Annotated in this window: 99 protein-coding genes and 2 pseudogenes (2 of these 101 cut by a window edge); 45 read left to right on the top strand and 56 right to left on the bottom strand. The window is 41.6% G+C overall.

What is annotated here, in order from left to right:
* Positions 1-1,515 carry the 5' portion of a marine proteobacterial sortase target protein gene (locus MTF68_RS09465; protein WP_248462312.1) on the bottom strand. 468 nt of this gene lie to the left of the window's left edge, so 1,515 of the gene's 1,983 nt are visible here — the first part of the coding sequence; it begins with the start codon at positions 1,513-1,515; the stop codon falls past the left edge of the window.
* Positions 1,516-1,561: 46 nt separating this feature from the next.
* Positions 1,562-2,293 carry a sortase-associated OmpA-like protein PdsO gene (gene pdsO, locus MTF68_RS09460; RefSeq protein ID WP_248462311.1) on the bottom strand — a complete coding sequence of 244 codons (732 nt, stop codon included), beginning with the start codon at positions 2,291-2,293 and terminating at the stop codon, positions 1,562-1,564.
* Positions 2,294-2,493: 200 nt separating this feature from the next.
* On the opposite strand from pdsO, the gene pdsR reads away from it, so the two are divergent.
* The 3 genes from pdsR to MTF68_RS09445 all read left to right on the top strand — a co-directional run bounded on the left by pdsR (position 2,494) and on the right by MTF68_RS09445 (position 5,624).
* A complete protein-coding gene (pdsR, locus tag MTF68_RS09455; protein ID WP_004586111.1) occupies positions 2,494-3,183 on the top strand; it encodes a proteobacterial dedicated sortase system response regulator in 690 nt (229 codons plus the stop codon).
* Positions 3,183-5,318 carry a proteobacterial dedicated sortase system histidine kinase gene (pdsS, locus tag MTF68_RS09450; protein WP_248462310.1) on the top strand — a complete coding sequence of 712 codons (2,136 nt, stop codon included), beginning with the start codon at positions 3,183-3,185 and terminating at the stop codon, positions 5,316-5,318. Before pdsR ends, pdsS begins: the two co-directional genes overlap by 1 nt.
* 141 nt (positions 5,319-5,459) lie before the next feature.
* Complete coding sequence (locus MTF68_RS09445) at positions 5,460-5,624, top strand: hypothetical protein (protein WP_024033174.1); 165 nt, start codon at positions 5,460-5,462, stop codon at positions 5,622-5,624.
* Between the two features lie 8 nt (positions 5,625-5,632).
* On the opposite strand, the gene MTF68_RS09440 is transcribed toward MTF68_RS09445, so the two are convergent.
* Complete coding sequence (locus MTF68_RS09440; protein ID WP_248462309.1) at positions 5,633-6,883, bottom strand: multifunctional CCA addition/repair protein; 1,251 nt, start codon at positions 6,881-6,883, stop codon at positions 5,633-5,635.
* Between the two features lie 125 nt (positions 6,884-7,008).
* Here MTF68_RS09440 and MTF68_RS09435 point away from each other — a divergent pair, with 125 nt between their 5' ends.
* Entirely contained in the window at positions 7,009-7,236 is a 228-nt protein-coding gene (locus MTF68_RS09435; RefSeq protein ID WP_004586108.1) for a hypothetical protein, read from the top strand.
* 8 nt (positions 7,237-7,244) lie between these two features.
* Here MTF68_RS09435 and MTF68_RS09430 read toward each other — a convergent pair whose 3' ends face one another.
* The 4 genes from MTF68_RS09430 to MTF68_RS09415 are packed head-to-tail and all read right to left on the bottom strand — an operon-like array spanning position 7,245 to position 11,095.
* Complete coding sequence (locus MTF68_RS09430; RefSeq protein ID WP_064385316.1) at positions 7,245-7,745, bottom strand: DUF1543 domain-containing protein; 501 nt, start codon at positions 7,743-7,745, stop codon at positions 7,245-7,247.
* Between the two features lie 20 nt (positions 7,746-7,765).
* Positions 7,766-9,115: a sigma 54-interacting transcriptional regulator gene (locus MTF68_RS09425; protein ID WP_004586106.1), complete on the bottom strand. Its 1,350-nt coding sequence runs from the start codon at positions 9,113-9,115 to the stop codon at positions 7,766-7,768.
* Positions 9,116-9,117: 2 nt separating this feature from the next.
* Entirely contained in the window at positions 9,118-9,639 is a 522-nt protein-coding gene (locus tag MTF68_RS09420) for a hypothetical protein (RefSeq protein ID WP_248462308.1), read from the bottom strand.
* 4 nt (positions 9,640-9,643) lie between these two features.
* Positions 9,644-11,095 (bottom strand): HAMP domain-containing sensor histidine kinase, encoded by a 1,452-nt coding sequence (locus MTF68_RS09415; RefSeq protein WP_248462307.1) that lies wholly within the window; start codon positions 11,093-11,095, stop codon positions 9,644-9,646.
* A 301-nt stretch (positions 11,096-11,396) separates the two neighbouring features.
* On the opposite strand from MTF68_RS09415, the gene MTF68_RS09410 reads away from it, so the two are divergent.
* The 6 genes from MTF68_RS09410 to MTF68_RS09385 all read left to right on the top strand — a co-directional run bounded on the left by MTF68_RS09410 (position 11,397) and on the right by MTF68_RS09385 (position 15,239).
* The gene (locus MTF68_RS09410; protein WP_004586103.1) at positions 11,397-11,630 is read left to right on the top strand and encodes a calcium dependent protein; all 234 of its coding nucleotides are present in this window, start codon (positions 11,397-11,399) and stop codon (positions 11,628-11,630) included.
* A 25-nt stretch (positions 11,631-11,655) separates the two neighbouring features.
* A complete protein-coding gene (locus MTF68_RS09405) occupies positions 11,656-11,883 on the top strand; it encodes a hypothetical protein (protein WP_004586102.1) in 228 nt (75 codons plus the stop codon).
* Between the two features lie 289 nt (positions 11,884-12,172).
* The gene (locus tag MTF68_RS09400) at positions 12,173-12,409 is read left to right on the top strand and encodes a calcium dependent protein (RefSeq protein ID WP_024033183.1); all 237 of its coding nucleotides are present in this window, start codon (positions 12,173-12,175) and stop codon (positions 12,407-12,409) included.
* Between the two features lie 8 nt (positions 12,410-12,417).
* On the top strand, positions 12,418-12,654 hold the full coding sequence (locus tag MTF68_RS09395; RefSeq protein ID WP_004586100.1) for a calcium-binding protein: 237 nt from the start codon (positions 12,418-12,420) through the stop codon (positions 12,652-12,654).
* A 131-nt stretch (positions 12,655-12,785) separates the two neighbouring features.
* Complete coding sequence (locus MTF68_RS09390; protein WP_248462306.1) at positions 12,786-14,441, top strand: amidohydrolase; 1,656 nt, start codon at positions 12,786-12,788, stop codon at positions 14,439-14,441.
* 120 nt (positions 14,442-14,561) lie between these two features.
* Positions 14,562-15,239 (top strand): FlgO family outer membrane protein, encoded by a 678-nt coding sequence (locus tag MTF68_RS09385; protein WP_004586098.1) that lies wholly within the window; start codon positions 14,562-14,564, stop codon positions 15,237-15,239.
* A gap of 50 nt (positions 15,240-15,289) precedes the next feature.
* Here the strand turns inward: MTF68_RS09385 and MTF68_RS09380 are convergent, their stop codons facing one another.
* Positions 15,290-15,520 carry a YgjV family protein gene (locus MTF68_RS09380; RefSeq protein ID WP_004586097.1) on the bottom strand — a complete coding sequence of 77 codons (231 nt, stop codon included), beginning with the start codon at positions 15,518-15,520 and terminating at the stop codon, positions 15,290-15,292.
* Between the two features lie 486 nt (positions 15,521-16,006).
* On the opposite strand from MTF68_RS09380, the gene MTF68_RS09375 reads away from it, so the two are divergent.
* Entirely contained in the window at positions 16,007-16,663 is a 657-nt protein-coding gene (locus MTF68_RS09375) for a Crp/Fnr family transcriptional regulator (protein ID WP_004586096.1), read from the top strand.
* A 142-nt stretch (positions 16,664-16,805) separates the two neighbouring features.
* On the opposite strand, the gene MTF68_RS09370 is transcribed toward MTF68_RS09375, so the two are convergent.
* A complete protein-coding gene (locus MTF68_RS09370) occupies positions 16,806-17,372 on the bottom strand; it encodes a phosphoribosyltransferase family protein (RefSeq protein WP_004586095.1) in 567 nt (188 codons plus the stop codon).
* Between the two features lie 182 nt (positions 17,373-17,554).
* Positions 17,555-18,850 (bottom strand): aminopeptidase PepB, encoded by a 1,296-nt coding sequence (gene pepB / locus MTF68_RS09365; RefSeq protein ID WP_054982768.1) that lies wholly within the window; start codon positions 18,848-18,850, stop codon positions 17,555-17,557.
* Positions 18,851-18,970: 120 nt separating this feature from the next.
* Between pepB and sfsA the strand changes: the two genes are divergently transcribed.
* The 8 genes from sfsA (at position 18,971) to MTF68_RS09325 (ending at position 25,314) form a co-directional block, all read left to right on the top strand.
* Entirely contained in the window at positions 18,971-19,687 is a 717-nt protein-coding gene (sfsA, locus tag MTF68_RS09360) for a DNA/RNA nuclease SfsA (RefSeq protein WP_096739155.1), read from the top strand.
* 226 nt (positions 19,688-19,913) lie between these two features.
* On the top strand, positions 19,914-20,357 hold the full coding sequence (gene dksA / locus MTF68_RS09355; protein WP_004586092.1) for an RNA polymerase-binding protein DksA: 444 nt from the start codon (positions 19,914-19,916) through the stop codon (positions 20,355-20,357).
* A 16-nt stretch (positions 20,358-20,373) separates the two neighbouring features.
* A complete protein-coding gene (gene gluQRS / locus MTF68_RS09350; protein ID WP_024033189.1) occupies positions 20,374-21,318 on the top strand; it encodes a tRNA glutamyl-Q(34) synthetase GluQRS in 945 nt (314 codons plus the stop codon).
* A gap of 234 nt (positions 21,319-21,552) precedes the next feature.
* Entirely contained in the window at positions 21,553-22,884 is a 1,332-nt protein-coding gene (gene pcnB, locus MTF68_RS09345; RefSeq protein ID WP_248462305.1) for a polynucleotide adenylyltransferase PcnB, read from the top strand.
* A gap of 4 nt (positions 22,885-22,888) precedes the next feature.
* The gene (gene folK, locus MTF68_RS09340) at positions 22,889-23,374 is read left to right on the top strand and encodes a 2-amino-4-hydroxy-6-hydroxymethyldihydropteridine diphosphokinase (protein ID WP_029773910.1); all 486 of its coding nucleotides are present in this window, start codon (positions 22,889-22,891) and stop codon (positions 23,372-23,374) included.
* Between the two features lie 30 nt (positions 23,375-23,404).
* Positions 23,405-24,199, top strand: a complete 795-nt coding sequence (gene panB / locus MTF68_RS09335; RefSeq protein ID WP_004586088.1) for a 3-methyl-2-oxobutanoate hydroxymethyltransferase — start codon at positions 23,405-23,407, stop codon at positions 24,197-24,199.
* Positions 24,199-25,047: a pantoate--beta-alanine ligase gene (panC, locus tag MTF68_RS09330; protein ID WP_004586087.1), complete on the top strand. Its 849-nt coding sequence runs from the start codon at positions 24,199-24,201 to the stop codon at positions 25,045-25,047. Before panB ends, panC begins: the two co-directional genes overlap by 1 nt.
* A 30-nt stretch (positions 25,048-25,077) precedes the next feature.
* Positions 25,078-25,314 carry a hypothetical protein gene (locus MTF68_RS09325; protein WP_248462304.1) on the top strand — a complete coding sequence of 79 codons (237 nt, stop codon included), beginning with the start codon at positions 25,078-25,080 and terminating at the stop codon, positions 25,312-25,314.
* A gap of 91 nt (positions 25,315-25,405) precedes the next feature.
* On the opposite strand, the gene MTF68_RS09320 is transcribed toward MTF68_RS09325, so the two are convergent.
* From MTF68_RS09320 to MTF68_RS09260, 13 genes and pseudogenes are all read right to left on the bottom strand, one after another.
* Positions 25,406-26,371, bottom strand: a complete 966-nt coding sequence (locus tag MTF68_RS09320) for a phosphate ABC transporter substrate-binding protein PstS family protein (protein WP_004586085.1) — start codon at positions 26,369-26,371, stop codon at positions 25,406-25,408.
* 115 nt (positions 26,372-26,486) lie between these two features.
* A complete protein-coding gene (gene phoR / locus MTF68_RS09315; RefSeq protein ID WP_004586084.1) occupies positions 26,487-27,794 on the bottom strand; it encodes a phosphate regulon sensor histidine kinase PhoR in 1,308 nt (435 codons plus the stop codon).
* 58 nt (positions 27,795-27,852) lie between these two features.
* Positions 27,853-28,542 carry a phosphate regulon transcriptional regulator PhoB gene (gene phoB / locus MTF68_RS09310; protein WP_004586083.1) on the bottom strand — a complete coding sequence of 230 codons (690 nt, stop codon included), beginning with the start codon at positions 28,540-28,542 and terminating at the stop codon, positions 27,853-27,855.
* A 634-nt stretch (positions 28,543-29,176) separates the two neighbouring features.
* Complete coding sequence (gene fba / locus MTF68_RS09305; RefSeq protein WP_004586082.1) at positions 29,177-30,241, bottom strand: class II fructose-bisphosphate aldolase; 1,065 nt, start codon at positions 30,239-30,241, stop codon at positions 29,177-29,179.
* A gap of 203 nt (positions 30,242-30,444) precedes the next feature.
* On the bottom strand, positions 30,445-31,620 hold the full coding sequence (locus MTF68_RS09300; protein ID WP_004586081.1) for a phosphoglycerate kinase: 1,176 nt from the start codon (positions 31,618-31,620) through the stop codon (positions 30,445-30,447).
* A gap of 63 nt (positions 31,621-31,683) precedes the next feature.
* Positions 31,684-32,694: an erythrose-4-phosphate dehydrogenase gene (gene epd / locus MTF68_RS09295; protein ID WP_248462303.1), complete on the bottom strand. Its 1,011-nt coding sequence runs from the start codon at positions 32,692-32,694 to the stop codon at positions 31,684-31,686.
* Positions 32,695-32,872: 178 nt separating this feature from the next.
* Positions 32,873-33,534, bottom strand: a pseudogene (locus tag MTF68_RS09290) (peroxiredoxin-like family protein).
* A gap of 79 nt (positions 33,535-33,613) precedes the next feature.
* Positions 33,614-34,342: an SIMPL domain-containing protein gene (locus MTF68_RS09285; RefSeq protein ID WP_055252796.1), complete on the bottom strand. Its 729-nt coding sequence runs from the start codon at positions 34,340-34,342 to the stop codon at positions 33,614-33,616.
* An 82-nt stretch (positions 34,343-34,424) separates the two neighbouring features.
* Positions 34,425-35,117, bottom strand: coding sequence for a hypothetical protein (locus MTF68_RS09280; protein ID WP_029773917.1), 693 nt, complete (start codon positions 35,115-35,117; stop codon positions 34,425-34,427).
* A gap of 58 nt (positions 35,118-35,175) precedes the next feature.
* Positions 35,176-35,799 (bottom strand): 3'-5' exonuclease, encoded by a 624-nt coding sequence (locus MTF68_RS09275; RefSeq protein WP_248462302.1) that lies wholly within the window; start codon positions 35,797-35,799, stop codon positions 35,176-35,178.
* Positions 35,800-35,814: 15 nt separating this feature from the next.
* The gene (locus tag MTF68_RS09270; protein WP_248462301.1) at positions 35,815-37,653 is read right to left on the bottom strand and encodes a DUF294 nucleotidyltransferase-like domain-containing protein; all 1,839 of its coding nucleotides are present in this window, start codon (positions 37,651-37,653) and stop codon (positions 35,815-35,817) included.
* Between the two features lie 113 nt (positions 37,654-37,766).
* Entirely contained in the window at positions 37,767-39,491 is a 1,725-nt protein-coding gene (locus MTF68_RS09265; protein ID WP_004586075.1) for a sodium:solute symporter family protein, read from the bottom strand.
* Positions 39,492-39,501: 10 nt separating this feature from the next.
* Positions 39,502-39,765 (bottom strand): DUF4212 domain-containing protein, encoded by a 264-nt coding sequence (locus tag MTF68_RS09260; RefSeq protein ID WP_004586074.1) that lies wholly within the window; start codon positions 39,763-39,765, stop codon positions 39,502-39,504.
* A gap of 392 nt (positions 39,766-40,157) precedes the next feature.
* Between MTF68_RS09260 and MTF68_RS09255 the strand changes: the two genes are divergently transcribed.
* Positions 40,158-43,598: a PAS-domain containing protein gene (locus MTF68_RS09255; RefSeq protein WP_055252793.1), complete on the top strand. Its 3,441-nt coding sequence runs from the start codon at positions 40,158-40,160 to the stop codon at positions 43,596-43,598.
* 82 nt (positions 43,599-43,680) lie between these two features.
* Here the strand turns inward: MTF68_RS09255 and MTF68_RS09250 are convergent, their stop codons facing one another.
* From MTF68_RS09250 to MTF68_RS09235, 4 genes are all read right to left on the bottom strand, one after another.
* Positions 43,681-46,386: a DUF2339 domain-containing protein gene (locus MTF68_RS09250; RefSeq protein ID WP_248462300.1), complete on the bottom strand. Its 2,706-nt coding sequence runs from the start codon at positions 46,384-46,386 to the stop codon at positions 43,681-43,683.
* Between the two features lie 176 nt (positions 46,387-46,562).
* Positions 46,563-47,924: a DUF4397 domain-containing protein gene (locus tag MTF68_RS09245; RefSeq protein WP_024033201.1), complete on the bottom strand. Its 1,362-nt coding sequence runs from the start codon at positions 47,922-47,924 to the stop codon at positions 46,563-46,565.
* A gap of 153 nt (positions 47,925-48,077) precedes the next feature.
* The gene (locus tag MTF68_RS09240) at positions 48,078-48,935 is read right to left on the bottom strand and encodes a GGDEF domain-containing protein (RefSeq protein WP_248462299.1); all 858 of its coding nucleotides are present in this window, start codon (positions 48,933-48,935) and stop codon (positions 48,078-48,080) included.
* A gap of 270 nt (positions 48,936-49,205) precedes the next feature.
* Complete coding sequence (locus tag MTF68_RS09235; RefSeq protein ID WP_248462298.1) at positions 49,206-49,790, bottom strand: VTT domain-containing protein; 585 nt, start codon at positions 49,788-49,790, stop codon at positions 49,206-49,208.
* Positions 49,791-49,980: 190 nt separating this feature from the next.
* On the opposite strand from MTF68_RS09235, the gene MTF68_RS09230 reads away from it, so the two are divergent.
* Positions 49,981-51,216: a TMEM143 family protein gene (locus tag MTF68_RS09230; RefSeq protein WP_248462297.1), complete on the top strand. Its 1,236-nt coding sequence runs from the start codon at positions 49,981-49,983 to the stop codon at positions 51,214-51,216.
* 78 nt (positions 51,217-51,294) lie between these two features.
* Here MTF68_RS09230 and MTF68_RS09225 read toward each other — a convergent pair whose 3' ends face one another.
* The 5 genes from MTF68_RS09225 to MTF68_RS09205 all read right to left on the bottom strand — a co-directional run bounded on the left by MTF68_RS09225 (position 51,295) and on the right by MTF68_RS09205 (position 57,826).
* Positions 51,295-54,432: a CusA/CzcA family heavy metal efflux RND transporter gene (locus MTF68_RS09225; RefSeq protein ID WP_248462296.1), complete on the bottom strand. Its 3,138-nt coding sequence runs from the start codon at positions 54,430-54,432 to the stop codon at positions 51,295-51,297.
* An 8-nt stretch (positions 54,433-54,440) separates the two neighbouring features.
* Positions 54,441-55,700: an efflux RND transporter periplasmic adaptor subunit gene (locus MTF68_RS09220; protein WP_248462295.1), complete on the bottom strand. Its 1,260-nt coding sequence runs from the start codon at positions 55,698-55,700 to the stop codon at positions 54,441-54,443.
* On the bottom strand, positions 55,697-56,959 hold the full coding sequence (locus MTF68_RS09215; RefSeq protein ID WP_248462294.1) for a TolC family protein: 1,263 nt from the start codon (positions 56,957-56,959) through the stop codon (positions 55,697-55,699). The genes MTF68_RS09220 and MTF68_RS09215 overlap by 4 nt, the downstream gene beginning before the upstream one ends.
* A gap of 148 nt (positions 56,960-57,107) precedes the next feature.
* Positions 57,108-57,416: a hypothetical protein gene (locus MTF68_RS09210; RefSeq protein ID WP_248462293.1), complete on the bottom strand. Its 309-nt coding sequence runs from the start codon at positions 57,414-57,416 to the stop codon at positions 57,108-57,110.
* Between the two features lie 116 nt (positions 57,417-57,532).
* Positions 57,533-57,826: a metalloregulator ArsR/SmtB family transcription factor gene (locus MTF68_RS09205; protein WP_024033207.1), complete on the bottom strand. Its 294-nt coding sequence runs from the start codon at positions 57,824-57,826 to the stop codon at positions 57,533-57,535.
* 242 nt (positions 57,827-58,068) lie between these two features.
* Between MTF68_RS09205 and MTF68_RS09200 the strand changes: the two are divergent.
* Positions 58,069-59,055 (top strand): annotated as a pseudogene (locus MTF68_RS09200) (permease).
* Here the strand turns inward: MTF68_RS09200 and MTF68_RS09195 are convergent.
* Positions 59,052-59,879, bottom strand: coding sequence for an AraC family transcriptional regulator (locus MTF68_RS09195; RefSeq protein ID WP_248462292.1), 828 nt, complete (start codon positions 59,877-59,879; stop codon positions 59,052-59,054). The pseudogene MTF68_RS09200 and the gene MTF68_RS09195 overlap by 4 nt on opposite strands.
* Positions 59,880-59,991: 112 nt before the next feature.
* On the opposite strand from MTF68_RS09195, the gene MTF68_RS09190 reads away from it, so the two are divergent.
* Positions 59,992-63,090, top strand: a complete 3,099-nt coding sequence (locus tag MTF68_RS09190) for a beta-galactosidase (RefSeq protein ID WP_248462291.1) — start codon at positions 59,992-59,994, stop codon at positions 63,088-63,090.
* A gap of 73 nt (positions 63,091-63,163) precedes the next feature.
* On the opposite strand, the gene MTF68_RS09185 is transcribed toward MTF68_RS09190, so the two are convergent.
* The gene (locus tag MTF68_RS09185; protein WP_248462290.1) at positions 63,164-63,622 is read right to left on the bottom strand and encodes a DoxX family protein; all 459 of its coding nucleotides are present in this window, start codon (positions 63,620-63,622) and stop codon (positions 63,164-63,166) included.
* A 294-nt stretch (positions 63,623-63,916) separates the two neighbouring features.
* On the opposite strand from MTF68_RS09185, the gene MTF68_RS09180 reads away from it, so the two are divergent.
* Positions 63,917-65,503 (top strand): diguanylate cyclase, encoded by a 1,587-nt coding sequence (locus MTF68_RS09180; RefSeq protein WP_248462289.1) that lies wholly within the window; start codon positions 63,917-63,919, stop codon positions 65,501-65,503.
* Positions 65,504-65,528: 25 nt separating this feature from the next.
* Here the strand turns inward: MTF68_RS09180 and MTF68_RS09175 are convergent, their stop codons facing one another.
* Together MTF68_RS09175 and MTF68_RS09170 are read right to left on the bottom strand one after the other, a co-directional pair.
* Complete coding sequence (locus MTF68_RS09175; protein ID WP_235576562.1) at positions 65,529-66,314, bottom strand: hypothetical protein; 786 nt, start codon at positions 66,312-66,314, stop codon at positions 65,529-65,531.
* A 153-nt stretch (positions 66,315-66,467) separates the two neighbouring features.
* Positions 66,468-66,887 (bottom strand): VOC family protein, encoded by a 420-nt coding sequence (locus MTF68_RS09170; protein ID WP_248462288.1) that lies wholly within the window; start codon positions 66,885-66,887, stop codon positions 66,468-66,470.
* A 271-nt stretch (positions 66,888-67,158) separates the two neighbouring features.
* Between MTF68_RS09170 and MTF68_RS09165 the strand changes: the two genes are divergently transcribed.
* Together MTF68_RS09165 and MTF68_RS09160 are read left to right on the top strand one after the other, a co-directional pair.
* Positions 67,159-67,464: a hypothetical protein gene (locus MTF68_RS09165; protein WP_054982840.1), complete on the top strand. Its 306-nt coding sequence runs from the start codon at positions 67,159-67,161 to the stop codon at positions 67,462-67,464.
* Positions 67,461-67,844, top strand: a complete 384-nt coding sequence (locus MTF68_RS09160) for a hypothetical protein (protein ID WP_248462287.1) — start codon at positions 67,461-67,463, stop codon at positions 67,842-67,844. The genes MTF68_RS09165 and MTF68_RS09160 overlap by 4 nt, the downstream gene beginning before the upstream one ends.
* Before the next feature lies 1 nt (position 67,845).
* On the opposite strand, the gene MTF68_RS09155 is transcribed toward MTF68_RS09160, so the two are convergent.
* Both MTF68_RS09155 and MTF68_RS09150 read right to left on the bottom strand, forming a co-directional pair.
* Positions 67,846-68,673: a sterol desaturase family protein gene (locus tag MTF68_RS09155; protein WP_248462286.1), complete on the bottom strand. Its 828-nt coding sequence runs from the start codon at positions 68,671-68,673 to the stop codon at positions 67,846-67,848.
* A complete protein-coding gene (locus MTF68_RS09150) occupies positions 68,670-69,116 on the bottom strand; it encodes an SRPBCC family protein (protein ID WP_248462285.1) in 447 nt (148 codons plus the stop codon). The genes MTF68_RS09155 and MTF68_RS09150 overlap by 4 nt, the downstream gene beginning before the upstream one ends.
* Before the next feature lie 97 nt (positions 69,117-69,213).
* On the opposite strand from MTF68_RS09150, the gene MTF68_RS09145 reads away from it, so the two are divergent.
* The 4 genes from MTF68_RS09145 (at position 69,214) to MTF68_RS09130 (ending at position 73,288) form a co-directional block, all read left to right on the top strand.
* Complete coding sequence (locus MTF68_RS09145; protein ID WP_096042253.1) at positions 69,214-70,209, top strand: AraC family transcriptional regulator; 996 nt, start codon at positions 69,214-69,216, stop codon at positions 70,207-70,209.
* 85 nt (positions 70,210-70,294) lie between these two features.
* Positions 70,295-71,074: a transporter substrate-binding domain-containing protein gene (locus MTF68_RS09140; protein WP_248462284.1), complete on the top strand. Its 780-nt coding sequence runs from the start codon at positions 70,295-70,297 to the stop codon at positions 71,072-71,074.
* Positions 71,075-71,120: 46 nt separating this feature from the next.
* Positions 71,121-72,071 carry an alpha/beta hydrolase gene (locus tag MTF68_RS09135; RefSeq protein ID WP_248462283.1) on the top strand — a complete coding sequence of 317 codons (951 nt, stop codon included), beginning with the start codon at positions 71,121-71,123 and terminating at the stop codon, positions 72,069-72,071.
* 128 nt (positions 72,072-72,199) lie between these two features.
* Positions 72,200-73,288 carry a polysaccharide lyase family 7 protein gene (locus MTF68_RS09130; protein WP_055252782.1) on the top strand — a complete coding sequence of 363 codons (1,089 nt, stop codon included), beginning with the start codon at positions 72,200-72,202 and terminating at the stop codon, positions 73,286-73,288.
* Here MTF68_RS09130 and MTF68_RS09125 read toward each other — a convergent pair.
* Positions 73,278-73,682, bottom strand: coding sequence for an NUDIX hydrolase (locus tag MTF68_RS09125; RefSeq protein WP_248462282.1), 405 nt, complete (start codon positions 73,680-73,682; stop codon positions 73,278-73,280). The two genes, MTF68_RS09130 and MTF68_RS09125, sit on opposite strands and share 11 nt — an antisense overlap.
* Positions 73,683-73,866: 184 nt before the next feature.
* Between MTF68_RS09125 and MTF68_RS09120 the strand changes: the two genes are divergently transcribed.
* From MTF68_RS09120 to MTF68_RS09110, 3 genes are all read left to right on the top strand, one after another.
* Positions 73,867-75,750: an AMP-binding protein gene (locus MTF68_RS09120; protein WP_248462281.1), complete on the top strand. Its 1,884-nt coding sequence runs from the start codon at positions 73,867-73,869 to the stop codon at positions 75,748-75,750.
* 429 nt (positions 75,751-76,179) lie between these two features.
* Positions 76,180-77,037: an MBL fold metallo-hydrolase gene (locus MTF68_RS09115; RefSeq protein ID WP_248462280.1), complete on the top strand. Its 858-nt coding sequence runs from the start codon at positions 76,180-76,182 to the stop codon at positions 77,035-77,037.
* Positions 77,038-77,144: 107 nt separating this feature from the next.
* On the top strand, positions 77,145-78,092 hold the full coding sequence (locus MTF68_RS09110; RefSeq protein WP_248462279.1) for an alpha/beta fold hydrolase: 948 nt from the start codon (positions 77,145-77,147) through the stop codon (positions 78,090-78,092).
* Positions 78,093-78,243: 151 nt separating this feature from the next.
* Here the strand turns inward: MTF68_RS09110 and MTF68_RS09105 are convergent, their stop codons facing one another.
* Genes MTF68_RS09105 through MTF68_RS09085 form a run of 5 tightly spaced genes read right to left on the bottom strand, consistent with a single transcriptional unit; the run spans position 78,244 to position 85,898 of the window.
* On the bottom strand, positions 78,244-79,530 hold the full coding sequence (locus MTF68_RS09105) for a HAMP domain-containing sensor histidine kinase (protein WP_248462278.1): 1,287 nt from the start codon (positions 79,528-79,530) through the stop codon (positions 78,244-78,246).
* Entirely contained in the window at positions 79,527-80,210 is a 684-nt protein-coding gene (locus tag MTF68_RS09100; RefSeq protein WP_029772931.1) for a response regulator transcription factor, read from the bottom strand. The genes MTF68_RS09105 and MTF68_RS09100 overlap by 4 nt, the downstream gene beginning before the upstream one ends.
* Complete coding sequence (locus MTF68_RS09095; RefSeq protein WP_248462277.1) at positions 80,210-83,395, bottom strand: efflux RND transporter permease subunit; 3,186 nt, start codon at positions 83,393-83,395, stop codon at positions 80,210-80,212. The genes MTF68_RS09100 and MTF68_RS09095 overlap by 1 nt, the downstream gene beginning before the upstream one ends.
* Positions 83,395-84,540, bottom strand: a complete 1,146-nt coding sequence (locus MTF68_RS09090) for an efflux RND transporter periplasmic adaptor subunit (RefSeq protein ID WP_248462276.1) — start codon at positions 84,538-84,540, stop codon at positions 83,395-83,397. Before MTF68_RS09090 ends, MTF68_RS09095 begins: the two co-directional genes overlap by 1 nt.
* Complete coding sequence (locus tag MTF68_RS09085; RefSeq protein ID WP_248462275.1) at positions 84,537-85,898, bottom strand: TolC family protein; 1,362 nt, start codon at positions 85,896-85,898, stop codon at positions 84,537-84,539. The genes MTF68_RS09090 and MTF68_RS09085 overlap by 4 nt, the downstream gene beginning before the upstream one ends.
* 153 nt (positions 85,899-86,051) lie before the next feature.
* Between MTF68_RS09085 and MTF68_RS09080 the strand changes: the two genes are divergently transcribed.
* The 4 genes from MTF68_RS09080 (at position 86,052) to MTF68_RS09065 (ending at position 93,439) form a co-directional block, all read left to right on the top strand.
* A complete protein-coding gene (locus MTF68_RS09080; protein WP_248462274.1) occupies positions 86,052-86,744 on the top strand; it encodes a hypothetical protein in 693 nt (230 codons plus the stop codon).
* A 195-nt stretch (positions 86,745-86,939) separates the two neighbouring features.
* A complete protein-coding gene (locus tag MTF68_RS09075; protein WP_248462273.1) occupies positions 86,940-89,684 on the top strand; it encodes an Ig-like domain-containing protein in 2,745 nt (914 codons plus the stop codon).
* A gap of 16 nt (positions 89,685-89,700) precedes the next feature.
* Positions 89,701-92,379, top strand: coding sequence for a porin (locus MTF68_RS09070; protein ID WP_248462272.1), 2,679 nt, complete (start codon positions 89,701-89,703; stop codon positions 92,377-92,379).
* The gene (locus MTF68_RS09065; RefSeq protein WP_248462271.1) at positions 92,372-93,439 is read left to right on the top strand and encodes a cytochrome c peroxidase; all 1,068 of its coding nucleotides are present in this window, start codon (positions 92,372-92,374) and stop codon (positions 93,437-93,439) included. The genes MTF68_RS09070 and MTF68_RS09065 overlap by 8 nt, the downstream gene beginning before the upstream one ends.
* A gap of 16 nt (positions 93,440-93,455) precedes the next feature.
* Here MTF68_RS09065 and MTF68_RS09060 read toward each other — a convergent pair whose 3' ends face one another.
* Entirely contained in the window at positions 93,456-93,983 is a 528-nt protein-coding gene (locus MTF68_RS09060) for an acyloxyacyl hydrolase (RefSeq protein WP_024033246.1), read from the bottom strand.
* Between the two features lie 167 nt (positions 93,984-94,150).
* Positions 94,151-95,488, bottom strand: coding sequence for an MATE family efflux transporter (locus MTF68_RS09055; RefSeq protein ID WP_248462270.1), 1,338 nt, complete (start codon positions 95,486-95,488; stop codon positions 94,151-94,153).
* A 172-nt stretch (positions 95,489-95,660) separates the two neighbouring features.
* Here MTF68_RS09055 and MTF68_RS09050 point away from each other — a divergent pair, with 172 nt between their 5' ends.
* The 3 genes from MTF68_RS09050 (at position 95,661) to MTF68_RS09040 (ending at position 99,357) form a co-directional block, all read left to right on the top strand.
* Entirely contained in the window at positions 95,661-96,557 is an 897-nt protein-coding gene (locus tag MTF68_RS09050; RefSeq protein WP_039972407.1) for a LysR family transcriptional regulator, read from the top strand.
* Between the two features lie 299 nt (positions 96,558-96,856).
* The gene (locus MTF68_RS09045; RefSeq protein ID WP_248462269.1) at positions 96,857-98,152 is read left to right on the top strand and encodes a YHYH protein; all 1,296 of its coding nucleotides are present in this window, start codon (positions 96,857-96,859) and stop codon (positions 98,150-98,152) included.
* A gap of 437 nt (positions 98,153-98,589) precedes the next feature.
* Positions 98,590-99,357 carry a DUF6515 family protein gene (locus tag MTF68_RS09040; protein WP_121637922.1) on the top strand — a complete coding sequence of 256 codons (768 nt, stop codon included), beginning with the start codon at positions 98,590-98,592 and terminating at the stop codon, positions 99,355-99,357.
* A gap of 31 nt (positions 99,358-99,388) precedes the next feature.
* Here MTF68_RS09040 and MTF68_RS09035 read toward each other — a convergent pair whose 3' ends face one another.
* Entirely contained in the window at positions 99,389-99,862 is a 474-nt protein-coding gene (locus tag MTF68_RS09035; RefSeq protein WP_004588872.1) for a VOC family protein, read from the bottom strand.
* 170 nt (positions 99,863-100,032) lie between these two features.
* Between MTF68_RS09035 and MTF68_RS09030 the strand changes: the two genes are divergently transcribed.
* Positions 100,033-101,049 (top strand): substrate-binding domain-containing protein, encoded by a 1,017-nt coding sequence (locus MTF68_RS09030; protein WP_248462268.1) that lies wholly within the window; start codon positions 100,033-100,035, stop codon positions 101,047-101,049.
* 65 nt (positions 101,050-101,114) lie between these two features.
* On the opposite strand, the gene MTF68_RS09025 is transcribed toward MTF68_RS09030, so the two are convergent.
* From MTF68_RS09025 to MTF68_RS09015, 3 genes are all read right to left on the bottom strand, one after another.
* A complete protein-coding gene (locus tag MTF68_RS09025; RefSeq protein WP_024033251.1) occupies positions 101,115-101,585 on the bottom strand; it encodes a GFA family protein in 471 nt (156 codons plus the stop codon).
* A 106-nt stretch (positions 101,586-101,691) separates the two neighbouring features.
* Positions 101,692-103,764, bottom strand: coding sequence for a catalase (locus tag MTF68_RS09020; protein WP_248462267.1), 2,073 nt, complete (start codon positions 103,762-103,764; stop codon positions 101,692-101,694).
* A gap of 230 nt (positions 103,765-103,994) precedes the next feature.
* Positions 103,995-104,828: a mechanosensitive ion channel domain-containing protein gene (locus tag MTF68_RS09015; protein WP_248462266.1), complete on the bottom strand. Its 834-nt coding sequence runs from the start codon at positions 104,826-104,828 to the stop codon at positions 103,995-103,997.
* 256 nt (positions 104,829-105,084) lie between these two features.
* Here MTF68_RS09015 and MTF68_RS09010 point away from each other — a divergent pair, with 256 nt between their 5' ends.
* A complete protein-coding gene (locus MTF68_RS09010; RefSeq protein WP_126008131.1) occupies positions 105,085-105,864 on the top strand; it encodes a DUF2189 domain-containing protein in 780 nt (259 codons plus the stop codon).
* An 89-nt stretch (positions 105,865-105,953) separates the two neighbouring features.
* On the opposite strand, the gene MTF68_RS09005 is transcribed toward MTF68_RS09010, so the two are convergent.
* Positions 105,954-106,733, bottom strand: a complete 780-nt coding sequence (locus tag MTF68_RS09005) for a nucleoside-binding protein (protein ID WP_248462265.1) — start codon at positions 106,731-106,733, stop codon at positions 105,954-105,956.
* A 611-nt stretch (positions 106,734-107,344) separates the two neighbouring features.
* Between MTF68_RS09005 and dps the strand changes: the two genes are divergently transcribed.
* Positions 107,345-107,860, top strand: coding sequence for a DNA starvation/stationary phase protection protein Dps (gene dps, locus MTF68_RS09000; RefSeq protein WP_004587573.1), 516 nt, complete (start codon positions 107,345-107,347; stop codon positions 107,858-107,860).
* A gap of 245 nt (positions 107,861-108,105) precedes the next feature.
* Here the strand turns inward: dps and MTF68_RS08995 are convergent, their stop codons facing one another.
* Positions 108,106-109,473, bottom strand: coding sequence for an alkaline phosphatase PhoX (locus tag MTF68_RS08995; protein ID WP_248462264.1), 1,368 nt, complete (start codon positions 109,471-109,473; stop codon positions 108,106-108,108).
* 206 nt (positions 109,474-109,679) lie between these two features.
* Here MTF68_RS08995 and MTF68_RS08990 point away from each other — a divergent pair, with 206 nt between their 5' ends.
* Positions 109,680-110,828, top strand: coding sequence for a hypothetical protein (locus MTF68_RS08990; RefSeq protein ID WP_248462263.1), 1,149 nt, complete (start codon positions 109,680-109,682; stop codon positions 110,826-110,828).
* A gap of 67 nt (positions 110,829-110,895) precedes the next feature.
* Here MTF68_RS08990 and MTF68_RS08985 read toward each other — a convergent pair whose 3' ends face one another.
* The 4 genes from MTF68_RS08985 to MTF68_RS08970 form a co-directional block, all read right to left on the bottom strand.
* Positions 110,896-111,573, bottom strand: a complete 678-nt coding sequence (locus MTF68_RS08985; protein WP_029773027.1) for a glutathione S-transferase family protein — start codon at positions 111,571-111,573, stop codon at positions 110,896-110,898.
* A 70-nt stretch (positions 111,574-111,643) separates the two neighbouring features.
* Positions 111,644-112,285, bottom strand: coding sequence for a hypothetical protein (locus MTF68_RS08980; RefSeq protein WP_248462262.1), 642 nt, complete (start codon positions 112,283-112,285; stop codon positions 111,644-111,646).
* A 15-nt stretch (positions 112,286-112,300) separates the two neighbouring features.
* Positions 112,301-113,110: an NERD domain-containing protein gene (locus MTF68_RS08975; RefSeq protein ID WP_248462261.1), complete on the bottom strand. Its 810-nt coding sequence runs from the start codon at positions 113,108-113,110 to the stop codon at positions 112,301-112,303.
* A 120-nt stretch (positions 113,111-113,230) separates the two neighbouring features.
* Positions 113,231-113,821, bottom strand: a complete 591-nt coding sequence (locus MTF68_RS08970) for an ACP phosphodiesterase (RefSeq protein ID WP_248462260.1) — start codon at positions 113,819-113,821, stop codon at positions 113,231-113,233.
* Between the two features lie 311 nt (positions 113,822-114,132).
* On the opposite strand from MTF68_RS08970, the gene MTF68_RS08965 reads away from it, so the two are divergent.
* Positions 114,133-115,343, top strand: partial view of a sodium:glutamate symporter gene (locus MTF68_RS08965; RefSeq protein WP_248462259.1) — the 5' portion only. Its footprint extends 118 nt past the window's final position; only the first 1,211 of its 1,329 coding nucleotides appear in the window; it begins with the start codon at positions 114,133-114,135; the stop codon falls past the right edge of the window.

The following is a 115,343-nucleotide window of genomic DNA, read 5'->3' as shown; positions in this document are numbered from 1 at the left end:
ATCTAAACTGTGAGTGCTTTCATCGCGAAGTGCTAAATTAGTGATAGCGGGATGAGCAAGCTTATCAAATAATTGCTTCATTTTAGGCTGCACCTCATTTGTGCTGCCAATAAACGTAAATGACCCTTTACCTATATCAGCTGCGCGGCGCATAAAAAAGCTATTGGGTGCACTGCCAATGCCTACAGTAAATAAGCGGCTATCCCCCAATTTACGCTGAATATTTTTAAATAAGGCATCTTCGTTACTTACACTGCCATCCGTTAAAAACACCACTTGGCGTACAAAGCCTTCAAAGCTGCTGCCATCAAGTACCGCATCAAGCGCACCTTGTATTTCGGTACCACCGTCGGCCTCTAGGCTATAAATAAAGCGCTCAGCGCGGCGTAAGTTAAAGTCACTAGCAATAAGGGGTTTATCGCTCATGGGGGTAACCACGTTATCAAAGCCAATAATGTTAAAACTGTCGTCGCTATCAAGCAAAGACAGCGCATAAAACAGGGCCTTTTTAGCTTGCTCCATAGATTGCCCGTGCATAGAGCCTGAGGTATCTACAACAAACACCATTTCGCGAGGTAGGCGCTGCGTTTGTGTAAAGTGATCTGCTGGCGGCATTAGCATAGCAAGCCCGTACCGGTCGCCGTTTTCAAACTGCTGGGTAAAAAATGCTGCTTGTGCGCTTTCTTTTTGCAGCGGTTTAAACTCAAGTACAAAGTCGCGATTAGCCCCCGTTTGCTCATTTAAAGCAACCGTATATTGCCCAAAGGCCGGGTTTTGTACTTCAACATGATGAAATTTAGACGTTATATCTACAAGCTCTAAGCCTACATCTATATCAATATTTAAACTAAATTGGCTGCTTGGCGCTTCGCTGTGCTGCGTTTTGCTATACACAGGGCTTAACCACCCCTGAGGAGCATGGGTTAGGCTAGTTTGCTCAGCTTCAATATTTGCGCTTATTGTGTGATAGCGCGGCGTAATAGTACTTGGGAAGCGAATAGCAAATGTGCCATTGCTGTAATCAATGATCTCTTGGTATTCAAGCTCTATCACGATTTGCTCGCCAGGGCCTATATTTGCCACGTTAGTAATAAACATATTAGCGCGCTGCTGGCGTACAAGTGCGGCTTGCTTGCCAGCATTTTTAGCTGCCTGATACTTTTTTTCGGCCTCTACTTTTTTATCTATTTGGCCTTTTATGACTCGCTCACCTATGCGCATCGTCATCGCATGTACGGCGCTTTCATCAGGTAACGGAAACACATAACGCGCATTTACCGCAAACGGATTATCGTTTTGATAAGTTTGCTTAACAACCACGTGATTTATCAGCCCGGTTAGGGTCATGTTAGCATCGCTTTTTAATATAATTGCCGGCGCGACAGATGCGCCGCTGCTGTCAAAAAGTTCAAGCTTGGGCGATTGTGCACGGCTATTAAAACTAACCAGAAGCACAGCCACTAAGAAAATAAAAATGCTTACTTTAGTAAGCATTTTGGTTGGGTTACTCAACATAAAATCACTCCATCGAACGCTTAACTTTACTCAAATAAAAGTGGCTTTAGTTACTTGCCGTTTGGCCATTTGCTGGATTTATTGGGCGAGTGGTAAGCGTTACGCGTCGATCAAAAAAGTTATCTTCTACGGTATTGCTGCGCGCTAATGTTTGTTGCTCGCCAAAAGCGTGCGCACTTAAACGTGTATGGCTAATGCCGTGCTTTATAAGGTAACTTTGCACTGCGTTTACACGTTTTTTAGACAATAAAAGATTCGCTTGCTCATCACCGCGCTGATCGGCAAAGCCACTTAAATCTAATGCTAGTTGCGGCTGATTTTTTAACAGCACCACAAGCTGGTCTAACTGCGTAGCAAAGTGCGGGGCAATAGCACTTGAGCCGGTTTTAAATTGTACTGTCATTGCAAGTAAGTTATTTATTTGCGATTGTGTTAACTGCTCATTTTGGTTAGTCAGTACATCTAACTGCTGCTCTAGTCTATTGTTTTGACTAAGCACCTGTTGGTAGTCGCTGGTTTTTTGCTGCATCACTGTTATTGCCCTCTGCTGCTGGGCAATTTTGTCATCCGCTACTTTTGAATCACCAATTAACCCCCCGGCAAATGCGCCAATAAAAGCACCAATTGGCCCACCAACGACACCACCAATAATGGCGCCAGTACCTAAGCCGATGGCGGTTTCTTTATGTGCTTCTTTAGAAGGGGTGTTAGCGGCTGCTGCAAATGCAGGTGTACACACTGTGGCTACTAGCGTTAATGCGATTAATGTCTTCTTCATAATGTAATCCTTAAACTTGTTTTAATTTGTGATGTTTTGTTTTGATGGTTGTATTAAAACAGCTGCAAGTGGCAACAAAGGGGGGCAAAAATGGCAAACCGCTGAGCAATTGTGGCAAAAAAATGGCAATTGCCTTTTTAAGCGTACATAACTGAAAAACTTCGATATAGTGCGTTTTAAAATAAATAAGGGTGAGTAGAATGAAAAAAATAGCCATCATTGAAGATGAAACCGCCATCCGCGAAAACTATATTGAAATGCTTAGCGCCCAAGGTTACCAGGTAAGTGGTTTTGCTAACCGCGTCAGCGCAGAGATTGCATTTAAAGACGCCCTACCCGATTTAGCCATTGTTGATATTGGTTTAGGCCACGAAATAGACGGCGGTTTTTTACTTTGCCAAACCTTGCGTACGCTTTCTAAAACACTGCCTATTATTTTTTTAACCGCCCGCGATAGTGAAATAGATACCGTGTGTGGCCTGCGTATGGGCGCCGATGACTACCTAACAAAAGATATTAGCTTAGCCCACTTGGCTGCCAGAATAGGCGCGCTATTTAGACGCATGGAAGCGCTTGAGCAACCCGCCGATGCCAATGCATTAATTACACGCGGCCAGTTAACGCTCGACACCCAGCGTATGCAAGTATTTTGGCAGCAGCAACTGGTTGATTTAACCGTGACCGAATTTTGGATGTTGCACTCACTTGCGCAGCGCCCAGGCCATGTAAAAAGCCGTAACGATTTAATGAGCGATGCAAAAATTTACGTAGACGACAGCACTATCACCTCGCATGTAAAACGCATTCGTAAAAAGTTTATCGCCCTTGATAACAACTTTGACTGCATAGATACGGTGTACGGCATGGGCTACAGGTGGGAACAACGCTAATGTTACGATTTGGCCTGCGCAGTAAATTTATATTACTGTCGTGTTTTTTGTTTTTACTGCCTTGGCTTGGCTACGAGTACGTGTGGGAAATGGAAAAGTTTTTACGCCAAGGCCAAGAAAAAACCCTCGTAGGCACCACACGGGCGCTCGCCACCGCCCTGCATGAACGCCCAGCACTTTTTGATGAGCAAACCAACTTTTTAGACCAGGTAGTAAAAGGGCGCGACTTATATGCGTACAATCTTAAAAACGCCATTCAACTCGATGGCAAACTGAGCGACTGGCAAAGCTATCAACCACTCCTTTGGCATTACGATAAACGCTATTTACAAAAAGCAGACAAGGAACATAAAGCTGAGGATTTATCGTTTGATCATATGGTTGGCAAGTTTGATAACTATTTATATGCCGTGTTTAAAGTAACTGACGATCACCTTGTATATCGTGCTAAAAATAGTTTAAGCATTACTAATAACGACCATTTAATAATTGGCCTAAAAAGCCCAGACGGAGATTTTAATACGTACATTATTGCCCCACGCCAAGATGGCTGGGTAAATGCGTTTGATGCTAATACCAAAACTCCGTTTACAAAAATTCAGGGCTATTTTATACGCACTGAATCGGGATATAACGTAGAGCTGCGCTTTCCTATAAATATGCTTGGTAACAAGCTAGGCTTTGCCGTGGTCGATATTGACACAAAAAAAGCGCCGCTCGATTTTAAAACAATGTCGACCTCTAATTTAAATAACCCAAGCGATTTAGGCTCGGTATTGGTGCCCTCACCAGAAATTAACCGAATTTTAAAAGGTATGGGTCACAGTGGTAGCCGTATTTGGGTGGTTGATAATCATCATCGCGTATTAGCGCAGTCGGGCACAATTCAAAATGCCGATGGCGTATGGGCCGACGGCCTTAAAAACCAGCCGCCTAAAAATGCCTGGCAACGCTTTGAGCAAACGTATTTGCACCCACTTTATTATAAAATTTTAACTCGCCCAGAAAACGAATTTTTAGATACCCTGCACGATGTTGCCTCAATGCAGGGCACACATTTAGCTAAGGCACTGAAGGGGCAACCAGCGTCGTCTTGGCGATTAACGCCCGACAGTAAAGCCGTTATTTTATCGGCGGCTTACCCTATTTGGATAGAAGATAAAGTGATTGGCGCAGTAATCGCCGAGGAAACCACTAACGGTGTACGCACCCTGCGTAATAAATCGCTGGAAAAGCTTTTTAACGTTATTTTAGCGGTGATGCTAATTGGTACCGTTACGTTGTTCTTTTTTGCCTCGCGTATTTCGAGCCGCATTAGGCGACTGCGCGACACCGCAGAGCAAGCTATTGATGCCCAGGGGCGCATTACCGGCAGTATTAATTACAGCGACTCAAACGATGAAATAGGCGACCTTTCGCGAAGTTTTGCCAATATTGTTGGCCGCTTAGGCGGGTACACTAATTATTTAGAAAATATGTCATCGCGGTTATCTCATGAACTACGTACACCGGTGGCTGTGGTTCGCTCTTCTTTAGAAAACCTACAAAGCTTGGAGCAAAATGAGCTTAGCCAAAAATACCTAGAGCGAGCGTGTGAAGGGGTTGAGCGCTTAGGTAAAATAATAACCACCATGAGCGAAGCCACGCGCCTTGAACAAAGCATTCAAAGCAACGAGAGCGAGCCGTTTGATTTACAAAAAGTAATTAATGGCTGTATGCAAGGCTACCAGCTTACTTACCCTGAGCAGTTATTTGAGCTTGATGTATGCCAAAGCCCTTTACCTATGCAAGGTGCTCCCGAATTTATAGCTCAGCTACTTGATAAGCTTATTAATAATGCGCTGGAATTTAGTGAAGCAAATACAGCTATTAATGTAGGTCTTAAGCAGAGCGAAAATAAAGCAATATTAACAGTGAGTAATACAGGCCCCGCCCTGCCTGAAGGGCTAACTGAGCATATTTTTGATTCTATGGTGTCGGTACGCAGCCAGCAAATGCAGCAACAACCGCACTTAGGCTTGGGGCTTTATATTGTAAGGCTGGTGTGTGATTACCATAAAGGCAGTGTCACTGCGCAAAACAACGAGTGCGGTAATGGCGTGGTGTTTAAAGTAACCCTGCCTTTACAAAGCTAGGCTGTGCATAAAGTGGCGCCCTACTGAGTCGCCCTTATTTTTTGCACATCGATTACAATTTACTACAACTTAAAATGTAACTATTCACTTTTAATTCAGTCAGAAGGCCATACCCTGAACGCTAATTAAGGAGAATAGATCATGAACAACCCACTTGAGCGTGAAGAGATCGAATTTATTTTTGATCTATACAGGCCCCAAGAGCAAGCACCTAGCTTGCCTTCAGAGCCTGCCACCTCTACATATAAAAACTTACGACAGCCAGAACAAGTTAAAAACGAAGGCGTGTCTGAATACCTCAGCTAGGGTATTGCCTATTGCGTTGCTTGCTCGTTTTGTAAAAATGCTTTGATGCAGTTTATTTCTGCCAGTTTTACCTCTTCGCCTATTTCTGGGCCTTTTTTGCCATTTTTAAGTGCAGTTTGCACTACCTGTTTTTTATCCATTTTTTGTAATTCATTAAAAATTGCACGCAGCTTAGCCCCTTGAGGATAAGGCTTATTTACGAGCGTTTCTCCGCGCCCTTGCGCATCACATTGGCATGCTTGGGTAAACGCAATAAATCGCTCTGGGTGCACTAAAGCATTTAAATTAGTAACAATTAATTTATGAATCGTTTGTGGCCTTAATTGCTCAAGCGTATGGCATAAGGTGTGATTATCGCTGGTGAGTACGCCAATAGCGCGAAAACGATTAGGCACTTTTAAACGCTCACAAAACTTTTCTACGACGGCTACCCCTTCGCGTTCATGGCCGCGTAAATTACCGCGTTTTTTAAAGCTCAGGGCCTTACCAAAATCATGAGTGAGTGCCGCAAACCGTGTTTCTAAATTAAAGTTTAAATCGGCAGCGCGCCTAAGTACCAACATAGTATGAACAAACACATCGCCTTCAGGGTGGTGGTTTGCAGGTTGCGGCACCCCTTGCATACTCTCTATTTCTGGGAAAACACCTAAGCCATGTAGTGCTTGAAAATACAGTTCAGGGTGTTTTTCACCCAGCGCTTTTTCGGTTTCAAGCCATACACGTTCGGGCACTAAATGATTAAGCTCACCTTTGTTTTTAAGCTCACGCATTAATGCATAAGTACTTGGGTGAATACGCCATTCACTTCCATAGCGTGCTAAAAAACGGGCTATGCGTAATACCCTTACCGGGTCTTCTACAAAGGCTTCTGTGGTGTGGCGCAGTATTTTATTGTGTAAATCGCTTTGGCCATTAAAAGGGTCAATAACGGTGCCGTTTTCATCAAGTGCCATTGAGTTTATGGTTAAATCGCGCCGTGCTAAATCTTCTTCAAGGGTGACATTAGGGCTGGCATCTACCACAAAGCCGGTATAGCCTTTACCGCTTTTTCGCTCGGTGCGACCCAAGGCGTATTCTTCTTTTGTTTTTGGGTGTAAATAAACCGGAAAATCACTTCCTATAGGCACAAAACCAAGCGACTCCATAGTTTGGGGTGTTTCGCCTATAACAACATAGTCGTTATCTTTTGATGCTATATTAAGTAGCTGGTCGCGTACCGCGCCACCAACAAGGTAAACTTGCTTAAGGTTGTGTTTCACTGTTTATCCTAATCACACTGGGTGGTTATTTGTTGTCGATCATACCATTAAAATCACCATAGTTTGCCAAGCTTAAGTAAGCTCATTACAATAGCGCTTTATTTTAAGCCATAGCCTTATACTCAATGAAAAATCATTCATCAAAAAAAGAACTTATGCTACTGCCTATATTACTTGTGGTTATTGTAATGTGCGTGGCGGGTCACTTTTTACTACAGGCTAACTTTCAAGATAGCAACATGGTTGAATACATGTTGGCAGCGCTGCCCTTTGCGATGTTTGGCCTAGTTATTGTGGCATTTAAAATGGCAGCTAAAAGCGAAGCCAATGAGCAAAGCGAGCAAGACTCTTAATTTTACTGTTAAAGAATATAATACCCAAACCAATCTGGTTTTATTGGTTGAGCATGCCCACTTGGCGTAAGCTTAATATTTAGTTGGCTGTCGAGCAGGTCTATAGCAAAGCAGTCATCTACATCATGTAAATCATCTTTATGAATATGGCTAAGGCCTGCAAGCAAATCGCTTTTAGCGCGCTCCTTGGCCTCTGCAGCACTACTGGCAACATACAATGCAAAGTCATGTTGCTCAGCCATAGAGTCGCTTCTGTAAGCGCCTAAATTAACAAAATACAGCTGCTTATTTTGCTCAACGTAGGTATCAACGACTTCTACTTTATAACCGTCGATATGGTTAATTGCCATGTAGCTGTCCATATGCACATTGTTTTTATCGCCCACCCATTGGCTTTTTAGCTTTGAGTAGGTTTGCTCAATGCTTTGCCCTACGACAAAGCGAATATCGTGCATTTCTATGTGGCAGCCTTGAATTCGCCCGCCTAGATACACCATAAATAACTGCATTTAATAACCTTACTCTTAAATTACACTAAATTATCGACATCAATATTGTGTTTTTTTATTAACTTATAAAAATCCGAACGATTACGTTTGGCAAGCTTTGCGCCTTCGGCTACGTTACCACCAGCCATTTTGAGGGTATTTATTACATAATCGCGCTCAAACTCTTTTTTGGCATCATTTAGAGAAAGCGGCTCTGCACTGGCTTGGTTTGAGTTAAGTGCGTTTAACACTAAGTGCGCAGAAATTACCTCGCTGGCGCTCAATGCGACCACTTGCTCTACAACATTTTGTAGCTGGCGAATATTCCCAGGCCAGTCGTAACGTACTAGTGCATGCATGGCATCGTTTGCAAAGCGCTTTTCTTTTTGGTTCATACGTTTAGCAATACTTGCGCTAAAGTGCTGGGCAAGCAGGCTTATGTCTTCTCGGCGCTCACACAGCGGCGGTAATTTTAAATTAACAACATTTAGGCGGTAGTATAAATCTTCCCTAAATTGTTGGTTGCTAATCGCATCGGGTAAATTTTTGTGAGTGGCCGATACAATGCGCACATCAATAGGAATTTCTTCCTGAAAGCCCACCGGGCGTATGGTTTTTTCTTGTAGTACACGCAGTAACTTAACTTGTAAATTAAGCGGCATATCGCCAATTTCATCTAAAAATAAGGTGCCGCCTTGAGCTTGCTGAAATAAACCTTGGTGATCTTTCACCGCCCCTGTAAATGCGCCTTTTTTATGGCCAAATAATTCTGACTCTAAAAGCTCCCCAGGCACTGCGCCACAGTTAATAGCCACAAAAGGCCCTTCACTTACATGGCTGTGTTGATGAATCGCCTGAGCCAGCAGCTCCTTACCTGTGCCGCTGGCGCCTGAAATAAGTACATTTACTTGGGTTGGCCCCAGTAACTTTACTTGCTCAAGGAGGTGCAACATAGCGCCACTACGCGTTACTATATTGCTTTTTTGGGGCGATTCTTCTGCGTTTACGCCATGTATTTCAATGGCTTTGGCTAGGCTGTCAAACAGCTCGTCTTTATCTACCGGTTTTGTAATAAACGCAAAAATGCCTTGTTTTGTCGCCTCCACCGCATCGGGTATAGAGCCATGCGCTGTCATCATTATAACCGGCAGTGCTGGGTAGCGGCTTTGTAATTGGCGATGTAAGGCCATGCCGTCCATTTCGTCCATACGCAGGTCTGTTATAACTGCATCAAACACTTGGTTTTTAAGAATTTGTAATGCAAGTATGCCGCTTTCGCAGGTTGTTACTTCATACCCTTTAGACTCGATTCTTAGTGCGAGTAATTTAAGTAAACTTGCATCGTCATCAACGAGTAATACTTTTGCACCTTGTGGTGTGTGTGTTGCCATAATTACTGCTCCTTAGTGTCTTCGCGTAGTAACAGCTGCTGCTCTATGGTGGCTAAAGACGATAACGTTTGCTGCATTTTGTCATTTAACGCCTGCTGCTCTTTTAGAGCATTTATTTGCCGAGTAACATGCTGCTTTTGAAGCCATAAATATTGTTTTATTGGCTCAGGCCAAAAGTAGGCTAAATCGAGTTTTTGTAATCGTGTCATTACCTCCTCTGGTGCACTTGAGGTGTTAACACACATGAATTTAAAAAAACGTTTTAGCTCTTTTTCACCTAAATAAGTATGTAGGCTTGGCTTTACTTTAAAACCGCCACATTGATTAGCATGCCATGCAACAACACGTTCTGCGCTGGGGTAAACGGGGTCACTTTTAGGGCGCTTTTTAGGATTTGGCACCGCATTTTTTGCAGGCTCAACCTCCTGCGACACTGCTGCTGTTTGTGTGTTATTTGTTTCACACCCAGCTAAAATAACCGTACTACTGAGCACACATAAAATAGCTATTAAACGCGTACGCATGCTATTAAACTCCTTGATTAATTAAAGGTATTTTTATTGTAAATAAGCAGCCTTGGGGCTGGTTATGCTCAACACTAAGCTGGCCTTGTAACTGCTCAACCGACTCTTTTACTATGGTTAAACCTAAGCCACTGCCTTGCAGCGTAACATCTTTATTATGCTTGCCTTGGTAAAATGCGCTGAATATCTGGGTTTTTTCTTGCTCTTTAATACCACAGCCTTCATCGCGCACTTGTATTGTTAGTAGCTTTTGCTCAAGTGCTAAGGTTACATCAACACTTTGCCCTGTATTTGAAAATTTTAACGCATTAGAAATGAGCTGAATGAGGGTCATTTCTATCAGCTCTGCGGGTAATGCAAGTGGCTGTTTTGTTATGCTGTTGTGCCAGTTTAAGCGTTGCTGCTTAGCCGTTAAGCGGAGCTCAAAATGGCTGTTTATTTTATTTATTAAATTGCCAAATTCGACTTCGCTAACGCTGTCTTTACTGGTTCTGATAGCGTTATAACTAAGTAGGCTGTCAATCATAGTGCGCAAACGCACCATAGATTGGCTAATAAGTTCAAGCACAGCTTGCTGCTCTTTTGTAATGGGGCCGACTATTTCATCGCTAAGTAAATCGGTGCCCTCGACCATTGAAGCCAACGGCGTTTTAAGCTCGTGGGTTACATGGCGTAAAAAGGTATCTTTTTGTTGCTCAAGCATATGTAGCTGCTCTTGCACCCATTGTAGTTTTTCGCCTAATTCCACCAGCTCACTTGAGCCTTGCACTGCAATTTTTTGCTGCCAGTGGCCTTGTCCTAATTTATCTATTACCGACGTAAGCCCTTTTAAGCGTTTACTTATGCGCCATAAAAAGCCCCCGCCCACTAGTAAAGTAAGCGGAATAAGCGCTACTAACCAGTTAATAAACGAGCTTTGTAAAGTACTTAATTCGCTTTGGTTATTTTGAATTTGCGCTGCATTCGTATCGCGCAACCACACCGTAAGCTCAGCCACTAAATCGCTAATAGGCACAAACAATGCAGCATCTTGTTGGTTATTTTCAATTAAAGCTTGATGAGTACTACGCAATGTTGTTGCTAAGCGACGCCACTGCATAGTGTATTGCTGTGTGGCACTGGCTTGACTGAGCGTGTCGATTGTTTGTAAGGAGGATTGCCACTTTTCGTTTATTAACGTGTCGAGCGACTCGCTTTTTAACACCCAGTTTTGTCGCGTTGCCCGCTCTAGACTATTAAGCTCTTGCTTTAAAAAATTAAACGACTTAGTAACTTGGTAATTATTACTGACGATAAGCTGGGTAACAGCAAGCTGTTTGTTTAACGCATTTAAAAAAACAATAACCACCAAACTAAGCGGCAGTAACGACAGCAGCATACTAATTATAAACTGACCTATTAAGTTAGGCCGCCAATTAAGCATTGCACGATACTTTTTAGCCAACGTTACAGGCATTATCATTTCCTTTTATTATTTTAAGCGCCCTATTTTAGTTACTTACCTTATACTCTCGCTGAATCAACTTCTATATTTAACCCAATATATCCACTTGTTGCTATTTAGCAACACGCTAAGCTATTGATAACTATATTAACGACTAATAGCACGTACCGCCTGTTGCAAAAATAACACACATTTAAGTAAAAAATTCCGACCAGCGCCCCATAAAAAATATAAGCCATTGATTTTAAATATTTATTTAAAATGGCATCATTTTTGTAATAGTGAGTGCAACTTTAATCAATAAGGAAATTAAATGAACAACCGCTTTTTAGTAATTTTACCCATGCTGGCTTTTGGGTTTATGGGCACAGATGCAATAGCTATGGACGTTCAAGCTACATTTAATGAGCTAGATAAAGACAGTAACGGCACACTTAGCGAATCAGAAGCGGGTGAAGATGCCGTACTACACGAAAACTTTTCACAAATAGACACTAACCAAGATGGCCAGTTGTCGCTAAGTGAATTCAAAAAGTTTATTCAGTAAATTCATTTAATTAGGGAACATGATTATGAAACAACTTATCGCAGCATTTGCATTAATGTTTTTAGCCATTAGCGCCACGGCTTTAGCCTCTTCTGTCAACATTCGCTTTGCTCATTTAGACAAAGATATGGATGGGGCAGTATCGCTTGCAGAAGCCAAACAAGATAAAGAAGTAATGAGGCAATTTGCCGATTTAGACGAAAACCAAGACAAGAAAATTTCTAAAGAAGAGTTTCAAAATTTTAAACCTTAATTGTGATTAAGCGCTTTAATAACAAACTCAATAGTAACGATGTTTAAATCTTTTTCTCTGGCTAGAAATTTTAAGCCGTTAGCGCTAAAACGAGCTGCTTAAAATAGATTTATTATCCACAGCTGAAGTTAATTAAGTTTTACTTAAGCTTTTACCTAGTAAGGTAGGTTTCAAAAGCATTTGCCATAATCCCTGAGGGAATGTGTAAACGGATTTAATGTTGGGAAGTTAAATTATGGCAAGTGCTTTTTTTATTAATCTACAAACACTGTATGTTGGAAGGAAAACCATGAAGTGTGTTTTTTTTAGTGTTATCGCTATTACTATGATCAGCTTTAATGCTGTTGCGTTAGATGTTAAACAACGTTTTGATCACCTTGATGCCAATAAAAGCGGCTTCTTAACAGAAGACGAATTAGAGCCACAGCCTCAGCTACTCAGCACCTTTACTCGCTGGGATAAAAACCAAGACAAACAAATCTCGCTTCTTGAGTTTAAAGACTATTTAACCAATAACCTTTACTGAGTATAAGTATGAAGACCGTAAGCTATTTAGCGCTTGTTGCGCTGGGCCTTTTTAGCGATGTAAGCCTTGGCCAAAGTACAGAAGTTGCCGATAAATTTGAAAAGTTTGACCGTAATCACGATGGCTTTTTAACCCGTTCAGAAACCGCCATTGACCCCGCCCTTTGGTCGCGTTTTTCAAGCTATGATAAAGATAAAGACGGCAGACTTACCCTTTCGGAATATGGCATATACGCCAGTAAGTAACTCTTTTTTATAAGCGTAAGCGCTAAATTTTTAACAGCCCTTACGCTTTTAAGCTATCTACCTCAACATATTGGTATTCTAAAAGTGAGTTTGCTAGTGTTATTTTACTAACAATAAAAAATAACCAACTTATGCAACTCAAAAAACTATTTAACCCACTACTGCTTGCCGGCTTATTTGTAAGCAGCACTGCGATTGCGCAAACGCAGGTCATTTACAACGCTAATGGTTACACTCCCTTATACCAAGGCGGTATACAAACGTTTTCTACTTTAGTGATTAAAAACGGTAAAGTTGTTAAAACTGGAGATGATACGCTTAAAAGCACTTTTCCTGATGCCACACTTATTGATGCCAAAGGTAATACGTTACTGCCAGGGTTAATTGACGCTCACGGGCATGTAATTGGCCTTGGCGATAACTTATCGCAACTTGATGTACGCGGCGCTAAATCGGTCGCTGAAATAACCACAAAGTTAGAGCAATTTGCGAAAAATAAACAAGGCTGGATACTAGGGCGAGGCTGGAACCAAGAGCTGTGGAGCGACACGCGCTTTCCTACCGCCAAAGACTTAGACAAAGTAGTCAATGACCGTCCAGTGGTACTTTCGCGCGTTGACAGCCATGCAATTTGGGTTAACAGCAAAGCCTTAGAGCTGGCCGGTATTACCGCAGCCACTCAAGCCCCTGAAGGCGGCGAAATTATTAAAGATGAATTTGGGAATCCAACCGGTATTTTTGTTGATAAGGCTGAGTCGTTAATTACCCAGCATATGAGCACTCCTTCAAAACAAGCTATAAGCGACTCGTTAGATGCCGCAGGCGCGCACTTATTAAGCTTAGGCATTACCTCTACTCACGATGCCGGTATTGATAAAACCACCTGGGAAGTTTACAAAGAGCGCAGCGAGCAAGGTAATTTGCCACTAAGAATAGTCGCCATGCTAAGTGCTGCTAGCCCCGATTTAAAGCACATGCTTAAGGCAGGGCGCTATCAAGATGCAGCATCGTTTATGTCTATCCGCAGTGTAAAAGTATATGCCGATGGCGCATTAGGCTCGCGCGGGGCTGCGCTAATTGATGACTACGCAGATAGAAAAAACCACCACGGCCTAATGCTAGAAACCCAAGCCAAGCTTGAAGAATTATTTACTTTAAGCTTTAAAAATGGCTTTAGCGCCAACACCCATGCAATTGGTGATAAGGCAAATAAAGTGGTACTTGATGCGTATCAAAACGTGTTTAAGCAAACGGGCGGTATGTTACTGCGTAACCGTATTGAACACGCGCAAATAGTCACCCCTGATGACATTCCACGTTTTAAAGCTCTTAAAATCATTCCATCTATGCAGCCTGTGCATGCCACTTCAGATATGCATATGGCTCAGCAGCGCTTAACCGATAGCCAATTACAAGGCGCATATGCATGGCAAACATTTTTAAAGCAAGGCTCTGTGATTGCAGCAGGCTCTGACTACCCAGTAGAGCTGGCAAACCCTTTTGATGGCTTGTATTCAGCCATTACCCGTATGGATCATAATATGCTGCCTGAGAACGGCTGGCGCACAAGCGAAGTGCTAAGCCGCGAACAAGCCCTAAGAGCGTTTACACTCGGCGGCGCGTATGCAGCGCACCAAGAGTTTAAAATAGGCAGCTTAGAAAACGGAAAATGGGCAGATTTTATTTTAATAGACAAAGACTACTTTAAAGCCCCTGTCGATGAGATTTATAAAACACAGGTTTTACAGACTTGGGTAGCTGGAGAATTACGCTTTAAAAAAGAATAGCTTATAAAACATACAAACTTAAAAATAAACAAAGTAATTATGGATATTTACTAAAGTAATTAAAAAGTGTGTCGATAAGTGAGGGAATTTAAAAAATCTCTTATGTTTCAGGAAGAAAACATGTTTTCAAAAAAACTATCGCTTACTTTATCGGCTCTTTTTACTTTATCACTTAGTGCATGCTCTACTCACCCAGTTTATAATGGCCACGCTTCGCATAATAATATTGGCCATCACAATAGCCATAATCGTTACACAGACGTTCATCAGCCACGCGTAAATAACTGGCAGTTCCCAGAAAATAACTACCGCCCTATTAACAGCAGTAAATTATTAAGTAACTATACAGAACAATTAGCAATGAAGCTGATTGAAAATATGAACTACATCAACAGTGGAACGCCTGTTGCAATTACTTCGTTTGTGAATTTAGATGACAATTTACAAACCACAAATATATTTGGTAATCACTTGGCTGAAAGCTTTATTACTGAAATGCAGGAGTTTGGCTTATCGGTAGTTGATTACAAACACACGGGCGCTGTGCATGTAACCCCGTTAGGTGATTTCTCGTTTAGTCGTAATGGTAAAGAAATTAAAGGTTACCCACATATTGAATACACTTTATCAGGCACTCTAACTTACACGAATCGTGGTGTAATAGTTAACGCTCGTATTATTGGGGCAAAGTCTAAAGTAGTGGTCTCATCGGCTAAAGGATTTATCCCAAGCTTTGTTGTTGAGTCACTTTATCCAACTCGTAGAACTGATGGCATTGTTTTAGACGCGGTGCTTTAAAACAAAAAAGGGTTAACTTAAATGTTAACCCTTTTTTTGAATTTTTAGCTTCACGCTTCTTTGACTTTAGGCTGTCGGTAGAGCTTTATAATATGGTACATATTTACCAGCGCTAATAAGCCATTAGTAAACGCAACAGGCACTGCACCAATAGCCACACCGTAAATAGTAAATACAATACAACCAAACATATTATACCAACGCAGTTTTACTACATCGGTCATTGTTAACGATGCAACCAAGAAAGCTGATGCAATATAACCTAAATATTCCCAACTCAATTGTTCTCTCCTACCCTTTAGGTTAGCATTACGCCAATGCTAACGTGTGGCACTTGTCAGTGTTACAACGTTTAATACCAATTCGCAATAATACTCAATCATTTTGCGGGGCTAAATGTGTCGCTACCTGCGTTAAAAAATGCTCATTTACGACTGCATGGATGCAGAAGGTAGAGCAATACAGGAGCAATTGCCGAGAACGACTAAATAGCGATTTTTTGCCTAGCTATCAACACGTTTTCCTAGCCTTAAAATTGATCACTTAATTAGGCTGATTGGTATAAAATAAAAAAACTAACTTGCTTAAAAAACCTTAAAAAGTATATTGGTTGTAGCCAATAGCTTCCTAAATCATTACACGGGAAATGAAGGTATTACGTACTTAGCAAGGCTAAATACAGTAGCAAGTTAGCGTAAATTCTTAGAGCCTTAATAATATCGTCATTAAGGTGTAATAAATAGGACAATTGTCCGAAGAGCATATTGATGTTTCAATACCATTTTTCTAGTTACCTTGTTGAACAATTACTCACTTTTGCAGGGAGTAGCTATCAACAATCAAAAAAAGAAGTGCTGATCCACCAAGATCAACCACTTAGTAAACTTGTGCTGGTGCGCAGCGGTACTATTTCATTTAGTTATGACGTAGGTAACGGACGCCGCCTATTATTAGGCCAATTAGATTGCAACAACACCCTAATTGGTGAAATAGAAGCACTAAACAATAACCCATGTATTTATACGGTCACCTGTTTTAGCGATGTAACCTATAATTTAATAGAGCTTCGCCACTGGCGAGCATTACTACTCGAAAAGCCAGAGCTGAGCTTATACACCGCGCAAACCATTGCGGCTAAGTTTCAAGAAAACCAAAAAATTAATTTAGATAAGTTACTGCTGCCTTTAAGCTACAACATAGCTAAAGACTGCTTACTACGCGCCGAGAACAATAACCCAACGCTACTGCGCGCATACCCAACCGTTAACGCCGAAGCAGAGCGCTTTGCAACCACTGAGCGAGCTTATCGCCGCGTAGTTACCGAGCTTGTTGAAAAAGGCTTAGTGCAGCGCAGCTCCCATGGGCTAAAAGCGGTCGATACACAAAGTTTAAGTGACTATGTAGACAGTTTTGCGCAGCTGTAAAAAACAGACACAAAAAAAGGCCGTAATGGCCTTTTTTAGTTTTTATGGTATTTATTAGCACTGCGCTATAGCAATCATTTATTTAAAACGAGTACACAAACACGCCCCCGCGCAAATAAACTCCTACTTAACGCTTTGGCAATTACTTATCTAATAAAATATCTTGGATATTTACTAAATCAGATTTACCTTCAATTATTTCATCTGGCGTTAAACCCGATAACTCATGCGGGAACACTAACCACTCTTCTGACTCATGAATAAAGTAATCTGGCACCATCTCTACTTTTGAGTTTTTAGGCTTATAGTACGGACATGCCACACGAATATCGCGTGGTAAATTTAAGCGCATAAGCTCAGAAAGCTTTTCTTTTAGTGCAAATATACTGCGGCCAGAATCAAACACATCATCAACAATAAGCAGTGAGTCACCAGCATTAGCGTTTTCTACAATGTAGTGTAGGCCGTGTACTTTTATTTCTTTAGATTGCTTGCCAATACCGTAATAAGACGACGTACGCACCGCAATGTGATCAGTCTCAATGCCTTTGTAATCGTAGTATTCTTGCACAGCAATACCAATAGGTGCACCACCTCGCCAAATACCAATTATAAAGTCTGGACGAAAGCCATCTTTATAAACTTGTGCCGCTACGCGGAATGAATCTTCAAGTAGCTGTTGAGCTGTGATGTAGCACTTATCTGACATAGTTTAGAACCCCAGTGGTGAGTATAACATTTGAGTGAAGGCACTTTAGCCAATAATTAAACACCCAAACAGGTATTGGCGAAGGATTTTACCGTAAATAAAAATAAATTGCTTGCCTGCAAATAGCAAAATAGGCACCATTTGGTGCCTATTTTATGTATTAAACGCCTAGTTACGTACTATTAAGCTTTTTCTAACAATGTACGTGCCACTGTGCGCATACCTTGCGTAGTTGCACCTGCAGCCCATTGGCTAGTGCTACCCATATTAAATGCTGCAGCTAAATCAATGTGTACCCAACCTTTACCATCGTTTGGTACAAAGCGAGATAAAAAGCCTGCTGCATTTGATGCGCCGCCGTAACCGCCACCTTTTTGAGCGCGGCTATTTGCCGTATCAGCATATGGAGATGGGCAGTTTTGCTGGTGCCATTTTTCAAGCGGAAGAGGCCATGCAGCTTCCATTTCTTGCGATGCAAAGTCTTCTACTTCGCGTACCAGCTCTTTATCAAGGGCAAATAATGCGTTGTACTCTTGACCTACAGCAACGAGTGCAGCACCGGTTAGTGTTGCCGCATCTATAATTAGCTCTGCGCCAGTTTCGCCTGCAGCCATTAGACCATCAGCAAGCACTAAACGCCCTTCAGCATCGGTGTTTACAATTTCAACGGTTGTGCCATTTTTGTAGGTTAAAATATCACCTAGTTTGTAAGCGTGGCCCGAAATTAAGTTCTCTGCACAGCATAAAAATAGCTTAATGCGTTTTTCTATACCGCGGTTAATAGCCAGTGCTAAACCCGCTGTTACCGTTGCCGCGCCACCCATGTCGCACTTCATTCCTAGCATACCTTCGCTAGATTTAATTGAGTAACCACCAGAGTCAAACGTAATACCTTTACCTACAAGCGCAGCGCTTACCGGTGCGTTTTCATCGCCTGTAGGGTTGTAATCAAGCTCAAGTAAAACAGGTGGACGCTCAGAGCCACGGCCCACAGCATGAATACCAATCCACTGTTGCTCTAATAACGCATCGCCTTTAATAATTTGATAGCTTACGTGTTCAGGCGCTAACGATTGAATAAATTCGGCGGCTTTTTCAGCAAGGCTTTCAGGGTAAATGTCATCGGCTGTACCGTTTACCATTTCTCGTGCCCACGTAGCTGAGGCTTTTAAATGCGCAAGCTCGTTTAGATCTGATTGTGCGTTATCAACAAATTCAACACCATGTAATGATTTAGGTGTTACAAAACCTTGGTAAAAAGCCCATTGGCTTTCTGTGCACCATGTATCGCCCGCAAGCTCAACCTGTTTAACACCTTGGCTTGCAATTGTTCGCGCCGCTTTTTGAACATTTTTTAATGTTTCTTGCTCAGATAAATGAACCGTTGCGCCTTGCTCGTTAAAAGACAACGCCGCGTTTTCGCCCCAATGGCTTGGTGCTGCTTGCTCGCTTAGTTGAACAACAAATTTTTCACTCATGTTAGAATACCCTTACACTTAAATGTGCCACCGAGTTTACTATAGTGAGTACAAGTTCCCAACAGCTTGAGATAAATAACATAAACCAACGCATCTGCAGCGTTTAGCATTGGAATTTAAATGAAATACACCCCAGCTTTACAGCCCGCCACGTTATTAAAACGCTATAAACGCTTTTTAGCCGATCTCCAACTTAACGATGGAACTGAATTTACCGCCCACTGCGCCAACACCGGTAAAATGACAGGTTGCGCAGAGCCTGGCTTTAGCGCTTTTTATTCAACCAGCGATAACAGTAAACGAAAATACCCTCAGTCGTTAGAGCTCACTCAAAACTCCCTCTCGCAGTTAATATGTGTTAATACCGCCGTGGCAAATAAAGTGGTCGAAGAGGCTATCAACAACCAGGTTATTACAGAGCTTAACGGCTATGAGCAGCTTCAAAGTGAAGTAAAATACGGCAGCGAAAACAGCCGTATCGACTTTTTACTCACCAGTGACAATAAACCCGCTTGCTATGTAGAGGTAAAGTCAGTCACCTTGTTAAGCGAAACCGCACCACAAAGTGGGCAAGGCTACTTTCCGGATGCGCAAACCGTGCGTGGGCAAAAACACATTCGCGAATTAATAGAAATGATCGAACAAGGCCACCGCGCAGTATTACTGTTCGCTGTTTTACACCAAGGTATTAATACGGTGAGTGCAGCAAGCCACATAGATAAAAAATACAGCGACTTATTAAACCACGCGATTAAAAAAGGCGTGGAGGTATACGCTTATAAGGCATCTATTTCGCCAAGTGAAGTAACGCTTAGTGAGAAAGTGGCCTTTAAATAAAAAATTTAACTTGCTTTTAAACTTTATGCCCATATAACTAGGCAAGTTTAAATACCGAAATAACGATTAATAAAGCATCAAAATCAAAATATGAGCCTTTTTAGTCAACACACTGGTTGAAGCTAATTCGATTAATTAAAAAATAAATTTGCCTAGGGTATAAGATTCTGCTATTTATACCGCCGGCTAATGCTGAGGCATTAAATTAAGGATTTAGGAGAGAGTTATGCCAGACCAACAAAGACATGGTTTATTGGCTCAAGCCGGTTTAGAACCATACCAAGAAAAGCCGGGCGAAGAGTATATGAATGAAGCACAACGTGCTCATTTTAAAGCGATTTTAGAAGCGTGGCGTAACGACTTACGTAATGAAGTTGACCGCACGAAATCGCATATGCAAGACGAAGCTGCCAACTTTCCTGATCCAGTTGACCGCGCTGCGCAAGAAGAAGAGTTCTCTTTAGAACTTCGTACTCGCGACCGCGAACGTAAACTGATCAAAAAAATTGAAAAAACAATTATCTTAATTAAAGAAGATGATTTTGGCTTTTGTGAGTCATGCGGAATCGAAATTGGTATTCGTCGTTTAGAGGCGCGTCCAACTGCAGATTTATGCGTAGACTGTAAAACCCTTGCAGAAATTAAAGAAAAACAAGCTGGGCGCGGTTAATTAAAATTAGTTAACTATGTCTCCTACAGCCGTTACCACGCCAAAGCGTGACTATCGCGGTCGATTTGCACCGTCTCCTTCTGGGCCACTTCATTTTGGCTCACTTGTGGCGGCTGTGGGCAGCTACCTTGATGCTAAAGTAAATCAGGGTAAATGGTTAGTGCGCATAGAAGATATAGACACCACCCGCGTGGTTAAAAATGCCGACACCCATATTCTAAATACCTTACAAGCCTACGGCCTTTACTGGGACGAATCCGTTGTTTATCAAACTCAGCGCCTACCTCTTTATCAAGAGGTAACAAATAAGCTGATCCACCAACAATGTGTATATGGTTGTCGCTGTTCTCGCAAACAAATAAAAGCCATGGGTGGCATTTACCAAGGTCACTGCAAAACGCTTAACTTATCAACAGAGCAAGGCGCACTTCGTCTTAGCCAACAGCACCCAACATGCCATTTTAACGATTTGATTCAAGGCGATATTACTGTAAATAGTGCATTAGCCCATGAAGATTACATAATAAAGCGCAGTGACGGATTATTTGCCTACCAGCTAGTGGTGGTTATTGATGACATTGAGCAAGGTATTAATCGTGTGGTACGTGGCGCCGATTTAATCGAGCCTACAGCACGGCAAATCAGTTTATTTAAACAGCTTAATGCGCCCATTCCCCAATACGCACATTTACCCCTTGCGGTGGCCGAGCCTGGTTTTAAACTCTCTAAACAAAATTATGCGCCCGCTATTAGCACAGACAATCCAAAACCTGCGCTTATTGATGCGTTTGAATTTTTAAACTTACCTGTGCATAGCCAATTGAATGATTTATCTGTAGAGCAATTAATGGCGTGGGCTATTAACGAATTTAGCTTAACAGCGGTGCCAAACATACCCGAAATTCAAATTTCGCAAGGTCAGCATCCAAACAGCACTAAATTTACACATTTAAGCAAATAAAAAACTTAAAAACGGCTTAATTTCAGTCCATCAACTTAATTTTTATACCGCGCTGGTATATGATAGCCGCCTAAATAGAGGCTATTTACAATAAATACAAAGCACCGCACTATAATACCTAATTTATGTGCTTTTTGATTGCGATGACCAGCCAATCATCATTTCTGTAGGAGACAGATTATTATTTCCAAGCTTTTTCAATTTTGCAGGCAAATAATCGGCCCAAATGCCGATGTGCAAAGCACTCAAACAAGTGATGAACCGGTTGTTGTAACACGCGGCGAACATGGTATTTCACGTAAACAATTTAGCCCAAATGCAATCAAAGTACTTTACCGTTTAAAAGACGGTGGTTACGACGCTTACCTTGTAGGTGGTTGTATTCGCGATATATTGTTAGGTCAACAACCAAAAGACTTTGACGTTGTTACCAATGCCACCCCAGAGCAAGTAAAAAAACTATTTAGAAATTGCCGCCTAATTGGCCGTCGTTTTCGCTTAGCACATATTGTTTTTGGTCGCGAAATTATAGAAGTAGCCACCATGCGCGGGCACCACGAAGCGCAAGAAGATAAAAACCAAATTAGCCAATCAAGCGAGCACGGGCAGTTACTGCGCGATAACGTGTTTGGTAGCATTGAAGAAGACGCCGAGCGCCGTGATTTTTCTATCAACGCGCTGTATTACTCTATTAACGATTTTTGTATATACGATTACGCCAATGGCTTAGCGGCGATACAAGCAAAACAAATTGAGTTAATTGGCGACCCAGAAACACGCTACCGCGAAGACCCTGTACGTATGCTACGTGCGGTACGCTTTGCAACTAAGCTTGATATGAGCATAGCGCCAAAAAGCGAAAAGCCAATTACTGCGCTTGCCAGCCTACTTGATAACATACCGCCAGCGCGTTTATTTGAAGAGGTTCTAAAGCTGTTTTTAAACGGTAAAGCCGAAGCTAACTATTTAATGCTACGCCAATACGGCTTGTTTAAGTCGTTATTTCCGGAGCTTGATAAAATTTTAGATAAAAACCCTGACGGCTTAGAAGCGGCGTTTATTCAGCAAATGTTTCAAAACACCGATAAACGCATTAATGCAGATAAAAAAGTAACGCCTGCGTTTATATTTGCTGCTTTAATGTGGTTTCCGCTGCTTGAGCGCACAACTAAAATTAAACAACAAGAACAGCTGTCTTACTTTGATGCCTTTGCTCAAGCCATGAATAAAGTACTGAGCGAAAATGCCCAGCATATAGCAGTACCTAAACGCTTTACCTTAGGCGCACGCGACATTTGGCATATACAGCAACGTTTAGATAAACGTGCCGGCCAACGCGCTTACAGACTTACCCAGCAGCCACGATTTAAAGCCGCTTATGACTTTTTATTATTACGTGTGGATGCCGGTGAGCACCAACATAGTGAGCTTGCCCAGTGGTGGACACAATACTTGAGCCTAGATATTAATGGCCAAAAAGAAATGGTAAAAAACCTAGGGCACCAAGGTGGACCAAAACCACGTAAACGTCCGCGCCGCCGCACCACTAAAAAGCCAGCCGAGTAATTGCATGCAGTGTGTATATTTGGGTTTAGGTGCCAACCTAAACTCACCCAAAGAGCAGCTTGATAACGCCGTTTGTGCGCTTAAAAAGCTGCCTCATTGTGAATTTATAAGTGTATCGCATTACTATGCAAGCAAACCAATGGGCCCACAAGATCAACCCGACTATGTAAATGCCGTAGCGTGTATTAAAACCGCGCTTGAACCTGAGCAATTACTTGATTTAACTCAAGCCATAGAGCTTGAACATGGACGGGTAAGAAAAGCCGAACGTTGGGGGCCGCGTACGCTCGATATAGATACCTTACTGTTTGGTCAGCAAGTGATTAATACCCAGCGCTTAACTGTGCCACATTATGGCCTGTGCGAACGTGAGTTTGTAGTTTACCCTTTACTTGAGCTTGCCCCAGAACTGATTTTACCAAGCGGCATTGCATTAAAAACCATTGCGCAAGACTTACCGCTCAACGACTTACAACAATTACCTCTGTAATTAACCAAGGCTTATGCCTGCGAGGATATTATGTCTAAAATAACCGTTTCTACTTTAAATAAAATGAAAGCAGAAAATAACAAAATCACCGCATTAACCGCTTACGATGCCAGTTTTGCTAAGTTATTTCATGATAACGGTGTGGACGTTATTTTAGTTGGCGACTCTTTGGGCATGGTGCTGCAAGGTGGCGACGATACCCTAGGCGTAACCAATCAAGATATAGCCTATCATACCCGCTGTGTACGCGGTGGCAGCCGTGAGCTTTTTGTAATAGCCGATATGCCCTTTATGAGCTATTCAAACGTTAGCGACACCTGTAAAAATGCAGCAGAGTTAATGCGTGCAGGCGCTAATATGGTAAAACTTGAAGGCGGTGAATGGCTTTACGACAGCATTAAAAGTTTAACGCAGCAAGGTATTCCTGTTTGTGGCCATTTAGGATTAACGCCGCAATCAGTACACGTATTTGGTGGCTTTAAAATTCAAGGCCGCGAAGACGACAAAGCGCAAAAAATGATTGATGATGCAAAAGCCCTAGAAGCCGCAGGTGCCCAATTATTAGTGCTTGAGTGTATCCCAAGTGTTCTCGCTAAACGCATTACCGATGCCGTCACCATTCCTACCATAGGTATTGGCGCAGGTAATGTAACGGATGGCCAAATACTGGTAATGCACGACTTAGTCGGTATTTCGGCAGGATACATTCCTAAATTTTCTAAAAACTTTTTACTGGAAACTGGCAACATGCCAGATGCAGTTAAAAAATATTGTACAGACGTTAAAAGTGGCGCATTTCCAAGCGCCGAACATGAGTTTAAATAATGCAGTCAATTACTGAAATTAAATCATTACGTAGTCAAATTAAAGCTTGGCGCCAAGCAGGTTTAAGCGTGGCTTTAGTGCCAACCATGGGCAACTTGCACCGCGGCCACTTTTCATTGGTTGAAAAGGCAAAAACAATGGCCGATAAGGTGGTTGTGAGTATTTTTGTCAACCCAATGCAGTTTGGTGCCAACGAAGATTTAGATAGCTACCCACGTACATTAAACGAAGACAAACAAGGCTTAGCCGACTTAAATACCGATATTGTGTTTACCCCAAGCGTAGACACCATTTACCCAAATGGGCTTGGTGAGCAAAGCTTTGTAGATGTACCAGGCGTATCTATGGGGTATTGTGGCGGCACGCGCCCAGGACACTTTAGAGGCGTAGCCACGGTAGTGACTAAGTTATTTAATTTAGTACAACCAGATTATGCATGCTTTGGCGAAAAAGACTTTCAGCAGCTGCAAGTGATTAAAACCATGGTACGCGATTTATCAATTCCGGTTGAAATTGTTGGTGTACCGACCATGCGTGAAGTTTCAGGCCTAGCTATGAGCTCGCGAAATGGCTATTTATCTGCAGAGCAAAAAGCCACGGCTACCGCATTATTTAAAACACTAAACAGTTGCGCTGAGCAGCTCAAAGCAGGCAATACCGATTACAAAGCACTTGAGCAAAGCGCACAGCTTAGTTTAGAGCAAGCCGGCTTAAAGCCTGATTATTTTGAGATAGCTCAACGAGATACACTAAAAGCTGCTACACTTGATGATACACAACTTGTTATTTTAGCTGCCGCCTTTTTAGGCAATGTTAGATTAATCGACAACTTACAAGTTGAGATTTAACAAAAGCGCAGTTCAACGTTAAGGATAAGCATGCAAACATTTATTAATACGAGTGCCCTCGCCCTTTCATTTTCATTGTTAGCAGCTTGCCAAAATCAAGTGAAAAACCCTGAGTTAAACCAATGCGCACAACAAAACTATCAGTGCGAAAATAGTTGCGATCAGCAATCGATTGACAAAGGTTTAAAACAGCAAGTGTGCTCTGCCAAATGTGTAGAGAGCTATAATCAGTGTAAAGCACAAGCGCAAAAGCTGACTGATCTGTAATCGCTTTTAGTAAGTTAATCTGTTTTACGCTTTAAAGTTTTACACACAAAAAAACCGCTCATTGAGCGGTTTTTTATTGGTTGGGTTTAAATTATAAACCTAACTTTTTAAGCTCTGCTTCTACTAACTTAGCAGATAGTGGTACGTAACCATCTTTTTCAACGATTTTTTGACCGTCTTTAGAAAGTACCATTTTTAAGAACTCAGCTTCAATTGGTGAAAGCGGCTTATTAGGGTGCTTGTTCACGTAAACGTATAAGAAACGAGAAAGTGGGTATTTACCTTTAGCAACATTATCAAGCGTTGCATCTACGTAGTTAGTGCCTTTTTTAGATAAAGGAACCGTACGTACACCCGACGTTTTGTAACCAATGCCTGAGTAACCAATCGCGTTTAATGAAGATGAGATTGACTGTACAACAGAGGCTGAACCTGGTTGCTCATTTACGTTGTTACGGAAGTCACCTTTACACAGTGCTTTCTTTTTAAAGTAACCGTAAGTACCTGATACAGAGTTACGTCCGTATAATTGAATGTCTTTTGCAGCCCAGTCGCCTGTTAGGCCAACATCGCTCCAGCGGTTAACTTGCTCAGACGCACCACATTTACGAGTAGATGAAAAAATAGCATCTACTTGGTCAATACGTAAGCCTTCAATTGGGTTATCTTTGTGTACAAATACCGCTAATGCATCAATCGCTACACGCACTTCTGTAGGCTTGTAACCGTAGCGTTTTTCGAACGCTTCGATTTCTTTTGATTTCATTTTACGGCTCATAGGACCCATGTTAGAGGTGCCTTCGGTAAGCGCTGGTGGAGCAGTAGACGAACCTGCCGCTTGAATTTGAATATTTACATTTGGGTAAATACGTTTGTACTCTTCAGCCCAAAAAGTCATCATGTTAGCTAAAGTATCAGAGCCTACAGATGAAAAGTTACCTGAAACGCCGTTAATTTTTTGATATTCAGGAATTGCGTCGTCAAGAGCAACAGCCTGTGCAGATACTAATGTTGTAACAGCCACACCCATTGCGGCAACTAAGTTTTTAAATTTCATGCGGGGTTCTCCGATTTGTTCGTCCCATTTCCTAACTGCCGTCTACTGTAAAGTGAGTAGATGACAGTTACATTACTCTTAAATGACACTTTTATGACTTTGTTTTTTATTGCCTTTAACTTGCTAAGTTAACAAGCTTATCCTTTGAAAAGTCGAAAGAAAAACACGAGCCTTTACCAAGCTCACTGCTTATATTTAATTTACTATCGTGGCGTGTAAGCACATGTTTAGTAATTGCTAAGCCTAAACCTGAGCCACCGGTTGTGCGACTCCTTGCTTTATCTACGCGGTAAAAGCGCTCAGTTAAACGATTTATATGCTCTGGTGCAATACCATCGCCATTATCATTTACGCTAAAGTGCGCAAGCCCCTCTTTACGCTGCCAGGTAACAACAATTTTTCCGCCCGCTTTAGTGTAATGTATAGCGTTAAACACTAAATTAGAAAATGCACTGCGTAGCTCATCTTCAGAGCCTTTAATATCAAGCTCATTATCTATATCAAAAATAAGCTCATGGCCTTTGTCTTGGTTTATAGACTGCGCTTCGGTTTTAATGTAGTTGAGCATTTGCGGCACATTTATGGCTTTGTCGTTGTCTTGCCTGCGCGCCCCTTCAATACGCGAAAGAGATAAAAGCTGATTAACTAAGCTGTCCATACGCTTACATTGCTCAAGCATGGTATTTTGCGCTTTATTCCACATTGCAGGCGGTGGCATCATATCGCCATCCATCATTTCAAGGTAGCCAGTAACAACCGTAAGCGGCGTACGCAGCTCATGCGATACATTGGCAACAAAGTCTTTGCGCATTTGCTCTAGCTGCTTTAAGCGTGTTACATCACGTACTACCACCATAAGCTGCGTGTTGGCATACGGCATTACCCTAAATTCAAGCACTTGGTCAACAATATGCCCGTTATCAAGCTCTAATGGCTCTTCAAATTCACCGCGCAGCATGTACTTGGCAAATTTAGGCTCGCGTATTAGGTTATCTAGGCGCTGGCCATGATCGGTCGGCCATTGTAGCCCCAATACTTTAAGTGCAAGTTGGTTACACCAAACAATGCTTAAATCACTTTGCAACACCACTACAGCATCGGGTACGGCTTCAGCTCCATCGCGAAAGCGACGAATTAAATCGGCCAGTTCATTGCGTTTTTTACGATTACGATGCTGTAAATGATAAATGCCTTCAAATACTTGTTCCCACGCCCCCTCGCCCTCTGGTGGGTTAAAGCTACGTTGATTTAAAAGCCAATCGCTTAAGCGATAAAGTTGATGATAATGCCAAACTAAAAGAGAAGAAGTGCCTAAAAATAAAAGCAAAAAAGGTGCACCAATAAGCACACCAACTAATAACAGGGGTAAAAAATAGATAAACAGACGTTTTACTAACGCCTGTTTATTAATAACTCGATACATACACTCACTTTACCTTTGAGTAGTAATTTATGCGTACTCACACCCTAGCTGCGGTACCTTATAATTTACTAGAAAAACGATAACCTGCACCACGTACTGTTTGTACTAAGCGATCATGCCCCAGTGGTGCAATCGCTTTGCGTAAACGACGTATGTGCACATCAACTGTACGGTCTTCTACGTACACATTAGTTCCCCAAACATGGTCAAGCAGTTGCTCACGGCTATAAACACGCTCTGGGTGAGTCATAAAAAAATGTAATAATCTAAATTCGGTTGGGCCCATATCAAGCTCGCTTCCCTCAGAGGTAACGCGGTGCGATATTGGGTCTAAACGCAAGCCATGTACTTCTATGGCTTCTTCTAATGAGGTAGGCGATACACGGCGAATAACCGCTTTAATACGAGCCATTAACTCTTTAGGAGAAAAAGGTTTAGTGACGTAGTCATCTGCCCCCACTTCTAGGCCGCGTACTTTGTCTTCTTCTTCGCCGCGGGCTGTAAGCATAATGATTGGAATTTGGCGTGTGTATTCACTTTGCTTAAATTGCTTAGCAATTTGAATACCGCTACCGCCTGGTAACATCCAATCGAGTAAAACCATATCTGGGTATGGTTCAACCATAGCTGCAATTGCAGAATCGTAATCTTCTGCTTCAATTGCTTGAAATCCATTTTGCTCTAAAACAAAAACTAACATCTCTCTGATAGGAGCTTCATCATCTACGACTAGTACTTTACGTGACATTCCAAATTATCTCTTACGCTATCGAATTAGTTTTCATTATTATGACTAAGTATGACATTTTTATGAAAGTGTAACGTGTAAATTAAAATCCTGGTAAAAAAAACACAAAATAGTGACAAAAAACCTCATTAACGTCATATTTTTAAAACTATTTTGCAAATTACGGTTAATCAAAACATATTTACAAAAAGATGACAGTTTTATTTCTGAGTAGATATTCATGGCGGGATCATTACTTTACTAACACAGTAAAAAAACCAGATACGAAACTGAGTTTGCACTGGAAGATGTGATTACGTGGTTAAAAATAGATCTGTTTTTTACTAAGCAGCCTATAAAAAGATCAGATTTTTACTAAGCCGATCGGGTTTGGGATCACGGTTATACTTAGTCAAACAACTAAGCATCTGATCTATTGTACAAATAAAAAACGATCTGATTGATTGAGCGCCTAACGTGGCGTAAATTTATGCGCTAGTTGGTAAATAAATGATCCGAATGCGGGGCGGTTAGTAAATCAGTGATCCCATTTTATTAAGTTGGTACAACAGTGATCCCAGTGCTTTGCGGTATAAAAAAACCAGCTGGATTACGCCAGCTGGTTTTTATAACGCTATTTATTAATCAAAGATCATTATTTAATTTGTGGGTCTAACTCACCACTTAAATATTTAAGGTGCATGTCATCAAGTGAAATTGGCTTAATTTTACCTGCTTGACCAGCTGTACCAAACGCGTTGTAACGCGCAACACAAATCTCTGTCATTGCTTTAGTTGCTTCTGCTAGGTATTTACGCGGATCGAAGTTAGATGGGTTAAGCGCCATATGACGGCGAATAGCACCGGTAGAAGCCAGGCGTAAATCGGTATCAATATTTACTTTACGTACACCGTATTTGATCCCTTCTACAATTTGCTCAACAGGTACGCCGTACGTTTCAGGAATTTCGCCACCGTATTGATTTATGATCTCTAACCACTCTTGTGGTACAGACGACGATCCGTGCATTACTAAGTGCGTGTTTGGGATACGTGCGTGAATTTCTTTAATACGATCAATTGCTAAAATGTCATCTGTGGGTGGGCGCGTAAATTTGTACGCACCGTGCGATGTTCCACAAGCAATTGCCAAGGCATCAACATGGGTTTTATTTACAAAATCAGCGGCTTCTTCTGGGTCGGTAAGCATTTGATCGGTAGTTAGTTTACCTTCTGCGCCTACACCATCTTCTTCGCCCGCTTCACCGGTTTCAAGTGAGCCAAGTACACCTAGCTCGCCCTCTACCGATACGCCACAAGCATGTGCCATAGCCACGGTTTCGCGTGTTACTTCTACATTATATTCGTAGCTTGATGGGGTTTTTCCGTCAGTCATTAATGAGCCATCCATCATAACTGATGAAAAGCCAAGTTGAATTGAGCGTTGGCAAACACCGGGTGAGGTACCGTGATCTTGGTGCATTACTACTGGAATGTGCGGCCATTCTTCAACGGCTGCTAAAATCATGTGGCGGATAAATGGAGCACCAGCATAAGCACGTGCGCCTGCTGATCCTTGAACAATTACTGGGCTGTTTGTTTTATCAGCCGCTTCCATTATTGCGCGCATTTGCTCTTGGTTATTCACGTTAAAGGCCGGAACGCCGTAACCGTGTTCAGCTGCATGATCTAAAAGTTGTCGCATACTGATTAAAGCCATTGGGTATTCTCCAATTTATCGACAGCAGTCTCCTGCCATCTAGTTTGAACGGATATGTTAGTTTGACGCAATCACTGCGCCACAAAATAAAGCAATTTACACTGCTTAGTTTTGTCTTAATTAACTATTAAATAAGGGTGAGAGGTATTTAATAATTAATCGTTGGTGAGGGTTTCCCCTCACCTAATGCGGCTAAAAATTTATTATTTAGCGCGCGACTCTAGCATTTCTACTGCTGGAAGTTTTTTGCCTTCTAAAAACTCTAAGAACGCACCACCACCGGTAGAAATGTAAGATACTTTATCGGCAATGCCGTATTTATCAATTGCCGCTAAAGTGTCACCACCGCCTGCAATCGAAAACGCATTAGAGTTAGCAATTGCCTGGGCAATAGCACGTGTACCATTACCAAACTGATCAAACTCAAATACGCCAACTGGGCCATTCCATACAACAGTACCGGCGTTTGCAATAATTTTTGCAAGCTGGCTGGCTGTATCAGGGCCAATATCAAAAATCATGTCATCGCTTGTTACTTCGCTTACATCTTTAAGCGTAGCGACTGCAGAGTCTGAAAATTCATTACCTACCACAACATCAGTCGGTACCGGAATTTCACCATCGTTTGCTTTAGCTGCTGCACATAAACGATTTGCTTCATCCATTAAATCAGCTTCATAAAGTGATTTACCAACCGGATGACCCGCAGCTGCAATAAAGGTATTAGCAATACCGCCACCTGTTACAAGCTGATCTACAATCGTTGAAAGCGAGTCTAAAACAGTTAATTTAGTTGATACTTTAGAACCACCTACAATTGCCACTAATGGGCGTGCTGGGTTATCTAGTGCTTTACCTAGTGCTTCAAGTTCTGCTGATAATAACGGGCCAGCACAGGCAACATCTGCAAATAAGCCAACGCCATGAGTAGACGCTTGTGCGCGGTGAGCGGTGCCAAATGCATCCATTACATACACATCACACAGGGCAGCAAGTTGTTTTGATAAGGCTTCGTCGTTTTTCTTCTCGCCTTTATTAAATCGTACGTTTTCAAATACAACTACTTCGTTATCGGCAACTTCAACGCCGTTTAAGTAATCTTTTTCAAGGCGGACATTTTGCTCAAGTGCGTCGTTTAGGTAATCGGCTACAGGGGCAAGTGAAAATTCGTCATCGTACTCGCCTTCCGTAGGGCGGCCAAGGTGCGACATAACCATTACTTTAGCGCCTTTTTCAAGAGCTAGCTTAATAGTAGGTAGTGCAGCACGAATACGTGCATCTGAGGTCACTTTACCTGCTTTAACTGGTACATTTAAATCTTCACGAATTAATACGCGCTTGCCGTTTAAATCTAAATCTGCCATTTTTATGACCGACATAACATCTCCTTAGTTAACGATACTTGAACCTGAAAAATAAATTTTAAAATTATTATAAAATGCTTACTTAGCCATCATCGCACGTGCTGTATCTAGCATGCGATTGGCAAAACCCCATTCGTTATCACACCAAACAAGTAACTTTATCAGGCGTTTGTGACTAACACGTGTCTGCGTGCCATCAATAATACAAGAATGTGGGTCGTGATTAAAATCAACCGATACCAATGGCTCTTCGGTGTAACTTAATATACCTTCTAAGCGGTCTTTTGCTTGGGCTTTAAGTGCCGTATTTACCGCCTTTAAATCTACATCGGCATTTACTGTAACACTTAAATCCATTGCCGTTACGTTAATTGTCGGCACGCGAACCGCAATGGCTTCAAAGCGCCCTTCAAATTTGGGTAAAATGCGGTCTATTCCTCGTGCTAATTTTGTATCAACCGGAATAATAGACTGACTCGCAGCGCGGGTACGACGTAAATCATGATGGTACGCATCAATCACTTGTTGATCGTTCATCGACGCGTGAATAGTGGTAATAGCACCCGATTCAATGCCAAACGCATCATCTAGCACTTTAATAACAGGCACCACACAATTTGTAGTACACGAGCCGTTAGATACAATAGTGTGCTCGCGTTTGAGCTCATCATCGTTAATGCCATACACAATGGTGGCATCTACATCGTTATCAGCTGGGTGCGAAAACAACACCTTTTTAGCACCCGCAGTAATGTGTAATTGTGCATGCTCGCGCGAGTGATAAACACCGGTACATTCAAGTACTACATCTACATCAAGGGTTTGCCAAGGTAATTCTACTGGGTTTTCTTCACAAAATAGTGCAATGGTATCGCCTGCAACGCTAATGGTGTCTTCACCAAGTTTTACAGGAAAAGAAAAACGACCGTGGGACGTGTCGTATTTTAATAAATGAGCAATAGCTTCAGGGTCAGCAAGTTCGTTAATCGCAACAATTTTTATCTCGTTGCTCAAACCTGACTCGTACAACGCGCGGACAATATTTCGACCAATACGACCAAAACCATTAATTGCAAGTTTGATTGCCATGAAATATAAAATCCACTCTCTTTACGTGCAGACAAAGGCATCGATGCCTTTTAGATGGCTGTATTGTAATCGACCTTGAACATTATTATAAGAGGGAGCGATTAGAAACTTTAAATTAACCCAAAAGTAGCTAATTTACTTGGCTAATTTTGGGCATAAAGCGAGCTTGCGTTATTGCTTACTGTAGTGCTTTTAAAGCATTAATTATATCTTGAGGCTCTGAGCGGGTGCGGTAATCAACATCGACATAGCGCCACATCACTTTACCTTCGCTATCTAAAACAAACGTGGCAGGGATAGGTAAAATACTGCCATTGCCGTTATTAAGCGACTCTAAATCAAGGCCGCGGTCTTCACGCATATGCTCTAATAAAAATGCAGGTACTTGCCACGCTACGCCATAGCTTGCTGCTACATCTGCATTTTGGTCACTCAGCACAACAAAATCCATATTACGTATGTCGTTTTCGCTCATTGAGCCATCGGGCGCTTGCGGGCTAATAGCCACCAGCTGTGCGCCTAATGCGTGAATTTCAGCTAGGCGTGACTGCAACGCTTTTAGCTGTAAATTACAATAAGGGCACCAACTACCACGATAAAAAGCTATAACCACAGGCCCTTTGCAAGTAGCTCATCTAATAAAACTTGCTCACCGTGCTGGTTCGGCAGTTCAAAGCGTGGGGCATTTTGATCTAAATTAAGTGCATTTGCCCCTTCTTGAAACGCTTTTGCCTGAGCAATGGTTTCATCAACGCCTTTCATAAAATCAGGATTACCTTTTCGCCCTGCTGCTATTTTTGCTTCGGTTTGTGCTTTTAATGTGTTGCTTTCATCGCTCATAGTATTGCTACCTTCAAATTAATCAAAAACATAAAACTAGCTTACAGTACGAACATGTATTTGAAATGAAATTATTAATTTAATCAGTTATCTCTAAATCAAACACCACGTTTATGGATGATTTAAAGCTTATTGTTGCCTGTAAATCGTTACTAAGTATTTGAGGAAAAGAGTTATTATCATACTGCGCCCTGTGCATCTTGGTTATAGCTGTACTAAAACCACTGTCATAGTTGTTTTTAGTTGAGCGAATAGTGCGTACTTCACCTACTTTTGCATTGAATGAATCAGCAAGTAAATCCGCTTTTATTTTTGCATCTTCAATTGCTAACTGTGTGGCTTGCGCTTGTAATTGCTCAAATTTTGAAGATAAAAACGCAATATTTTGAATCGCATTTACTTCTTGGTTCAATAAAAAATCGGTTAAATCGCTCACACGCTCAATACTGTTTAGCGTTACTTCAAACGTTCTTATCGCTGCGTATTCGCTAAGTGCCTGATGCCCTGTTTCAATATAATCCATTCCTGTTTTTTCAATTTTAACGTTTGAGGCAACTACGTCATCGGCGCTTATTTCAAATTGATTGAGCCCATCTATTAATAACTTCACTTTATTCTCAAGCGCGTTATTGGCGGCATTCGGCTCATTTTTAACACTATTCACCTTAAATAGTATTTTAGCCATGTCTGGCTCAACTAATACCTCAGCAGTGCCTTGCACTGAGATATGACGATTGGCAGGTAAGCTCGAATTAGCACAAGCGATCACAGGGAATAAGGTTAGAAGAATAGTGGTAATGAGTCTCATAATTTGTCCTGAATAAGTGCCATGCTTGGTTATGCGTCCATACTAATAAATAGCAGCCAATCGTGTTTCAGCGAATGTTTAATTACTGTGTGCTTGATGCAGCTTTTGACTTTGGCTTAATCGTTTTTTCTTGGTGTAGATTAGGTATCAAAGCTGAAATATTTTCTTGTGAAATAATAAGTAACTCATCTTGTTTATTATCATAAACAAATAAATTCCGCATTGTTGAGGCTACTATTTGAACATTTTGAAGTTGAGTTACTTTACTCTGAGCAATTGGATAATTTAATGACAAGTGATAATTCATTGTTCTTTCATTTATTATATCTTTACTGTGTGAATGCGCCAACATAGTAGGGTATGTAGATATTATAAGTGCTAAAAATAACATTAATGAGTAACTAGGTTTTAATAAATAGAACGGGTAACCAAAGCCATAATAAAGTTTTTTTAACACGGTTGTTTTACTAGGATCTGGCATGTGTCCTGAGCGCCAATTTAAATAAATAGCTGTTAAAACGATGATCGTAGTATAAAGAGTAATAAGTAAAAAATTTGAAATCAGTGCCAGTAAAAAGTCACTTATTTCAATGAAATTGAATATATCAACCGAGAAGTTATTAAGTAAAACGTAAAGATACACAACGCCTGATAAACTACCCAGTAAGTAAAGAATAGTAAGAAACACACCAAAATTATTGTGAATGTACTTTTTAACTGCTTTAAGGTCATTGTTTAACTGGTTGTAATACTTACTGGCGGCTTCAATTACCATAATAAATCCTTTTAAAATTCTTATCTTAACAAAATAATTAGTAAATGCTGTAGCTTTGTTAAATTATTGACCTCAACTGCAACTCCTTCCCACGGTTTATTTGGTAGCACTGGGCTAGTAATAATTCGGCGGTGGCCTGTGCGTCTGTAAGTGCGTTATGGCTATGATAGCTTGGTAACTCATAACGTTTGCGACACGCACTTAGGGTTAAATCGTCTTGTTTTATTTCTGCACCTTGGCAAATAAGGCGCTTTTTTTCTATGTGGAGGGTGTCGAGTATTAACTTAGGTTGCGCACTTATATTAGCGTTTTTAAGGGCTGCTTTTAAAAACCCCCAATCCAGTATGGCGTTATGAAAAACCAAAATATGGTCACTAAAATCACGGCTTAGCTGCGTTAATATAGTGTGCAGGCTTTGTCCTTTAGCAACGGTGTCTTCCACAATGCCGTGAAAAACAGGACTTTGGTCTAAGCGTTTAACGTTTTTATTAATTAAATGCTGAGACTCACTCATTTTTATACATTGGTTATCTATTTTTACCCAGGCTACCGAGACAATTTCATGCTGGTTTACATCAAGCCCAGTAAGCTCTAAATCAATCACTAAATAGCGTTGCGTTAACGCATTTTGACTTAAAAGATTACGCCTTTTTATATACTTACTGAGCCATTTTTTTACCACAGCGCTTACCTCTTATTACAAACTGCCACGGGCAAATTTAAACGCCGCGGCTTGCTGCGCTTGTTTTACTAAATAAAAAGCCTCTTTAAGCTGATGGCGCTCTAATGAACTTAATTTATCGGGGTTTATACAGTTACTTGGCAAACCTTCTTCGTTTATTTGCGTACTAAAACGTAACTGAGTTAAAAATCGCCAGCAATCTTTTAAGTTATATATGTCGTCTTTATTTAATAGTTTATGTTTAAGTAGGGCATCTAAACGCTCTTGGGTATTGGCGCGTTTTATGCCTGCTTTTAACGCATATAAACGCACTATGTCGTTAATAATAACCACACCGCGTTTTTTTAAATCTATGTACTTATGGTTGTTGTCGCTTTTTTGCGTTTTAAGCTTATTAAATAAACCTATAGGCACTGAGCTGGCTCTTATATCGGTTGCCATAGCAGCATAAAATAACTCATCGCGCGATATCCTGTTTAACTGCTCGCAAAAGCCGCTGTATAGAGCATTGGAGCCTTCTATAAAGCGCAAGTCAAAAAATATTTTGCAGTTAAGCATGGCGTTAGGCGTTGGGCTTTTTATCCATTTAAAAAAACGCTCGCACCACTGGCTTACACTCATTCTGCATTCATCGCTGCTGGCCATAATATTACCCGGGCAACGCCTAATGCCGCACTCTACTAACTGCTCACATACAAACTCCCCCATGTGTTTAAAGTAAGCTTGGTGTTGCTCGCTTAAATCATCTGGGAGTAATAAGCCATTGTCTTGATCTGAATGCAGGGTTTGCTCTTCGCGTGCTTGCGAGCCAAAACATATAAAGCAAAAACTGGTGGGGGCTGCGCCATTTTCTTCTTGAAATAAATGAATAAGACGCGAGGTGAGTGCATCGGTTAAGCCGCTGAGCAGTTTACCAATTAGCGATATGTCTTCTATGTTGTACGAAAAACTTCGCAGTAACTCAGGGATTTCTCCCGCATAACGTTTTAAATCGGCAATGCTATGGGCTTTATAAATGCGGCCAATAAGCTGCACAGGGTCACTTTTTTGCTGGCGCAGTAAATCGGTACTAGTAAGCATACCCAAAGGCTTATGGTTTTCATCAAGTACAGGTAAATGATGAATATTGTATTTAAGCATTAAATGCAAAGCAGAAAACACCCGATTGTTTTCAAATATAAATTTAGGCTTTGCACTCATTATGCTGCTAACCGCATCTTGCGGGTCTACCTCGTCGGCCAGTACACGGTTACGTAAGTCGCGGTCGGTCACTACGCCCACTAAAATGGCGTGTTCGGTGATCATAATTGACGATACACCGTGTTTTTTCATTTTTTTAGCGGTTTGCCTAATACTGGCATCGGGGGCTAAGGTTATGGCAGTGCGGGTCATCAGCTCAGATATTCTGCGCTCAGACCAGCTATCGTTTTTACTTTTATAATGTGATGAAAGTAAGCGATTGGCGTGCGCGCGTACAAAATACTGCTCAAACGGTTTGTATTGATGACGTAAAAAGTCAAAATGCGTTTGTGCAAGCAAATACACTATGCCCTCTTTTTGTACCTGTAACCTATTTTGAATCTCTTCTCCTGTTAACAAAGAAGGATAGCCAAAGTAATCCCCCTGCGCTAAACGCTTTACTACATCACCTTTTGCATCCACTAGGTCGTATAAGCCAGAGCGAATTAAAAAAAGCTTTGGGGTTTGCGTTTGCAGCCACTGCGCTTGGTTTTCTCGGGTTAAATAAACACTATCAATATGGCTTACAAAATACTCACACGCACTGTCGTGTAGCATGCTAAATGGCGCCTGCATACACACAAACTGGGCAACTTCCTGCTGCTCTACACTCATTGCTGTACTCTTAAAAAGTATACACAAAACCTAATGTACTCATTATTTGAACAAATAAAAAGCCCGACTAAAGTCGGGCTTTTGGTGCTTTATTTTTAAGTAGGCTTAGCGCATTAATGTGCGTGTGCTTCACCTGACCCTTTAGGATTACGAATACCTTCCACCATTTGTTGTATTTCAAGCGGTGTCGATTTTGTTAATTTAAGTACGGTTGCAGCAACAACAAAGTTTATTATCATCCCCACTAAGCCAATGCCTTCGGGTGAAATACCTAAGAACCAATTTTCTGGGCTATTAAGCTCAGGGCTTACAAATTTAAAGAAGATAATATACGCAGCGGTAAAGCCTATACCGGTCACCATGCCAGCAATTGCGCCTTCTTTATTCATTGTTTTAGAGAATATCCCCATAATAATTGCCGGGAAGAAACTCGCCGCCGCTAAACCAAAGGCAAAGGCGACCACCGATGCAACAAACCCAGGCGGGTTAATCCCAAAGTAAGCCGATATAACAATGGCAATCATCGCGGCTAACCGAGCAGCTAGTAGCTCTTGTTTATCGCTTATGTCGGGTTTAAGGGTGCGTTTAAGTAAATCGTGCGACACTGAGGTCGAAATAACCAGCAATAACCCTGCTGTGGTTGAAAGCGCAGCAGCAATACCACCGGCCGCTACTAATGCGATTACCCATGCTGGTAAATCAGCAATTTCAGGGTTAGCCAGTACCATAATATCGCGGTCTACTTTTACTTCGTTTGCGCTTGTTGGGTCTTCTACCTTGCCGGCGGTGTAAAACATTTTGCCGTCGCCGTTTTTATCATTAAAGGTAATTAAACCCGTGCGTTCCCAGTTTTTGATCCACGCTGGTGCTTGAGCGTACTCTGTACCGCTACCATCTTTACCGTTAATGGTGTCAATCATGTTTACGCGTGCAAACGAGGCAACCGCCGGTGCAGTAGTGTAAACAATAGCAATAAATACCAGTGTCCACGCTGCTGAAATACGGGTATCTTTAACGCGTGGTACAGTGAAAAAGCGAACAATTACATGCGGTAAACCTGCAGTACCCACCATTAAAGCGCCGGTAATAGCAAATACGTCAATCATGCTTTTAGAGCCTTCGGTGTATTGTGCAAAGCCCAGCTCTGCGCTTAACCCGTCTAGCTTATCAAGTACATACATGCCTGAGCCATCACTCAATGTGGCACCAAAGCCGGTTTGCGGGAAGAAGTGGCCTGTCATCATCATTGAAATAAAGATAGCGGGCACAAGGTAGGCAAACACAAGCACACAGTACTGCGCTACTTGCGTGTAGGTAATGCCTTTCATGCCGCCAAGTACCGCATAAAAGAATACAATCACCATTCCAATGTAAACACCGGTTTCAATTTCTACTTCTAAAAAGCGCGAAAATACCACGCCTACGCCACGCATTTGTCCAGCAATATAAGTAAAACAAATAAAGATGGCACACAAAATAGCAACAACACGTGCTGTTTGTGAGTAGTAACGGTCGCCTATAAAGTCAGGTACAGTGAATTTGCCAAATTTACGTAAGTAAGGCGCTAAACACATAGCGAGTAATACATAGCCGCCAGTCCACCCCATTAAGTAAACACCGCCATCGTAACCTGCAAACGAAATAATACCCGCCATTGAAATAAACGACGCTGCGCTCATCCAATCGGCTGCGGTTGCCATACCATTGGCAAGCGGAGGTACGCCGCCCCCTGCCACGTAAAACTCATTTGTAGAGCCTGCACGCGCCCAAATTGCAATGCCGATATAAAGCGCAAAACTTAAACCAACAATTATAAATGTGAGTGTTTGAACATCCATTACCTAGCTCCTATTCGTCTACGCCGTATTTTTTATCTAACGTGTTCATTTTGAAAACGTAAACAAAAATCAAAGCTACAAAGGTGTAAATAGCGCCCTGTTGTGAAAACCAGAAGCCAAGTTTAAACCCAAAAAAACGTACTTCATTCAGTACATCTACCAGTAATATGCCAAAGCCAAATGAGACCACAAACCACACTGCTAGTAACTTAAACAGTAGTGAAATGTTTTCTGCCCAATAAGCTTTTGCTTGTTCTTCATCTTTAAAAGCCATTTTTATTTTCCCCTTTAAGCATTGCATAATTGCAATGAGTGGTTTTTTTATAGTCGGTTATTAATTTAGCAACGCGGCGTGAAGAGTGAAGTGAGACCATAGTCGTAACAGCCTGTTAACGTTTACGTAAACTGCAAATGCAATTGTATTTAAAAATACAATTACACATAATTTTCAGTAGGTTAGCTTTTACCAAAGGGCGTTAACGGCAAAATTTAAGTGGCTTTGTGTAAAAATGCGACATTAGTCTAATAAATCATCAACAATATAAATAATCATTTAAAATCAATACAATAAAAACAACGTTAATATTTTGCATAAAATTGTGCACGCACACTTAAAGTTATCTCTGGTATTGTGTGTGGGTATAAATAATAAGGTTTAATAACAACATGACTGCTGTACTGATTTTTGTAGCATTAGGCTACATTGGGGTGCTGTTTTGGCTTGCTAATTGGGGCGATAAAACAACACCACTTGCTAAACGGATTAGCCATCATCCTTTTGTGTATTCGTTATCGTTAGGGATTTATTGTACCTCGTGGACGTACTATGGTTCGGTTGGTACCGCCGCCACCAGTAGTTGGAGCTATTTACCCATTTTATTGGGGCCTTCATTGTTGTTCTTTTTTGGCCAAGGCTTTTTACGCAAACTGGTATTAGTAAGTAAAAAACAAAACATTACCACCATTGCCGATTTTATTTCTGCCCGCTACGGTAAACGTCAAACTAGTGCAATACTGGTCACTGTTATTGCCCTACTTGCTACCATTCCCTATATTGCGCTGCAGTTAAAAGCACTCAGTACCAGCTTTTTGCTTTTGCAAAACAGCAATCAAATATCTGGCGAAATGCTTACCCTCACCGCCACGTTAATTATGGCGCTGTTTGCAATATTTTTTGGTACCCGTAAGGTAGATGTTACCGAATACCGCTCTGGGCTTATGCTAGCAGTCGCCTTTGAGTCTATGATAAAGCTCATTGCGCTTATTGCCGTCGCTGGCTTAGCCTTGTACACCTTATTTAATTTACCCACCCTTAGCGGCGACAAAGTCACAGAGTCGATTTGGCAACACTGGGGCAACTTTAACTTTTTTAGTTTTAACTTTATTGGCCAGTCACTTATGGCTGCCGCGGCCATAATTTGTTTACCACGACAATTTCATGTCACCGTGGTAGATAACCAAGACAAACGCCATTTATTTACTGCTCGCTGGGCTTTTCCACTGTATTTATTACTCACCGCCGCGATGATAATTCCTATTGCTACTGCCGCAATTCACCCAAGTATTGGTAGCAGTTTTTCACCCGACAGCTTTGTATTAGCGTTACCGCTTATTCACGACCAAGCTTTTTTAAGTACCTTTGTATTTATTGGCGGGCTTTCTGCAGCCACCGCCATGATAGTGGTGGCCACACTTACGCTTAGCACCATGATCTCTAACGATGTAGTGCTGCCGCTTATGCTACGCCGTAAATTTAAGCGCAACTTAATTACCAGCAGTTATAAATCGCAAATTTTATTAGTCAGGCGCTTTACCATAGCCGGCATACTTATATTGGCTTATTTTTATCAGCAATGGTTTGGCCATGGTAGTGCGCTGGCCAGTATGGGGCTGGTGGCATTTTCGTTAGTAACGCAGCTGCTCCCGGCTATTGTGGGCGGACTTTACTGGCGAAAAGGCCATGCTTATGGTGTATATGCGGGGCTATTAGCGGGCTTTATTTGTTGGGTATTATTTTTAATGATGCCAATTTTAGATGCCGGCAGTGCCCTTGATAGCGAGCTTCAGCAAACCCTTATTACACGCGGCACTCTGATTGCCTTATTTGCTAACATTGGTTGTTATATTAGCTTTTCGTTAGGGGCAGAAGAGCGCTTGATAGATAAAATTCAGGCCGCCGCATTTGTTAACCCTAAAGATCAGGCTATTTTATCGCGCCGCTTAAACAAAAATGTTAAAGCCACGGTTTACGACTTTAAAATACTACTGCAAACCTTTTTAGGTATTCAGCGTAGCCAACAAGTACTGGCGCACTTTTCACTTTCGCACCAGCTAAGTGACAATAATGCCCACCCCGAGCCCGAATTTATAGCCTACTGCGAACGTGCGTTAACTGGGGTGTTAGGGGCGTCTTCGGCGCAGGCGCTAATCCGTACGGTTTCATCGGGTAAACGTATGGCCTTTGAAGAGGTGGTTAACTTTTTTGACGAAACCACACAAGCATTGCAGTTTAACCAAAACCTTTTGTATACCTCGCTCGAAAACTTAAGCCATGGTATTTCGGTGGTCGATAAAGATTTAAAACTGGTAGCATGGAATAAGCGCTACAGCCAAATGTTTGGCTACCCCGACGGCTTTTTAGAAGTGGGGCAACCCATTGAAGATATAATAAGGTACAACGCAGTACGCGGTGAATGTGGCCCAGGCGAAATAGAGCGCCAAGTAGAAAAACGCGTTCAGCATTTAAAAAATGGTAGCTCGCATCACTTTATTCGTCACCGCCGTAATGGCCAAGTGTACGAAATGATAGGTAACCCCCTACCCGATGGCGGCTTTGTAACGAGTTTTTCAGACATTACAAACCATATAAGTACGCAAAATGCGCTTGAAGAAATTAACATGGATCTTGAAAACCGCATTGAGGCGCGAACCCAAGAAGTGCAAACCATTAATAAAGACTTACAAGCACAAATAGATAGCCGAGTAAAAACAGAGCAAGCACTTACTTTAGCCAAACGCGAAGCAGAGCAAGCCAACGACAGTAAAACGCGATTTTTAGCACTGGCAAGCCACGATATTTTACAGCCCCTTAACGCGGCGCGTTTATACCTTGCAGCCATTGATGAAAAGCAGCTTGATACAACTAACCAAAATAGCTTTAATAAGCTTGGCCACAGTTTAGACTCAACCGTGCATTTAATGTCGGCCTTACTAGAAATTGCCAAGTTAGAGCAAGGCGCAATGACCCCAACCCCTCGGCACTTTTGTATAAACGATATACTTATGCCACTGCAAAGCGAGTACGCTATTTTATCAAGCGATAAAGGCTTAAAACTAACCGTGCGTTCAAACGCACAAATTGTGCATAGCGACATTACCTACTTGCGCCGAATTATACAAAACTTAGTGTCTAATGCGGTTAAATACACTGAAACAGGGCGAGTATTAATAGCGTGCAGAAACCGTAAACATAATTTACGTATAGAAGTATGGGACACCGGCCCAGGTATTAGCCAAATAGAACAAGCTAAAATATTTAACGACTTTTACCGTATAGAAGCCGGTGATAACAAAGGCGTTGGTTTAGGGCTTGGCGTTGTAAAACGTATGGCCGATTTACTTAGCTTAGAGCTTGATGTGCACTCAGAGCCCGGTAAAGGAAGCCGCTTTAGTATTGAAGTACCCTATGGAGATGCGCAGTTTGTACAACAAAAAGCAACGGCCAGCAGCTTAGTAGAAAACCGCGCCGCGATTAACATAGTCGCGGTAGACGATGACCCCGAAAACCTAGCAGCAATGGCCAGCTTACTTAAAAAGTGGCAAGCCAATTACACCTTGTTTGACGATGTAAATAAAGTACTCGCGCACGCTAAACAGCACGCAGCGCCCGATGTAATTTTAATGGATTACCAATTAGGTAATGATTGCGATGGTATTTCGCTTATAAAAACACTGCGTGATACATGGCAAAGCGAAGTGCCCGCCATACTTATAACCGCCGTACGCGACACCGAGCTTAAACAAGAAACCAAAGCGGCTAATATACATTATTTAAGTAAGCCGATTAAGCCGGGTAAGCTTAAAGCTTTACTTAATCACAGCACGTAATAGCCAATTAGCAGCAAAAAATAAGCCCAGCATTAGCTGGGCTTATTTATGTGCTTAACCAAGGCGTTGGAACCCTTAATTATTAGGCTGGTTTGGCTTGGCTTCGCAGTTTTTGAAATAACCAACTAAGCCCCACTAACGACAAGCCTAAGCCAATAAACGACAGCGCTTTTAAAAGCCCCGTTAAATTAGCCATGTCCACTAAGAATACTTTTAAAATAACGGCTGCCAATAATCCTAAGCCTATTTTTTGGATTAATAGCTGATTTTTTAAATGCCCTAGCACCACAGTAATAGCCCCTAACACAAGCCAAATAACCGAGTAGCTATAAAGCTCTGCGTTGCTTGCACCTGTTGATAAGTAAATATAAGGGCCTTGCCAGTATTGGCGTATAAAGCCATTAATTGCCAATACACTCAATACACCCGCTACTGTGAGTATAGATGGCGCAGCTTTTGTATACAGCGGCTTAATTAACGTATAAAGCCAAAGCACGAGACCCGCAGGCACTAACCAAAGCAAAAATAGCCAATTAAATACAAAATATTCGCCAATATAAATAGAGCTTAAAAATGGGTTGGCGTTTAGTAAGATGCTCAGTGCAGTAACACCCGCAGCACCTGCTAATGCCATGCCTGCCACTTGGTATAATTTAGCTAAGCTACCGGCAATACGAGCACGGTGTAAATATACACAACCCAGCGCAAGCCAATTACAGGTGAGTAAAGCTTGTTCGTAAAAGCTCAAAGAATCAAACTGCGGATAGTGCCCTACCAGTTGATAGCTGGTTTCGGTGGTAATAAATAACGCCAAGCAATGCAGCGCTGCGCCTTCAAGCCAAACTTTTAAATGCGATGCGTTAAAGCATTTGGCTGCAGTATAAAATAACACCACACACAAAGGATAAACTACTAAGCTCCAGTGTACACCCAATACACTAAGCGCCTCGTAACTTGGGGTCCACGGTGACAGTGTAAGGCGAAGTAGTAATGCAGCCACCAGCGCTTTAATTGGCCAATGTGGCATAGGCACCCGATAGCGGTTTATTAACACGCTAATAAGTAAAACTTGAATAGCCAGTGCAATGGTTAGCCCGCTGTCATTTAATAACATAGTAATAGCAAGCGTGATGTTGGCATTTGCCCCCACCCAATATGTAAAGCGCTGAAAAAGCGTTGCGCCACCTATTGCACACTTAATTAAAATGGCGCTACTTGTAAATAGTATCACTGCCCACAATGGATAGGCTGTGGCCAACGCATGGTTTGGGATTATAGCGTATAAGGTGGCAATCATTATAAATACGCTAAACGAGGCAGTAATATGAAAAGTCAATCGTTTAGGTTGCCACTTTATACCAAAATAAAGCCCATATACGCTTAGCGCTAACCCTAAAAATATAGCGCCACCATATTGGTGCCTAAATATAAATAGCGAGTCAGAATAGTCAACATAATAGGAAGGCGTGCTTAATAGCCAGAGTATAGCTATTAGCATCGCCACCCCTTGCCATAAATCCCAGCGGCTATTTTTAAGCACTAAAAACAGCAATGTTAATATGCTTAACGCATTTATTATTTGCCACTGTAAGTAGTTAGTACTATCAAAAAGCATAGCCAGTAACAAAGGGACAATACAGGCAAGCATTAAAGGGTTACTAGGGAGTGCGTTTATTAGGCGTTTTAAACTATGTGGGCGAGTTTCAACAACCGCAAGTTTTAACCCCAAGCGTGGCACGGCAATTAAACCAATAACACTTAATAGCCCATACGTGCCCATAAGCCAAATGGTGCTGCTGTTAGCTAAAGTAAAGCCAACAACATACCAGCTTAAATGCCCCGCCCAAAGTAAATACCACAGCCATGCACGCTGTACTTTATGGGCGACTAGCGCAGCAGATAAGCTCACAAACCCAATGTACATATAAAGCGCAAATAAATTATTGCTGCCGGTATTAATCAGCACGGGGACACAATAAGCACCAATAATACCTAGTACGGCTAATACTGGGCCAAGCATTATTGCCATAGCGCTCGCACTTATGGCAATAACCCCAAGGACAACAAATGCTGTTAAAGGGCTGATCATGTTATAGCTGCTATACGCTAATAAGGTCAGTGCAAAGCACGTAATAAAACCCCCACTGGCAAGCGCTGCAGGTATATAGTTATTAAACCCTTCAAATACACTATTTTTGTAATGCATATAAGCTGCGGCTGCAATTAAGCCACCACCAAATAAACCACCTAGAGTTAATCGCATTGCAGGAGAGAGCAACCCGGCTTCTAAACTGTACTTTGCTAAAAATATACCGCCTAGTGCCAATGCGATTGCGCCTATCCAGGTCATCCAGTTTTGTTCAAAGTCGCTACGCAGTTTTTCAAAAAAAGAAGTAACAAGTGTGGGTTTGAGATTTTTACTGCTTTGCTTATGTTTACTGGCAGAAGCATTAGCGGGAGGCTTTATTGCTGAAGCTGGCGTTTTTACCTGCCCACGATGCTGACTTGGCTGATTGGGTTGATTAGGACTAACTTGATTAAAAGTCGCCTCATTGCTATTTGCTTGAGCCGTGTCCGCATGTTCAGCTGTGGAGCAATCGGTGCTTTTATCGGCGTATTCAGCGTGGCTTTGTGCGTTGTTAGCTAATTCTAAACTAAGTACTTTTGCTTTTAATTGGGCAATTTCTTGCTTTAAATTACTAAGTTGTGCAATTGCGACAATACCGCAAATAGCACCGGCCATTATTGCAAATGCAAATAAACCCACTATTCCTAAAAACTCATCCATGGCACGCTCTTTTTATTTATTATGTTATGAGTGTACCTAAAATTTTTAAAAGTTATAGCAATCTGCTTATAAATGGGTTTATTTAATGTAAACAAAATCACGCTACAGCTAGGCAAAAAAAAGCCCCAAACAATAATGCTTAGGGCTTTTACTTTCTAGAACGTGTTACATGTTACTTATTCTACGCTGTCTGTAATTGTCCGCGTTACACTCATTTTAAAGCCTGAACTGGTTGTCTCATCGTGCTCTAAAATTAAGATATAGTTACCTTCTTCGGTAAAATCTATATCGCTTTGTTGAATTAACACTATTTGTTGGCCGTTATCTTCGTATACGGCATACACAGTGTAAGCTTCATCATCTACATCAATTTCTTCTTGATCGTATCTATCTAAGCCATCAATTACATTGGTGGCGTCATCAACAGTTTCACCATTTAAGGTAAAGTACACGTCAACTTCGCTTACTGTTTGCCCTGCGTAGCTTTCAATTAGGTTAACAACCGAAATAGTATGGCTGTAGCTGCTAGGTGTTAGGTTTTCCTCAACGCTCATCATGCGTAAACCATTATCGACATCGTTGTAAAAAACGCCTACCGCACTTTGCTCGCGCTCTAGGGTCATTAAAAAGTTATCGGCAAGCTTAGTGCCCTCTTCGTCGTACATTGCAACGCTGTAACTATTTGGCGAAAGCTCAACGTAATCGGTGTAGGTATCGCTTGCGACCGTATTGGTATCGTTAACTGTGGTGCCACGGGTCGTGCTAAAGCTAACTGGCGAGTAATCGTCAACGGTATTTATAAAGCGCAATTGGCCTAACGCTGATTGGTGCTTTAGTGCTGTAACATAGTTATTGTCAGTCACAATATCGAGCGTGATACCGTTTTCTTCTGTTGCATAGCTTGGGCGGATCATGGCTACGTAGCTTTCTTCATCGTAAAAATAAACCGACTCCGACTCATACACTACATCAGTGCTACCTGCCTCAGTGATATAAATTGTGTAGTAACCCTCATCAAGGGTTTGTAAATCTAGCTCACTTAAATACTGTGTTGATGTAAATAGTTCAGCACTTTCAAATACGCCATCATCGGTTGCTAGGTAAATATCGTAGCTAGTGTCTTCACTGGTGATATTGTAAAAACCTAAGTTAAACTCATCTGTATCACTTGAAATGGGCACACTTAGCTCTGTGAACGTAGGTTCGTCAAAGTTACCGCTCATTACAATTAGTTCGGTTTTGTCACCTTTGATTGATACTTCTTGTTCGCTAATTGTAATGTAGCTGTCGTTTGCATCTAAGTATTCAAAGCTTAAATCGTAAGTGCCGGTGCTGTAATTATGACGCGTGGTTACATCAGCAAAATCAGTGCCTGAGCGCTCAGTTTCGTCTACAAATAAACGCGTATATGGGCTGTTATATGAGCCGTTATATAATTGTACGTAGCCTGTATCACTTGAGCCGTCGCTGCCGCCACAACCAACTAAAATAGACATTAAACTTAGAGGTAAAGCAGCTTTCAACAGAGAGTTGGTCATTAAAGTTTCCTTATTATTAAAATCACTATTATGACTTCTTTGCTGCATTTTAATTTCATAGTTTACAAAGTATTACCCTCGCTGACAGTTCTTTACGAAAACGTTTAAAAGTGTAATAAATGTGCAAATAATAAGGATATTTGCGTAGAAAGCTTAAGGGGCTATTTTATATTGATCTCGGCCATTATTTTTAGCAACGTATAAAGCCATGTCTGCCCGCTTCATTACCTTGTCGAGGGGCTCGTTAGCGCTTTGCAGCGCCATACCAATACTTACGGTAAACTGTTTGACCTGTTTAACTTTAATATTGTGTGCAATGTCTATTAGTTGCCCACAAAATTCAGCCGCTTGGCTTATATTACCGGTAGGCAAATAGCCGCCAAACTCCTCACCGCCTAAACGAGCAAATACTGCATTATTAACAAATGCACTATTATACTTAGTAGCTAACTGCTGGAGCACTAAGTCACCTTCATCGTGTCCAAACTCATCATTAATAGCCTTAAAATGATCAATATCTATAATTAAAATAACGTAAGGCGTACTAGGGGCAGTTTTAACATGCCGATAAAAATAGCGTCTATTATGTACTTGTGTAAGATCGTCCGTTATCAACTCGTGCGCTAAACGGTTATGTATACTTTGTACAAAACGCATGGTCTTAAATAAGCCATAGGCGGTAAAAAGCATTCCCATGGTTCTGCATAAGTCTTCAAAATAAACACTCATCCAATAAGGCTGCACAACTAATTCATCTATTACATCAGCTGTTGTACCCATACTCCATAGCAATAAACCTAAAGTAGAAAACACGTACGCTTGTTTTGAAAGCTCAGAGCATTGCACTATCCAAAATAAAAATACGAGCACGATGAGATTGCAAAAATCGGTAGTAAAACCGTACACGTTATTTTGCACATCTAAAGGGGGGAAAGTATTTAAAGCATAAAGCGAGAAGGTAATGATATAAAGCAATAATGCTATACTTACCGCTTTATTTACCCAACTCATTTTATAAAAGTTTGACAATCTAACAGTAAGTTTTACAGTTTCAATCATATGCTGTAGTTATTTGGTGCGTTATTAACAAACTATAGCATATAAGAAAAAACCGTTATGAAAGTGTACCTTAAAGTATTTGTTGCTTTGGTCCTTTAGCATAAAAATGACCTGAGACTAAAGCCAAGTAATGCAAAAAAATACACAGCTCAACTATAGAACTGCAGCTTTGGTATCAAGCTGCAGTTATGGCGTAGTGTAGTTAACTTTAGAGTTTAAAAGCTATATTAGGGTGCTTATACCCCACAATGCCAATACTAAAATAGTAATAGCAATCATCGCTTTAGTTTTATGTTTACTGATTATTTGTTCAGCTTTATTACCTGCGTAATACACCACTATTGCTAATCCAAAATAGCGAATTGAACGAGCAATACCAGAAGCTAATAAAAACAAAGCTATAGAGTACTTTGTAGCGCCTGCAGCGAGCATCGCAATCTGAAACGGAATAGGCACAATTCCCAGCGTCATTACAAACCAAAACCCTTGATTTTGCATTTGCTGCTTTACATTTTCAAACTGCTCTTGGCTCGAAAACATTTCAATAACCCAGTCACCTATCGCGTCAAATAAATAATAACCCAGTGCATAACCAAATAAAGCACCAATCACGCACCCAACTGTAGCCATAAGCGCTATTAACCAAAGCTTTTCACGACGTGCTTGCATAAGAGGCACAAGCACTGCTTCAAGCGGAATAGGGACTATCGTAGATTCTAAAAACGACGCTACGGTAATGCCTGTTAGCATATGTTTAGAATCTATAAAGTGCCGTGTTTTTTCTTTTAGTTTTTTTTGAATAGCCATGTAAATCCTTTTTTGCTTGTGATGATAAGCCGTTGCTCAATGGGTCAATTCTTACATATTTACGTTAATACACGCTGAAAACAGTTAAAGATTTAACAGCCATATAACTGTTAACAAATTAGTAATATTCATAAGAATATTTTATTATGTGCCAATGCAGTTAAATACCTACCAAAGCAGTTAAAAATTTATGCAAAGTGCGCGTTTTATTCCCTTTAGAAAACAAGATATTGTTGATATGTGTAGTGATGAGTTAAATAACAGCTCTGAGCAAACATCGTTTAAACAATTTTGCGATTTATTAGCAAGCCTTATCCATTACGATTACCATTCAACACTTGAGTCGCTCAAAAATAATTACGCGCCCTTTGATCCCAATAGCGATACGCGATCTTTAGCGCTAGTATCAGCTGATCAAAAAGCGCAGTGCCAACGCGAATTTGCTAAAGATTTTGCTAAGGTACTTAATGCAGCTAACTTTGAAGTGATCACCCATCAAGACCTACAAGATGCACTCAACGAAGAATCCCTTTTTAAAGTACGCCTTGAGGTAGAGTTTGACGACTTTGAAGAAGTGGTTTTTTATCGCCGTGGCGAGTCGCAACTCACTGAAACCATAACCAGCTTTTGGGGCTTGCGTAAAAAGCCCCTGCACTTTACCAATTACAACCGCGTTGCGGTGTTTATTCGCTTTAAAGATAAAGCCTACTTTGAGGCTAAAAATAAAACGCCTTTAGGGTTTGAGCCAAGCTCTACCATAGTTAAGCTGTTTCAAAATGTACCTAAAGCTGACCTTGAAATGCTATTTCCAAATAGCGAAGTACGCATGCGCCCTATTGATAAAGTGATTATTGGCTCATCAGCTTTAGTAGGCGGTGCAGTGGTTTTAATTACAAAGCTTGGCGCATCTATTTTATTGTTATTTGCTTTGTTTGCTTTTTGGGGTGGCTTTAGAAGTGAGGCCGTAGAAATGACCCAACAACACTTTATTACCTTTGCTATTGGGATGGGGGTTTTTGGCAGCTTTATTTTTAAAGAGTGGAGTAAATTTAAAAACCGTAAAATTAAATTTATGAAAGCGCTAAGCGATAACCTCTACTTTAAAAATCTAGATAACAACGCCGGTGTTTTTCATACGCTTATTGACGCCGCCGAAGAAGAAGACATAAAAGAAGCCCTGCTGGCCTACACGTTTTTACTAAAATCAGAAAGTGGCCTAAGCGCACAAATGCTGGATGAGCAAATAGAGGCGTGGTTTAAAACAAAGTATAAATGCGAACTCGACTTTGAAATTAGCGATGCGCTTGAAAAGCTCACCCGGATGCGTTTAGTAACCTGCACTAACGATGTGTATAGCGCAATAAATTTAGATCATGCCAAAACTATTTTGGATGAGCGCTGGGATAACCTGTTTCAATATAATTAATCTGCAATGTTTACCTAACAACAAAAAAGCAGCTGTAATTACAGCTGCTTTTTACATTACTTAACAAGATGCAATTAGCTAAGCAGCTTGATGCCTAGTAAACTTTGCATGCACTAATTTATAAAGCGCAGGCAATATTAATAGCGTTAGTAGAGTTGATGAAATAATTCCACCAACCACAACCGTTGCCAGCGGCCTTTGTAGCTCAGCGCCGGTGCCTGTATTTAGCGCCATAGGAATAAACCCTAAACTCGCCACTAAAGCCGTCATAAGTACTGGTCGCACGCGCGAGAGCGCACCGGTTTGTATTGCATCTATCAAACTAAGCCCATCGGCTCTTAACTGTTTAATAAACGACAGCATAACCACACCATTTAATACCGCTACACCACTTAGCGCGATAAACCCCACACCTGCCGATATTGATAACGGCATATCACGTAAAAGCAACGCAAGCACGCCCCCACTAAGTGCAAGTGGTACGCCACTAAATATAATTAACGAATCACGCAGTGAATTAAACGCGCTATAAAGCAGGCCAAATATAAGTAATAAAGTAACCGGTACCACCAGCGATAGCCGCTTACTTGCCGATTCTAGTTGTTCAAACGTGCCGCCGTATTCAATCCAATAACCACTAGGTAAATTAAGCTGCGAATTTAAAGCGGCTTGCGCGTCGCTTACAAAGCTTGCTAAATCGCGCCCTTCTACATTTGCAGTTACGACAACATTACGCTTACCGCTTTCACGGTTTATTTGATTAGGCCCTTTATCAATACTAATTGTCGCTATTTCGCCAAGCGGTACAAACGCAAGGTCGGGATTAGCACTTTTTGGCACAGCCACAGGCAAACGCGCAAGCTGTGTTACATCGCTAGACCAACGCTCATCTAACCGCACTAATAACGAAAAACGTTTGTCGCCTTCATAAATTAGCCCAGTTTGCACACCACCTATAGCAGCACTTACACTTTGCTGTATATCGGTTACGGTTAAGCCTAGCAGCGCCATGTGGTCGCGAAGCGGCGTAACCGAAAGCGTTGGCAGGCCTTCCATTTGCTCAAGGCGTACATCGGTTGCACCAGTAATATTTTGTACCAAGGCTGTGGCTTTTTCACCGAACTGTTTTAATGTTGATAAATCATCGCCATAAATACGCACAGCCACATCGGCGCGCACGCCAGCAATTAGCTCGTTAAAGCGCATTTCTATTGGTTGGGTAAACTCATAGTTATTACCGGGTACTTCATTAACTAAATGACGAATTTGCTTAACCAGTTCTTCTTTAGGTAAAGCAGGATTTGGCCATTGATCGCGAGGTTTTAACATTAAAAAGGTGTCGGCAACGTTAGGCGGCATAGGATCGTTTGCTACATCGGGCGTACCAATTTTTGAAAATACTTTTGCCACCTCCGGCTTAGCTAAAATGGCTTGCTCTAGCTCTTTTTGCATTTTTACCGATTGCTCAATACCGGTGCCGGTAATGCGCAGCGCATGCATAGCGATATCGCCCTCATCAAGCTGCGGTAAAAATTCAGCCCCCATTTTTTTAACTTTAAAGCCTAGCGCAATTACAAGTACAGCCGCAATACTAACCATAACCCACGGTAGTTTTAGCGATAAACCAAGTAGCGGTTTATAACCTTTTTTAATACCGCGCATCACGGCATTTTCGCTCTCGCTTACTTTTCCTCGCACACATACTGCAATAGCAGCAGGTACAAAAGTTACTGCAAAAATAAGTGCGCCAACTAATGCAGCAACCACTGTAAACGCCATTGGCTGAAACATTTTGCCCTCAACACTACTTAATGCAAACAGCGGTAAATACACCAGCATAATAATTAAAATACCAAATACTGCTGGGCTGAACACTTCTTTAGTGGCGGCGGTTACCACATTTAAACGCTCGTTTAGTGTAAGTAGCCTGCCATGTTTATGCTGCGCAAGGCCAAGCTGCCTTAAACAGTTTTCAACCACAATTACTGCGCCATCAACAATTAAACCAAAATCGATTGCGCCTAAGCTCATTAAGTTACCCGACACTCTATTACCTACCATACCGGTAATGGCAAATAACATACTAAGCGGAATAACCATGGCCGTAATCAATGCGCCAGTTACGTTACCCAGTAGTAGCAGTAAAATAACAACCACCAACACCGCACCTTCAAACAGGTTCGTTTTTACAGTGTCTATGGTTTTATCAACAAGGGTTGTTCTGTCGTACACGGGCTCAACCACTACACCAGCTGGTAAGCTTAGCTGTACATCTTTGAGTTTATCTGCCATGGCTTTTGCCACTACGCGGCTGTTTTCACCAATGAGCATCATGGCGGTGCCAAGCACGGTTTCTTTACCATTATAAGTAGCGGCGCCGGTTCTGAGCTCTTTGCCTAAACGCACGTTCGCCACATCTTTTATGCGAACGGGTGCATCATCGCGCTTAGCAACCACGGTATTGGCTATATCATCAATGGTTTTTAATTGCCCTGGTGAGCGCACTAAATATTGCCCGTCAAAACGCTCTATAAACCCTGCACCTTGGTTACTATTATTTAATTTAAGTGCTGTAATAACATCACTTAGCGTGAGCTTATAAGCGAGTAGTTTTTCAGGCATGGGCGCTACTTGATACTGGCGCTCAAAACCTCCTTGGCTGTTTATTTCGGTAACGCCTTTTACTTTTAATAACTGCGGACGAATAACCCAATCTTGCAGGGTGCGTAAATCTTCTGCGTTAAATGGCGTACCATCGTCTTTTAATGCACCGTTATTTGCATGCACAGAGTAAGTAAAAATCTCCCCTAGCCCGCTGGCAATTGGCCCTAAGTTTGGTTCAATATTGGCTGGTAAATCTGATCTAATACTTTGAATGCGCTCTGATATTTGCTGGCGCGCCCAGTAAATATCGGTGCCTTCATTAAAAATAACGGTAACTTGCGAAAGCCCATAACGCGAAATTGAGCGGGTATAATCAAGCTTAGGAATACCCGCCATTGCAGTTTCAATTAAATACGTAATACGCTGCTCGGCTTCAAGCGGGGTAAAACCCGGCGCTTTGGTATTTATTTGCACTTGCACATTAGTTATATCGGGTACGGCATCAACGGCTAAATTTTGTGTGTTGTATACGCCAAACCCAGCAAATAAAAGTGTGAGTGCAAGCACCATCATTCGGCGCTTAACCGCAAACGAAACTATCCAGTTAATCATGTTGCCTCCTAGTGAGAGTGACTTGCGCCGCTTTTTAAAATATCGGCTTTAATTACGTAACTGTTCTCAGTTACGTACTCACTGGTTGGCGAAAGCCCTTCGAGCACTTCTACCCATTCGCTGTTTTTAGCACCGAGTTTTACTGGGCGTACTTCAAACACATTGCCACTTTTTATAAACACGCTAGGTTTGCCGTTAAATTCTTGAATAGCATTCGCTTTGACGCGTACAGCCGCATCTACTTTTGCAGTACTAATGTCGCTATTAACATGCATACCTGGTCGCCAATGGCCATCAGGGTTTTTAAGCTCGATTCGCGCACGTGCAATGTGCCCACCACTCATCATTGGGGCTATGTAAAACACCTCACCTTGGGCATTTAAATGATGATGTAAGTCATACACTGTAGCGCTTTGCCCTATGGCGAGCTTTTCGATGTTATCGGGAAAGGCCGACAGCTCAACCCATACGGTTTCAAGGTTTACTATTTGCATTAAAGCGCTACTGGCAAGCTCGCCGCGCTTTAAATATTGCTCGGTAATAACACCTGTAATTGGGCTTTTTATGGTGTAATTTTGTAGGGTTTCGCGGTTGGTTATGCTGGCAAGCTTCTCGCCTTTTTTAACGTTTTGACCAATGCTTACAAAAATATCGTTAACTAAGCCGATATAAGGCGCCATTACTTCAACGGTGCTCTGCGCAGTGGGTGCTATAAGACCAAATAGAGTATCGGTTAGCTCAACACTACCTGCTTTTGCAATGTCAGTTTTAATACCAGCGCGTTCAATTGCTTTCTCGCTTAGCGTTGTGCGCCCTTCTTCTTGCTCATAATGATAATTTATTTCAGCGCCTTTATAGCGAGCCATTACATCAAGCTTAAAAGAATGCGGCTCGTTTACGCTCACGGTACTTACTAAATAGTCATCTTCAGCTTTAAAGCGAATAAGCTTTGGCGCTTCACTTAAACGCTGCACGTTTATGGTTACCTCTAACTGGTTTATATCAACGGCTTTACCGTTCTTAAACCCATATATTCGCAGCTCGGTATTACCGGCAAACTGGGTTAATTTAAGCTCTAAATTAAGTGTGTTATTGGTTAGTAAAAAGCCGCCATGCGGGCCTTTTTGTGTGTGTTCGCCTTTATGGCCTTGTTCGTGACTATCATCATGACTTTCTTCGTGATTGTCATCAGATGCCATAGCCGTGCTACTTAAAAATGGGAGTGTAAGTAATTGCGTAATTAATAATGCGATAAGAGTTTTATTCATGATTGATGAGTCTCAATTAAAGGTTGGCCAGTTAAACGCTCAAGGGTAAGGAGCACTTGGTATAGCTCGCTATGCGTTATGATAAGTGCGCGTTTAGAATCAAATAAAGCTTGCTGTGCGTCGAGTAATTGCAATACCGATATTTGCCCTTGTTGATAGCTTTTTAAACTTTGCTTTATAAGCGTTTGCGCTTGTGGAATAACGCGCTGTGTTAAAAGCTGTGCTTGCGCCGCTTTACCTTGGTAATACGCATAGAGCGTGCGTATTTGCTTACGTAACTGTATACGTAATTGCCCTTGTTGTTCATTAAGTAGCGTAAGCTGATGCTGCGCAGCCTCAATATTACCGCCATTAGCGTTACTTAATTGCAGCGGCATTGAAAACGAAAACACTAACGAGCTGGCATCAGTTTGCTGGTTATATCGCACACCACCACCCAAGGTTAAATCACTTTGACCCGTTGATTTTTGCAGTGCTAAGTTGGCAGTTTGTTGCATGTATTGCTGCTGTAGTAGTGCAAATTCTGGTGCTGTATTTACCATATCAAGTAACGCTGCCTCACTTTTAATAGCAGCTATTTGTGATAAATCGCCCGCATAGTAATCACTCACTTGCTCCTCTTGCCAAAGCTCATTGAGTGCTAAGCGAGAGCGCTTAAATTCACTTTGTAGCATGGCCGTATTTAAATCTACTTGGCTTAATGCATAGCGCATGCGGGTTACATCAGCACTTGAGACCGCACCGGCTTTAGCGCGTTTTTCAATTGCGTTGAGTGCCTGCTTAACAGTGTTTTTACGCTCACTGTTTAGTGCAATTAACGCCTGAAATTTTAGTACTTGGTAATAACGCTCAGCGGTGGTTGCTAAAAGTGCTAACCGAGTATTTTTATACTCAATTGTTTGCGCTTTTATATTTGCAGTAGCGTAATTAATACGATTTTGGCGTTTATCGCCAAGCTCAATTAACTGGCTTAAAGCCAGCGTGTACTGCGCCCCCGAAAACGCATGAGAGCCATGAGTTCCTAAAAAGTTTTCAGCTTCAAAGCTCAGCTCAGGGTTAGGTGAAAGCGCGGCTTGGCTTTTAAGCGCGGTTAATATTTTTTGATGGTACGGGTAGCGTTTAAGCTGTAAGTTTTGCTGCTCAGTATTTTTAAGCGCTTGCTTTAGCGTTAATACGTTTTGAGGCTCGCTTTTTGCCAAAGCGCTCAGTGTTGGTAGTGCACACAGTAGCGCCACCAGCATAAGTAGTTTTTTGTTCATATAGCATATCCGTTTTAACAAACAGAGTTGGCTTAATCACTATGCCTATTTTAAAAACAAGCGCGATTAAGCAACCTAAATATGTACATAATTAGCCTTGTAGCGCACAGGCGCAGGCAGTTATATACAAAGTGTTTAAAATTAAAAGCTAGCTATAAAAATTGGGTGGCGGAACATCTGGTGGGTAATTTAAACCATTGTAACAAGCATTGTTTGTGGCTTGGCTTTGTTCAGGGCTTATTGAATGATTTATCGTACTGTAGTAACCACAGTGGCAATGCTGATGGGCATGAATTTCGGTAGGTGGTTGCGCGTCTTCATCGTCTGTACCGGCCACAGACTGAATGTGCGAAGCATGATCGACTTCTTCTTGTAAATGATACGCGGCAGCATCACAGCTAATAAAGCTGTGTACAAGCACAAGAAGTATCACGACTAAAAAGTAGTTTGAGCGCATCCATTACCTAATTAAATTTAAAGTAGGTTCCTATTTTACAAACTAGGAACAGCGGCATATTAAACCCGCGCGCGTCTTGAGGTCAATAAACAACGCGCAAAACCGTTGATAAAAGTTTACTGCCCTTCGTCTACACAACATTCGTTTTGTAAAAAACCAATTACATCGTCTAAGCGCTGGTACATAGCCACGCAATAAAGCGTGCGCCCTTCGCGCCTTTGGCTAATTAGCCCAGCGTTAACTAAGCCCGATATATGGTGCGAAAGTGTAGAGCCCGCCATGCTTAGCTCTTCTTGTATATTACCAACACTAATTCCAGTGTGCCCTGCTTTAACTACACGCTTATATATAGTTAAACGCGTAGGATGGCCTAATTCTTTTAATGCTTTTGCAACGTCGATAATTTCCATTACAACCTCGTAATTTCTAAATTATTAGAAATAATAACAATTTGAATCTTTAAATACAGCTTTATTAGCAAGTTACCTTAAAAGTTAAAAAATAAAACATTTAAAAACAAGGGTATAAAAATTACTTCTATACATCTAGAAATAAAGTATTGACGATATTGTTGCCCATCAATATACTTCCATAAAATTCGAAATATAACTTACTTAACGTAAGTTATACCTTGTGTACTTTGGAGTGCGTTATGAGTAATGAAATGCTAGCAATGGCAAAAGAGGCGTTAGGCATTTTTGCCTTTTTAGCTACAGAGTTAACTATTTTATTTATTGTTATTAGTTATTTAGTGGGTGTTTTACAGCTATTTATAACACCCGAAAAAATTCAATCTATTTTAAGTTCAAAAAACGGTAAGGGCTACGTTGTTGCTGCTTTATTGGGGGCTATTACACCATTTTGTTCGTGCTCAACCATTCCGTTTTTAAAAGGATTATTAAGAGCGAGAGCGGGCTTTGGCCCTATGATGGTATTTTTATTTGGCAGCCCGCTACTTAACCCGGTGATCATTGGGTTATTTGTAATGACCTTTGGCTGGCAGGTCGCTTTATTTTACTTTTTAGTGGCTATGGTGGTGTCGGTTGTAGCAGGCTATACCCTTGAAAAGCTAGGCTTTGAAAGGTATGTAAAACCAGATGCTTACAGCACAGAATCTACTAGTAGCTGCGCAAAACCAAGCTGTAGTGAGCCTAAAGAAGTTGAGCCAAGCTGTGCAACCACAAGCTGAGGCGAACCTAAAGCAATAGAGCCTACTAAAAAAGCGCAGCCTAATCGCTGGGTAAAAGTGTGGCATGCAACCTTTAAAGACTTTAAACAGGTGTTTCCGTACTTAATGCTAGGGGTAGCAATAGGCTCGTTTATTTATGGCTTTATTCCTACCGAGCTAATTGCTAAATATGCGGGCGATGGTATGTGGTATGCCATTCCTATTGCAGCCATTATTGGTATTCCACTTTATATTAGAGCCGAAGCCGTTATTCCGCTAAGTGCCGCATTGGTCAAAAAAGGCATGGCGCTTGGCTCGGTAATGGCATTAATAATTGGCAGCGCGGGCGCAAGCTTAACAGAAGTTATTTTGCTTAAATCAATTTTTAAAAACCAAATGATAGCCGCCTTTTTGTTTGTCATTATTACTATGGCTATTGGTGCAGGCTTTTTATACCAAGCTATTTTTTAAATGCTCATTTTTCTAAACTCAGTGGGTGACACGCCCACTGATTTTTTAAACCGTTTAGAAAAATTAAATATATTAGGATACCCCACATAAGCAGCAATATGGGCAACCGGCCAGCGGGTATTTAGTAGCAAGTTTTTAGCCCGTTTAATACGTAAGTAAATAAGCTGCTGCATTGGGCTTTTACCAAATTGCGCTTGGCATAACCTGTGTAAATGCGGTGCTGAGTAATGTACTTGTTCGCACATAGCCTCTATTGTCCAATCAAACTGCAGGCGTTCTTCTACCTCTAAAAACAAGCTGGTTAATCTGTTTTGCCCGCCTATTTGCGGCTCGCTTTGAAGCGTAGTATTTAAGTAGTGGCTTAAAATAGGCATTACGCCTTCGCGCAAAGTAGCGTTTGTCTCGCTGTATAAAAGCTCCATCGCTAAATGTAATGGCGCTAACTGCTGATTCGTTAATACTTTAGCCTGCGCTAAATTTAAATGTTGCCAACGCTTGGTGTTTGCAAGGTTTAGCCAAATCACATCCCATTTTTCGCTCGCTATTTTAACCTCAAAACTTTGCCTTGCAGGCAATATAGCTAAGCTATTTTCGGCAAGTGCATATTGGTTATTAATGGTTTTTAGCGTGCCCTGGCCAGCCAAGGTATAAAAAAGAGTGTGTTCAAGCGGGTTAGTACGCGCAACACAATAATCACCCAATAAATTTGAGCAACCTGCCAGCTCTATTTCAAGGCTTGGAATTTGCGAAAGCGTGTTTAAATCAATAAACCGCTCTGTACACTCTGGGCCAATATTGAGTACATCTACAATGGTGTTGCGCATAATTTAAAATAATAGTTTTGGATAAATAAAAGAGAGCTTTAAGCATAACCGCAACGCATTATTTTAGCTATATTTAAGCCACTATAATTGCCACACATGCAATAGGACACGAATGAACTCACTACAGCACATAATTAACCGCCGCGATTGGGAAAACCCTATTTCGGTGCAAGTTAATCAAGTAAAAGCGCACAGCCCACTTAATGGTTTTAAAAGCGTTGACCATGCCCGTACAAACACACAATCACAAAAACAAAGTTTAAACGGCCAGTGGGATTTTAAATTATTTGATAAGCCCGAAGCGGTTGATGAGTCATTGCTAAGTGAGGCACTCGCCAGCGACTGGCAAAGTATCCCAGTGCCTTCTAACTGGCAACTACACGGCTTTGATAAACCTATTTATTGTAATGTTAAATACCCCTTTGCAGTTAATCCGCCTTTTGTACCAAGCGATAACCCTACAGGCTGTTACCGCACTGAGTTTACTATTACGGCGGAGCAATTAGCTCAGCGTAATCATATTATTTTTGAAGGCGTTAACTCGGCGTTTCACCTTTGGTGTAACGGTCAATGGGTGGGCTACTCGCAAGATAGCCGCTTACCCAGCGAATTTGATTTAAGCGAGCTGTTAATTGCAGGTACTAATCGCATTGCGGTTATGGTTATTCGCTGGAGCGATGGCAGTTACTTAGAAGATCAAGACATGTGGTGGCTAAGTGGCATATTTCGCGATGTTAATTTACTTACTAAACCGCAACACCAAATACGCGATGTATTTATAACCCCCGATTTAGACGCCTGCTACCGCGATGCAGCGCTACATATAAAAACCGCAATAGATGCGCCAAATAACTACCAAGTAGCAGTACAGGTTTTTGATGGCGAACAAGCACTGTGTGAGCCACACATACAAAGAACTAACAATAAACGCGTTGATGAAAAAGGCGGTTGGAGTGATGTCGTATTTCAAACAATTGATATACAAAACCCTAAAAAATGGACCGCTGAAACCCCGACCTTATACCGCTGTGTTGTAAGCCTGTTAGATGAGCAAGGCAATACAGTAGACGCAGAAGCCTACAACATTGGCTTTAGAAAAGTAGAAATGCTTAAAGGGCAGCTTTGCTTAAACGGCAAGCCTCTGCTTATTCGCGGTGTTAACCGCCACGAACACCACCCCGAAAACGGCCACACGGTGAGTACCACCGACATGATTGAAGATATTAAGCTGATGAAGCAAAATAACTTTAATGCTGTACGTACCGCTCACTACCCTAACCACCCTCGTTTTTACGAGCTGTGTGACGAGCTAGGTTTATACGTAGTAGACGAAGCCAATATAGAAACTCACGGTATGTTTCCTATGGGTAGGCTTGCAAGCGATCCGCAGTGGGCTGGCGCATTTATGTCGCGCTATACGCAAATGGTTGAGCGCGATAAAAACCACGCCTCTATTATTATTTGGTCACTGGGTAACGAATGCGGGCACGGTGCCAACCACGATGCGATGTACGGCTGGTCTAAAAGCTTTGACCCATCGCGCCCAGTGCAATACGAAGGTGGCGGCGCAAATACCACAGCAACCGATATTATTTGCCCTATGTATGCCCGTGTAGATACCCATATTGCCGACGACGCCGTACCTAAATACTCTATAAAAAAATGGTTAAGCCTACCGGGTGAAACGCGTCCACTTATTTTATGCGAGTACGCCCATGCAATGGGTAACAGCCTAGGTAGCTTTGACGATTACTGGCAAGCATTTAGAGAATACCCGCGTTTGCAAGGCGGCTTTATTTGGGATTGGGTAGACCAAGGTTTATCTAAAACAGATAAAAACGGTAAGCATTACTGGGCTTACGGTGGCGACTTTGGTGATGAGCTAAACGACCGCCAATTTTGTATAAACGGCTTATTATTTCCAGACCGAACACCGCACCCAAGCTTGTTTGAAGCTAAATACAGCCAGCAGCATTTACAATTTACACTGCGAGAGCAAACTCAAAACCAATACACCGTTGATGTATTTAGTGATTATGTATTTAGAGCAACCGATAACGAAAAACTGGTTTGGCAGTTAATAGAAAATGGCCAATGTGTAGAGCAAGGCGAGCAAGTTATTAATATTGCTCCGCAAAGCACGCAAACGCTAACGATTAATACAAAATTGGTGTTTAAAGCAGGTGCGCAATATCACCTTAATTTAGATGTTGCATTGATTAACGACTCAAGCTTTGCAAATGCCGAGCATGTATTAAACACCGAGCAATTTAAGCTTATAAATAGCCAAAGTTTAAGCGCTGATGCATTTTCGTCTGCTTTAGCAAACGCCTCAACGCACGGCGCACTAAATATAAGCGAAACCAATACACAGCTAAGTATTGAAGGCGATACCTTTAAACTTGTGTTTAATAGCCAATCAGGCCTTATTGAGCAATGGCTGCACAATCAAACCCAAGTTATTAAAAGCCCATTGGTTGATAATTTTTACCGCGCCCCGCTTGATAACGACATAGGCGTTAGCGAAGTAGACAACCTAGACCCTAACGCATGGGAAGCACGCTGGTTAAGAGCAGGTATTGGGCAGTGGCAGCGTACATGCCGCTCGTTTGAAGTAGTGCAATCAACCTTAGATATACGTATTACCTGTGTATTTAGTTATGAATTTAATGGCGCAGTACAAGCAAAAACAACTTGGCTTTATACACTTAATAATACCGGTGAAATTAACTTAAATGTTGATGTACAACTAAACGATACTCTCCCACCCATGCCACGCATAGGGTTAAGCACAACGCTTAATAAACCAAGCGATACACAAGTAAATTGGCTTGGTTTAGGCCCATTTGAAAACTACCCAGATCGTAAAGCGGCTGCGCGCTTAGGGTATTACAGCGCACAATATAATGAGCTATATACTCCGTATATATTCCCAACCGATAATGGCGTACGTAGTGATTGCCAATTACTAAGCATTAGTAATTTAACCGTAACTGGTGCGTTTTTGTTTGCCGCCAGTGAGTACTCACAAAGCATGTTAACGCAAGCAAAGCACACCAATGAGCTAGTAGCTGATGATTGCTTACATGTACATATTGACCATCAACATATGGGGGTTGGCGGCGATGACTCGTGGAGCCCAAGTACCCATAAAGAGTATTTACTAGAGCAAAAGCAATATAACTACTCTTTAAAATTTAGTGCTAAATAAAACAGCGCTTAACCCATACAAAAATAGCGGCTAATTTAGCCGCTATTTTTTAATACCGAATTGTTATTTACTACTACTGAGGCAGCGATTTATTCGCTAACTTTTTAGCAATTACGTTATCAACCGATAAGCTACCTGCACCTTGTATAGCCAGTGCAGCCGTGGCAACTAACAAAGTAAGTGCGAACTCATAGCCGTTGTTTGCTATAAATAAACCATGACTAATGTGCACGCTAAATATCGCAATCAGCATAGTAAACGCCGTAACTACAGCTGCTGGGCGCGTTAATAAACCAATAGCTAAGGCAATACCGCCAAAAAATTCAGCGCTGCCTGCCATCATTGCAAGCCAGTAGCCAGGCTCAAGGCCAATGCTTGCCATCCACTGTCCTGTGCCTTCAAGGCCGTAGCCGCCAAACCAAGCAAATAATTTTTGTGCACCGTGCGCTGCTAAAATTAAACCAACGGGTACACGTAAAATAAGTGCTGCCATGCCTGCGTTAGAGCTTAATAATGAGTGTAAGTATTTCATAGTGTGATCCTGTTTTATTGTTAATAAGGCTAGTAACCAATGAGTACAGTTTACTATCATCATTTAAAACAATTAATACGAATATTATTGCCAAATTATCAACATGGTGTTTTTAATTACTTAACTAAGTTGCGCCTATTTTGTACTTAGCGGGCATAAACACCTCAGGAGCTAATTTAATAGCGCACTTTTAAGCGTTATTAAACAGTAAACTAATAGCTAAATAGTCCGGCTCTGCTAGTATAAAAAAAGTAGTAAAAATTGGATCCGCTTATGAGCTATAAAGGTAATAGATTGACGTTTTTCCCACCTAAAAATAAGGGGGCGTTCTTTTTTGTTTTCATTACTTTGCTCGCGTTATTTATTACTTTTGATTCTCATGCTGCCGATACATGTAAAATAAAGCACTTAAACTCACCCACACCTGCCTCTGTGCTAAAGGTAAATACTCCTTCTGAACTCACTGCTCAACGCGGTGTTAATCAATACCAAATAAGTTGCTCTGTTAAAAACGGTGGCGTACTAAGCTTTTTACGCCCGGGGTTAGATAGCTTTACTTGGCAGCAAAACAACACTGTAAAAGCGCCCTTAAAAGCAGGGCAAGTAGCCTACTTAATGGACTCGGGGGCTTTTACAGCCACAATAACATTAGAATCAAAGCTTAATTACACACCGCGGTTTAAATGGCAGCCAACTCACATTTATTTTAAAAAAGCGCAGCAACATTCGCTGATTATGGGCTCATTTTATGGGTTGTGCATTACGCTTATTTTTTATGTATTAATAATGGGGCATAGACTTAACGAAAGTGTATTTAAGCTCTACAGCATTTACATTTTTTGTATTGGCAGCTTTATTTTACTCCAAGAAGGGCAACTGTATTTATTTGTAACGCAGCATGTCTCTGGCGTTATTTTTAACTTATACCTACTTAGCATTGGCTTAACCGTACTAAGTGCCACGTGGTTTATGCTTGCGTTGCTCGAGACTAATAAACGCTGGCCTAAATTAACTAAGCTGCTCAAAACATTGGCCTGTACTGTAATGCTATGCGCGGTACTTAAAATGCTCGTTACCGACCTGTTATTTTGGACAATAGCAGGGCATATAATGGCTTATTCTTCGCTGTTTATTGTGGCTGTTATTTTTACTTTAGCAGCCATGCAAGCCCTCAAAGGTGTACGCGAGGCAACACTCGTATTTGTAGCGCTTAGCTTTGTATTAGTAAGTATGATTTTTAGGGTGCTGCTTATTAACCAAAGCCCGTTTATGCAGCGTTATGGGTTTGTGTTAGCGTTTGCGGTTGAATCATTTTTATTAGCTGTTGCGGTTTCAAGGCGCATAAGCCGAATGCGAATTGCACAAAAGCGCGCCGAAACCGAAGCAGACTACGACCCCCTTTGTGGTATTTTAAACCGCAGGGGCTGGGCTAAAAAATCATCCGCGCTTATCAATATGCACGCCAAAAAAGGCGGCGTATTATGTTTGATGTATATAGATTTAGACGACTTTAAACAAATAAACGACAGCTACGGCCATGCTGTAGGCGATGACGCTTTATGCAACGTTGCCCGTTGCTTAAAAAGCAGTGTTCGCAGCAGCGATGCTGTAGGGCGCTTAGGCGGTGATGAATTTGTCGTACTTGCACATTTTTATACTAATGCGCAGGTAAATCCTAAAACTCATCATTTAAAAACCGCCTTAAATAGGCTCACAATAAATCACAACAACGACCCTATAGCCATTAAAGCAAGTATGGGTACTACCGTATTTAGTGAACCGCCCCACTCTATTGATGAAATTTTAAAAGCGGGCGACACCGCCATGTACCACGAAAAAATACAACGAAAGGTTAAACCGCTCACGTTAGTAGATGGCTAAATTTAAGCAATACTGCTTATTGCTATTAAACCGTAGCCGGCTTGGCAAATTGTTTACGGTTTACATAGTGGCTCATAATAATGGTAAATAAAGTTGAGCACACTGCAGCCGCTGCATATACCTGCCAAATCACAAATTCAAACTTAAGCGCGAGTGCAATCACAGCAAAAAACACACAGCCCCCTAACGAGCCAATAATGCCGCCGTTAAGCACCTTATACGCCGAGTATTTTTTATCACTTGCATGCGCAATACTGCCCATAACCGCCAAAATTACCGGAAAAGTAGAAAGTAACCCGCTCCACATTGACCCTATTTTTGCCGATATAAACGTAACTAACATAATAAAGCAGCTGACCAATAACATTTTTAGCGGCAGCTCCCACGCAGCGGTAAAAGGTTTGGCATCGGGCGCAAATTTTAACTTACTCGATGCCAGCGCAAGCACCAATAAAGTACTAAGCGAAAGCACCGATGCAAAGGCAATATTAACCGGCAATAACAAGGTAAATGCACTAAAAGCGCACCATAGTGTTAATGCCGCAAACAGCGCTTTAACCACCCCATATTTTGCAAGCATGGCAGCATAACAAAAACAAAATAAGCCTATACCGCTCATGCCATATAGCGACGCCACAGCCGAGTTACTCGCAAATAACTTACCTTGCTCAAGCGCAATAAAATACGAAATAGGGCCCGATGTAATAGGTAAGCCCGGAATAATACCGCTCACAAAGCTGCCAAAGCGTTTTTGAGCAAAGTGAATAAATAATAAAAGTAATGGCGCAATGGTGAGTTTTAACAGCAACATAAATAACTATAAAGTATGAGAGTTGCGCGTTAGTCTACGTTTAAAATTCCGTACTGTAGAGTGAATAAATATCACTCATACGGTGTAATTATTTTCATCTATAGGTACAAAAAAGGCCACTACAAAAGTGGCCTATTCTTTAATAAATATTGCTTACGTTTTTTTAAATAAAACCTCAGGGTTTACCATGGTTTTCATTTCAAGCACGTTGCCGTTTGGATCTTCAATAAAAAAGGTTTCTTGTTCAAACTCATCACCAACAAAACGACGATACGGTTTATCTAGGTATTCAAGCCCCGCATCTTCTATACGTTTTTTTAAACCGTTAAATTCATCTTCTGATAAATGAATACCAAAATGCGGTACCGCCACTGCGCCCATATCTACATCGTGGCGAACAGTGGGTAAGCGCTCTTCGCTTTGGTGTAAGGTGAGCTCATTACCCCAAAAGTCTATGTCTACCCAGCGCCCTTCTTCGCTGTTCCCTGTTTTACAGCCAAGCACATCACAGTAAAACGTTTTCGCTACTTTTAAATCGCCAGCGGGTATAGCCAAGTGCAAACAGTTAGACATAAATTACCTTTAATCTTTTAAATTTGTATATTAATAACCTCTATTATACATAAAATATAATTTATGAAACATTAACAGCCACAAATAAGCATAGTTAATACCAACCCAGCTTAAAAAGTAGCCTTAATAACATTTAACGCTAACACCCACATTTTATTTATTAGAGATAGTTAGAAAGCGTAAAAGGATTAGTTTAAAATGCGCTGCTATGATTAAATTCTTATTTTTAAAGTTTATAACCTTCTTTTTAGGCTTTGTAGCCTGCTTTGCCATGCACACAACTTTTGCATTGCCTTTAGTTATTTCGGCGGCGCTTACAGGGCTAATTGGCTCGTTTATTCCTTTTCCTACTCGGTTTAAAAATCATCCCTATGCGGCTATTTACGCAGGTAGTTTTGCCGGTATGTGCTCTACACACTTAATTACAAGTTATTGGGAAATAGCCATAATTTCTGTTATTGGCGCCAGTTTATATGTGCTTACCATAAATATGTTTACCGGATTTGGCGGTAAGCTAGGTAGTGTTGCCTTTGCAAGCGTGGCTTTATTTATGTTGGCCAAAGGAATGGTTTTATGAATTTAGAATACCCATTTATAGCCTTACTAGGTGCGTTTTTAACGTTTTACTTAGCCAAACATAATCGTTTTGACGGCATACGTGCATCGGCCTCACTTTCTATCATTGCTTTTTTACTATTAAGTGCTTTAAACCTAAACCCCGACTTATACTCAGTCGTGTTTTTTGGCGGCACATTTATAGGCATGAGCGCCCCACACCGATTTGGTATTTATACCGTGGCCAGCTCATCTATTTTATTTTCGTTTTTATTTGAATACCTGGTACCAAAGCTTGATGGTTATGGCGGTGCGTTAGGTGTGAGTGCGTTTTTATCTATTTGTATTTGCCACATGTTTATTTTACTCGGAGCGCCAAGAAGTAAAAAGCCACTTGGCTAAATCACTCGTTTTTAACCTTAACGCTACTGGTTGGGTAGCCAAATAGCACTTTGCATTTAGCTTTTAATCCTTTCGCCGTATAGGTACTTTTTAATAAATGAGCCCACTGATGAAACGTTATTATTAGTGGGTTATTACTATTTAGCTGCCCTACTATGCCGTATTTACAGGGCTGGTTTTTGTCTTCTTCTACAAAGGTGCCAAACAACTTATCCCAAATAATAAGTACACCGGCAAAGTTTTTATCAAGGTAGCGTTTATTAATTGCATGATGAACCCTGTGGTGCGATGGCGTATTAAATACGCTTTCAAACCAGCCTAACTTAGCCACTATTTGCGTGTGCACAAAAAATTGATACGCCAAATTAAGTGCCACTACGCTAAATACGGTTAAAGGGTCAAAGCCTAGTAGTATCATAGGTAGCCAAAATACCCACATGCCGGCTACTGGGTACATTATGCTTTGCCTAAACGCAGTGGTAAAATTCATTTTAGTGGAGCTGTGGTGAACCACATGCGCAGCCCACAACCAATGAATATGATGCGACGCACGATGAAACCAATAGTACAAAAAATCTTGCAGTAAAAATGCAAAAGCAACGCTTAATACACTTAGCTTTATATCAAATAAGCGGTACTCGTAAAGCATGTAAAAAAATGGCATAAGTAGCAGCAGTGCCATTGCATCTGCGCCTTGGTGCAACAAGGCTAAAACGGTGTTTGCTAGGCTGTCTTTTATATTGTAATAGCGCTTAAATTTTACAAATTCAAAGCATACAAACACTAAAAACACAGGGCTTAGGACAAGTAAAATAATTTCTGAGTTCATACTTTGCCCACCATAAAGTAATGCTGCAGTTTATTTAATGCCTGGGTTATATCTTTACTAATTAAGTGTTTTAGCAAAGCATTTGGCAGCCACCACGGCGCTTTGCAGCGTATACAATAATTAAGCTCGGTAGTGTTACTTTTAGCGCCTGTATTAGCAACTAAATAAATATCACCTTGATGGTTTGCCACAGGCTTATTACCTACTATTTGGTAGCAAATGTGGCTGGGGTTAGCCATTATTATACGCTCATTAAACGTGGCATTTGCCATTTTTACTTGCCTAATGGCGCCTTTACCGCCTTTTAGCTCACCGCTATTTGCTGTTTTTATTAGCTCAAACTTGGCATTAAAAAAGCGATCTAACTGCTGATGATCCAGCAAGGTGGTTATTATTTGCAAAGGATCTGCATTAAGCGTTTGTTTTATTGATATAAAGATCATTGTTTACAGCGAAGATAATTACTCATGTAACTAGCATATAAAAATTGAACATGGCAAGCTTGCTCATACACGACCATTTTTTAGCTTTAGACGACAAATGCATACACTGGCTGATCATTACTTTTCGAGCATTTTAGATTACTTGCAAACCCAAGGGATTGATTCTAATACGGCTCTTAAGGTAATCGGGTTTACTGAATTTAGTCGCCAGCATAGTCAGCAATTAGCACCCCGTATTAGTTTACAAAGTTACAATGCGCTGCTTGTGTATGGCCAAAAAGCGCTAAACGATGCGCTGTTTGGTTTTACTTTAGGTATGCACATTCGTCCCGCAGATTACGGTATATTGGGCTATTTAATAGAATCGAGCGATACCCTAAGTAGCGCTATAAAGGCACTGTTAAATTACGACAGCTTAGTGGCAGATATTGGTAAAGCGCAGTTTTTGCAAACTGCAGACACCGCTACAGTGCGCTGGCATGCTCATCCTCATTGTAATGAACAAGTAGTATTACGAAACATGACTGCGTGGGTAAGCGTTATTCGCCAATTAATAAACGCATCGCTTTGCCCAAGCAGTATCAGCTTTATACATAATTGGCCTAAAAGGCACACACAACTGTTAGAAGCGTGGTTTAAATGCCCCGTTATAAGCGGCGCAGCGCATAACCAAATAAACTTTCCGAGCAGTTATTTAAACCTTGCCTTTAAAACCGACAACGCCATTGTAAATGCTACATTTAAGCAGCTTTCACAACAGCAGCTATCGCATTTTAAAAGCCAGCAGTGCCTAACAGAAAAAGTTAAACAGCTACTTATTGCAAAAACAACATTACAAAAGTGCCAGCTTATTGCAGTTGCAAGCGCATTAAACGTAACACCGCGCACACTACAGCGACATTTAAAAAAACAACATGTAACCTTTGCGCAATTGCTCGAACAAGAAAGAAAAAGCCGCTCCCACACGTTAATTGGCACGCTCCCACTTTGCGAACTAGCTAACCTGTTAGGCTTTAAAGATCAGAGCTCGTTTAATCGTGCTTTTTTACGATGGCACCATTGCACACCCACACAATTTTTAAAACGTAAATGAACCACAGTGTTATTCACATTAAATAAACATTTATGGTATACCTTTTAATCAACACTCTTTAAACTAGAGCGCATAATAATTAAAAATGTGGGTTAAATTTGTGCGTGTAGTATTAAGTATTTGTGTGTTTATGCTTTATAGCGCCATGTGCAACGCACAGACCATTACCTTTGTAGCAGAAGATCTCCCGCCTTATCATTTTATAAATGAAAATAACGAACCCGACGGCGCATTAGTCGATTTAGCCAAAGCCACCATTAAACATACAAAGCTATCCGCCAAGTTTGAAATAATTCCTATGGCGCGTATTTTTACAATGCTTAAAAACAACCCAAATGCAATTGCGTTGTCTCTTTTAAAAACCCCTATTAGAGCAAGGCAATACACCTGGCTAGGTGAGTCATACTTTGCCGATGCTTATTTAGTTAGCTTAAAAAACCGTACTGATGAAGTTACCCACCTTAATCACGCAAAATTTTACCAAGTGGCCACAATACGTGGCTATTCAAGTGCCACCTATTTAAAAAACGCCGGTTTTACCGAAGACAAAAACCTAGTTCTTGTAAGCTACTATCAGCAACTGTGGCAAATGCTTTATAAAAAACGCATCGACTTTGTACTAACCAACACACTTACGTTAAATAACGAGCTAAAGCACTCAGGCCTAAATCCCAATTTAATAACTAAGCGAATTCATTTAACCGACTACCCTTCAAAATTATATTTTAGTGCCAACAAAACCCTAGATAAACACACCGCAAGCGCTATTAGCCATGCACTTAACACGCTAAAAGAAAACGGCGAATATCAGGCTATTTTAACCAAGTGGCAGCTACCGCTTCCGGCTACTGCCAACAAGTTGTAATAAACAGGGTCTATAATTTTAGCAACGCAAACACTGCTAGTTGGCTATGCGAACAATTAAAACACCTCAGGGTATAAAACTCAGTTACCAAGACGAAGGCGATAAAAAAGCCCCTGTAATCATACTTATTATGGGTTTAGGCGCACAAATGACCGTGTGGCCGGACTCGCTTTACTACACCTTAGTAAAAAAAGGCTTTAGGGTTATACGCTTTGATAACCGCGACACTGGCCTTTCTACTCATTTAGAGCATCACCCTAGCCCGAGTTTATTTAAATCGTGGTTAAGTAAACGCCTGCCCATACGCACGCAAACCCCCTATTTACTTGATGATATGGCAAACGATGTATTGGCGCTTATGGCGGCGCTTAAAATAAAAAAAGCGCATTTTGTAGGTGCTTCTATGGGCGGTATGATTGCTCAGCTAATTGCAGCTCAACATAAAAAAAAGGTGCTAAGTTTAACCACTATTATGTCAAGCTCTAGCCTGCCAAGGCTGAATGCCAAAAGCATTGGCGTATTTATAAAGCTTGCCAAATTAAAGCCCAAAACATCCAGCCGTGATGAGGCGATAAACTACAACATTAAACTTAACCAACTTATTGGCAGCCCCGCTTACCCTCAATCAGAAGACGCACTTCGCCATCATGCAACGCAAATTGTAGAGCGCTCGCATAATCCAAGTGGCTACAAACGCCAGCTTATTGCTATGGCCGCGAGTAAAGACAGGCAACATTTAATTCGTAAAATTAAAACGCCTACTTTAGTAATTCACGGCAGCGACGATGTGGTAATACCCGTAAGTGCAGGCAAAAAAACGGCAAGCCTTATAAAAAAAGCCAAGCTAAGAGTAGTCCCTGGGATGGGCCATAATTTTGCGCCAGAACTTATGCCTCTTATGACAAAGTGGATAGTTAAGCATGTAAAAAAAGCGCAGCGCAAACACCTAAATAAAAAACGTAAAAAACAACAGCAACAAAAAACCACTTTGGTATAACCAAAAAGGCACTATAAAAACTACGAAAACAAAAAATTGGTAATGTTGATATTTTAAATTGGTATGTTAGATTAAAGTTAAGCGAAGTTAATATCGCTCATTTTTAATATCATCACACAGAGACAACAATGAAAAATCTAACATCTACTTTTAAACTCACAGCACTGGCTGCTGTTACCCCTTTGCTATTTATGGGCTGTGCCAGCACAAGTACACCTGTTGATAGTAATGTCGCAGTACCTGCGTCAAAATTTGATTTATCGCAATGGAAAATAAACGTACCTGTAGATCTCAATAACGATGGAAAAATAGATACCGTAGACGTAGAAGAGATCCAAACCTACGCGCACCCTGATTTTTTCTACCTTGATGATCAAGGTTATATGGTATTTACCTCGCCAAATAAAGCGCTTACCAGTGCCAATTCAACCAATACCCGCAGTGAACTAAGACAAATGATCCGCGGCACCAATACCAAAATAAAAACTAAAAATTCAAAGAATAACTTTGCCCTAGCTGTACACCCGCTATCGGAGCGCTTTGGCTCGGTAGGCGGAAAAATGGAAGCCACCCTCAAGGTGGATCATGTTGCACTTCGCGCTAACGATCCTAATAAAAAAGCCGCTTACTCTGTGGTGGTAGGGCAAATTCACGCAGGTAAAGATCAAGCCCTAATAGATACAAAACTGGGTTTTGGCTGGGGTAACGAACCACTTAAAATTTATTATAAAAAATGGCCTGGCCATAAAACCGGATCTGTTTTTTGGAATTACGAACGTAACTTACCAAAAAAAGATCCTAACCGAACCGACATTACATACCCTGTGTGGGGTAATACCTGGGAAAACTCGGACGATCCCGGTGCGACAGGCATAGCGCTTGGCGAAGACTTTAGTTACACAGTAAACGTGCATAAAAACATGATGTACTTAACCTTTAGCGCCCAAGGCAAAAAAGACGTTAACTACGCAATTAACTTAGGCAATAACGTAGATGCCTATGGCAAGGTAGATGAAAAAGATCACCCTAATGGCTATGCTGCCGATTGGCATTACTTTAAAGCGGGTGCTTATAACCAATGTAGCACCAAAAGCGCTAAAGGCATTTGGTACCCAGGTTGTTTAGGCACTGGCGATTGGGCCACCGACAAACAAAATGGTGATTACGCCCAAGTGAGCTTTAAAAAATTAGTATTAAGCCCATCAACTAAGCCGTAAGCGTTGTTGTAGTTAAGTAGTTTTTAAGTGATGTAAACAGTGGCGATGGTAAATTATTAATGTCGCACCAGCGCCACTGAATACATTTATTTGGCTCGTTTAACACAGGCTCGCCGCCCTCGTAATCGGCTTTTACATATAAAGTAATGTAGTGTTTATTCTCAGCACTAAAAATATCGTTAGTAAAATCAAGCTTAGTAATTTTACTCACATTTAGCCCTGTTTCCTCAAATACCTCGCGTATTGCGCACTGCTCAACACTTTCACCAAATTCTAAATGCCCACCAGGCGTTGCCCATGTATTTGCACCATGCGCCCCTATTCGCTCACCTAATAAAATAGTGTTTTGGCGCATTATAATAACCGCAACCCCTACTCTTACTACGTTACTCATATTGTGTTTTCTCTTATTTTAATTGCGCGCCATGCTGAGCCACACGCTTTGTATTGTCAATTTTGTATTTTAAAACCCAACGTGTTGTTTAACTTTTAGCCGACCATAGTCGAATACCTATCGGTTAAAAAAAAGCCTACCTTTTGTAAGGTCTCTCACACATATTTAGTATTAGGAGCCCACTATGTTAGGCCCATATAAACAACAATACGAAAGCTTTAAACAAAACCCAGCACAATTTTGGCTTGAACAAGCAAAGCGCTTACCTTGGTATAAAAATCCCGAACACGCCTTCACACAGGACACTGACGGCCTTTACCATTGGTTTGATGATGGCCAACTAAACACCAGCTTTTTAGCGCTCGACCAACACGTTATTGCCGGTTTTGGCGAGCAAACCGCGCTTATTTACGACTCCCCCGTTACCAACACGCAGCAGAAGTATAGCTACTACCAGCTACAGCAAGAGGTAGCTAAATTTGCCGGTGTAATGCAATCGTTAGGCGTTAGTAAAGGCGACCGCGTTGTTATTTATATGCCCATGATCCCCCAAGCTGTAATAGGCATGCTGGCCTGCGCCCGATTAGGCGCTATACACTCTGTGGTATTTGGTGGTTTTGCAGCGCATGAACTCGCCGTACGTATAGACGATGCTAAACCTAAACTCATACTGAGCGCTTCGTGCGGTGTAGAGGTAGATAGCGTAATAGAATATAAACCGCTGATTGATCACGCCATAGATCTTGCCAATCATCAAATAGATCACTGCGTTATTTACCAGCGCGAACAAGTAGCTGCTACGCTTATCCCCACAAGAGATATTAACTGGGATGAGGCAATGCAAACAGCCACTGCAGTAGAGCCAGTACCTGTAAGTGGGCGTGATCCTCTTTATATTTTATATACCTCAGGCACCACAGGCACGCCTAAAGGCGTAGTACGTGAAAACGGCGGCCATGGTGTTGCTATGCACTACAGCATGGAAGCCGTTTACGGCATGCAGCCCGGCGAGGTGTTTTGGGCTGCCTCAGATATAGGCTGGGTCGTTGGGCACTCCTACATAGTGTATGCCCCGCTAATTTATCGCTGTACAACAGTGTTGTTTGAAGGCAAACCAGTTCGCACACCTGATGCCAGTGCATTTTGGCGAGTAGTAGAGCAATACCAAGTAAATGCATTATTTACAGCGCCCACTGCGTTTAGAGCCATCAAAAAAGAAGACCCAAATGCAGAGGGCTTTAAGCAGTACAACACCAGTAGTTTAAAACGACTATTTTTAGCTGGCGAGCGGCTCGACCCGCCAACGTACAACTGGCTAAAAGAAAAAACCAACCTGCCAATACTCGATCACTGGTGGCAAACAGAAACCGGCTGGGCCATTGCCTGTAACCCCGTAGGCATAGAAGAATTAGTAACAAAACCAGGTAGCTCCACCGTGCCAACCCCTGGGTTTGATGTGCAAATATTAAATATTCAAGGCGAGCAATGCGCACCAAACGAGCAAGGCGTGGTGGCTATAAAATTGCCGCTGCCACCAGGTTGCTTACCCACCATTTGGCAAAACACAGCGCGCTTTAAAACCGGTTATTTAACTCAGTACCCGGGGTATTATCTTTCCGGCGATGGTGGTTACATAGATGACGATGGTTACCTATTTATAATGGGCCGCACAGACGATGTTATAAACGTAGCAGGCCATAGGCTTTCAACCGGCGAAATGGAAGAAATAGTCGCATCCCACCCAGCCGTTGCAGAGTGCGCGGTGTTTGGGGTTACCGATACACTAAAAGGCCAATTACCGATGGCCATGATCGTACTTAAAAACGACTTTACCGGCTCCCCTACCGATGTAGAGCAAGAGCTTGTGCAAACAGTACGCAACCAAATAGGCGCTATAGCGTGCCTTAAAACGATAGTAAGCGTAGAGCGATTACCAAAAACTCGTTCAGGTAAAATACTACGCAAAAATTTACGTCAACTGGTCGATGGCGACGAACTACAAATTCCTTCAACCATAGACGATGCCGGCATTTTTGAAGAAATAAACCAGCAGCTCACCCTGCGTTAAATCCAACCTAACAAAGCCATTTTATATTTAAAATAAAATGGCTTTTACTTTGACTGAAATTTTATACTCATTAGCACTTTCTTACTTAATGCTAGGGTCTGTTGATCTTTTAAGGTTAAATTTGCAGCTGTCTGTTTGGTATTTAGGCAAGGCAGAGCCTATATAGTGTGGTTGTTCCCCACAAATAGGCGATAACGTAGCATTAATGCCAAACAGGCGCTGCCCAAAGGGTTCTTCCTAGGGGCTATTTACTCTTTGTTGCCTACATGGATGTAGGTAAAGGGCGTGAGCAGGACGCGGAAGCTTTGCTTGGCTTTTACTTAGCCCACTAGGTTACAAACCTCGCGCCGCGATTAAATAGCCCCTAGTTTGAACAAATTTTAATCCGCAAAGGTCAACAGACCCTTAGAACATTAAACAGGATTGTGCATGCTTCGCTTATTACAAACACTACTTGCCACCAGCCTACTATTTACAGGTTTTATGGCGCAAAGTTACGAAATTGAAGATTTAGGCGATGGCCTCCACCGCTTTATTGACGACAGACACCGCTCGGTATTTTTAATCACCCCACAAGGTGCAATAGTTACCGACCCACTTAATAAAAAAGCTGCCACGTGGTTAAAGGAGCAAATTAAAACTCGCTATAACGTACCCGTTAAATACGTTGTATACAGCCATAATCACAGCGACCATATTTACGGCGCAGAGGTATTTAAAAGCCCGCACACAACCTTTGTTGCGCACAAACTTACCGCGCAAGATATTAAAAACACGAAAATAAAAACGGTTATGCCTAACCTTACTTTTGATGATGAACTAATACTTAGCCTTGGCGGCTCAACCTTAAAACTTAACTACCACGGCCCTAACGATGGCCGAGGCTCAGTAAGTATGCTGTTCGAAAAACAAAAAACACTATTTGTGGTCGACTGGATAGTCATTGGCAGAATGCCATGGCAAAAACTGTGGAGCTACGATATTCAAGGTATGATTAATTCAACCCAAGCGGTTTTAAATTACGACTTTAATACCTTTGTGGGCGGCCATGCCGATATGGGTAATAAAGCCGATGTTGCACGTTATTTAAGTTATATAGAGCAACTGTACAGCCAAGTAACCGCAGGCGCGCTTGCAGGGCAAAGCCTAGAGCAAATAAAACAAAACGTTAAGCTCGATGAATTTTCAGATTTAAAGCAATATAAAGCATGGCTGCCACTTAATATTGAAGGCGTATACGAGCGTCTTATGGAAGAGTCGGGCATGGGCTGGCGCAGCGATTTATAAATTGTATGCGTACGCATTTGTAGCTTGAATACAAGTGCATACGTATTCACATTGAATTAACACTGCAAGCTTGTGATAGTGCACTTTTTGTATGCTAAGGCGCCACCATGAAATTAGTTGCTTTACTGTTTAGCTTATCAATATTTGTAGTGCATACCAGCTATGCAAACACGCCCAAAGTGCAAGTAAGCAAGGGCCATATTGAGGTGATCGACAATATAGAATCACAGTTTGTAAAAAACCGTTTTTTAAATGTATGGCTACCGCCAGGTTACAACAAAAACACCACCTACGATGTACTTTACATGCACGATGGACGCATGCTGTTTGATGCCAATAGCACATGGAACAAGCAAGAATGGCGCGTAGATGAAGTAGCCGGCTCATTAATAGAGCAAGGCAAGGTACGCCCATTTATTGTGGTAGGCATTCCAAACGCCGTAGAAAACCGCCACAGCGAATACTACCCACAACAACCGTTTGAGGCCTTGAGCAAACAAAAGCAAAACGCCCTATACCAGTTAGAAAAATACCCAGGCCATAAATTATTTGCCTCTAAGGTGTACTCTGATAACTACTCAAGCTTTTTAGTTAAAGAGGTTATTCCTTATATAGAGTCTAACTACAACGTAAACAAAGGCGCGCAGCACCGCTATATTGGTGGCTCTAGCATGGGTGGGCTTATATCGTGGTATACACTACTTAATTACCCTAACGAATTTGCAGGCGCTATTTGTATGTCGACCCACTGGCCGGGTATTTTTAGCCACGACGACGAAGTATTTGCCGAGTTTAAAAATTACATTGCCAACAACATCGAAAAGCTGAGTAACCAAAAAGTGTATTTTGATTATGGCGACAGCACTTTAGATGCCATGTACCCTAAGCTACAAGCGCAAATTGATGATTTATTTATGGCGCAACAATACCCAGCAAAGCTATGGCAAAGCCAGTATTTCCCGGGGGAAGATCACACCGAAAACGCATGGGCAAAACGCTTACACATTCCCCTTGAGTTTATGTTTAGAAACACCAAACAAGCTGCAGCCGAATAATCATTTATACCAATCCGCTTGATTAAGTGATCTATTTTGAGGATGGGTATTATAAGTAATACGCCCTATCAGTAATCATAAAAAAGCGGCTTAACGTTCATTGCGTTAAGCCGCTTTTTTAATACACTTTTAAACCTAATTAACCTAATAACTAACTAAAATCGACCACCACTTCATAGCGCCCTGGCATGTCGTTTACATCGTAAACCCAGCCGTGGCGTTTTATTATTTTTTCGCTTAACTGCAGGCCTAGTCCGTACCCTATGCTGGCGTGTTTTGCTGAAGGCGAGATCCCTTTAGGGGCATCGTCTTGCTTACTACAATTAACAATAGTGACTTTACTGCCTTGCTGCGTAATATGTACTTGGCCAAATTGGGTATGTTGGTAGGCATTACGAATTAAATTAGTCAGTACTATGTGGCACGCAGTAGCATCGGTGGTAATAACCCTCTCTTGCTGGGTGTTTAAAACCACCTCAACGTGCTTAGCATTAAGTAAGTAGTTAAGCTCATTACTCAGGGTCGTTATTTTATCACTAAGGTTTACAGGTTCTGGACTACTTTGCTGATCTTCGTTGCGGCTTAGCCATAATAACGTATCGGTTAAATCGCTCATGGTTAAACCGGCACGCTCTATACGCTCAAGTGTAAGCTGTTGTTTATCACTTAACGGGGCTTTTTCGCTCAGCCGATTGAGTAGCTCAACGTTACTGCGAATAACCGAAATTGGCGTACGCAGCTCGTGGCTGGCATAGCTTAAAAAGCGCTGCTCACGCTCTACGCTTTCATTCGCGGAAAGCAAGCTGCTGCGTATTAATGTGGCTAAAGTGTTTAGTTCGTTATATGTAAAATCAGGCGGTGTTTGCTGCAGATTAGTTTGGTTTAACGATTTAGCCCAACCCCTTAACGACTCCACTGGCTTGGCTATTTTTTTCATTACCATAAACAAAAAAAACGCAAATAACACAATGGCCGCAATGCCTGTAATGGCAATCCATAGCATGCGTTGTTCGGGCTCTATATTAGCGAGCAATTGTGGTTTGTCTTTTTCGAGCATAATGCGCGATATATAACGCGGCTCGCCTTCGGGGTTTGGATAATACACCACAAAAAATAAATTTTGTGGCATAGAAAACATCGATGGCCTGTCTTTTGTTTTATGTAAAAACCCCACCTCTGTTGGTTTTTTAAAACGCTGCTGAATTGACGCAGGCATGTCTTCCCAGCGACTTGCTATATTAAAGCCCACCAGCTCTTTTGTTTCCCCAGGCTTTACTTCAGTGGTTTGCGAAAGCTTTAACATAACTCCGTTTAAGCCTTTATCTAGCCCATCAATAAAGTAATTTACACTTAAAAACGAAAAGCCAATGGCCATAGCAGAGCTAAGCACCACCATACTGGCAAAAAAGTAGAGCCTTAAACTAGGCCTTATTTTCATTGTGGTTGCCCTTCATTTGCTGTTATTGCAAAGCCCACACTAGGAATGGTCTCAAGTGTAACTTGGTGTGTGGTGGCTTCTAATTGCTTACGTAAATGATGCACATGCACTTTTAAACTGTTGCTGTCGGGCTGCTCTTCGCCCCATATAGCTTGCATAATGCTACTGCGCGTAACAGGCTGCGGCGCATGGCGTACTAAGGTTTCTAGCAATTTAAATGCAATGGGCGATAACTTTAATGTTTGCCCCTCTACATCGGCACTGCGCTTTGCTAAATCTAAATTTAAATTAGCTAAGGTGAGGCGTTTTGCCTCACCACTTTTGCGCTTTGCCAGCACTTGTACCCGCGCTACTAGCTCTTTCATGGCGAAGGGTTTTACTAAATAGTCGTCGCTACCGGCGGCAAAGCCCTCAAGTTTATTATCGAGGCTATCGCGTGCGGTCAACATTAATACCGGAATATCTTTACCTTGTTCACGCAATGTTTTGCACATTGTTAAGCCGTCCATTTTGGGCATGTTTACATCTAAAATAATCATCTGATAATCATTAATTTGCAGTAAATTTAAGCCCAAAACGCCGTTGCTTGCATGGTCACACTCAATGTCTTCTATATCGAGGTAATCAACAATTGTTGTTGCCAGGTCTATGTCGTCTTCAACCAGTAGTACGTTTATCATTAAGAGGCAGCTCCTTCGGTGCGTTTACCACTTAAAAAGTCTAACACATTGGCAAGTAAGCGCTTAATGTCTATTTGAATCATTAATAATGCCGGAATAAGGATTAATGTAATAACCGTGGCAAACAAAATACCATAACCAAGTGATGCCGCAGCAGGAATTAAAAACTGTGCCTGCATTGAGGTTTCGCTTAATAACGGCACTAAGCCCGCATAGGTGGTAATTGAGGTAAGCATTACCGCGCGCAGGCGGCTTGTGCACGACTCTACAATGGCATCGTGCGTGCTCATGCCTTCATCTTTTACCAGCTCGTTAAAGCGCGATACCAATAATAGGCTGTCGTTTACAACCACCCCACTGAGCGCCAAAATACCATTTAAAGAAAGTATGCTGATGGTTAAGTCGTTCCACCAATGGCCTAAAATAGCCCCCACAATACCAAACGGAATCGCCACCATAATCAACATAGGTTGAATGTACGATTTAAGCGGAATCGCCAGCAATACGTAAATAACTAATAACGCGGCTATAAACATAGTGGCCATTGAGCCTGTTGTTTCGTCTTGCTCTTCGGCTTCTCCGGCAAAGTGAATACTTAAGTTAGGAAATTGCGCGTTAAGCTCAGGCACTAAGTCGCGGCTTAAGTTAGCAACTAATTCGTTAGATGCCACAATGTTTTTATCTACTTGTGCGCTTAAGTAAATTGCACGTAAGCCATCAATGCGGGTTATTTCATCTTGCTGATATTCGCTGCTTATATTGGCTACGTTAACCAAAGGTACTACGGTGCCATCGGGTAACCTAATACGCGATTGCATTATATCGGCTGGTGTTTTACGGGCGTTTTCTGGGTAACGCACACGTACTTTTACTTCGTCTTTATCGCGCTGGTAACGCTGTACAATTGCTCCACCAAAAGCTTGTAATACTTGCTCTGATAGGCTCGCCGTATCCATACCTAAAGCGCGCCCTTGTGCATTTAAGGTAAATTTAAGCTGTGGCTGACCTGGGTTTAAATTATCGTCTATGCCATTAACACCAGCAGTATTTTGTAAGCGCTCTTTAAACAGTGCGCCTGCGGCCATTACGGTTTCGTCATCCCAGGCTTTTAGCTCCACTTTAAAGTTATCAACCATTTTACGTGTAGCCAATACTTGTAGCTTTTTACTGCCCTCTGGCATACCGGCAAGGCGCTGCCATTCTTGTGCAAATTCGCTTGCAGTAAAGTCGCCCTCGTTTAATAGCTCAACACTTACCGTACCGCTAGTATCGCTACTGCTCACTAATTGTAAGCTCGTTATTTCGCTTTCTTGCGAGTCAAACTTATCCATTAAATTTTGCTGGGCTTGTAGTGCACTTTGCTCAAGCGCTAACAAGTTTTTATTAGTTTGCCCATACGCTGCATCGTTTTGCATAACAAGCTCAGCGGTTACGGTATCGCCGGCAATACTTGGGAAAAAACCTACTTTTACTGCACCGGTCATAGGCATACCAACAACCAGAATAAAAAAGGCCACAAATGCAGCAACAATGGCGTATCTAAATCGTAATGAGTATTCAATAACGCGGCGGTACACTTTATCGCTAAACCAAGTTAGACCGCTGTCGGCGCCGTGCTGCACCTTTGACCACAAGCCACTAAGACCCGACTTTAACTGGCGTTTAGTGCTTACGTGGGCTAAATGCGACGGTAAAATAAGTTTTGACTCAACAACCGAAAGCAGTAAACAAATCGTCACTACGGTCGCAAACTGAGAGTAAATTTTACCTAAATTGCCAGATACATTCGAAAGCGCAACAAACGCCGCTACCGTGGTTAATACCCCAAATATGGTGGGGACAGCCACTTTCATGGTGCCTAAAATCGTGTTATTAAGGGTGTCGCCGTGTTTTTTGCGAGTGGTGTAAATACTCTCCCCTACAACCACGGCATCGTCGACCACGATCCCCAACGCCATAATAAAACCAAAGGTGGTCATTTCATTTATGGTCAGCGCGGTGTAGCTGTCGGTCATAAAGTACAGTGTGCCAAAAAATACAAATGGCAAGCCACCTGCAACCCATAGCGCAACGCGTACATTTAAAAATATCGCTAAAATAACAAACACCATAATAATACCGGTTACGGCATTTTTAGTAAGCAGCGATAGGCGCTCGGTGATCATGGTGCTTTTGTCGTGCCAGCTTTCAAGCTCTACATTTTGCGGTAATAAGCCGCGCTCGTGCCATGTATCAATTACGCTTTGTGCTTGCTCAACTATGGTGGTTATATCGCTATTTTCATTCATTAAAATTTCAATGCCTACGGCATTTTGTTGGTTATAACGACTTAGTGAGTTGGTATCTTCTGCGAATGTGTCGGTAACGGTTGCTACATCACCTAATTTAATTTGTGTGCCTGATTGCGTTGTAAGTAACACTATATTGGCAAAGTCGCGCTGCCAGTAAGCTTGATCGGCCGCTTTTAGGCGCATTATTTTATTGCTATCGCGCAAGCTAGTAGAAAGCGGGCTCGATGATTCGTTGTTAATCACCTCGCTTACATCGCTAATTGTTAAACCGTAGGCTTGTAGTTTGCCTTCGTCGATTTCTACCGACATCATAGGGTCAAGCACGCCCGATTGCTCTACATCGCTAATGCCCGATTTAGCTAATAAATCGGCTTTTAGTTTTTCACCTAGGTTTTGCAACGTATGGCGGTCGGCATCACCAAACAATTGTAAGGTTAATGCGTGATCTTGCCTACGCGCTTTGTCGATCACCGGCTCTTCGGCATCTGCCGGAAAGTTATTTATGGCATCAACTTGGTTTTTAACATCGGTGAGTAGCTCATCAAGCGAGTAATCGGTTTTTTTCTCAATGCTTACATGACTGCCGCTGGCATCAGATGTAGAGGTAATGCGCTTAATACCCGGTACGGTTTCAAGGGCTTCTTCTACTTTTAGGGCGATGCCTTCTTCTGCTTGTAAGGCATCGCCACTGTCGTAAACCACCGATACCGAAATAGTATCTGGCTCAAGGCTTGGAAACGCCTCTTTACGCAAAGTAGAAAGCGACATTATGCCCATAACTATTACGCTAATGAGTAATAAATTGGCGGCCACTGAGTTGTTAGCGAACCAGCTAATAATGCCGTGCAAAGGGTTAGTATTATTAGGTAATTGCGGTGCTTGATGCGGGCTCATTATGGCATCTCCTCAACAATTGGGTTTACTAACATATCGTTTAAGTAGCTTACGAGTGGGCGAGCCACTACACGTAAATTAGTGTGTCCTTCAATAGGAGAGATATAAACGTAATCACCGCGCTCAAATAGTTTTTGCGCTTGAATGCTCATTAACGTATTTTGCTCGTTTACGTACCAAATTAAGCCCTCTTGCGATACTGCAGAGGCGGGTAATTTAATTACGTTGTTAAGCGCTTTACCGGCAATTTGTACCGCTAAAAATGTACCTGGTAACAATGGTGTTGCTTGCTCAAAAGGTTTGTCTAGCGCAACCACTACACTGCGCTGGCGAGTGCTATCGTCAAGATGCTGCTCAAAACGAGCAATGTAACCTTGCCACTGATTCTGTGTTGTTACATCACTTAAAATAACCTCGCCCGACTTATCGCTTGCCAAGTTTTGCCATTGGCTTAATGAAAGCGGTACGCTAATTTCTACTTTGTCGGTGCTGTTTAATGTAGCAAGTGTATCGCCGATGCTTACGTAAGTGCCTAAATCTACATCGCGCGATAAAATAACAGCATCAAACGGCGCACTTATATGGGTGTTTTTTTCATCACGCTGCGCAGTTTGGAGTGCGTATTGGGCGTTATCGGCCGTTGCTTGGGCAGCTTCTAGCTGTAGCGTTCTAAATACTAAAGGTGAGCTTGGCGCTTGTGTTACACCCGAGCGCTGCCATTCACGCTTTGCTTGGTTTCCTAAGTCTTGCTCTTCTTGTAGGGCAAGTTTGGCATCTGCCAATGTGGCTTTAGCGCTCGCGACTGCTTGTAAGTATTCGGTGTTATCTATTTGTGCAAGCACTTGGCCCTTTTTAACTACATTACCGGTAGCAAATTGCTCGCTCATATTCGTTATTTCGCCCTTAACTTGTGCTTTTAAGCTAAGTGCCCAGTGTGCTTTAGCCTCACCGTGGCCGCTAACATAGGCTTGATACGTACTTGGCACAGCGTTAATAACCGATACATTGGGTGCCACAGATTTAGCCGGCTCAGGCTTTGGGCCATTTGCTTGCTGCGCCATTTTTTGGCCGTTATATGAAATAGCAAGCCCTATACAAACAATGGCAACAATAGTTACAACAACAGGTACTGGCGAAATTTTCATGACGATACTCCAAGGCCCAAGGCAAGGCCTAAATCTATACGGTTAGTTAAAAGGGTGTAATTTATTTGGCTAAGCTGAGCTTGTAGGTCGTACACCTGCTGCTGCACGGTTAGTAAGTCTAAAATATCAACCAAACCTTGCTGGTATTTGCTTTGGTAGTTGCTATAACTGCGCTTAGCACTGGCAAGTGCTTTACTAATTTGTAGCTGCTGCTGTGTTAATGATTGCTCTTGGCCTAGTGCGTTTTCTACTTCGTTTACGGCGCTAAGTAGCGTGTCTTGGTATTCCCAAAACGCCTGTTCGGCATTTAATTTTGCAATATCAACTTGTGCACGAAGTGCCCCGCCTTGAAACAACGGCGCACTTAAACTGCCTAATAAGTTCCATACTGGGCTGGTTAATAATGCTTGGCTGGGTGTAGTTGCTAAATCGCTAAGCGATGCCGAAAGCGTAATGCTTGGCAGTAAATCTTTGTAAGCTACATCCACTAAATAACGTTTAGATTGAATATTGTAATAGGCACTTTGTAAATCGGGGCGACGCGCTAAATCTTGCTCTGGTAGCGCGCTTAGCGGCTCAATAACCTCAGGTAAAACAGAGGTAGTAGGTAAGTTTTCAAGTCTATCAACGCCCACTAATAATACTAAAGCGCGTTTAGCTTGTGCTATTTGTTCTTGATAATCGGCAATAGTGGCTCGGGTTGAAGCGGTATTTGTACGCGCGGTATCAAGGGCTTCTAAATCACCTAAGCCGTATTGGTAACGCTCAACAATACTTTGCTCGTTATTTTCTAAAACCGTTAAGCGCTGCTGCTCTATGTTAAGTAAATCTTGCTGCAAAATAATGTTTAAATACGTGCGTATCACGCTGGCTACTAAGGTGTCTTTAGCGCCTTGGTAAGTGGCCTGATTACTAGCTATGGTCATGTCTTGCGCGGCTACGTTATCAGCAATTTTTTGCCATACGTCGACCTCCCAGCTAACCCCTAGTGATGAGCTGTACTGTGTGCCAGTTGTTTCGTTGCGCTGAGCGTCAAAATCGGCATCTACACTAAACCACTGGCTTGCTGCGGTAACATCGCGCTGCGCATAAGCAAGTTTTAGCGCCACATGCACTTGGTTAAACGAAGGATTATTTGCAACGGCTTGGTTAATAAGCGAATCAAGCCCCGCTATATTCACTAAATCAGTGATATAACTTACCTCGGTTGCATCATCTTGTGTGTATTGCCAATTTGCATGCTGCTTTAGCGATTGCTCGGTGCTATTACCTGTATAGCTTGGCTGGCTACTACACGCAGCAAGCGTGCAGCTAAGTGCAAGCAATAAAACCGTTGAGCGCTTTTTAAAATAAACCATTTAACTGTGCCTAATTTACATCATTACACACAGTGTATTAGGGCAAGGGTTAAGGATGGGTTAAAAGGGGTTAATTTACTTTAGACAAATTAGTATTTGCCTCGTTTAGCCAAATTACGTAGCCTTTGGCAAAAATATTCACTTAAAACTCATATGCATAAATTAATTTTTACCCTTTTTTTAATACTCCCTACGTTATTGCAGGCTCAAGTAACCTTAAGTGATAAAACCATTATATACAGTGGCCAAATCAACAAACAAAATAACAATACGGCAGCTGAGCTTTTAAAAACTAACCCTACAATTAATACATTTACGATTACCAGCGGCGGCGGAAACATAGATTTAGGGATGGACTTAGCCGAGTTAATTTTGGCGCATAAGCTAACGGTAAACATAAAGCAGTTTTGCTTTTCGTCGTGTGCAAATTATGTGTTGCTTGCTGGCCACCCTACTACAATTGAGCCCAATACGATTATTGGCTGGCATGGGGATGCAGCCTCAGCTAAGTGGTTAGATAGTGATATTGATGCCATGGTAAAGCACTTAAAAGAGCCACAAAAAAGTCAAAAGTGGCAGGCATTACGCGCCCATTACGATGAGGTAATTGCTAAAGCAAGCTTGCGCGAAAAAGCCTTTTACACAAAGCTAAATGTAAATCACGACCTACTCACAGTAGGGCTAAAACCCAGTTTACGCAGTGCCGCCATAAAGCAACGTGCGCGTGGCTGGACGTACTCACCTAAGGTGCTTAACTATTTTGGAATTAGCAATATTAGCTATAATAATTGGCAACCTCGTTCAGTTAAAAATTTTCCGCTGCTTATTATTAGCGACTTAAACTAATAACCATCACCCCACTTTACTAATCTCATTTTTACTCACAATAAAGCCCTGTTAATAGCAGGGTTTTGTGTTTTAGCTGCCTTATAAGTACTTTATGGATACTCACTATTAATATGACAAATACTTTACACACTTTAAAATCTAATTGATATGCGTTATCATTCGCAACATCATTAACTTTTAATATTAACAATAATGAACAAGCTAATTAAATTTACCCCAATATTATGCGCGCTTGCGTTGGCTGGTTGTGGCGGTGGCTCGGGTAATACTGCTCCACAGTTTTCTCAACCTAATTTAAGTTTTACTGTAAACGAAGACACCACTTTTTCAGGCCAAGTAACAGCCACCGACGATGACGCCTTAAGCTATACGCTTGCCAATGCACCAAGCAATGGCATCATAGCAGTTGAAGCAAACGGTGAATTTACCTACACACCATTTAGTAATTATTTTGGAGAAGACACAGCAACCATTAGCGCAAGCGATGGCAGCTTAACGGCAAATGTAGTGATACGTTTTAGCGTAGAAAATGTTAATGATGCACCGCAGCTACTAACTACTAATGTATTTGTTACCTCTTCAACCACCACTCAAGGGGTTATTACTACACAAGACTTAGATGGCGACACCGTAACTATTAGCTTAATAACACCACCGAGTAATGGCGTAATGAGCATAAATAGCACCACGGGTGAATTTACCTATGAGGCTCAATCTCTAAGCAGCATTGATGAGCAATTTGAAATTAGCTACACAGATGGCCTAATTAGCGAGCCGTTAACTGCAATTATTTCACTAAGCCCTTCTTATGTAACTAACGAAGATAAACTTAATTATTACTACAGCTCTAGTCTGTCGCACTTAAAACAAGCCGACGAGTTAAGCGCAAATATTGCCGATGAACTTTCTCGATATGAGGTATACGCAACCCAAGCTGCGGCCTATGCACGTGCAGGATTTTTAGATACTGCTAACGACTATTTAGCGCTTATAAACGAGCAAACAGCGCGTTCTTCGGCACTAAAAGATGTGGCACAAGCACTAGACGAAATAGGCCAAACAGAACAAGCAAACGATTACCGTGACCAAGCGGTGGCGGCCTACAACCAATACTTAGCTGATAAAGGCTTTGATAACATTGCCTCATCAGACGCATCAGCGCTTTATTCTTTAGTAAAAAGCTATTTAGCTGCTGATCAAGTTTCGCAAGCAAGTAATTTGTTAAATACAATTTCATTATACGCAGAGCAAGTACGCGAAGACGAATACACCTCAAGCTATGGCTACTTTTTAAATGGCGTACGCTTATCAATAGATGACGCCCTACAAAGCTATGCGCAAAGCCTAGATGAAAGCGATTTAACGCAAGCCAAATTGCTTGCTAATAACTACGCGCAACTTGCAGTAAAAACAGGTTACAGGCTAGTACGTAGCGGCGAATACGAAGGCCAACCATACGAGCAATACAAAACGCTACATGGTGCATGGGCTGCGCAATACCTTTATAGAGCTGGCGAATTTGAAGCGGCAAAAGACTATACTAACCAGGTACTTGCCATGTATGGTTCAACGGGTTTTGATAGTAACTACGCTTACTCTGCATCGCCTTACAGCGCCGCTACTTTAGATAACTACACTTATCCTATTCAATTTTTAGCAGGCTTAATTGAAGGCCTTTACCAAAGCGACGAAAACCCAGCAATAACGCTATCAGACAGCGAAACCGATATAAACAACGCGCAAGAGCAAGTGTATGGTTTTAATATAGCTAATCGCCTGCTTGGTGGTGAAGATATAACGAGTGCCGCAGCTCAAGCTCGCAGCTTTTTTATAGAAAATGGTGATTACAACGAATTTTTTAGAGCGCTAACATCGCTTGATAACGTCCCTGGCACAGGCCTAATTTTAAGTGAAGCCGGCAGAAACGATCTAGCACAGCAAGTATTTACCTATGCTGGCGACTTTATAGCCTCGGATGACTACATAAGCAAAGAATCATCAACCACGCTTTTAACCGGTTCCAAGGGCTGTAAATTGTTAGTTGATTTAACTGCCCAAGTCGGTGGTGATACAGCAAATGCCGCTAATAAATGCTTAACCATGCTTAATACGCTCAATGCAGGCGATATACGTACGCTAAGTAATACCTCATCAATTACAGCTCATAATCAAGTAATAGTATCGCTTATTAAAGGCGGCTTATCGGAGCAAGTAGCTGGTGTACACAATCAACTCCTTAGCTACATTGCCCTAGATGAAGATACCGAAGACAGGTTTGAAGCCCGCTTAGAAACCTTAGGTTACTTAGTTAATGCAAACCAAACATCACTGGCAAGTACCACTTTAAATGATGCTATTACTGAAATAACCCCTGAGCTAAATGCATTAACAAGCGATCAGCTAGAAACTATTTTAGCCGCTGTTAAAGCCGAAGTAATTGGCTTAGAAGAAGCTCAAACAGGTGAATTTGAACGTTATTCTATGCTTTCAAGTATGGGCACTAACGCGGCGAATATTAGCGATTTTTCAGCAAACTATAGCAATGCAAAAACACAAGCTAGCACGCTTTTAAATACGCTTGAGCCTCTTATTTTAAACTTTGCCGATACAATTATTGCCGACAACATGGAAGATTTAGTAAACAGTTTTACGCTAATTAACGATACCACTAAAGCACAAAGCTTAATAAATAATGGCGTTAATGGCGAAGCCGATCAGCTTGAGCTTTACATAGGCATGACCAACTTAGTCGCCTCTCGTGATGACTTTAAAGGCATAGCTATTGCCAGCGTAGATACAGACCACGACGGCTTACCTAACTTCTTTTTACCTAACACCAGCGATGAAGATATAGCCTTAGCTGGATTAATTGCCGACCAAGACGCCGATAACGATGGCGTAATTGATAGCGAAGACACTACCCCACTAGGTATTTAACTAAGAGCCGTAATAAATGCAGACACCGACTACCCTCGCGTGTCTGCTTTTGCTTTCTCAGGGTGTATACGCCGCAGAGCAGCAACAGCAGACCGAACCAAAAACACAGCCATGTGACGACCTTAAAAATGAGCAAAAAGAGCGTTGTGAAGCACTTGAGCACATTGAAGTAAAAGGCCAGTACATAGGCATAGAAGTACCCGAAGTTATTGGGCGTTCTTACTTAAATCGTGACTTTATAAATGCCACACCTAAAGGCAACGGCGATATAAACGAGCTTATTGCATTGCTCCCTGGTGTACAGCTAAGCAACGAGGCTTACTCTATTGGTAGTTTGGCAGAAATCAGCGCACCAGAAATATCAATCTCAGGCGCGCAGCCATGGCAAACTGGCTTTTCATTAGATGGACTAAACTACAATAACCGCATAGACCCTGGTAGTAGTAGCCGCTTAAGCTCTTCATCAAACGATGTATCGGGCGGCGTGCAAAGCATGAATGTAAACTCCGATGTCGTTGAATCGATCACAGTATACGACCATAACATTCCGGCTGAGTTTGGTGGTTTTTCGGGTGGTATTGTTGATAGTAAAACCAAAAGCGTATTTACCAATGACAGTTTTAGCTTTGGTGTGCGGGGTAATCAAAGTAGCTGGGGGAGTTATCACTTTATAGAAGCCGATCAAGACAGCTCTCAGCAAAATATTGATCAAAGCACACTTGAAACGCCTAAGTATGAAAAAGTCAGCTATAACCTGCGTGCTAATAAACAAATTAATAAGCGCCATGGCGTAATGATGAGTGTTAGTTACTTAACCAGCGACATCAGCGATTTGTCGTTAGGAGAAGTCAAAACGCAAAGCCGTAAAAACATAAATGCCATTGTTAAATATGGTTATCGCAATGGCTGGGTAGACGCATTAGATTTAACCCTAATGTATTCACCTTACGAAGTAGATGACTTTATAACCGACGCCAAAGACAGCGACTTCCATTTAGAAGGCGGCGCCGTAGGCGCGGTCGCATCACTTACCCAGCACTTTGATTTTGCAACCTGGCGCAGCAACCTTAATTTTAGTATGAGTGATAGCAGCCGAGAAGGCCCAGCGCACTTTTATAACTGGCTGCAAGCTAAAGGCAAAGATTGGGGACAATATGCCGACCAAGGCGATGCGCAAACGCGCTACTCTCGCCAAGGAGGCTATGGCGCTTTAGATAACACCCAATACACCACCAGCTGGAAAAACACGCTAAATTTCAATTCATTTGAATTTGCAGGAACTGAGCATAATATTAAGGCCGGTATAGAGCTTATTCGCCAAGAAGTAGAGCGCGAGCGCATACAAAATAGCTACAACTACGACTCCCCTATTATATGGTCTAGCGCTAGTACACCACTTAATTGCAGTGGTTACACACTTGACTGCCAAGCGCTTGAAACCACTATATCTATTGACGAACTTGCAGCGCAGCTAGGGGGCGAAATTGATTTTAACAACCAAGATCACATAACAGCGTACAGCAACAATGTAACAGCCACCGCGCAGTATTTTAATGGCCGCTTAGTAACCCCAGCAGAGTATATAAATGTAGCGTTAAATCGCGCCTCGTTTTATGCAACAGATAGCATCACCTTAGGGCAATTAAGCTTAAATTTAGGTATGCGCTACGAATACGATGACTTTTTAGCTAATCACAATATTGCGCCACGTCTATCCCTTGGTTACGATGTATTTAACAATAACCGCACTATTATTAGCGCAGGGGTTAACCGCTATTACGACTCAGCCATTATTGGTTATAAAGTAAAAGAGCAGCAGCGTTTTTCATACCGAGAGTACCGCCCAATTGAAAACGGCTACCTTCAAGGGTGGCTGCCGTCTAACTACACCGGCGCGTTTAAATACCGCTTTGATGATGTAAATACCCCCTACGATGACGAACTCGCATTAGGCATTGCGCATTCATTTGAAAAAGCAGGCAATATATCGCTCAAATATGTAAAACGTAAAAAGCATCAGCAATTTTCTCAGGTTACCGATGAAGAAGCAGCTAGTGATGGCTATAAATACATTTATATGACTAACGAGGGTGATGGCAGCTCAGAGCGCTACTCTATCTCGTGGAGTGCACAGTTTGGTAAACACTCTTTATGGGCCAATGCCTCCTACGCTGAAAACAAAGTTTCAAACGACGAATACAGCGCTAGTGCAGAAAATACCCCCCTTGATGAACTCGTTTATTATCTCAATGCACAAGGCGAAGGCGAGCTTGTAACGCTTGGGCAGCTAGAGCAAATACGTACCAACTTTGGCACCCCAGTGTCAGGTGCGCTTGGTTGGAATGTTGATTGGAACAGCTCATTTAGTACAGGCTTAAATGTTACCTACAGTGACAGCTACACCAGCGCGGTAAGTACCGGTGCTAGCGAAAGTATTGGGCTTGAGCAAAGCTGTACAAGTTGCCCTGTAGAATCAAGCTTAGTTGATGTATACGAAGAGCAAGAAATACGCGCCAGAACCATGCTAGGGCTCAGTTTACGCTATAGCCATAACCTCACAAAAACCCAAACTATTGACATAAGAGCGGATATTTCTAATTTATTAAATGCCCGCACTTACACAGTAAACGAAGGGGCATCAGGTATTGAGCCCGGGCGTATGTTTTGGGTAGGAGTTAGCTATAACTATGATTAGGTTATTAAGCATTTTTTTACTGTGCTCATTTAGCTTAAACGCCAAATCAACAAGTAGTAACGATTTACGCTCACTTTATAGCAAAGGCCAAGCTCATTGGCCTGCTATTCAAACCAGTGACGGAAGAAGCGTTGAGCCCATGTCGCTTTTGCCTGTAGCATCGCCTAAGCCTGAGCACGTGGCACTAGGCGATAAGCTTTTTCATGATGTGCAGCTTTCACGTAATAATACCGTTAGCTGCGCCACCTGCCATGAACGCGACAAAGGCTTTCATGATGGCCGTACAACTGCCATAGGCATTGACGAGCAAATAGGCACGCGTAACACCCCCGCAATTTTTGGTATTGATCAATGGCAACATTTTTTTTGGGATGGACGCGCAATCACCGCTGAGCAGCAAGCACTTATGCCAATAGAAAACCCGATTGAAATGGACTTAGATCCAAAAATAGCTTTAGCCCGAGTAAATAAAGATAAGAGTTACCGAGCATTTAATAAAAGCGCTTTTAATAGCAGCACGTTAACCACTGAGCAAATGGCAAAAGCCTTAGTTGCGTTTGAGCGCACATTAGCAGCGCCAAATAGCCGCTATAAAACTTTTTTAACGCAGCTTAATAAAAATCCACAACAAGCAGTTAGTAGCCTAAGTGATAGTGAGTTAAATGGCCTGCACCTATTTAGAACTAAAGCTAAATGCATGACTTGCCATAACGGCGCACTACTCAGTGACAACCAATTCCATGGCACAGGGCTGCATTATTACGGCCGCCGTTTTGAAGATAAAGGCCGCTACGATGCCACCCACAACCCTGAGCATATTGGCCAATTTAGAACCCCATCGCTATTAGGGTTAATGCAAACATTTCCGTGGATGCATAACGGCTTATTTGACGATTTAGCCGGTATTGTCGCCTTATATAACCATGGCGGAGTAAGGCCCAGACCACGAAAAAACCAACTAAACGACCCACACTTCCCTAAAACCACCGACCTGCTTATAAAGCTTAATTTAACCAAGCAAGAACAAGCAGACCTAGTGGCATTTTTACGGATTTTATAAATAGTAAGCTACTCACCTAAAGTGCGCGTGAGTAGCTTAGCGAGATAAAATCGAGGCCTGGGTTGGGCTTTTTAATACCAGCGTTTGAATAATGAAAATACTTAAGCGACACGCTGTGTTGCTCAGCCTCACCAAATTTCATGGCAATGCCTAGGCGGTCTTCAAACTGGTAATGTGTGCTTATGTTTTTTCCCGCAAATTTGGTGTCATCTAATAAGCTTAAACCAATACCAAACTCGGCAAAAACGCGGTTCCCAGCAATACTGCCAATAGGATAAAAAATAACAGGTGAAAGCGATAAGCCTAAATTAGCGTCGTAGCGTTTTGGGTCATCGTATTCAAAAAAGTTGGCATTGGCTTCTAGGTAAATCTCTAGCTCTTCAAAGCCTTCTATTTGATAATCTAAGGCATATTGATAAGCCACCTTAATCCCTCGCACGTCTCCTTCACCTTGAATATAGCTCATCGAAAAGTAATCTTGTGCAGCCGTTGCAGCGCCTGCGTATAGCGTTATAGCTATTAAAAACAATTTATAAAGTTTCATGTTATTCACCTCAAGCAGCTCTATTTTTATTGCAATTGCTTGACCTAAACACAGCAAATTTAGCTGCACTAGATTAAGTAATGATTCAATGAGGTGCATACTAATTGCATTTAACTATTTTGATAATTGCAATTTAAGTGGAATAACTTTCTTCAATATATTGATAATTAAACAGTGATTGAGCGCACGCTAACGTGTGTTGTTAACCGCTTATATTGCTGCTTAAAAAGCTGCCAACCCACAATACCCGACAAGGTATTACCGCATGCCATACCGATAAATAACCCTGTTAAACCGTAAAAATACGAGCCTAACCAAAGTAGTGGTAAGTAACACAAAAATAGCCGCAATATGGAGATAAATAAGGCCGTGGTCGCAAAGCCCAGCGCGTTACATACCGATACCGTGATCATACATACACCCAAAGCCGCGTAGCTCAGGGGCACAAATGCAAAGTAATCTGTTAGGTTAGCTACTATTTCACTATTATTGCTAAGCGCATTTGCAAGCGGGTTAGCCACACCTAGCATAATAACCGCTAATAAAATTTGTATGCCAATTACAAAACCGCACGCAAGTTTTACTACGCTTAATATTTGCCTAAGCTCGCCCCGCCCTTTTAAATTTCCAACAATGGGGGGCAGCGCCATGGTAAGCGCTAAAATTAAAATAATCGCAATATATTCAATACGGTTTGCAAGCCCCCAAGCTGCTACAGCAAACCCACCATACGCGGCAATCAATGCCGTTACTATCATGGCTGAAATAGGCGGAATAAACTGTGAAAGTAAAGCCGGCGCCATCATTTTGGCAATGGCTTTTATTGCCTGCTCGGTGCGGTTTTTTAAAACGTCAAAGGTTACAAGTTCTCGTTTAATAAGCGTGTAAAACACCACTACTAAGCCTATTGAAAAAGCAACACAGCTTGCCCATGCAGCACCCGCTAACTCCATATCAAAGGTAAACATAAACAATGGATCGAGCGCTATATTTAACACGCTGGTTAGCACCATAATTCGCCCAGGCAATAAGGTTTCGTTATGAGCACGGCAAATGCTGTAACCAAAATAAAGCAGCGCTCCAAGCCAGCAGCTTATTAACCAAGGCAACCAGTAAAGCTCAGTTAAATTAAATAACGAAGGCGTTGCACCCAGCGCTAAAATTATAGGCTGCTGAAAAAGCCACAACGCCAAGCACAATAGCGTTACTATTACGGTGCCAATAAGTACGATTAAACTACCTAAGTAGCGTGCATAGTTAACTTTATTTTCCCCAAGTGCAGTAGAAATGGTCGCAGTTGCCGCAATACCTAAGCCTACTTGTACCCCCACAATTACCTGGAAAATAGCAATACTAAAGGCAACTACAGCGAGCGGCTCAGCGCCTAGCTTAGCAATAAAAATACTATCAACCAGCTGGCTTCCCATAATAGAAAACAAGCCAACCAACATAGGCCAGGTTTGCTTAAATAAATACTTTAAAAGTAATGATGTATTACGGCTCATAAGGCAGGCTCACTCTAAACTTAAAAATTTAAACGAGAAAAATACCGAAAAAAAAGGCGCTTATAGTAAGCGCCACAGGAAAAGTCACAATGAATAAGCTGCTAGTATATTTACACAACTAAGTATTGATAATATAGTTGTTTAAATAATCAGTTTATTGAAAAATTTGATAATGAACATTGCCCATTTAAATCTGTTTGTCAGAATCGCAACAACACACAATATTAGCTTAGCTGGCAAGGAGTTAGGTTTGTCGGCTGCGGTTTCTAGTGCCCAAATGAATAAGCTTGAAGAAACGCTCGGCGTTAAACTTATTCATCGTACAACCCGAAAAGTATCGCTAACCGAAGAGGGCCAAGCTTTTTTACCCCACGCCGAGGAAGTGCTTGCCAATGTTGAAATGGCACGCGCCTCGGTAGGTATAGGCAGTGTAACTCCACAAGGAAAATTGCGCATTACCGCCCCTGCTTCGTTCGGGCGTATGCATATTATTCCTGCATTGGCTGGATTTATTGAGCAATACCCCGACCTGACAATTGATTTACGCTTAAGCGATAGCATTATTGATATGGTCGGCGGCGGTTTTGATATAGCAATACGCGACGCAGCCCTAAACGACTCAACCCTTATAGCCCGAAAGGTTGCCCGCGATAAACGCTTAATTTGCGCATCGCCTAATTACCTTGCAAAACACGGCACGCCAACAACACCGCAAGATTTAAAAAATCATACTTGCGTTAATTTACATGGTTTAACTACGTGGTCGTTTATTACACCCGAGGGCACACAAAACATTAAAACCAATAACGTATTACAAGCTGACAACGGTGAAGCGGTGCGCGACGCGTGCGTACAAGGCCTAGGTATTACGTTAATGTCGAGCTGGTGTGCCTATAAAAAACTACAAAGTGGGGAGCTGGTACAAATTTTACAAGACTACCCACTTGCATCCGACACCGCTATTTGGAGTGTTTACCCAAGTTCGCGTTTATTAGCACCAAAAGTAAGGGCCTTTATAGACTACTTTAGCGGCTACTTTGGTGACGAACCCTACTGGGAAAAAATATAATTATTTAACCGTAAAATATAAAAGCACAAACCTAGGTTTGTGCTTTTTGCGCTTTAAATATATGGAGCTTTATTGGTAAACCTTGGGCAAGTAAAAACAGCAGTTGCTAACTTGTACTTTTATACTTCGTATTTAATCGTGTAAGTTTATTAAATAACTTAATAACAACTCCCAATAATGTTAATTAAAAGCTAGCCATGCATCTCAAACATATCAATAACTCTTTTAAAACTTTCATTTTATTTGCACAATTTATTGCCATACTAAAACCTACGTATATAAATCGTTTTGGGGTAAGTATGAGATCAATTAAACGAAGTCGTTTAAAAGCGCCTAGCGTTAACACTACAAAAACTAAGCTCGCATTTTGCCTGCTTAGTGCCACGGTACTTTTAACTGCATGTGGCGAGCAGATAAAAAGCGAAAGTACACCTGCCTCCCCAGAAACCAAAAGCGCTAAAAACACGCTTATAAATACCGATGAATTTAATATTAAAGCCATGGTAAAGCTGCCACAAACTGTAGAGTGTACGCTTGAAAACGGCCTACAAACTCAGTGTGCTCAAGTGGTTTTAAAGTATCAGCCCGACAATATTGAAGTCGGCCCTTTTTGCCCAGAAACACTCGACGACGTAGGTGGTATTTGGGATTGGGATGGCACCGATGCGGGGCTATATAGGTTAGATAAAGCATTTTTAAACATGCTTAACGAGCAAGGGTTTACCTTTTACGATGAAGACGGCAAAGTGCATATTGTTGATAACGCGACCATTCGCCCAACCGTTGATCATGCATGTATTAATGTATCGGTAGATAAAAGCGTAGAAATTACCGCCCTTTTACCACTGCACCCTGTTATGTCTGAGCAATCAACAGCGTTGGGCACAGTATCTAAAGTGGGTATAGCGCTTGCGGGTGTGCCTATTTTTTCGGATGCGCCAAGTGTGCAACATACTGGGCATTTACCCGCGCTTGATACCTGCGCAGGCCATATTGACCCGGGCGGTTGGTACCACTACCACGGCACCGCCAGTGATATAGACAGCGTATATAAACACGAACATGTAAACGCTAACTGTAATAATTTAACGCAAAAGCCAAGCGCCCTATTTGGTTATGGCTTTGATGGCTACCCAATTTACGGAAGCCAAGAAATTGATGGTACATCCCCAACCGAGCTTGATAGCTGTAATGGCCACACAGGCCCCGCAGGTGAAAGCGGCATAGTTACTTACCACTACCATGCAAGTAATACATTCCCTAACTTACCTAAGTGCTTAAAAGGCGTGGTTGCACAAAATAATTTTACGACCACAGCACAAGCGGGTGTAGGGGCCAAGCCACCTGAAGGCACTAAAATAACTCGCCATGAACCACCAGGTGGTGGCGCTCCAAAAGCAGGTGGCCCTAACGGCGGCATGTCGCCACCGGGGTTTGCTGAGGCAGCTAACAAACTAGGCGTTAGCGAAGAAGCGCTTATGCAAGCAATGCAAGAAGCCGGCGGCCCTAATGCCGATTTAACGGTTGTAGCAAAGGCACTTAACGTAACACCGGAGCAACTAAAAACAGCCCTACCTGAAAAACCTAAACGCTAATTAACCTGAACTCTGGTTAGAGATTTACTAACATATTGAACCATAATGATATTTAAGTTTATTTTCTCTAGCCAGAGATTTTCAGTGAAAATAAGGCAAATTTACGCGTCAATAGCTGGCCTATTGCAAGTAATTTAAACGCGGTTAGCACTGAAAATAGCTGCTCGAGATAGATTTATTATCCAATAATTCAGGCTAAATATAAATTACGGCAAGTGTTAAAAGCACTTGCCGTAACAATTAGTTACGCAACTTGTAGCCTATAAAAGTTCCTAAAATCGTCAAAAATGTGAGAAAACGTTGGCTTGTGTCAAGAACAGTAAACGTTAGTAAAAAGCTGTAAACACGCCCCTGTTATCGGTTACATGTCAGTTACCATTCAGTTTAAAGCGCTAGTATTGAACCCAGTTATGTAACAACATACACGAGGCACTAGTATGAAACTGACTCAATTACTCCCTGCTCTACTTGCCATAAGTGCAGTATCTGGCGCTGCATATGCAGCACCCAATGAGCGAGAAAACGCAAAAAGTTTTAATAATGAGCGCGCAAAACGCATCGAATACAAACGAGATGAGCGCCGCGATGACAAAAAACAGCGTATAGAATATAAAAAAAACGACCGTAAAGAGCGCAAACAAGCCAAACGCGAGCACCGCAAAGAGCAAAAGCGCAAAGTTGCCCATTACAAACAGCAGCAACGCACTCGTAATTATTTTAAACATAATCGCCACAACGTAGTGACCTACCGGCCTGGGCATTATTTTAATCATTTACCGCGCAATAGTGCTTCAATCAGATTTAATGGCATTACGTTTACATTTAGTGATGGTATTTACTACAGAAAAGCAAAAAGAGGCTACCACGTTGTTAAGCCACCAAGAGGCTTAAGAATACGCTCTCTACCAAGGCATTATTCACACTTTAAACGCCATAATACCACTTACTATACCTACCAAAATGTATATTACGTGGCAGATAATAATGGCTATAGAGTAGTTGATGAGCCTAAAATAGTGGTTAATCAGGCTATTAAGGTAGGCAGTGCTAAAAATTATGATTTAGGGCAAACCTACGACACCCTCCCTATTTCGGCAGAGGCTGTCACAATTAACGATCAACAATATTTTAAGTACCAAGATATTTATTTTTTACCGCAAATAAACGGTGACGAAATAAAATATTTAGCGATAAATTTAGGGTAAACAATTTAGCTAAAACGCAGGGCAAGTTGCGCTAAGCATCTTGCTCTTTTGACATTAAGTCGGCCATTCGTTGGTTAATTTCTTGCTCACTTAAATCTTCTTTATGGGTGCCTATGGTCCAAATATGCCCGAATGGGTCTTGCAGGGTACCGGCTCTATCACCATAAAACTGGTCGTGCACTGGGCGTACTTCTGTAGCGCCAAGTTCAATTGCCTTTTTAAATACGCTGTCTACATCTTCTACGTAAAGCATTAAACTTACCGGTGTGCCACCAAGTGCATTGGGGCTTTTAAATGACTCGTCCGGGCATGAGTCCGAAATCATAATATGCGAGTCGCCAATTATAATTTCAGCATGGGCTATACCGCCCTCTGGCAGCGGCATTTGCATTACTAACTGCGCATTAAATGCATCACGATAAAAACAAATAGCTTGCTGAGCACCTTCTATAATTAAGTACGGTGTTACCGAACTAAACCCTTTGGGAATTGCTGAAACAGTCATAACGCTCTCCATTATTTTTTATGGGTGTATGCATTTAGCCTATAGGTTAAAAACACTTCTTTCAACGTGTTAACTCATTTAAGTTACTATAAATAAATTAGCCAATTTGTGGTCAATAACTATACTAGCTGTAATATATATCTTACTTTTACTTGCTTAGGACTTTTATAATGTTAGCTAAAATTAGCCTAGCCGCTAAAAAGTATAAAGTTCTGAAGTATTTAGTTTTAAGCTGGTGTGCTTTATTTGCCCACCAAAGCGTGGCTAAAGTTGTGATTGCCATTGTAGGTAAAACAAAAAACGACTCCTTTTATCAGCAAGCCTTTAAAGGCTGTTTGCACTTTAGTAGTGAGCACCCAGAAATAGAATGCAAGTACGATGGACCAAAAGACTTTCAAGACATTCGTAGCCAATCTATGGTCATTAATAGGTTAGTTGACCAAGAAATAGATGGGTTAATCGTAGCAACAACCGACTCTCAGCATTTGGTCACTCGTTCATTAATGGCGCTTAAAAGTAAAAACATTCCTGTTATAACGTTTGATTCTGATCTGCTTGAAAAACACCAACAGTACCGCCTAGCCTACGTTGGCAGTAACAACTTCGACTTTGGCGTTGCCTTAGGCGAGCAAGTAAAAAAACTGACCAGCAAAGCAAATAATACGCTTTGCATGCAGTCGGGGCACCATACAACCCCTAATTTAAACAAGCGTATTGCTGGGGTTAGGTACGCGCTGTCTGATCAAGCGACAGCACACCTATCAGGTAAAAACGGCTGGCGCGAACATAGTCGCTGCCCCTTATTTAGTTTAGGTAAGCGCGAAGAGTCACTAAAGCAGTTAATGCATTTATTAAAAATGGAGAACCCACCCATTTTTTTAGCTGTGGCGGGGTTTGCACAGTTTAACCCTCATTACGTAAATGCCTTAGCGCCTTTTAAGCAACGTATTGCCGATAAAGACATTATTATTGTTTCTGCCGATACAGAAGAAATACAGCTCAATGTGTTAAGCAGGGGTCTATCTTCGGCTAACATAGGGCAAAACCCTTTTGAAATGGGCCGCTTGAGCACCAAGCTAATGCACGACTATATTTTATATAATAAAAAGCCTGCGCAATCTCACTACTACACCGACTTTCATTACTGTACCCAAAGTAACGCCTCACAGTGCACTGTTAATCATTAAAACTTTATCCTGTTAACTGGGGGTATGCCCTTTTAAGTACGATGCAGCGCACTTTAGCCAGCGTATTATTGCTCTAAGTTTAAACGTTGGTGCCACGCTGCAATGCTTTCATCGGGGTATTCATCAAACTGTTTATCATTCTTTTGAATATGCGGGGTAACCCAATTGGCCTTACTGGCAAGCATTAAATGGGTGTGCTCTGGCGGTACGGGTAATTCGCTGTCTATTGCGCCAGCAAAGGGATGAACTTGCTCAGGCCATCGCGAATCATATAACCACAAGTTACTGCTGCAGTGTTTACAAAAATGGCGCTCAGCGGGACTGGTTTTATCACCCACTTTGGCATGATAAACAGTAATATGCTCACGCCCTGTAACCTCAAGCGTGCTGTATTGTGCGTTTAAATTTATAACAAACCCGCCACTGCCGGCCGTTTTACGACAAATAGAGCAGTAACATAAGTTATAAGGATAAGGGTGTTTAGAGCTCACACTAAACGTTACTTTGCCACAGTGACAAGCGCCTTTAAGCTTCATAATAAATCCAATTAGTTACTGTTTAGAGTTAATACCATAACCAGTTAGCCATAAAAAAACCACACCCTTTACTGGGTGTGGTTTTTATTTTCTAAAGCGTTTTGTTCTAACGCTGCCAAAATCTTAAATTGCGCAATGTTTCAATAAATTTATCTGCAGAGTGCATGTTTAAATCTATCCAACCATTGTCGACTTTTCCATCAAGCCCTGCGGCTTCAAATAGAGTCATGGCATCTTTTGTGTAGCCTATGTATTTCATGTGCGCGAACGCATCGCTCACAAAGTCTTTTGCCTCAGGGATACCAGCAAGCTTCTTAGCGCCGTCTTGCGTTGCAAGTACCATCACCGCATCGTAAAGCACCGAAGGGCCGCCATTGATTACTTGATCCGCTGCTACATGCTTACCTTTACTGCAACATGCACCCCCTACTTGTGCGGCAACAATTTCGTAGTTAGCACCTTCAGCGTCTAAGGCATTTGTAACCGAATTAAAAATATCAGCATCAAAGCCATCGCTCACTAAAATACCTAACTTACGACCTTTAAAGGTATCTGGCGCATTTTTTAAAATACTTAGCGCATCTGATACAGGTAAATCGTTACGCGTTGGCATAGCAGCTTCAGCCGGCTCTGGCATATCTTGCAGGCGCAGGCCTTTTGCAACTTCTTGCGCTAATGTGTTATCTACATTTAATAAGTGCGAAACCACACGCTCACGAATCGGTACATGCTCTACTTTTGAAAGCTCAAATACAAATGCATATTGAATGTGCGCTTGCTCTACGTCTGTTTGGCTTAAGTAAAATTGGCGCGCTTGGCTGTAGTGATCGCTAAATGTCTCTGAGCGATAACGCAGCTTATCTCCACCGCTTACTTCTGGCTCGCTTGAGCTTTTAAAGCCATGCACTGGGCATTCGCGGGGGTTATGCTCATCGCCGCTCCACGAGTTTGGCTCGTAGTTAGCACGCCCTTTAGGGTTATGCATTGCCATGTGGCCATCTTGTTGAAAATGACGCATTGGGCATTTAGGCGCATTAACCGGAATATGCGTAAAGTTAGGACCGCCTAAGCGTTTGGTTTGAGTATCTAAATACGAAAAGTTACGCCCTTGCAGTAATGGGTCGGGTGTAAAATCAAGCCCAGGTACAATGTTTTGAGTACAAAAAGCAACTTGCTCTGTTTCGGCAAAAAAGTTATCAACTACACGGTCAAGCACCATGCGGCCCACAATTTTTACGGGTACTTGCTCTTCAGGTATAAGCTTGGTGGCATCAAAAACATCAAATTCAAATTCATCAGCAAATTGCTGATCAAACACTTGTACACCTAGCTCCCACTCTGGGAAGTCGCCTTTACCAATAGATTCCCACATGTCTCTGCGATGAAAATCAGGGTCAGCACCATTAAGTTTAAGTGCTTCGTTCCACACTACTGACTGCATACCGGCTTTGGGTTTCCAATGAAACTTAACAAATTTTTCATCGCCATTTGCATTAATAAATTTAAAGGTATGAACACCAAAGCCTTCCATAAAGCGTAAAGAGCGCGGTATGGCTCTATCTGACATGGCCCACATAATCATATGAATTGACTCAGGCGATAAGCTCACAAAGTCCCAAAAGTTATCGTGCGCGGTTTGCGCTTGTGGAAAACCACGGTCTGGTTCAGCCTTAGCTGAGTGAATTAAATCAGGAAACTTCATCGCATCCTGAATAAAAAATACAGGTATGTTGTTACCCACTAAATCCCAGTTTCCTTCTTGGGTGTAAAATTTAACAGCAAACCCGCGAACATCACGTGCTAAATCGGGAGACCCTTTATTCCCTGCCACAGTTGAGAACCGTGCAAATACCGGTGTTTTTTCACCTTTGCGCTGAAAAATATCAGCACAGGTTAAATCTTCAAGCGTATCGTAGGTTTCAAAATAACCATGAGCACCGTAGCCTCTGGCATGTACCACACGCTCTGGAATGCGTTCGTGATCAAAGTGAAACAGCTTTTCGCGCATTACATGATCTTCTAATAAACCTGGGCCGCGCTTGCCTGCACGTAATGAGTTTTGATCGTCGCTAACAGGGCACCCTTGCGCGGTGGTCATCGTTGGGTATTCATCAGAAGCCTTTTGATGTAATTCGCCACCATGCCCTTTATTGCCTGAGTATTTAAATGATTCAGCCATGTTTAGTCCTTCATACAATTTGATTTAATGGGTCGATAGTTTTTATGAGCTTTAAAACTAAAAGCGACTATGCAAATGCAAAATAAAGACCAGCCATCCAACCTAGTAAAAAAGGGCTGTACAGACAAAAAAGTAGTATTTGAGGTAATTTATAAAAGAAAAAATTACACGGGCGTGTAACTTTTTCAGACAAAAAAAGAGCACTTGAAAAGTGCTCTTAGGCTTAAGCCTTAATCTTTATTCTCGTTAACTAAAATAACTTTTCGATGTGGGAATGGAATTTCGATATTGTTTTCATCAAGGGCTTTTTTAATCAGCTCTGGCACCGTGTATAAAATTTCGAAGTAGTGCTCGCCTTTACAAAAAGGTCTTACTAAAAAGTCTACCGAGCTGTTGTTTAGTGTTTCTACTTCAACAAAAGGAGCAGGGTCTTTTAGTATGTGTGGATGAGCCTCGAGCACGCTATCAATAACTTTGCGAACAGCGTCGGTGTTTTCATCGTATGCCACACCAAAGTGCATATCTACGCCGCGAATAGGATGATGCGAGTGATTAATAATTTGCGCTCCCCAAATTTGGCTATTTGGGATAATAACTTGCTGATTATCGAACGTTTGCAAAATTGTTGTAAACATATCAACCTCGGTAACTTTACCAAAGCGCCCTGCGGCTTCAATAAAGTCGTTTACTTTGTAAGGTCTAAATATAAGTAACATTACACCTGCAGCTAAGTTAGACATAGCACCTTGCAGCGCTAACCCAATAGCTAAACCTGCCGCACCTAATAGCGCAATTATTGAAGCTGTTTGCACACCAAAGCGGTTTAACACGGCAATAAATACAAACGCTAAAATAACATAGCGCGCCATACTGCCTAAAAAGCGAAACAGCGTGTCATCAAAGTGAGTATATTTATGGCATAAACTAATAATCATATTACGCACTTTACCCGCAAGCCATAAGCCTATTAGTAATATAACAATTGCCATTAGAGTATTTGTTGCCCACATTACTGCTGCAGGCAAATACTGATTTACATCAATATTATTTATTATCTCGTCCATTTTATTGTTCCTGTTAGACTGATTGTAAATATAAAAGCATATCAAACACTTTATATTAACTTTTAATTAACTAAATTACGAATTTTTACCTATTCGCTGTATTTGCCTTTCATTTTTATCACCAATAACAGTTACAAAAACAAATTAGTACATAAATTGACCGAAAATATTTTTTATTGCGTATATATTGTTCAATTTGTAAATAAAGCCAATGTGTTCTAAACCTTTAAGAGACACCTTGTTAAGGAGCGTTGTTATGCCAACAACAAATACGATTAATAAACACTCTGAATTTGCCCGCTGCATTGAATGCAATAAGGTAAACACATTTGCGGCTTTTCACTGGCTAGCACTGGCATTTAAAGACATGACCCGTGCGCCCATATTGAGCCTTATTTACGGGGTAATATTTACCCTTATCCCTGTTGCTATTGTTTACTGGGCAATGTTTACAGGTACATATTTAGTAATACTGCCTGCAACCGTGGCGTTTGCATTAATAGGCCCAGCCTTTGCGGCAGGCCTTTACGATGTAGCATGGGAGCTTGAAAAAGGCCATAAACCCACACTTAGCCACTCTATAAAGTCGATGTTTAGAAACCCAGTAGGCGAATGGGGCTTTGCAATAATGCTAATGGTTATCATGATTGCTTGGATGCGTTTAGCCGCGCTTGTGCATGCTTTATATCCTAGCCATGCCAATCCCACCTTTGAAGAGTTATCGGCGTTTTTAACGTTAGGCAGCATAATAGGAGGGGTATTACTGGTGACTGTATTTTCGCTTTCTGCTTTTGCTCCACAAATAATGATGGAGCGCCGAGTAGATATTATGACCGCTGTAATAAGCTCTATGAACGCTGTAAAAACTAACTTTGCCGCTATGGTGGTATGGTCAATTTGTATATTTGTATTGGTAGCTGTTGGTTTTGCTACCGGCGCCACGGGCTTTATTGTAATTATGCCTTTGCTTAGTTACGCCAGTTGGCATGCTTATATTGCAGTTATTAAAACCAAAAAACCTCGTGGTTATGAGTAACAACCAACCACTTAAAATTCCAACCACTCTGACTAAAAATAGCGCCAAAAGGCGCTATTTTTTTATCAGCCTAGCAAAGCAAGCTGTGCTTAAAATACCCAAATAGCATGTAAAAAGGGCTGGTTTTCTATTTTATTAGTCCCTAACTTGTTGTACCAATAGCGCCACTCTACCCCTACCATTAACTGCTGCGGGTTTAAATTAAAGTTTTGCCCTACATCCCAATGCACAGCGGGTTGAGCAAGCAACCACTCATTAACTTTATTGCCTAGTTCGTCATCACGCCCAGAAATATATTCTACGTGGCCGGTAAAATAAAATGCTTGGCTAGCTAGTGTAAAAGGAGCACCCCATGCAAGGTCTATAAAAATGCTGTTGTCTTGCTTGGCTAGCTGTTCTTTTTCCACGCCGCCGTTGGCATCAATGTAACCTGCAAATGTAGTTGTTAAAAAATCAAAGCCTGGGGCATCCCAGCTGAGCTTGATGCCTGGGGTGTACTTCATTAACCCCTCTTCACCGGCGTTTATACCAAACACTAAACCTGTGTCTTTTATTGCACCATAACGCACAGAGGTATCAAAGACTTTTGATAAGCTAAGTGTTGTGTACCACTCGCCATATATACCCGTATCTTGAAAACCATCACTAAGGCTGTCGTTTAAAAAGTCGATAAAAAAGTAGTTATCACCTAAGTCATGCTCTGAGGCATGCTCTATGGTGTAGGTGCGTGTAAATGACGACTCCCCGGTAAAGGGATTTAAGGCATCGCCAAAATTTGTGTGAAGCTGTGTGACGCTCCAATTTTCTGCTAGTGCTGAGTGAGACAAAAGCAGTATAGATGTTGTAAACAGTGTTTTTAAAAAATTCATGATTTATTTACATAACCCCAATTAAAATGCGGCGTGAGTATATCAGTGAGCATTCACCAACTAAAGAGATTAAATAAGTACAAAGGCTGATTTTTAAAATCTAAGCAGTAAAGCCCAGTAGCGCGGCTTTAAAAGAGCAGCGTTAGCCCTGTATAAAACACCTGAATTAATCATTACGCAGGTAATAAATAAGCACCTTTATATTTTGTATACCCTTGCTTAGCTTATTTACTGGGTTTTATTTAGAGGTTGTAGCGCATGCAATATTAAGCTGAGCTTTAAAGGCAATTTAATAACGGCGTGAATTGTAAGACTAAACACATTAGGTAGCTGTATTACACAGACTACGCCTTATTGAGCATAAACAAATTTCAACTCTTTCGATAAACAGCCACAGCTTTTTTACTACTGTGCACAATTTACAAAAATAAGTGCATAAAATTCATATTCTACGTCTCTCCCTTTTTAACCCTACGTACCCAATTAAAAATAAAGCATTATGTATCAACAACTTAAATAAATAAACTTGGTAGGCATAGGCTTTGCTTCATGTATTGCAAGTTAAATGGTAGCAATGGCTACATACAACAAATTACACAACGGGAGACATTATGAGTAACTCACAACACCCAATTGAATTTACAGCCCCAGGTATGGATAACGAATCAGCAAAAAAAACAATTGAAACACTCGATAACCGACTCGTAGCACTTTTAGACTTACAACTTACTTTAAAGCATATTCACTGGAATGTAGTAGGCCCAAGCTTTATTGGTGTGCATGAAATGTTAGACCCACAAGTCGATGCTATTCGCGAAATGACCGACACCATCGCGGAGCGTATTGCTACATTAGGCGGTACGCCACAAGGTACACCTAAGTCAATTGTAGATCGCCGCACATGGGAAGAATACTCATTAGGTAAAGCCTTTGTAGTAGAGCATTTAGGTGCATTAGACAAAGTATACAGTGGCGTAAACGCCGACCACCGCAAAGCCATTGGCACGCTGTCTGAATTAGACCCAGTATCAGAGGATATGATCACCAGCCAGCTAGGTGACTTAGAGCAGTTTCAATGGTTTGTACGTGCACACATTGAATCGTCTGCAGGTAAACTAAATCATTAATTTATTACCCACTTTGCCATACAAGGAATGTTAATAAGAGTTAAAGGACTAATAAAGATACAAGGAGACGTTACATAAGTAGGTACAGGATGAAGTGCAAACTACAAGGACCCGTTGCTTATTACATAAAGGATGTAGTAAATGCACCAAGGATGATTAAAGCTTGCTAACGGATTTGGTAAACCTACAAGGATTGTTAAAATACAAACGCCTAGCCATGCTAAGCGTTTGTATTTTTTACCACTTTAAAGCTTAAAACTATCCCAAGGACCAGTAATAGCCAACGTTTTAGTTGGCATGTATACATTTACAAACAAGGTTTGCCCGTCAGGTGAAAAACACGCCCCAGCAAGCTCTGTTTGCGCATACAATTTAGCAAAGTTATACACCTCTCCTTTGGGTGTCACCCCGCGTAAATGGTTATTCACCGTGTCTGTGTATTGATCCTCACATACAATTAAATGCCCGTTAGGTGCTACCGTTAAATTATCACCAAAGTTGTATAACGACTCGTTTGTACTTTCTACAAATAGTTGTATTTTACCAGGCTCATTTTGCTCTAACTCAGTGCCTTCGTTTTTTGAAGGTGTGTACTTCATTACCTGACCTAACTGCTTTTTGCCCCCATTAGTACAGCAAAAATAAAGCTCATTTTTACCCCAATGTATTCCCTCTCCTCGTGCAAATAAGGCTGCACCTTTTTTATAACCTTGCTTACGTAGGTCATCATTTGGGCTTTTAGGGTCTGTGAGCGTTATCCATTCAACTAAAAGGTCGCTGTGTAATGGCATGGCTGGTGAATCCCAATTTCGGCTATCAAACTGAGGTTGGTTTTTAATTACCATAGCTTGCAATGTGCCGCCTTTATTTAACTTACCGCGATGATGAGGAATAAACCGATAAAACAAACTATCGCCTCTATCTTCAGTTAAATAAACAATACCGGTTTGTGGGTCTATTGCGGCGGCTTCATGATTAAACCGGCCCATATCATATAATGGCTCTGGCTTAATTAGGCCTTTGGCGCTGGCTGGTACCTCAAAAATGTAACCGTGAGATTGAGACAAGCCATCGCTTTTATCCATAACGGTTTCTTCGCAGGTTAGCCAACTGCCCCACGGCGTTACACCGCCTGAGCAGTTTCTTATTGTGCCACACAGCGATAAATACTCTTGTTCGCGTTTTTGCTCTTTTAAGTTATAAATTATATGGCTAGTGCCCCCAGGCAAAGCTACACCATTTTTAAATGAATCATAGGCTAAGGGGGTTTTGTGGTTACTAATTAAATCAGATGCTTTATTAATGTGTTTAGGTTGTAGCTCATGGTTACGTATAAGGGCTACGCGTTCGTTATCTAATGCAATACAACCCATGCCATCGGCACGGTCGGGTACGTCTAAACCATCATCCATTTTATCGCCAAGTGCCGATATAACCCGATAACTAAAGCCTTTAGGTAAATCTAATAAGGCCTGAGGGTCGGCTATTAATGGGCCATAAGCAGGTAACTTTGTTGTTACTTCAGGTAAAGTAACGCTACCCATTGCGCTGCGCGATAAGCCAATAAACGCAAGCGAGCCTGCACTAAATAAAAACTCTCTTCTAGAAACCATTATTTTATTCCCGTGTTTTTTATTAAATCTATAGTAAAGGAAATAACTCGCTAGAAGTGCGGCGCTTTGCTAAATTCATCAAAATGTAATAATGTAACATTCGATCCGTACCAGATATCAGTTAATTCAACTTTAAATAATTGCCCTCACTGTTTAATAGTAGGATAGTAAGTTACTCAAATAACAACGGCTTAATTAGGAGTATCATGATCAAAGTATTACTAGCAACCAGCTTAATGGCCTCTTCATTCGCAGCTTTAAGTAATCCACTCACCGTTGAAGAACAACGTATCAGCAAAGCACAAACAGCTATGCCCACTGTGTTAAACGCCTTTAATAAAGAAGTAACCACCTTTGAGCAACAGTTTAAAGCGCTCAATAACTTTAAAGAGGCAAAGCAGCTCATTCAAACCTATAGTTTTGAGCTGTGGGAAAGCGCTAAGCAACGCATTATTAAAACTAACAATTACGACGACCGAGCACTTTACTGGGCGCGCTTGCTTTCAAGCAAAATAATACGTACAACCGCAACTAACGTTGAGCTATCTGACGCGCAAATAAATACGCTGCTAAGTATACTTGAAGAGGGCAGCCGAGGCCGCACCGATTTAGCTTTTTCATCAGGCAGTGATAAAAAAATTATACTGACCGGATTTGACCCTTTTTTACTCGACAAAAATATCAACCAAAGTAACCCATCTGGGGTCGCCGCATTGTTACTCGACGGCCAAGTTATTAATTACAATGGCGTTAGCGCCGAAATTAACACGGTTATGGTACCAGTACGCTACGAAGACTTTGACCAAGGTATAATAGAATCACTCCTTGCCCCCTACTACGCACTTAATAACGTCGACATGGTTGTAACGGTTAGCATGGGCAGAACCGAGTTTGATTTAGAGCACTTCCCTGGTAAACGCCGCAGCGTAACCGCGCCAGATAACGCCAATATTGTCTACGGCGGTACGCAAACAAGCCCTGTTATACCCAAGTTAAATGGCCGCCCACTACCTGGTAATGAGTTTGTAAAATTTAGCCTACCAGTAAGCGCCATGCAAAACGCCAAAGGCCCATATAAAGTAATCGACAACCGCGAAGTAACTACACTTGATAAAACCTTTAAAGCGGGCTCGTACGGCGCGCTTAAAAACAGTGTTGCGGTAAATGGCGGCGGGGGTGGTTATTTGTCTAACGAAATATCGTATCGTAGTATTCGTCTGCGTGATACGCTAAATTCGAGCATTCCTACTGGGCATATCCATACCCCGCGTATTCAACAATTTGAACCAGAAACAGAAGCCAACATAGTTAAACAAATTAAAGCAATGCTCACGCAAAGCTTAGTGGCATTATAATAAAGCTAAGTAATTAATATGCATAAAAAAAGGGCAATATTAATTGCCCTTTTTTACTTTTTAAACGTTAGCTCTTCGGGTAGTTAGATGGGAAAAACGCACGTTTGGCTTCTTCATCAAACTCTTTTTTAAAGGCGACATCGGTGCCAATTTTGCGTGCACGCGCAACCGCTGGGCGGCTATCAATGCTTTCAAACCAACGTTTTAAATTAGGGTATGGCGCTAGGCCTTCTTCACCAAGTACTACTGGCGCTTTATCAATCCAACCCCAAGCAGATACATCAGCAATGGTGTATTCATCACCCACTATAAAGTCGCGACCTTCAAGGTGTGCATCAAGCACTTCGTAATGGCGCTGCGCCTCACGCAAGTAGCGATTAACTGCGTAATCAAGCCCTTCAGGCGCCATGTGTCTAAAGTGTACACTTTGCCCAGAATACGGCCCAAGGCCCGATGCTATAAACATTAACCATGAAAGCATTTCGGCGCGATTCTCTACCTTACCTGCTAACTTACCGTGTTTTTCACTTAGGTACATTAATATAGCGTTCGAATCAAACACACGTGTTTCACCATCAACAATGGCTGGTGCTTTTGCATTAGGATTGATGGCTTTAAACTCAGGTGTGTGTTGCTCACCTTTTAAGGTATCAAGTGGCACAAGTTCAAACGGTAGGCCTGTTTCTTCTAAAAACAAAGCAACCTTCATTGGGTTAGGTGTATGGTGAAAATAAAATTTGATCATAAAACGCTCCTAAAAGTAGTAGCTACAATTAAACCACAACTTGAGCAGTCGTTCAAATAACATGTATTACTTAGCTAAAGTACTTAACCAAACAACTCACCTGCATTAACCCTGCCCCAATATAAATAAATGTAACGCGCGCTTCTTCTTGTGCCTTTTTAATAAGCGCTACCAAAAAAGTGACTACAATAATAATTACACTTAATGCTAAGCCATATAAAAAAGAGCCACAAAAGTGAGGTAAAACAGCAAGTAAACACGCAATAATTACTGCGCCATAAAAAGCTACAAGCATACGAACGTTAAACAATATCCCAAGCAATGCAGTTATAAGCGCAGACGCATATAAAATTACAACCTCCCTAGGCCATTCGTAACTTAGTGGATGTTTAAAATTAAAGCTTGTAGAGTTTAAACTAGTAACCGCAGACGAAGTCGCGTGTATAAAAATACTAACTAATAAAGCGCCGATAAAAAATGCAGCAAATGCCGAAACAGCACCGCCGCCTGTATACCCTGCTTTCTCTTTTTCTATCACTATAACCACAACACTCAGTGCCGCACTAAGCTGAAACCATTGCCAGTAATCGTTACTAAAAAGGGGGATTGCTGCAAAGCCAATTACGGGGACTAATATTTTGGCTTCTTCGTTTTTGTGTAATAAATAAAAAGCCATAATAGCTATATAAAACAATGCCGTTACATCAGGCATAAAATCTACTTCCTTTTAAATCTCAACACTATTTCTACATTTAGGGAATGCACTACAGCCAAAGAACGTATTTCCTATATTAGTACCTTTCTTTGCTTTACGTAGTACCATTTTCTCACCGCAACGTGAGCATATCTGAGTTTCTGAGCGTTCTTTTTTTGGCGCCTGCTTTTGTTCAATAATCGTTTTTACATGGCTTACATGTTGGCGATTTGTTTTAAAACTTGGTTTTAATTTTCCTCTTTCAATTGTATTTACTATATCGTTTTTAGTATTAGCACTAAGTACTCGCTCGGTTTTACTTTTAATGTACTCAATACCGCCGCGTGCAAATCTAACATTTTCAGGTAGTTTAGTTTTAAATGTGCTGTCGCCAATAAAAATAATAACCGAAAATAATGCGTTACTGTTTATACCTAAACACGACTCAAGTGTTTTTAAATGCTTGTAGTTTTGATGCAGGGGGTTTTGAAATTTTGATGAGTGTTTAAAAATTTTTTGTGTCCACATTTTTTGATTTGCTGAACCAAAAATCCAACCTTTCATGTTTTTAGTTTCCACCACAAACACACCAAACTCAGACACAATAATATGATCAATTTGCGTAGTACCATTTTCGATGCCGTTTTCAAAAGTAGGCAGTGTCACATTTTTAATTAATGTGTAATCTGCCTTATTTAAAAACAGTTTAATTAGCACATTAACTTGCCACTCTCCCATCGCTCCTTTAAACCAAGGTGTTTTAAAAACCCCAATACAAATAAACAGCGGTATAAAATACCAAAACTGGCCTAATAACGTGACCAAAATCGTAGAAAAATCCATATTTAGTTAATCCTTTAAGCTATACAAATGGCAATAATAGAGCCGCGAAATTTAACAAAAATAAACTAGCAGTACACGTAATAATGCACGTTCAATATTAAACACATTTAAGCATTGTTTTTAATATGCCCTTTCTAAGGCGTGTTCATTAACATGTTCAATTAGCTCAGGAAAAAATGCTAAAAATACCGCTTCTAACTCATGGTAGTTTTGCGCTATATCCTCAGCGGAACCTGCAAAGTTATTAGTAAAACGAATGCGTTTGGCTATGTTATCAAGCGCAAGCCCTACCCCTTCTATCGTTTCGTATTCTTTAAACCAATCGTTTGTAGTCATGCTGGTTACAACGTGCTGCATGCGCGGTGGCATAACTGCTATGCGCTCATTTAAAAGTGCGTAGCTGCTGCGTTTAAAATCATTTAAAGGATGTTTATTAAATTGCTGCCAATGCCTAATTAAAAAGTGATCAAACAGCACGTCAATCGCTACGCCCGCAAAGCGCTTTCGCTCGGGCGAAAAGTACTGTTTAGTGGTTTTTACTAACGGGTGTGAGTCGGTAAATTTATCCACTAAGTAATGGTTTTCTAGTGCACTTTTAACGCTATTGGGCAGGTATTCTGCGTGCCTGCGTCCACCAAAATCACCTAATAAATTGCCAAAGTGTGAATCGGCAGTTGGCTTTGCTAAGTAAAGGTGAGCTAAATAATTCAACGTAATCCCAATGGGTTTAAACAAACTTAATTTTGCCAAATAGTAACGCACATTTAAGCGAAACTCACACGAGTGTTTAGCGCGCTCCCTGAGTATTTACCTAACACTTTAGTTTGAAAATTATACAAACACTCTGTAAAGCCGTTGCACTCAATTCAACATTAAATATTTAAAATAGAATTATCAATCACTTAAAATTCAAAAATCGCTGGAATATATATTGCTACTTAGCGTATTTGGCACTCAAACATGTATAGCTCTTTTTATTAGTGAGTAGTTTAAAGGAGCATAACACATAGGTTAAATCAGTTATGGATATAGCTATATTTTTTAAGTCGTTACTATTACTGGCCTTTTTTTTAACGCTAGGTAATTTAATTAAGTACACATTTTTAAGGGGCTTAATTGTGCCCTCATCGTTAATTGCTGGCGTATTGGCTCTTTTATTAGGGCCACAATTACTTGGTGAGCATATTAATTTGTCGCTCCAAGGCACTAATTTATGGATAGATGAAAAGGTCACAAGCATATGGAAGGAGTTACCTGGGTATTTAATTGTAGTGGTGTTTGCAGGTTTATTTTTAGGTAAAAAAATACCTACAATTAAACAATCGCTAAATCAAAGCCTACCCAATTTAAGCTTTGGCTACAGCATTGCCATAGGCCAATATGTGGTGGGTATGATCACGGCATTATTAGTACTTGCCCCTTTATTTGATACCAACGAAGTTGCCGGCGCACTCATTGCGGTGGGATTTCAGGGCGGGCATGGCACCGTAGCTGGCTTGCAATCCACTTTTGAAAGTATCGATTTTGCAAAAGGTATGGACTTGGGGTTAGGTATAGCAACAATAGGCCTTATAAGCGCCATCGTGTTAGGGACTATTATGTCTAATCGCACCGATGGGGGCGACCAAGAACTTGAAATTAGCCACGACGAAAAAGTAGAGGTAAAAGACCGCCCGTTTGGCCTGCACTTTGCTATTTTAGGCACGGTTGTTATTGTTGCTTGGCTTATTCTTAGTGGCTTACAAGTAGCCGAAAAAAGCCTTTTTGCCGATTCATCGGTAAAAATACTTGAGTACATGCCTTTATTCCCCATTGCGATGATGGTGGGTTTAGTGGTGCAAATAGTGCTTAATAAATCAGGCATGGGTAACTTAATTAGTCACTATCAAATAAACCTGCTTTCTAACCTCTCCCTCGATTTACTAATAATTGCCGCACTGGGTGCGCTTAACTTATCGGTACTTGCTAAATATTGGCAAAGTATTTTAATTTTAGGCGCAGTGGGGGTTGCCTATAGCGCAGCTATTTACTTTTTCTTTGGTGGGTGGTTTTTCCCAAAAGATTGGAAAGTGAGAGGAATTGGCGAGCTTGGGCAATCTATGGGCACTACGGCAGTTGGGCTGTTAATGCTAAAACAGGCTACCTCAAACCCAAGCGAGCATATTCGCCCCTTTAGTTACAAACAACCACTTTATGAGCCTGTGGTTGGCGGCGGTATTGTTACTGCCCTTGC

It is taken from the genome of Pseudoalteromonas sp. 2CM37A, from assembly GCF_023161885.1.
GTDB lineage: Bacteria > Pseudomonadota > Gammaproteobacteria > Enterobacterales > Alteromonadaceae > Pseudoalteromonas > Pseudoalteromonas atlantica.
Note: the sequence above shows the minus strand (reverse complement) of the source record. Positions and strands in the feature narration are given on the sequence as shown.

Excerpts from the sequence above, each read along its gene's own strand:
- MTF68_RS09095 (WP_248462277.1), bottom strand. The coding sequence starts at position 83,395 with ATGAGCCCGCATCAAGCACCGCAATTACCTAATAATACTAACCCTTTG.
- MTF68_RS09390 (WP_248462306.1), top strand. The coding sequence starts at position 12,786 with ATGCAACTCAAAAAACTATTTAACCCACTACTGCTTGCCGGCTTATTT.
- MTF68_RS09130 (WP_055252782.1), top strand. The coding sequence starts at position 72,200 with ATGAAAAATCTAACATCTACTTTTAAACTCACAGCACTGGCTGCTGTT.
- MTF68_RS09235 (WP_248462298.1), bottom strand. The coding sequence starts at position 49,790 with ATGGCTATTCAAAAAAAACTAAAAGAAAAAACACGGCACTTTATAGAT.
- MTF68_RS09045 (WP_248462269.1), top strand. The coding sequence starts at position 96,857 with ATGAGATCAATTAAACGAAGTCGTTTAAAAGCGCCTAGCGTTAACACT.
- MTF68_RS09105 (WP_248462278.1), bottom strand. The coding sequence starts at position 79,530 with ATGAAAATAAGGCCTAGTTTAAGGCTCTACTTTTTTGCCAGTATGGTG.
- MTF68_RS09160 (WP_248462287.1), top strand. The coding sequence starts at position 67,461 with ATGAATTTAGAATACCCATTTATAGCCTTACTAGGTGCGTTTTTAACG.
- MTF68_RS09120 (WP_248462281.1), top strand. The coding sequence starts at position 73,867 with ATGTTAGGCCCATATAAACAACAATACGAAAGCTTTAAACAAAACCCA.
- MTF68_RS09240 (WP_248462299.1), bottom strand. The coding sequence starts at position 48,935 with ATGAGTTGGGTAAATAAAGCGGTAAGTATAGCATTATTGCTTTATATC.
- MTF68_RS09040 (WP_121637922.1), top strand. The coding sequence starts at position 98,590 with ATGAAACTGACTCAATTACTCCCTGCTCTACTTGCCATAAGTGCAGTA.
- pdsS (WP_248462310.1), top strand. The coding sequence starts at position 3,183 with ATGTTACGATTTGGCCTGCGCAGTAAATTTATATTACTGTCGTGTTTT.
- MTF68_RS09030 (WP_248462268.1), top strand. The coding sequence starts at position 100,033 with ATGTTAGCTAAAATTAGCCTAGCCGCTAAAAAGTATAAAGTTCTGAAG.
- MTF68_RS09395 (WP_004586100.1), top strand. The coding sequence starts at position 12,418 with ATGAAGACCGTAAGCTATTTAGCGCTTGTTGCGCTGGGCCTTTTTAGC.
- MTF68_RS09010 (WP_126008131.1), top strand. The coding sequence starts at position 105,085 with ATGCCAACAACAAATACGATTAATAAACACTCTGAATTTGCCCGCTGC.
- MTF68_RS09320 (WP_004586085.1), bottom strand. The coding sequence starts at position 26,371 with ATGAAATTTAAAAACTTAGTTGCCGCAATGGGTGTGGCTGTTACAACA.
- MTF68_RS09100 (WP_029772931.1), bottom strand. The coding sequence starts at position 80,210 with ATGATAAACGTACTACTGGTTGAAGACGACATAGACCTGGCAACAACA.
- panB (WP_004586088.1), top strand. The coding sequence starts at position 23,405 with ATGTCTAAAATAACCGTTTCTACTTTAAATAAAATGAAAGCAGAAAAT.
- MTF68_RS09005 (WP_248462265.1), bottom strand. The coding sequence starts at position 106,733 with ATGAATTTTTTAAAAACACTGTTTACAACATCTATACTGCTTTTGTCT.
- MTF68_RS09065 (WP_248462271.1), top strand. The coding sequence starts at position 92,372 with ATGATTAGGTTATTAAGCATTTTTTTACTGTGCTCATTTAGCTTAAAC.
- pdsR (WP_004586111.1), top strand. The coding sequence starts at position 2,494 with ATGAAAAAAATAGCCATCATTGAAGATGAAACCGCCATCCGCGAAAAC.
- MTF68_RS09385 (WP_004586098.1), top strand. The coding sequence starts at position 14,562 with ATGTTTTCAAAAAAACTATCGCTTACTTTATCGGCTCTTTTTACTTTA.
- MTF68_RS09125 (WP_248462282.1), bottom strand. The coding sequence starts at position 73,682 with ATGAGTAACGTAGTAAGAGTAGGGGTTGCGGTTATTATAATGCGCCAA.
- MTF68_RS09020 (WP_248462267.1), bottom strand. The coding sequence starts at position 103,764 with ATGGCTGAATCATTTAAATACTCAGGCAATAAAGGGCATGGTGGCGAA.
- MTF68_RS09190 (WP_248462291.1), top strand. The coding sequence starts at position 59,992 with ATGAACTCACTACAGCACATAATTAACCGCCGCGATTGGGAAAACCCT.
- MTF68_RS09035 (WP_004588872.1), bottom strand. The coding sequence starts at position 99,862 with ATGACTGTTTCAGCAATTCCCAAAGGGTTTAGTTCGGTAACACCGTAC.
- MTF68_RS09110 (WP_248462279.1), top strand. The coding sequence starts at position 77,145 with ATGAAATTAGTTGCTTTACTGTTTAGCTTATCAATATTTGTAGTGCAT.
- folK (WP_029773910.1), top strand. The coding sequence starts at position 22,889 with ATGCAGTGTGTATATTTGGGTTTAGGTGCCAACCTAAACTCACCCAAA.
- sfsA (WP_096739155.1), top strand. The coding sequence starts at position 18,971 with ATGAAATACACCCCAGCTTTACAGCCCGCCACGTTATTAAAACGCTAT.
- MTF68_RS09080 (WP_248462274.1), top strand. The coding sequence starts at position 86,052 with ATGCATAAATTAATTTTTACCCTTTTTTTAATACTCCCTACGTTATTG.
- MTF68_RS09135 (WP_248462283.1), top strand. The coding sequence starts at position 71,121 with ATGCGAACAATTAAAACACCTCAGGGTATAAAACTCAGTTACCAAGAC.
- MTF68_RS09050 (WP_039972407.1), top strand. The coding sequence starts at position 95,661 with ATGAACATTGCCCATTTAAATCTGTTTGTCAGAATCGCAACAACACAC.
- MTF68_RS09215 (WP_248462294.1), bottom strand. The coding sequence starts at position 56,959 with ATGAACAAAAAACTACTTATGCTGGTGGCGCTACTGTGTGCACTACCA.
- MTF68_RS09015 (WP_248462266.1), bottom strand. The coding sequence starts at position 104,828 with ATGGACGAGATAATAAATAATATTGATGTAAATCAGTATTTGCCTGCA.
- MTF68_RS09025 (WP_024033251.1), bottom strand. The coding sequence starts at position 101,585 with ATGAAGCTTAAAGGCGCTTGTCACTGTGGCAAAGTAACGTTTAGTGTG.
- MTF68_RS09225 (WP_248462296.1), bottom strand. The coding sequence starts at position 54,432 with ATGATTAACTGGATAGTTTCGTTTGCGGTTAAGCGCCGAATGATGGTG.
- MTF68_RS09150 (WP_248462285.1), bottom strand. The coding sequence starts at position 69,116 with ATGATCTTTATATCAATAAAACAAACGCTTAATGCAGATCCTTTGCAA.
- MTF68_RS09195 (WP_248462292.1), bottom strand. The coding sequence starts at position 59,879 with ATGCGCAACACCATTGTAGATGTACTCAATATTGGCCCAGAGTGTACA.
- MTF68_RS09205 (WP_024033207.1), bottom strand. The coding sequence starts at position 57,826 with ATGGAAATTATCGACGTTGCAAAAGCATTAAAAGAATTAGGCCATCCT.
- MTF68_RS09280 (WP_029773917.1), bottom strand. The coding sequence starts at position 35,117 with ATGGTAATTGAAGCCGCCAGTAAGTATTACAACCAGTTAAACAATGAC.
- MTF68_RS09165 (WP_054982840.1), top strand. The coding sequence starts at position 67,159 with ATGCACACAACTTTTGCATTGCCTTTAGTTATTTCGGCGGCGCTTACA.
- MTF68_RS09300 (WP_004586081.1), bottom strand. The coding sequence starts at position 31,620 with ATGTCGGTCATAAAAATGGCAGATTTAGATTTAAACGGCAAGCGCGTA.
- MTF68_RS09175 (WP_235576562.1), bottom strand. The coding sequence starts at position 66,314 with ATGTTGCTGTTAAAACTCACCATTGCGCCATTACTTTTATTATTTATT.
- panC (WP_004586087.1), top strand. The coding sequence starts at position 24,199 with ATGCAGTCAATTACTGAAATTAAATCATTACGTAGTCAAATTAAAGCT.
- MTF68_RS09435 (WP_004586108.1), top strand. The coding sequence starts at position 7,009 with ATGAAAAATCATTCATCAAAAAAAGAACTTATGCTACTGCCTATATTA.
- MTF68_RS09210 (WP_248462293.1), bottom strand. The coding sequence starts at position 57,416 with ATGCGCTCAAACTACTTTTTAGTCGTGATACTTCTTGTGCTTGTACAC.
- MTF68_RS09445 (WP_024033174.1), top strand. The coding sequence starts at position 5,460 with ATGAACAACCCACTTGAGCGTGAAGAGATCGAATTTATTTTTGATCTA.
- MTF68_RS08990 (WP_248462263.1), top strand. The coding sequence starts at position 109,680 with ATGATCAAAGTATTACTAGCAACCAGCTTAATGGCCTCTTCATTCGCA.
- dps (WP_004587573.1), top strand. The coding sequence starts at position 107,345 with ATGAGTAACTCACAACACCCAATTGAATTTACAGCCCCAGGTATGGAT.
- MTF68_RS08995 (WP_248462264.1), bottom strand. The coding sequence starts at position 109,473 with ATGGTTTCTAGAAGAGAGTTTTTATTTAGTGCAGGCTCGCTTGCGTTT.
- epd (WP_248462303.1), bottom strand. The coding sequence starts at position 32,694 with ATGGCAATCAAACTTGCAATTAATGGTTTTGGTCGTATTGGTCGAAAT.
- MTF68_RS09070 (WP_248462272.1), top strand. The coding sequence starts at position 89,701 with ATGCAGACACCGACTACCCTCGCGTGTCTGCTTTTGCTTTCTCAGGGT.
- MTF68_RS09250 (WP_248462300.1), bottom strand. The coding sequence starts at position 46,386 with ATGGATGAGTTTTTAGGAATAGTGGGTTTATTTGCATTTGCAATAATG.
- MTF68_RS09375 (WP_004586096.1), top strand. The coding sequence starts at position 16,007 with ATGTTTCAATACCATTTTTCTAGTTACCTTGTTGAACAATTACTCACT.
- MTF68_RS09060 (WP_024033246.1), bottom strand. The coding sequence starts at position 93,983 with ATGAAACTTTATAAATTGTTTTTAATAGCTATAACGCTATACGCAGGC.
- dksA (WP_004586092.1), top strand. The coding sequence starts at position 19,914 with ATGCCAGACCAACAAAGACATGGTTTATTGGCTCAAGCCGGTTTAGAA.
- MTF68_RS09185 (WP_248462290.1), bottom strand. The coding sequence starts at position 63,622 with ATGAAATACTTACACTCATTATTAAGCTCTAACGCAGGCATGGCAGCA.
- MTF68_RS09425 (WP_004586106.1), bottom strand. The coding sequence starts at position 9,115 with ATGGCAACACACACACCACAAGGTGCAAAAGTATTACTCGTTGATGAC.
- MTF68_RS09405 (WP_004586102.1), top strand. The coding sequence starts at position 11,656 with ATGAAACAACTTATCGCAGCATTTGCATTAATGTTTTTAGCCATTAGC.
- MTF68_RS09145 (WP_096042253.1), top strand. The coding sequence starts at position 69,214 with ATGCATACACTGGCTGATCATTACTTTTCGAGCATTTTAGATTACTTG.
- MTF68_RS09140 (WP_248462284.1), top strand. The coding sequence starts at position 70,295 with ATGTGGGTTAAATTTGTGCGTGTAGTATTAAGTATTTGTGTGTTTATG.
- MTF68_RS08985 (WP_029773027.1), bottom strand. The coding sequence starts at position 111,573 with ATGATCAAATTTTATTTTCACCATACACCTAACCCAATGAAGGTTGCT.
- MTF68_RS09260 (WP_004586074.1), bottom strand. The coding sequence starts at position 39,765 with ATGGCTTTTAAAGATGAAGAACAAGCAAAAGCTTATTGGGCAGAAAAC.
- MTF68_RS09075 (WP_248462273.1), top strand. The coding sequence starts at position 86,940 with ATGAACAAGCTAATTAAATTTACCCCAATATTATGCGCGCTTGCGTTG.
- MTF68_RS09325 (WP_248462304.1), top strand. The coding sequence starts at position 25,078 with ATGCAAACATTTATTAATACGAGTGCCCTCGCCCTTTCATTTTCATTG.
- phoR (WP_004586084.1), bottom strand. The coding sequence starts at position 27,794 with ATGTATCGAGTTATTAATAAACAGGCGTTAGTAAAACGTCTGTTTATC.
- MTF68_RS09155 (WP_248462286.1), bottom strand. The coding sequence starts at position 68,673 with ATGAACTCAGAAATTATTTTACTTGTCCTAAGCCCTGTGTTTTTAGTG.
- pepB (WP_054982768.1), bottom strand. The coding sequence starts at position 18,850 with ATGAGTGAAAAATTTGTTGTTCAACTAAGCGAGCAAGCAGCACCAAGC.
- fba (WP_004586082.1), bottom strand. The coding sequence starts at position 30,241 with ATGGCTTTAATCAGTATGCGACAACTTTTAGATCATGCAGCTGAACAC.
- phoB (WP_004586083.1), bottom strand. The coding sequence starts at position 28,542 with ATGTCACGTAAAGTACTAGTCGTAGATGATGAAGCTCCTATCAGAGAG.
- pdsO (WP_248462311.1), bottom strand. The coding sequence starts at position 2,293 with ATGAAGAAGACATTAATCGCATTAACGCTAGTAGCCACAGTGTGTACA.
- MTF68_RS09420 (WP_248462308.1), bottom strand. The coding sequence starts at position 9,639 with ATGCGTACGCGTTTAATAGCTATTTTATGTGTGCTCAGTAGTACGGTT.
- MTF68_RS08975 (WP_248462261.1), bottom strand. The coding sequence starts at position 113,110 with ATGGATTTTTCTACGATTTTGGTCACGTTATTAGGCCAGTTTTGGTAT.
- MTF68_RS09370 (WP_004586095.1), bottom strand. The coding sequence starts at position 17,372 with ATGTCAGATAAGTGCTACATCACAGCTCAACAGCTACTTGAAGATTCA.
- MTF68_RS09220 (WP_248462295.1), bottom strand. The coding sequence starts at position 55,700 with ATGAATAAAACTCTTATCGCATTATTAATTACGCAATTACTTACACTC.
- MTF68_RS09085 (WP_248462275.1), bottom strand. The coding sequence starts at position 85,898 with ATGGTTTATTTTAAAAAGCGCTCAACGGTTTTATTGCTTGCACTTAGC.
- gluQRS (WP_024033189.1), top strand. The coding sequence starts at position 20,374 with ATGTCTCCTACAGCCGTTACCACGCCAAAGCGTGACTATCGCGGTCGA.
- MTF68_RS09415 (WP_248462307.1), bottom strand. The coding sequence starts at position 11,095 with ATGCCTGTAACGTTGGCTAAAAAGTATCGTGCAATGCTTAATTGGCGG.
- MTF68_RS09245 (WP_024033201.1), bottom strand. The coding sequence starts at position 47,924 with ATGACCAACTCTCTGTTGAAAGCTGCTTTACCTCTAAGTTTAATGTCT.
- MTF68_RS09265 (WP_004586075.1), bottom strand. The coding sequence starts at position 39,491 with ATGGATGTTCAAACACTCACATTTATAATTGTTGGTTTAAGTTTTGCG.
- MTF68_RS09055 (WP_248462270.1), bottom strand. The coding sequence starts at position 95,488 with ATGAGCCGTAATACATCATTACTTTTAAAGTATTTATTTAAGCAAACC.
- MTF68_RS09285 (WP_055252796.1), bottom strand. The coding sequence starts at position 34,342 with ATGAGACTCATTACCACTATTCTTCTAACCTTATTCCCTGTGATCGCT.
- MTF68_RS09270 (WP_248462301.1), bottom strand. The coding sequence starts at position 37,653 with ATGAGTGTAGAGCAGCAGGAAGTTGCCCAGTTTGTGTGTATGCAGGCG.
- MTF68_RS09170 (WP_248462288.1), bottom strand. The coding sequence starts at position 66,887 with ATGTCTAACTGTTTGCACTTGGCTATACCCGCTGGCGATTTAAAAGTA.
- MTF68_RS09115 (WP_248462280.1), top strand. The coding sequence starts at position 76,180 with ATGCTTCGCTTATTACAAACACTACTTGCCACCAGCCTACTATTTACA.
- MTF68_RS09430 (WP_064385316.1), bottom strand. The coding sequence starts at position 7,745 with ATGCAGTTATTTATGGTGTATCTAGGCGGGCGAATTCAAGGCTGCCAC.
- MTF68_RS09400 (WP_024033183.1), top strand. The coding sequence starts at position 12,173 with ATGAAGTGTGTTTTTTTTAGTGTTATCGCTATTACTATGATCAGCTTT.
- MTF68_RS09090 (WP_248462276.1), bottom strand. The coding sequence starts at position 84,540 with ATGAAAATTTCGCCAGTACCTGTTGTTGTAACTATTGTTGCCATTGTT.
- MTF68_RS09230 (WP_248462297.1), top strand. The coding sequence starts at position 49,981 with ATGCAAAGTGCGCGTTTTATTCCCTTTAGAAAACAAGATATTGTTGAT.
- MTF68_RS09255 (WP_055252793.1), top strand. The coding sequence starts at position 40,158 with ATGACTGCTGTACTGATTTTTGTAGCATTAGGCTACATTGGGGTGCTG.
- MTF68_RS09410 (WP_004586103.1), top strand. The coding sequence starts at position 11,397 with ATGAACAACCGCTTTTTAGTAATTTTACCCATGCTGGCTTTTGGGTTT.
- MTF68_RS08980 (WP_248462262.1), bottom strand. The coding sequence starts at position 112,285 with ATGCCTGATGTAACGGCATTGTTTTATATAGCTATTATGGCTTTTTAT.